We start from the raw sequence: 112,498 nt of genomic DNA on the forward strand, positions 1-112,498 counted from the left end.
TGCTCGGCAGAGGCCTTACTGGTAAAGCCCTTTGCCGAGCATGGCTCGGCACTACATGAAGCAAAGCAAAGCTAACCCCTCCCCAGCCCTCCCCTTGCCTGCGGCAAAGGGAGGGAGCACAGCTGCATGGCGGCATACAAATGAAAAGGCCGGCTAATGCCGGCCTTTTCATTGCTCGATCACAACCAGGGCAGCAGCCAGTGGTCGACCAGCAGGAAGGCGAACAGCGCCATCAGATACACGATGGAATAGCCGAACATCTTCATGTTGAACATCTCGTCCGGCGGGTTCTGCATCTTCCATGCGTACCAGAGGAACACGATGTTCAACACCGTTGCCCCGCCCAGGTAGAACATGCCGCTCATGTCAATGGCCACCGGCAGCAGCGTCACCACCGCCAGCACCACCGAGTACGCCAGGATCTGCTTGCGGGTATGCGGCACGCCGTGGGTCACCGGCAACATCGGGATCTCGGCCTTGGCGTAGTCGACGCGGCGGAAGATCGCCAACGCCCAGAAATGCGGCGGGGTCCAAATGAAGATGATCAGCACCAGCAACGAAGCGTAGGCCCAGTCCGAGCTGCCCTGCATACCGGTGATCGCCGCCCAGCCCAGCAGCGGCGGCGTCGCGCCAGCCAGACCGCCAATGACGATGTTCTGCGAGGTCGCCCGCTTCAGGTAGACGGTGTAGATCACCGCATAGCCGATCAGCGACGCAAACGTCAGCACTGCGGTGATCACGTTCACCCACAGCACCAGGATGGTCATCGACAGCGCGGTCAGCGCGCCGGCGAACACCAGCACCTGCCGCGGCGAGACCTTGCCGACCACCAGGGGCCGCCACGAGGTACGCGCCATCTGCGCGTCGATGCGCGCATCCAGCAGCTGGTTGATCGCCGCTGCGGCCGAGGCCGACAGCCAGATGCCGAGGAAGCCGAGCAGACCAGTCACCACCTGTGCGGTGGTGGGCAGGCCCGGAATGGCCAGGCACATGCCGACCAGGGCGGTGAACACAATCAGTGCCACCACCTTCGGCTTGGTCAGGTCCCAGTAATCACGCCATGTTGTACGCATCATTCACTCCGGGGCGCGCAGCCGCGCCAGCAGCGTGACCAATACAAACAACAGAGCAACCGCACCGCCGCTGTGCATCACCGCCACGGCCAGCGGCAATGCCAGCTTGACGTTGAGCACGCCCAGGGTGACCTGCAGCAGCAACAGCACGATCACGGCGCTTGCCCAACCACGCATGCCCGGCAGGCGGAACATACGCACCGACAGCACCAGCAGGTACAAGGCCACCAGCACCGCGAACATCCGGTGCGCCATCTGGATGGCGATACGCGAGGCGCCATCGAGCACGCCACCTTCGTAATCCACACCGATGCCGCGCCACAGGGTGAAGCCTTCCGTGTAGTTCTGCTGCGGCCACCACTGGCTGACACAGCGCGGGAAGTTGTCCAGGGAGGCACTGCCACCGCCGCAGGCCAGCGCCGCATAGTTGGCGCTGACCCAGCCGCCAAGCGCGATCTGCAGCACGACCAGGGCAACGGCGCCACGCAGCCACCAGCGCAGGCGCGGTGCCTCGGCCAGGGTGATCGGCAGGTTGGTCGCCCTCCAGGCCATCCATGCCAGCAGCGAGAACATCGCCATGCCGCCGAGCAGGTGGCCCATCACCACGATGGGTTTGAGCAGCCAGGTCACCGTCCACATGCCGAGCAAGGCCTGGAAGATCACCACTGCCAAGGTCAGCACCGCAGCGCGCGCCAGATCGATGTTGGACCAGCGCAATGCTGCCAGCAGCAGGATCGCTTCACCGCCAATGGCCAGCACACTCGCCGCGACGTGTTCGCCGCGCATATACAAGGGGATGGCCAAGGCCACCAGCGCCGAGGCGGTGACGATCTGGGCGATGCCGCGCTTGCGCCGACGTGCCGCCAGCAACGCCAGGGTCAGCACTTCGACGCCGAGCAGACCGGCCAGGAAACGGTGCACCTGCTCGCGCCATGCCTTATGGGTTTCCAGCGGACGGATCTCGCTGGCCACGTGTTGGGCAGCTTCCATCTGCGTCTGCGGCCAGGTCACGCGGCCATAGCAGGTGGGCCAATCGGGGCAGCTCAGGCCAGCATCGGACAGGCGCACGAACGAGCCGAACATGATCGTGCTCGCCGTCATGATCAGTGCGAACCACGCCAATCGGTGGAAATTGCGGTACAGCGCCGGACGCGCAGTGGCATTCATCGAACGGAACTCACATCAGTTTCAACAGCTTGGATAGATCAGCCCGCAATCCACCCGGTTCAAAACCCGGCGCATAGCGAAATACCACAAAGCCATTGGGATCAATCACATACACCGGGATACCGGCCGGGTCATCAACCCCCGGCAGCTTGCCCCGGAACGCAGGCTGGGGCTGCAGCACCTTCAGTGCCGGCGTCGCAGCCACCTGCTCAGGCGGCGTACCCAGCCACAATATCTCGACATTATCCGCGTTATGCCCGAACAACTGCCACACCTTGTCCAATTGCTGCGACAAAGTGACGCAGGCAGGTGCACAGTCAGCCGGCGGTGCCAGCAGGATGCGCCAGTGGCGCTCGCCGGGGTTCCACTCGTAGGCCTGGCCATTGGCCAGATACAGCTGCTCGCTGCGCAGGTCCAGCGCTGGCTGCAGCAGCTCGCCGTGGTGGCGGTTGATCTGCGGTGTCCAACCGGAGAAGCGCAGGATGCCGGCCAGCGCCATCGAGCCGAAGAACATGGCGAAGATCAGCAGCAATACCCGGCGACCGCGGTTGCGGGTGGCGAGCTGGTCGGGGGTGAGTGCGTTCATGTTCAAGGCCGGGAATGGAGAATCGGGATTGGGGATTCGCAGAAGCAGAAGCTGGGGCAAGAGCAAAGGCTTGAAGCACCCCTCCCCGGCCCTCCCCTTCACCTTCGGTGAAAGGGAGGGGGAAATTCAACGGCAAAGACAGGGGCAAGGATCAAAGGGAGGGCGCAGCGCTCTGCCCCCTCCCTTTGGCGTAGCCAAGGGGAGGGCTGGGGAGGGGCGCTTTCTGCCCCCTCCCTTTGGCGTAGCCAAGGGGAGGGTTGGGGAGGGGTGCTTTGGCTTTGGCTTTGGCTTTGGCTTTGGCTTTGGCTTCGCCCCTGCTCGAAACCATTCCCCAATCCCGACTCCCCATTCACGGCCTCCCCCTCGACTTCCGCCGCTTCTTGAACTGCAACACCAGCGCAATCAACAACACCGCCAAGGCCATCGCGAACCACTGCACCGCGTACCCAAGATGGCGCGAAGGCGGCAAGGTATTGGGCAGCAGGTCCAGATCACGCGAATAACCCAGCGGTAAAGCGGGGTCCAGTCGCAGCACCTTCGGCGCCAGCACAGCACCACCCAGCCCGAGCCGCGTGGCAATGGCAGGCAGATCCATCCGCGTCGCCAGCCAAGTCTGCGGCTGCGTGGCTGCGGTCAATGCAGGGCCCAAGGCGATACCGGTTGCTGGCGCAGGCGCCCACAACCCCTGCAGTGCCTGCGTGCCCTGCTGCGCGCTGATCGTCGGCATGCTGCGGTCGGCAGGCAGCGGCAGCCAGCCCAGATCGACCAGCACGACGGCTCCATCGGCAGCGCGCGCAGCTTGATAGACCTTGATGCCGGCGCGGCCCTCGCGCAGCTGGTTGTCCAGCAACACGCTACCGGGCAGGAACTGCAGCTGATCGCGCACCCAATGCAGGGAGTCCGGCGCGGCGGCTGCCTGGGCAAGGCTGAGCGCGGCGTCGCGGCTGGGCGGCAATTGCGCCAGCAGGGCTTCTTTCTGGTGCATGCGCTGCAGCTGCCAGCCGCCCAAGGCGCAGAACACCACCGCCACCAGCACTGCCAACAGCCAACCAAAAATCGCCGTGTGCTGTCGCGTCATGACAAGCTGCCGCCAAGCAGGTGATATAGCACTGCCTTCCCACTGAACGAGCCACGCATGAATGATTCGTTGAAGACCCTGTTGGTGATCGCGTTCTTGATCGTCATCGTCTGGAATCTTGGAGCCGGCCTCTATTACCTGATGATCGATCGCGGCCAGACCAAACGGACGGTCAATGCGTTGACGCGGCGTATCGCGCTGTCAGTGGCGCTGATTCTGCTGGTTGCCTTGGGCATCTATACGGGTTGGATCAAGCCGCATGGTGTTGGTGGCTGAGACTGGGAATCGGGAATGGTAGAAGCACGAGCGCGCGCCACGCCTTTCCCGATTCCCCATTCCCTACTTTCGATTCCCTGATCAAAGCACATACACAAACAGGAACAGCATCAGCCACACCACGTCGACGAAGTGCCAGTACCACGCCGCCGCTTCAAAGCCGAAATGGTTGTCGCGGGTGAAGTGGCCCTTGGCCGAGCGGAACCACATCACCAGCAGCATGATCGTCCCCAGCAGCACGTGTGCGCCGTGGAAGCCGGTCAGCATGAAGAACGTGGAACCGTAAATGCCCGAGCCCAGGGTCAGGTTCAATTCCTTGTAGGCGTGGATGTACTCCTCGGCCTGGAAGAACAGGAACACGCAGCCCAGCACGACGGTCAGGCCCAACCAGATCAGCAGCTGCTTGCGGTTGCCCGCCTTCAGCGCGTGATGGGCGATGGTCAGGGTCACGCCCGAGGTCAGCAGGATCAAGGTATTGATCAGCGGCAGGCCCCAGGCCGGGATGGTCTGGAAGGCACCACCAATATCGGCCGGGCCATTGGTCGGCCATGCCGCCGAATAGCCATCCCACAGGTATTCGTTGGTGAGCACGCCATGGCCTTCACCACCGAGCCAGGGCAGGCCCATGTTGCGGGTGTAGAACAGCGCACCAAAGAAGGCGGCGAAGAACATCACCTCGGAGAAGATGAACCAGATCATCCCCATCCGGAACGAGCCGTCGACCTGGCGGTTGTAGTTGCCACCCACCGATTCGCGGATGACATCGCCGAACCACAGGAACAGGGTGAACACCAGCATCGCCACGCCGGTGAAGAAGGTCCAGCGACCCCAGCTGGCGTCGTTGAGCCAACTGGCTACCCCGACCATCATCACCAGCATCGCGATCGATCCTACAAACGGCCATTTGCTGCTGCTTGGCACGAAGTAGACGTTGGGATCAGGCGTGTTATGGGCCATGGCGTTGCTTCCGGGTCCGTGATCAGGGAGCTGCGTGTGCGGCGGCCGCGGCGGTTGCCGGGGCCAGGCGTTCGGTCAGCGCATCATTCTTGTAGAAGGTGTAGGACAGGGTGATCGTGTTGACGTCGGCCGGCAGGTCCGGATCGACGATGAAACGTATCGGCATGTCGCGCTTTTCACCGGCCTGCAGCGTCTGCGCGGTGAAGCAGAAACACTCGGTCTTTTTGAAGTAACCCGATGCACGTGCCGGCGCCACCGACGGCACCGCACTGCCAACCAGCGCGCGGTCGCTGTCATTGCGGGCGAAGTACAGAGCTTCGTTCAACTCACCCGGCACAACGTCCATCGTCAGCTTTTCCGGATGGAAGGCCCATGGCAGTTTGGAATTGACGCCGCCATCGAACTCCACCCGCACGGTGCGCTTGCCGGTGGCCGCATGTGCGCTGGTGTCGTGCGTGGTGGCGCCACGCTCCAGCCGCACACCAAACACTTTCTCGCAGGCGATGCGGTATAGCGGCACCAGCGAGAAGGTCAGCACGAATACCGCGAAGGCCACGCCAATCAGCCGGCCGAGGCCAGCATTGGGCTTGGGTGCGGGCGCCGGCCCGTTCAACTCGCCAGCACCCCGGACAGGATGAAGCCGACATAGACCGCGACCGCGATCAGGCCAACCACCAGCGCGGTGCGTCGCGAGCGGCGCCTGCGCAAGGCCATTTCTTCAGCCTGGAAGTGTTCGTTGCTGCTCATTGCCAGCCTCCTCAGTGCGTCACGTCATCATGCGCCAGATCACCCGGCTTGATTACCGGCGGCACAGTGAAGGTATGCGCAGGTGCCGGTGACGGAATGGTCCACTCCAGGCCACGAGCACTTTCCCAGGCGCGTGCCTCGGCACGCTTGCCGCTGCGCAGCGAGGCCAGCAGGATAGCCGCCATCATGAACGGGGTGGCGAACATGCCGAACGCACCAATCGAGCTGATCAGGTTCCAGTCGGCGAACACCGGGTTGTAGTCCGGAATACGCCGCGGCATGCCAGCCAGGCCGAGGAAGTGCTGCGGGAAGAACAGCAGGTTGACGAACACCATCGTCCACCAGAAATGGAACTTGCCCCAGAACTCGTTGTACATGCGACCGGTCCACTTCGGCCACCAGTAATACACCGCGGCGATCAGCGCCAGCACCGCACCGGTCACCAGCACGTAATGGAAGTGCGCCACCACAAAGTAGGTGTCGTGGTACTGGTAGTCGGCCGGCACGATGGCCAGCATCAGGCCGGAGAAACCACCGATGGTGAACAGGATCACGAACGAGATCGAGAACAGCATCGGCGTTTCAAACGTCAGCGAGCCCTCCCACATCGTGCTGACCCAGTTGAACACCTTCACCCCGGTCGGGATGGAGATCAGCATCGTGGCGAACATGAAGTAGATCTCGCCACCCAGCGGCATACCCACCGTGAACATGTGGTGGGCCCACACGATGAACGACAGGAAGGCGATGGCGGCAGTGGCGTAGACCATTGCCTGGTAGCCGAACAGCGGCTTGCGACTGAAGGTCGGCAGGATCTCGCTGACCACGCCGAACGCAGGCAGGATCATGATGTAGACCTCGGGGTGACCGAAGAACCAGAAGATGTGCTGGTACATCACCGGGTCACCGCCACCGGCGGCATTGAAGAAGCTGGTGCCGAAGAACTTGTCGGTCAGCAGCATGGTCACCGCACCGGCCAATACCGGCATCACCGCGATCAGCAGGAAGGCGGTGATGAGCCAGGTCCAGCAGAAGATCGGCATCTTCAACAGGTCGATGCCGGGTGCGCGCATGTTGAGCACGGTGGCGATGATGTTGATCGCGCCCATGATCGAGCTGACACCGGCCACATGGATGGCGAACACGCTGAAGGCTACGTTGTAGCCGCCCTGCAGCGACAGCGGCGGATACAGGGTCCAACCACCAGCCGGTGCACCGCCGGGCAGGAACAGGGTCACCAGCAACATGCCGAAGGCCACCGGCAGCAACCAGAACGACCAGTTGTTCATGCGCGGCAGCGCCATGTCCGGCGCGCCGATCTGCAGCGGGATCATCCAGTTGGCAAGACCAACAAAGGCCGGCATCACCCCACCGAAGATCATCACCAGTGCGTGCACGGTGGTCATCTGGTTGAAGAATTCCGGCTTGACGAACTGCAGGCCGGGTTGCGCCAGCTCCAGCCGGATCACCACGCTCATCGCCGCGCCGACGATGAACATCGTGAAGCTGAAAAGCAGGTAGAGCGTGCCGATGTCTTTGTGATTGGTGGAGAAGAACCAGCGCTCGAAGAAGCCCTGTTGGTGCCCGTGGTGATCGGAGTGGTCCACTGCGGTATTCGCCATTGCAACTACACCTCGTTATGCGTTTTCAGGCATCGCGCCGGCAGCACCGGCACGCAGTGGTATCAGGCACCGGCCGCCGCAGCTGCGGCGGGTGTAGCGACAGTCGGAGTTGCTTCGGGAGCCGCTGCAGGTGCCGGCTCGGCAGCCGGTGCGGCCTCTACAGGCGCGGCAGGCGCCGGCTTGCGTGAGGCCAGCCAGGACTTGAACTCGTCCTTGGACACGGCCTTGACCACGATCGGCATGAAGCCATGGTCCTTGCCGCACAGCTCCGCGCATTGGCCGCGGTACACGCCTTCGGTTTCGATGTTGGTCCAGCGCTCGTTGATGAAGCCCGGCACAGCGTCCTGCTTCCAGCCCAGCGCCGGCACCCACCACGCATGGATCACGTCGTCGGAGGTGATGACGAAACGGACCTTGGTATCCACCGGCAGCACCAGCGGGTTGTCCACGTCCAAAAGGTAATGCGGATCGCTGGCCATGGTCGGCACGCTGCCGCTCTGCCGCACTTCGTCGGACTTGCGGTCCAGGCGGCTGGTGAAGGCGACGTCTTCACCGAGGTATTCGTACTTCCACATCCACTGATAGCCGGTGATCTTCACCGTCATCTCGGAATCGCGGGTGTCGTACATGGCGATCAGCTTGGCCGTCGCAGGCCAGGCCATCACCACCAGGATGACGATGGGAATGACCGTCCAGATGATTTCCGCCTTGGTGTTGTGGCTGAACTGCTTGGCCACCGCGCCCTTGGATCTGCGGAACTTGAACATCGCGTAGGCCATGGCGCCGAACACCAGCACGCCGATGACGGTACATACCCACAAGGCCACCATATGTGCGTCCCACGCCATACGCGAGGTATGGGTGACGCCCTTGCCCATATTGAGCTGCCATTCCTTGGGATCGGCCGATTGCGCCCATGCCGCCTGCGCCGCCAGCATCATCGCTGCCGCTGCCAAACCGTGTTTCAACTTCGCGCCCCACACGCTGCTTTGCTTCATTGCCTAGACCCTTGACGTCATCGGTTGCTGCCATTGCTGGCTGCGAGCAAGCCTTCAAGTGTCACCGCAAGTTCCCGACGTTCCACGGGCGCGAGGAAACTCCCCACTTCCACCCACTTGCCGCTGGAAACCAGCAGGACCCGTTCCTTCCCGGTCACCACCCGCACCCAATACGGGTGTGCGCGGAATACCGGCGAAACTCCGGCTGCGGGAATCACTTCCACGCAGTCCGGTCCTACCCGGATCTCTTCCCGGCGATTGCTGCTGCGCCAACACGCGCGCAGGGCAGCGGCCACCAGGAAGCCATGCAACAACGCGAAGACAGGGGCCAGTACGTTCCCGGACAACCAAGCAAGGCCGGCCGCGAACACCATCAATCCTGCCAACGCCGCAAACAACTGGACGAACTGCCGAGCACTGAGTGCCCGTGGGGGGTGCAGTAACAACTGCGTCCCTGAGCCATCGGAATCTTGCCGAAGCACCTGGATCATCGCAGCCGCGTCCATACCGCGGAAATCGAGTTCGATGGTAGCCCTGCCCGCACACGCCCGGCAAGCTTCCATTCATCATCGTCATCAATGCTGCAGTGCACATCAAAACTGTGCCCATATCGTCCGAGGACGTCGATTTAGATGCCGGAATCGGCACAATTTAATTTGACTCGTTAAGTATTGCGAAAGCGCCCACAGGCCAGTGCTTTCAGGCCGCAAACAGACGCCCTCAGGGGACTAGGAAATCCGCCACCGAAGATTAAAATGGCCGAATCCAACTGTGGCCGAGCGCATGAACGCAACACCTTCCCCTGATGTCGCCTCCCCTACGTCGCCGGCCCCGCCGCTGCTGACGCCTGAGCTGCCGCCGGCGCCGTCCGCGCTGCGCCAGGCCATCACCGATGCATGGCTCAAGGACGAAGCCAGCCACGTGCGCGAACTGCTGGAGCAGGCGCGCCTGCCGGCCGCCGAACAGGCACAGGTACAGGCCACCGCCGCCGACCTGGTGCGCCGCGTGCGCGCCCGCTCCAAGAACCAGGGCGCGATCGAAGCCTTCATGCGCCAGTACGACCTCGGCAGCGAGGAAGGCGTGCTGCTGATGTGCGTGGCCGAAGCCCTGCTGCGCATTCCGGACCAGGAAACCGCCGACAAGCTGATCCGCGACAAGCTGGGCGAAGCCGACTGGAAGCGCCACATGGGCCAGTCCGATTCGGTGCTGGTCAATGCCTCGACCTGGGGCCTGATGCTGACCGGTCACCTCGTTGACCTGGCCGATGCCACCAAGCGCGACGTGCATGGCGCGTTCAAGCGCCTGATCGGCCGTGTTGGCGAGCCGGTGATCCGCCTGGCTGTGCGTCAGGCGATGAAGATCATGGGCCACCAGTTCGTCATGGGCCGCACCATCGACGAAGCGCTGTCGCGCTCGCACAAGGGCGACAACAGCAACTACCGCTACTCCTTCGACATGCTCGGCGAAGGCGCGCTGACCATGAAGGACGCGCTGCGTTACCTGGAAGACTACCGCCGCGCCATCCATGCGATCGGCGGCGACAACATCGCCCGTGGCGGCAAGGCCGATGGCGACGTGACCAAGTCGCACGGCATCTCGATCAAGCTGTCGGCGCTGTACCCGCGCTACGAACACGCCAAGCGCGAGCGCGTATTGAATGATCTGGTGCCGGGCGTGCTGGAACTGGCGCAGCTGGCCAAGTCCTATGGCATCGGCTGCACCGTCGACGCCGAGGAAAGCGACCGCCTGGAACTGTCGCTGGACATCATCGAGCGCGTGGTCAGCGATGCCTCGCTGAAGGGCTGGGCGGGCTTCGGCATCGTCGTGCAGTCCTACCAGAAGCGCACGCCGTACACGATCGATTACCTCGCCGACCTGGCCCGCCGCATCGGCCACAAGCTGCAGGTGCGCCTGGTCAAGGGCGCGTACTGGGATGCGGAAATCAAGCGCGCGCAGATCGAGGGCCTGCCCGGCTACCCGGTGTTCACCCGCAAGCAGAACACCGACGTGTCCTACATCGCCTGCGCCAAGCGCCTGTTCGGCCATGCCGATGCGATCTACCCGATGTTCGCCACCCATAACGCGGCCACCATCGCCACGATCAAGCAGATCGCCAAGGGCGGCGTGTACGAACACCAGAAGCTGCACGGCATGGGCGATGACCTGTATGCCGAGGTGATTCCGGCTGACCGTCTGAACGTGCCCTGCCGCGTGTACGCACCGGTGGGCTCGCACGAAGACCTGCTGCCCTACCTGGTGCGTCGTCTGTTGGAAAACGGCGCCAACTCCAGCTTCGTCAACCGCATTACCGATGAAGACGTGTCCATCGACGACCTGATCCGCGATCCGGTCGAAGCCGTGTCTTCGTTCGCTTCCATTCCGCACCCCAAGATCCCGCTGCCGGTTGATTTGCTGCGCAGCCAGAACCACGACAGGACCAACTCCATGGGCATCAACCTCGCCAACGACAACGAACTGCGCGCCCTGGCCGAGCAGCTCAACGCCGCCATCAAGCCGTGGCAGGCGACCCCGCTGGTGCAGGGCGTGGCCCCGGGCACGCCGTCGCAGCCGGTGGTCAACCCGGCCGACAACCGCCAGGTCGTCGGTCACTGGCAGGCTGCCGATGCCGCCACCGTGCAGAAGGCGCTGGCCAATGCCGTGGCCGCGCAGCCGGCCTGGAACCGCACCCCGGCCGCCAGCCGCGCCGCCATCCTCGAGCACGCCGCCGATCAGCTTGAATCGCGCATCGCCGAGTTCATGGCGCTGTGCGTGAAGGAAGCCGGCAAGAGCCTGCCCGACGGCGTCGCCGAAGTGCGCGAAGCGGTCGACTTCCTGCGTTACTACGCCAAGCAGGCACGCGAGCAGTTCGGCACCGCCGAAAAGCTGCCGAGCCCGACCGGCGAAAGCAACGAACTGCAGCTGCACGGCCGTGGCGTCTTCGTCTGCATCAGCCCGTGGAACTTCCCGTTGGCGATCTTCCTCGGCCAGGTGGCCGCTGCCCTGGCCGCCGGCAACAGCGTCATCGCAAAGCCGGCCGAGCAGACCAACCTGATCGGCTACTACGCCGTGAAGCTGCTGCTGGACGCCGGCGTGCCGGAAGGCGTGCTGCAGTTCCTGCCGGGCGATGGCGCCACCGTCGGTGCCGCACTGACCGCCGACCCGCGCGTAGCAGGCGTGGCCTTCACCGGTTCCACCGAGACCGCACGCGCCATCAACCGCGCGATGGCCGCACGCGATGCCGCGATCGGCGTGCTGATCGCCGAGACCGGTGGCCAGAACGCCTTCATCGCCGACTCCTCGGCGCTGCCGGAACAGCTGGTCAAGGACGCCATCGGTTCGGCCTTCACCTCCGCCGGCCAGCGTTGCTCGGCAGCGCGCGTGCTGTTCGTGCAGGACGACATCGCCGACAAGGTGATGGGCATGCTGTCCGGCGCGATGGCCGAACTGAAGGTTGCCGACCCGGGCGAACTGTCGACCGACGTCGGCCCGGTCATCGACGCCGACGCCCTGCAGATCCTCAAGGATCATGCAGTGCGCATGGACGCCGAGGCACGCCTGATCGCCGCCGCACCGCTGTCCGAAGCCGCCGCACACGGCACCTTCTTCGCCCCGCGTGCGTATGAGCTGAAGGATCTCAACCAGCTGCACAAGGAAATCTTCGGGCCGGTGCTGCACGTGATCCGCTGGAAGGCCGATCAGCTGGATGCGGTGATCGAGCAGATCAACGCCACCGGTTACGGCCTGACCCTGGGCGTACATTCGCGCATCGACGAAACCGTTGATCGCATTGCTTCGCGCGTCAACGTCGGCAACGTCTACGTCAACCGCAACCAGATTGGCGCGGTGGTCGGCGTGCAGCCGTTCGGCGGCCAGGGCCTGTCCGGCACCGGCCCCAAGGCCGGCGGCCCGCATTACCTGCTGCGCTTCGCCACCGAAAAGACGGTAACGGTGAACACCACCGCTGCCGGCGGCAACGCCTCGCTGCTGACCCTGGGCGATTGATTGCAGTAGTGTCGTGATCAGGAAAAACCCCGCGCAAGCGGGGTTTTTCTTTGCACTGCAAAAACCTACCCCTCCCCAACCCTCCCCTTCGCTGCGCGAAAGGGAGGGAGCAGAGCGTAGTGCCGAGCCATGCTCGGCAGAAGCTTTCCCGGTAATGCACCAGCACCCCAGGAACTGTGGGAGCGGCGTTAGCCGCGAAGCTGGCGCCATCGAAACTACCAACATACCTGCTACCTGATCGACCCTCTGCTTCGCGGCTGACGCCGCTCCTACAAATCAACGCACAAACAAAAAGCCCCGCTTGCGCGGGGCTTTTTGCATGCATCAACTACAGGTTCGATTAGAACTTGTAGTTGATCGAAGCAGCGAGGATATCGCCGCCCACGTCGTACTTGCCCTTGACCACGTTACCGGTGGCCGAGGTCACATTGATGCCCGGCTCATTGGTGAACAGGTGGGTGTAACCGAAGTTGAACTCGGTCTTCTCCGACGGGGTCCAGCCCAGGCCAACCGACAGCCACTTGCGGGTCACGTCCGGCACGCGCACGTCACGGTGCTCGATGCTGGTCGGCGACTCGTCATAGGCCACGCCGCCACGCAGGGTGATGGTTTCCGACAGCTTGTACTCGGTACCGATCGAGCCGAAGGTGGTGTCGTTGTAATGGAAGGCCAGGGTGTTGTCCGGCTGGTTCGAGGCGAAGTCGACGGTCACCTTGTCGAACGCGGTCTTCCATGCGGTGCGCGACAGGTCGCCCATCACGGTCCAACGGTCGTTGATGCGGTGGGTCACGCTCATCGAGACCGAGGCCGGCAGGGTCACGGTTACCTTGCCCGAGGTGTCCACGAACAGACCGCTGCCCGGCTGGCCGAGGGCCACCGAAACATTCTGCGGAACGGTGAAGTTGGCCTTGCCGCCGGTGATCTTGTGCTCAACCTTGGAGCGGTAGCTGAAGGCGATGTTGGTGTCTTCAGTCGGGCTCAAGGTGGTGCCGAGCACGTAACCGACGGCATTGTTGTCGCCTTCGATGGTGACGAAACCATCGGCGCTGCCCGGGAAGAAGCCACCCGCAGCAGCGGCCTGGCCAGCTGCAGCAGCAGCGGCGGCGATCTGCGCCGGGGTGCGGCCAGCCGCAGCCGCAGCTGCGGCAGCACGCTGCTGGGCGGCACCGTTGACCACGGCGCCCATGTCCAGCGCGTTGGACAGTTCGATGGTCAGGTGCTCAACGAACACCGACGCGCCGAACGACACATATGGGTTGACGTCGTAGGAGAACGCTGCGCCCAGGTCGATGGCCTTCAGGTCAGTGGTCACGCCGCTGTAGCGGCCCACCCAGTTCTTGTCGTAATCGGTCTTGAAGCCGAACGGTGCAGTCAGCGACAGGCCGAAATGCATGTTGTCGTTCTCGCCGAACGGCAGGTGGAAATACGCTGCCGGGACCGGAGCGATCATGCCTGCATCGCCGCCGTTGCCGCCGGTGATGTTGGTGCCGGTGCCCGGGCCACCCGGGCCGGAGTTACGGCCGGAGGCCTTCTCGAACTTCGCCGAGAAGCTGATGGCGCTCAGGTCGGCCTGGAACTGGCGGCCGTCGAGCAGGCGCATCGACGCCGGATTGGTGGCGACAACCGAAGCGTCGTCCCATGCGCTGGTGGAACCAGCAAAAGCGCGGCCGAGGCCCTTGGCGCTGTTTTCCTTCAGCTGGAAGGCAGCAGCGTCGGCGTGGCTGAAAGCCAGGGCGCCGGCAATACCGACGGCAAGGGCAGTTACGCGAGCAATAGCAGAAGCGGTCATAGTGGAAGCTCTCTCCGTAAACGGTAATGGTCGTTTTGCGCCTGCACTCCCAAGCAGCAAGCTACTTGACAGTGCGCCGGAGTCCCCTCCCGACATACGACGCCGTATGCAGTATCACCCACGCTCGTTAACTAAACAATAACGACGTAAGACATATTCCCAACCCGCATCGGGCGGTCCCGGGTTAGGCTTCCGGACTCATGTTCGTCTCCATTCCTTCCAGAAATAAGTCAGGCCTGCGCTGGGCTGTGCCCTTGCTGTGCCTGACCTTGCTGGCCGCCTTCCTCTGGTCGATCTCACGACCGGATGAGGCGCGTCGCTCGCTGTGGCTGGACTGGGGTGCGCTGGCCACCGGTCTGGGCAGTGGCCATGACTGGTGGGCGGCTTTGCGCGACGGCAGCGTATTAAGGCTATTCACTGCGCTGTTCCTGCATGCCGATTGGTCGCATCTGCTGGGCAACCTGGTGTTCCTGCTGATCTTCGGCCTGCCGGCCGAGCGGGTGCTGGGGCCATGGCGCCTGCTGTTGCTGTTCCTGTTCGGCGGTGCCATCGCCAACCTGGCTGCGCTGTACGTGATCGGCTCACCCGAACGCACCATCATTGGCGCCAGTGGCGCGGTGTCGGCCTTGATGGGCACGTATCTGACTCTGTTCCCACGCGCCAAGCTGGGCGTGGTGCTGCCTTTGGGCCTGTTCCTGGAATTCGTTCGTGCGCCGGCCTTTCTGCTGATCGGCGTGTGGGCGGCCTTGCAGGTGGTGTTCGCCTACATCGGCCCCAGTTTCGGCATGGTGGCCTGGTCAGCGCATGTGGCCGGCTTTTTGTTTGGCGTGGCGTACGGGCTGTATGTGCGCGCCGCCATTGCAAGACGGCTGCGTAAGCGCAAGGGTTTCTAGCCCTGCCTGTTTTTTGTGGGAGCGGCGTCAGCCGCGAAGCCGGTGCCCGATCAGATCGCGGCAGAGTGGCCTTTTGAGGTAGAGCCGAACCATGTTCGGCTGAGGCCTTACCGGTGAGGCCCCTGCCGAGCATGGCTCGGCACTACATGTTCGGCTGAGGCTTTACCGGTGAAGCCCTTGTCGAGCATGGCTCGGCACTACATGTTCGGCTGAGGCCACCGGTGAGGCCTCTGCCGAGCATGGCTCGGCACTACAGGGGTTTTTCTTCGGCTGCGGGCTTTTCTGTGGCTTCCGGCTTTGCTGCCTCGGCAGGTGCCGTAGGCTTCGCCGCGGTGCTGGCCGGCTTGGGCTTGGCTTTCGCCGCTGCTGCCTGTGCCGCCGCTACCGAACCCGGGTGCTTGAGTTCCTGCAAGGCCGACTGGATCGGGGCATCGCCCGGCAACACCACGCCGGCCTTGCTGCCCACCGCTTCGTCATCGCCGCGCAGATGGCCCGGCAGCTTGGCTTCGCTGTAGTCGCTCAGGCTGGCCGGCAAGTCGTTGACCGCATCGGCCGGATCCGGCGTCAGTTCCACATCCGGCAGGATGCCGGTGGCCTGGATCGAACGACCGCTGGGCGTGTAGTAACGCGCGGTGGTCAGCTTGACCGAGTCGCCGTTGTCCAGCGGCAGCACGGTCTGCACCGAGCCCTTGCCGAAGGTGCGGCTACCGACCACGCGCGCGCGGCCGTTGTCACGCAGGGCACCGGCCAGCACTTCCGAGGCACTGGCCGAGCCAGCGTCAGCCAATACCACCATCGGCGCGCCCTTGAGCAGGTCGCCCGGGGTGGCGTCGAACTTGGCATCGCTGATCGAGATGCGGCCGCGGGTACTGACGATGCCCCCCCTCTCCAGCAGATCATCAGCCACCTGCACGGCGGCAGTGAGCAGGCCGCCCGGATTGCTGCGCAGGTCCAGCACCAGTCCCTTCAACTTGCCGCCGGCCTGTGCCTGCAGCTGGTTCAACTGCTTCTGGAAGTCAGCGCCGGTATCAGCCTGGAAGGTGCTGATGCGGATATAGCCGTAACCCGGCTCCAGCATCTTGCTGCGCACGCTGGTGACGCGAATGGTCTCGCGCATCACGGTGACATCGAAGGGCTTCTGTTCGCCGCGGGCGATGGTCAGTACCACGCTGCTGCCGGCCTTGCCACGCAGCGGTTCGCTGGCATCGATGGCGTTGATCGGGGTGCCATCGATGGCCACGATCAGGTCGCCGGCCTTCAGGCCAGCACGCGCGGCCGGGGTGTCATCGATCGGCGACACCACCTTCAAGGTGTTGTCCTGCTGCAGGACCTCTACGCCAATGCCTTCGTAGGCACCGTTGGTCTGCTCGTCAAAGGCTTCTGCGTCTTCCTTGTTGAAGTAAGTGCTGTGCGGGTCCAGCTCCAACAGCAGGCCGCGTACGGCCGACTGCATCAGCTTCTTGTCATCCACCGGGTCCACATAGGCCGCACGCACGGCGTTGTAGACGCCGACAAAGCGGCGGATCTCGTCCAAGGGGACGCGTGAGGTGACCGATTCCTTGGCATCGGGGTCGTCCGCCTTGGACACCGTGTCCGGGGCGCTCTGGGCCAATGCAACAGCCGGTGACAGGGCCAACAGCAGGGCAGCAGCAAGACGGGCTACACGCATGAACCACTCCATGAGAAAACGGATGCGCAATAACCGCGCTGGACCCGATTATGCGCGAAGCCCAGCTAAATTCTTGTTGAACCGACGCAGCCAGCTGCGCCAGCGCTCAGCGGGCGTTACTGCCGCTGCAACCAGGTCGCAGGATCTACCGGCTGGCCGTTGCGGCGTAGTTCAAAGTACAGGGCGGTCACGCCCTGGCCCCCGGAGTTGCCAACCTTGGCCACCGCATCGCCACGTTTGATGCTGGCACCGGCATCCTTGAGCAAGGCGTCGTTGTGCGCGTACAGGCTCATATAGCCGTTGCCGTGATCGACGATCAGGATCATGCCGTAGCCGGTCATCCAGTCGGAGAACACCACCGTGCCATCGGCCACTGCGGTCACCGTGCTGCCGGCCGGTGCGCCAATCAGCACGCCGGCGCTGTTGCGGCCATCCGGCAAACGACCGCCGTAACGGGCCAGCAGATTGCCCGACAACGGCCAACCCAAGCCACCAACCCGCGGTGCCGGCGCATTGGCAACCACCCGCGGCGGCACCTTGCCCGGCGTGGCCCTGGCTGGGCTGCGAGTGGAGCCGCTGTTGGCAGCTGCCGCTTGCCGCGCCTGCTCGGCGGCACGGCGAGCGGCCGCGCGGCGCTCCGCTTCGGCGCGGGCAGCTGCGGCACGCAGGCTGGCCAGCACCTGCTCCAGCGCGCGTGCGTCCTTGCCCAAGGCCTTCTCGCGCTCGCTGCGATCCTGATAGCGGGTATCCAGTTCGCTCAGCACGCTGGCGCGCTGGCGGCGGTCCTGGGCCAGCGCGGTAGCCTGCTGGCGCTGTTGTTCGCGGGCCTGCTCCAGTTCTTTGCTGCGCGCGACGATCTGCTGTTCGGTGCTGGTCAGCGCCTGCAGATCGGTGGTCAGACCGGTGATTGCCTTGGCCCGCTCACGCTGCAGATAGCGGTGATAGGCCAGTTCGCGATTGGCATCGGCCACGCTGTCCTGCGACAGCAGCAGCTTCAATGGCGCGTGATTGCCCAGCTGGTAGGCACCACGCAGCAGCGTTGCCAGCTGCTGGCGCTGCTGGGCCAGACCGCTTTCCAGCGTGGTCCGGCGCTGTTGCAGGGCCACCAATGACTGTTGCTCGCGCTGCACCGCCGCCTCGGCCTCGGCTACCGCGCGGCCGCTGCGGGCGACCTTCTGGTCGGCCTCGCGCAGGCGCTGGCTGGCTTCACCGCGCTGCCCTTCCAACTGGCGACGCTCCTGGGCAACGCCCTTGATCTCGCCGCGCAGCTGCTGCAGCTTCTTCTCGGTGTCGCGCGAGCTGTTCTGCGCCGACAATGGCCCGGCCAGCAGTACGCCCAGCATCAGCAGGCAAGCACCACGCCATGGCAGCAGGGCCGCAGGTCGTCGGGAACGAGGCTGGTGACTGGGCTGGCGCAAAGAGGTTCCAGTGACTTCAGGCAGATGCGGATTGTACCCAAGCGTGATGCCATGCCACCCAGTCCATCGGCATTTCCACAGTGGAGATCTCATGAAACGTCTATTTCTACTTCTGCTGCTGAGCGCGAGTGCCCCACTGGCGTTGGCCGCCGACGACATCAGCAAGGTCAATGGCAGCATCCAGACCCAGGCCGGCAACACCTACGGCGATCTGGAAACCGTCAATGGCAGCATCCAGTTGGCTTCCGGTGTGCAGGCCAACAGCGTCGAAACCGTGAACGGCAGCGTGCGCACCGAAGACAATGTGCAGGCGCACAGCATCGAAACCGTCAACGGCGGGATCCATGGCGGCCGCAACCTGGTGCTCACCCACGGCCTGGATACGGTGAACGGCGGCATCTACGTTGATCGCGGCAGCCGCATTGGCGGCAGCATTGAAACCGTCAACGGCAGCATCGGCCTGGTCGCCGTGCAGTTGGCTGGCGACATCGAAACAGTCAATGGCGACATCACCGTTGGCATCGATTCAGTTGTCAGAGGCGGCATCAAGGTCAATCGTCCCTCGTTCGGCATCTCGCTGACTGCACCGCGCAAGCCGCGGATCGTCATCGGCCCGAACGCCGTGGTCGAAGGCCCGCTGGTATTCGAGCGCGAGGTCGTGCTGCTGGTGCACGACTCGGCGAAGATCGGTCCTGTGACCGGCGCCACGCCGCAACGCTTCGACAGCGAAACCGCGCCACGCTGAACGCGCATTGCAGGCCAATCCTGCCTAGAATCCGGGTTCGATCTTGCAACCCGGAGTTCTCATGCATCGCAAACTGTTGTTGTGCCTGGCCGCCACTGCGGCCCTGGCCGCCTGCAAGCAGGAGGCACCGGCACCGGCGGCCTCCGCGCCCGCCCCCGCACCACCGCCGGCCCACACCTTTGCCGGTGGCATCAATGCCGCCGACTTCGGCGAGCTGGTGAAGACCCTGGCTTCGGATGAATTCGAAGGCCGCGCGCCTGGCAGCAACGGCGAAGAGCTGACCGTCAACTACATCCGCGACCAGATGCAGCGCATCGGCCTGCAGCCGGGCAACGGCGACAGCTGGTTCCAGGAAGTGCCGATGACCGAAACCACGGCCAACCCGGCTACCGTGCTGAAGATCCAGCAGGGCCAGGCCAGCCGTGACCTGGTATTCGGCACCGACATGGTGATCGGCACCCGCAGCGGCCAGCCGGAAATCAAGATCGACAACAGCGAGCTGGTGTTCGTCGGCTATGGCGTCGACGCACCCGAGCAGAACTGGAACGACTACACCGGCCAGGACTGGAAGGGCAAGACGGTGGTGATGTTCGTCAACGACCCGGGCTTCCATACCAACGATGCCAAGTTGTTCGATGGCAAGCGCATGACCTATTACGGGCGCTGGACCTACAAGTTCGAGGAAGCCGCACGCAAGGGCGCCGCCGCCGCGCTGATCGTGCACGACAGCGCCGGTGCCTCCTATGGCTGGGATGTGGTGAAGAACTCCTGGGGCGGTGCGCAGTACGACCTGCCCGCCGCCGAAGACAGCCAGCCGCGCCTGCAGGCACAGGGCTGGCTCAGCGCCGAGGCCGCACGCAAGCTGTTTGCCGATGCCGGGCTGGACCTGGACAAGGCCTACAAGGACGCCAGCAAGCGTGGCTTCAAGCCGGCGCCGTTGAACGCGCAGCTGTCGCTGGACCTGAAGAGCACCATCGCGCAGAAGAAGTCACGCAACGTGGTCGGCGTGCTTCCGGGCAGCAAGCGTGCCGACGAAGCCGTGTTGTACATGGCGCACTGGGATCACCTGGGCAAGCACGAAGGTGAAACCGGCGACAACATCTACAACGGTGCGGTCGATAACGCGACCGGCGTGGCCGGCATTCTGGAAGTCGCCGATGCGATGGCCCACCAGCAGACCCCGCCGGAACGATCAGTGGTGTTCCTGGCGGTGACGCTGGAGGAATCGGGCCTGCTCGGTTCGCAGTACTACGTGAACCACCCGACCTTCCCGCTGGACAAGATCGCCGGCGTGATCAACATCGATGCGATGTCGGTCAATGGCCGTGCACGTGACCTCACCGTCACCGGTTTTGGCAGCTCCGAGCTGGAAGACCTGCTCAAGCCGCTGGCCGCCAAGCAGGGCCGCACCCTGCATGCTGAGAGCTCGGTGCAGAGCGGCTTCTACTTCCGTTCCGATCACTTCAACTTCGCCAAGGCCGGCGTGCCGGCGTTGTATGCCGATGGCGGCGAAGACCTGATCGACGGCGGCACCGAAGCCGGCAAGCGTGCGGCCGAAGCCTATGGCAAGGACCGTTACCACGGCCCGAAGGACGAGTACGACCCAGCCACCTGGAAGCTCGACGGCATCGTCGAAGACCTGGAACTGCTGTACGGCGTTGGCCAGCAGCTGGCCGGCGGCGATGCGTGGCCGAACTGGTACGCAGGCAATCCGTTCAAGGCCAACCGCGACGCGATGATGAAGAACAAGGACAGCAACGCGGCCAAGTAAGCTGCTGCAGATCGAAAAAGAGAACGGCGCCGTTGGGCGCCGTTCTTGTTTGTGTATGGCTACGTTGCTTACGCCGTCGGCGCAGCCGCACTTGCCATGCGTGCCTTGCGCACACCGGCCACCGCGAACACCACCAGGCCGGCCCAGATCAGGCAGAAGCCAACCAGCTGATTGGCGCTGAAGGCCTCGCGGAACACCAGCACACCGACCAGGAACTGCAGGGTCGGTGCGATGTACTGCAGCAGGCCGACCACGGTCAGCGGCACCCGTCGCACGCCGAAGGCGAAGGCAATCAGTGGGATCGCGCTGACCGCACCGGCCAGCACCAGCAGCACGTCGATGCCCACGCCCCAGCCGGAGATGAAACCGCCGCCATGGCCGTTCTCGGCCCAGAGCACATAGGCCAGCGCCGGTGCCACCATGAACAGGCTTTCCACGCCCAGCCCGCTCACCGCGTCCACCACCACCAGCTTGCGCAGCAGGCCATACAGGCCAAAGGTGATGGACAGGCCAATCGCGATCCACGGCGGGCGCCCGCTCTGCCAGGTCAACCAGGCCACGCCAAGCGCCGCCAGCGCTACCGCCAGCCACTGCAGCTTGCCCAGCCGCTCGCCCAGCACCATTACCCCGAGCAGCACGCTCAGCAGCGGGTTGATGAAGTAGCCCAGGCTGGTTTCCACCACATGGCCGGCGTTGACCGCCCAGATATAGAGGCTCCAGTTCAGCGCGATCAACAAGCTGGACAGACCCAGCAGCCAGAACCGCCGTGGCGTGGCCCATACCTCGGTCAACCAACCCCAGCCGCGCACGATGCTAAGCCCACCGACCAGCAGCACCGCGCTCCAGACAATGCGGTGGGCAATGATCAGGAACGACGGCACCTCCTTGAGCAGATGCCAGTACAGCGGGAACAGGCCCCATATGACGAAAGCCAAGGTGATGGCCCACAGGCCGTTACGTTGTTCGCTGTTGCTGTTCATGCGCGACGCAGCCTTGCAAGAGTAATGACAACGACGCCGGCCAGAATCACCGCCATCGCGCCGAGATCGGAAACACTGAAACGCTCATGTGCGATCCACGCGCCAAGCGCCACGGCAATCACCGGATTGACGTAGGCATAGCTGCTGGCCAGCACTGGGCGCACGTTGTGCAGCAGCCACACATAGGCGGTGAAGGCGATGATCGAGCCGAATACGGTCAGGTAGCTCACCGACAGCAGACCCTGCAGGTTGGGCAAGGCACTGATGCGCTCGCCGCGCAGCAGGCCGGCGCAGACCAGGATCATGCCACCGCACAGCATCTGCCCGGCGGCGGTCATGAATGGCGATGGCAGGTCACGTCCACGCGACCAGATCGAACCGAACGCCCAGCCCAGCGGCGCGATCAGCAGCAGGATCAACCCGGTCGGGGTTGCAGTCAGACTGCTGCCGGCGTTGAGCCAGACCACACCGACGAAGCCAACAGCAATACCCAACCATTCGCCACGGGTGACCTTCTCGCCGCGGATGGCCGAGAACAGCGCCATCCACAGCGGCACCGAGGCCACCGCCACCGCCGCCAGCCCGGACGATACGTCGCGCTCGGCCAGCACCACCATGCCGTTGCCCAGGAACAGCAGGCACAAGCCCATCACCGCCAAAGTCTTCCATTGCGCACGGGTCGGCGCGGCCACACCGCGCCAACGCAATAGGGTATAGAGCACGCTGCCAGCAATGACGAAGCGCATACCGGAGATAACCGTCAGCGGCGGCAGGCCGCTTTCCAGCGCCAGATGGATGCCGAGATAGGTCGACCCCCACACCACGTAGACCAGCAACAAGGCCAAAACGACAAGGCCACCCCTGGGAGGAGCAGCCGGCGTGGATACGGGGGAGGACATGAGGCGGTGCCACCATTCGGGGGAAGGTGAATTCTAGGGCACAGCGGCGCCGAGATCAGTCTGAAAAACGGCATGCTGTATTCGTTTGGCAGAGCACCTACATCATCCATACATGGTCTGCGCTAGGGTTGAGCCGACCGCCGCGCCACAGCTGCGCGCATCGCCCGGCCATCGGCCATCAAGCGAGGACCGCTTCTGCATGAACACCCCCACCGCCAACGCACCGGCTGCCTCCGAACGTGCCGCCCTGCGCCGCTCGATCTCCAACACCTTGAAAGGTTCGGCCGGCAATCTGGTCGAGTGGTATGACGTTTATGTCTACTCGGTGTTCGCGGTGTACTTCGAGTCGCAGTTTTTCTCGGCCGCCGACAAGAACTCCACCATCTATGTGTGGGCGATCTTCGCGGCCACGTTCCTGATGCGTCCGATCGGTGCCTGGTACTTCGGTCGCTTCGCCGACCGTTACGGCCGGCGCCGCGCCTTGACGGTTTCAGTGACGGTGATGGCGGCCTGCTCGTTCCTGATCGCGATCACCCCGACCGCCGCGCAGATTGGCGGCGCCGCGGCGTTGATCCTGCTGCTGGCACGGCTGGCACAAGGCTTCGCCACCGGTGGCGAATACGGCACCAGTGCGACCTATATGTCCGAAGCGGCGATTCCCGGCCGGCGCGGCTTCCTATCCTCGTTCCACTACGTCACCCTGGTTGGCGGCCACGTGCTGGCGCAGCTGACCCTGCTCGGCATGCTGCTGCTGTGGGACAAACCCGAGATCTCGGCCTGGGGCTGGCGCATCGCCTTCGGCATTGGCGGCATCGCCGCCATCGTGGTGTTCTGGCTGCGCCGGAGCATGGACGAATCGCTGACCTCCGACTCCATCGAAGCAGCGAAGGATGGCCGCGCCAAAGCGTCCGGCTCGATGCGCGAACTGTTCGTGCACCAGTGGCGCGCCCTGCTGCTGTGCTTCCTGATCACCGCCGGTGGCACGGTGGCCTTCTACACCTACTCGGTGAACGGCCCGAAGATGGTCCAGAGTGCATTCGCCGGCAATGACGTGATGACCGGCACCGTGATCAACCTGGGCGTGCTGACCTTTTTGATGCTGCTGCAGCCGGTGGGCGGTTGGCTGTCGGACATCGTCGGCCGAAAGAGCCTGCTGGTGTTCTTCGGCGTCGGCGGCGTGCTCTACAGCTGGTACATGATCACCCAACTGCCGCAGCAACATGATCCGCTGATGGCCTTCCTGGTGCTGGCAGTCGGCTTCGTCATCCTCACCGGCTACACCTCGATCAACGCCGTGGTGAAGGCTGAGCTGTTCCCCACGCATGTGCGTGCGCTGGGCGTTGGCTTCGGTTATGCGATGGCCAATTCACTGTTTGGTGGCACGGCGCCGTTGCTGTATCAGGGCGCATTGAAGACCGGGCATGTGGATGCGTTCGCGATCTATGTCACTGCGGTGATTGCGGTGTCGCTGTTGGTCTATGTGTTCTTTCTCAAGAACAAGGGGCCGAACTGGTTGGATGGGACGCGGCGGTAAGGCTGGGCAAGTCGGAGCCAGAGCTGCTTTGGCTTTGGCTTTGGCTTTGGCTTTGGCTTTGGCTTGATGCCGTCATTCCCGCGCAGGCGGGAATCGCTCTACGCACTTGCCTTTGCACTTGCCTTTGCACTTGCCTTTGCGAACGGCAACAGCCAAAGCCAAAGCACAAGCCGGAGCGATTCCCGCCTGCGCGGGAATGACGGCATAAAGGCAAAAGCGAGGGGCAAAAAGCGAAACGCAAAAAAACGGCGGACTCAGTCCGCCGGTCTTTTCATCACTCAACGTCACGCAACATCACTCAGCGCCTCGCAGCATCACTCGCTTCACGCGCAGCCTCGAACTCCGCGCCCTTCTGCCAGGTCGGCCACTGCCGACTATTGGCCAGTTCCAAACCCATGTCATAAACCAACAAGGTATCGGCAGCCAGACCGCGCGCGTCCCACTGCGGCGTCCACGCATCGCAGGCCTGGTGATAGCACTTGGCGAAATAGGCATCACGCAACGCGCGGCCGGCGGCAACACCACCATCCAGCTTGTCCAGACCGGCACCAACGGTGATCGCAGGCACACCCTTGCGGGCGAACGCGAAGTGATCGGCGCGGTAGAAGAAACCGGCTTCCAGATTCGGATCCGGCGACCAGCGACGACCGCGAGCCTGTGCCACACGCTGCACATCGTCTTCCAGCGAAACCCGGCCATTACCCCAGGTCGCAATATCAGCGGTTTCACCATCCGGACTGAACATCTCGATGTTCAATACCGCAGCGGTGGTCTCCAGCGGTGCCAGCGGGTGCGCGGCGTAATAGCTGGCACCGAGCAGGCCCTTCTCTTCTGCGGTCAATGCAAGGAAGTACAGCGAGCGCTGCGGGCGCGGACCGGCGGCGAATACGCGCCCCAGTTCCAGCACCGAAGCCACGCCGGTAGCATTGTCGATGGCACCGTGGCGCACGGTCTGGCCGCTTGCGTCCGGGTGGCCAATGCCGAAGGCATCCCAGTGTGCGGAGAAGATCACCGATTCCTGCGGATGACTGCTGCCTTCCAGCTTGGCCACCACGTTACGGGTGACCACGCGCTCACGCTTGACCCAGAAGCTGGTGGTGAGACTGGCGTCGCCTAGCTCGACAGGGCGGAAGTCGGCCTTCATCGCCTTGCGCTTCTCGGTTTCGAAATCGAGGCCAGCGGCGCTGAAGATGCGCTCAGCCAGCGCCCGCTGCATCCAGCCGCGAACCGGCGTATGCGCGGCCTGCGCTTCTTCCTGACTGCGTTCGATATCGAACAGCGGCGAGGTACCGGACGCCTTCACCGTCGCCCACGGATACGCAGCCGGCGCGGTCTCGTGCACGATCAGCACGCCCTCGGCACCGCGGCGCGCAGCTTCCTCGAACTTGTAGGTCCAGCGGCCGTAATAGGTCACCGCCTTGCCATCGAACGCACCCGGCGCTTCGGCCTCGAAATCGGCATCGTTGATCAGCACCACGGCGATCTTGCCGCTCAGGTCCAGGCCCTTGTAATCGTCCCAATGCCGTTCCGGCGCAGAGATGCCGTAGCCGATGAAGACCAGCGGCGTGTCCTGCTGGTCGACCACACCGAACGGGCTCAGGCTCTGCAGGGTGATGTCTTCACCGTTGACCAGCGGCTGCGACTTGCCGTTCAAGCTCAGGCTGGCCTGCACCTGACCGTCCACCGTTGCACGGACCAGCGGTACTTCCTGCACCCAACTGCCGTCCTTGCCACCGGGCTGCAGACCGGCCTTGCGGAATTCATCGACCAGATAGTCAACCGTGCGCTGCTCACCGGCTGAGGCCGGCGCGCGGCCTTCGAACTCGTCCGAGGCGAGGATGCGTACATGCCGCGACAGCGCTTCCGGATCAATGCCGCCGCCGGGCAGGTCATTGGCCGCCGAGGCGATACCGCCGACAAACAGGCAGGAAGACAGCAGCAGGATGCGCATCGGATTCACGGCAACTACCAACGACAGAATGAATGGCAGATTCTAACCGGCATTGCCGTTGTGGGCGCGACAGCGCTGTAGTGCCGAGCCATGCTCGGCAGGAGCTTTCCCGGCAAGGCCTCTGCCGAGCATCGCTCGGCACTACAGCCCCTCCCTTTCGCGCCGCGAAGGGGAGGGTTGGGGAGGGGTGAGCTTCACCGCTCCCACATTGAACTGATACATCACTGGGAAGGCCTCTGCCGAGCATGGCTCGGCACTACAGGAACCCGCTCGCTTTCAGCGCTTTTCGCGGTCCAGCCAGCAGGCCAGGCCTTGTGCGTTGAGCTCGATATCCATCGCCAGCACACGCAGCACTTCAGACGCATCCAGCGGGCTGCCCTGCAATCTCAATCGCGCTACATACAGCGCGCCCAGCGCATCCACCAGCAGGCGATGGCGCTGCAGTTCGCCATTGCAGCGCTGCGCGATCGCCACCATCGCATCGATCTGCTCGTGCAGCTCCTTGGCCAACCGCGCAGTGCCTTCGACGCGGCCGTAATGGGTCAGGTACATACCTTCCGGCGATTCGCGCATCAAGCGATTGATCGAGGCATGCATCGCCTCAGGCTCGAACTGCACCGGCGAGGAGGTCGGGATGATGAAAGCACCGCCGGCATGATCCAGCTCGCGATACGACAGGCCAAACGTGTCGCCGGTAAACCAGCTGCGGCTGGCCGCATCCCACACGCAGAAGTGATGGCGTGCATGTCCCGGCGTATCCACGCAGACCAGCTCGCGACCGGCCAAGGAAACACGATGCCCGTCTTCGGCCACCACCACACGTTCGGCCGGGATCGGCACGATCTGCCCATAGCTGCGCGCAATCTCGGCCTCGCCATACACCGCCGTGGCACCGGCAATCAGCCGGGTCGGATCGATCATGTGCTGGGCGCCGCGCGGGTGCACCACCAATTTTGCGTTGGGCAGCTGCTGCATCAGCGCACCGGCGCCGCCGGCGTGATCCAGATGCACGTGGGTGACGATCAACCAGTCGATATCCGCGGGCTGCAAACCGGCTTGGGCAATACAGGCCAGTAGATTCGGTACCGAATGCGTAGTGCCGCAGTCGACGAACGCGCCGTGCCCGTCCTGCACGATCAGATAGGCCGCATCGAAATGATCGCGCTGGAACGCGGTATCGATGGTGTGGATGCCATGGGCAGCAGACATGCGGGAACTCCGGCAGAAACTGGCCTCGATCCTGCCAGCCGTCCCGCCGCCACTCAACCCGGACTTTTGTCGCAGCTGCGTCAGTTCAGTGATGCAGTACGCGTGGGCGCAGCAGCAGGGCAAGCACCATCACTGCCAGGAAGCCACCGTAGGCGTAGAGCACGGCCAGGATCTGCTTCCACAGGCCTTCAGGCACCTCGGTGGCGCCAACGTGGTAGCCCCACAACATGAAGCCGATGCTGGCCACCAGGGCCAGCATCAGCATCGATGCATCAAACACCGTACGCGTGCGATTGCGCGGCTGGCGCGGGAACCACCAGTACAACGCCCCCATCACACCGAACGAGGGGAGAAACAACAACAACGACAACCAGGCCATCGACGTGCTCCTCCACAGGGGTTTATTCCTTTGCCGCAGCCTCGCGCAACTCGCGCAATGCCGCCAGCACCGGCTCCACTTCCACTTCGACCTTGAACAGCTCGCTCTGCAGTGCATCGCCCTGTTCGGCCTGCTTGAGCACGGCGATCAGCTGGCCGGCATCACGCGGCGAGTCAAAGCCTTCGCTCTGGATCAGCAGCGCACCTTCGCCATCGAGCAGCTTGAAGTAGAAGCGGCCGTCCTTTTCGCGGTACTGCTTGAACAGCGGCAGCGCCGCCTTGGCAGCAACGGCCGCCTTGGGCTTGTCGCCGGCGGCGGACAGGTCACGCAGGCCGACGGCGTGGCGCAGTTCCTTCAACAGCGGAATGGCGAACTGCTCGCGCAGCTGCTGCCCGCGCTTGCGCAGGATCGCTTCGATCTTTTCGGGCTCGGCCATCAAGGCGTTGTAGCGCTCGCGCAGCGGCGACAGTTCGGCGTCGATGCGCTCGAACAGCTGCTGCTTGGCATCGCCCCAGCTGATGCCTTCGGCAAACGCCTTGGCGAAACCGGCGGTCTGCTGCGGGCTGGCGAAGGCCTGGTACATCTGGAACAGCGCCGAGCCTTCGGTGTCCTTGGGCTCGCCGGGCATGCGCGAGTCAGTGAGGATGGAGAACACCAGCTTCTTCAGCTCCTCGCGCGGCACGAACAGCGGGATGGTGTTGCTGTAGCTCTTGCTCATCTTGCGGCCGTCCAGGCCAGCCAGAGTGGCCACCTGTTCGTCGATGATCACTTCCGGCAGGGCGAAATACTCCTTGCCGTAAACGTGGTTGAAGCGCTGGGCGAAATCGCGCGCCATCTCGATGTGCTGGATCTGGTCACGACCCACCGGCACCTTGTTGGCGTTGAAGATCAGGATGTCGGCCGCCATCAGTACCGGGTACATGAACAGGCCGGCGCTGACGCCTGCATCGTCGTCAAGCTGCTCCTCGCGGTTCTTGTCCACCGCCGCCTTGTAGGCATGGGCGCGGTTGAGGATGCCCTTGCTGGCGACCACGGTGAGGAACCACATCAGCTCGGTGGTTTCCGGGATGTCACTCTGCCGGTAGAACCACACCTTGTCCGGGTCCAGGCCGCAGGCCAGCCAGCTGGCTGCAATCTCCAGGGTCGAACGCTGGGTGCGCTCGGGCTCCTGCGCCTTGATCAGGCTGTGCAGGTCGGCCAGGAAGAAGAAGCTCTCGATATCCGAGGCCTGGCTGGCGGCGATGGCCGGGCGGATCGCGCCGACGTAGTTGCCGAGATGGGGAGTGCCGGAGGGGGTGATGCCGGTAAGGACGCGGGTAGTCATGAAAACCAAGCTGACGAGCGGATGAACCGGGCCAGTGTAACCGCCCTCGCCTGTCCCCGCCCTCAACCCCGTTGCCCGCGCCCGACCGTTCTAGGTCACGTACCCCGCCAAGGAGCCTGCCATGTACCGTTTTCTAGCCAGTGTGTTGTCGGTTGTCGCGCTATGCGGGTTCAGCCCGGTACGGCCGGCAGATGAAGGTCCTGTGCAGCTGTCGGTGATCGACCGCGACGACGGCCAGGAGCTGGACCTGTACCCGCACCGGGGCCAGCAATGGGTGGCCGGCAGCCCCGGCCACCGCTACAGCGTGCGCATGCAGAACCGCAGCAGCCAGCGCGTGCTGGTGGTGCTGTCGGTGGACGGGGTCAATGCCATCACCGGCCAGACCGCCTCGCCCAGCCAGTCCGGCTATGTGCTGGAGCCGTGGCAGAGCAGCGAAATCACCGGCTGGCGCAAATCCAATGCCGAGGTGGCGCAGTTCGTGTTCACCAGCTCCAGCGACAGCTATGCCAGCCGCACCGGTCGCCCGGCCAATGTCGGGGTGATCGGCATCGCGGTGTTCAACGAGGCGCGCCGGCCGGTGTATGACGTGCGTCCACTGCCAATGCCCCGGCCGACGCCGCGGCCAATGCCGCAGTACGAAGACCGCGCCGAGGCCAGTGCCAATGCCAGCGGGCGCGCCGCCGAAGCCGCTGCGCCCAGTGCGGCGGCCAAGAGTGAGTCGCGGCAGCGGCTTGGCACCGGCCATGGTGAACGTGAATGGTCTAGCTCTTCATTGACCAGTTTCGAGCGCGCCAGCCGTAACCCGGTGCAGGTCAGCGAGGTGCGTTATGACTCGCGGCAGCGCTTGGTGGCGATGGGCATCCTGCCGCGCGGTTACCACCGCGTGGACAACTCGCCGCAGGCGTTCCCGAGTGGCTTCGTGCCGGATCCGCCGGTGCGTGGGCGTTGAGATCGCAGCGTCAGCCCGACACCCATCTTGTGGGAGCGGCATAAGCCGCGAAGCTGACGCCGCTCAACCTCTCATCAACTGTGTCATCTGATGATGCACTTGCTTCGCGGCTCACGCCGCTCCCACAAAGGCAAAAAAGAAACCGATGCCAGAGGACTGGCATCGGTTTCTGATTGAGGCAAATGGACTTGTCTCAATCACCCCGCATCAGTGGTAATCGGGATAGTCCTTGTGCAGCGCCTTCTGGAAGTCGCGCACTTCGGTTTCGGCGCGGTCCTTGGCCCAGCCATAACGTTCCTGCAGGCGACCGGCGAGGTATTCGGCGTTGCCTTCGGCCACCTTCAGATCGTCGTCGGTGATGTCGCCCCACTTGGCCTGTACCTTGCCCTTGAGCTGGGTCCACTTGCCGGAAATGATGTCTTTGTTCATTACGTTGCTCCTTCGGGGGATACGCGGTTGAATCGCGTGGGACCACCTTCGCTGCCGCGCTGTTGGCATTAGGTCCATGATTCGTTGTGTACTGCTGACCTTGGTGAACATCGCTTCAGTTACCAAACCCAAGCATGAAAAAGGCCGGCAATGCCGGCCTTCTTGTTCATCTGGATGACACTGTCGGATCAATGACCCTTGGCAGCACCTTCAACTTTCTCACCGACCTTCTGCACGTCCTTGCCGGCACCGGCAACCGTGTTGCAGCCGGACAGCACCGCGACCGAGAACAGCGACAACATCATCAGGGCGACCAAACGCTTCATGTGTTTCTCCTGTGGTGGTTCCATCGATGCGGCCCACTATGGACCGCGCGTTCATCAGCACTTGCCGTCTTTACAGTCCTGCGCTTTGTCTTCGACCTTTTCCCCCGCCTTCTGCATGTCCTTGCCAGCACCGGCCATGGTATTGCAGCCGCTGAGCATGCCAATCGAGAACGCGCCCACCAGGGCCAACATCAGTATTCGCTTCATCGTTGATCGTCTCCTCACTGATAAGGCGGAAGTCGTGCCGGCGAACCGGCGACAGGCTTTCCGCGTGTGAAGACGAATCTGGCGGCTGCAGCGTGTGCTCCGCGTGAAGTCGCGCAGCACACGTTCAGCGATGTCTTCCAAACGTTAATCGCGCATCAGGGTGGATTTGCCGAACAAGCTTTCCACCAGGTCCACGGCCAGCTCGGCGGTTCGGTTCTGGTGATCCAGCAACGGATTCAGCTCGACGATGTCCAGCGAGCCCATCAACCCGGTGTCGGCGATCATCTCCATCACCAGCTGCGCCTCGCGGTAATTGACGCCACCGGGAACCGTGGTGCCAACGCCCGGAGCAATGCTGGGATCGAGGAAATCCACATCGAAGCTCACGTGCAGATGGGTATTGGCGTCGATGCCATGCAGCGCAGCCTCGACCGTGCGCTTCATGCCGGCCTCGTCGATATGGCGCATGTCATACACGTCCACGCGGTGCTGCTTGATCAACCGCTTTTCTTCCGGGTCGACCGAACGGATGCCGATCTGGTGCACCTGCCACGGCGCGATCGCCGGGGCGCTGCCGCCCAGATGGGTCAGCCCTTCCGGGCCGAGGCCACACAGGCAGGCCACCGGCATGCCGTGGATATTGCCCGACGGAGTGACATCGGAGGTGTTGAAGTCGGAGTGCGCGTCCAGCCACAGCACCCGCAGCTGCTTGCCCTGCTCACGACACCAACGCGCGACGGCGGTGATCGAGCCCACGCCCAGGCAGTGGTCACCACCGAGCATGATCGGCAGGCGTCCTTCATTCAGTTCGGCATAGGTGGCTTCCATCAGCGCGTGGTTCCACGCCACCACTTCGTCCAGATGGCGATAGCCCTGCACCGGGCCGGTCCAGGGATTACGCGGGCCATCCAGGTTGCCGATGTCACGCACCTCCACGCCGCGCTCGACCAGCGCCTCGGGCAGCCCGGCAATGCGCAGCGCCTCCGGGCCAAGCCGCGCACCGCGCGCACCAGCACCCACATCGGTAGGCACGCCAATCAGCGACACCGGACGAAAACCAGTCATACCACCTCCGTTGCAAATGAAATCAGTTTAACGAGCAGCGCCGGAAAGGCCTTGCGGCAGCGCGTCAAACCAAGGCAGGGCGAGCCGTTGAGCGGTTGCGGAGTAGGTTTTGGCAAGCTTACGCCGCGCATATGTCAGCCGTGCACGGCTACCTGCGGGGCGATCATGCCGTCGGGCCCTGCGGGTCCCAATCGGCGGGCGCAACGATCTTCGGCAGCTCAGGGTCGGCAATGTAGTTGGGCGACATGATCTGCACCCCGGCCGCGTTGAACGCATCCTGGATGTTGGCATGCAGCGCGCTGAGGATCTCCGCGCGCAGCGGGAACTCAACGATATGCACGCGCAGTACATAGGCGACATAGAAATCATTGAGCGCGGTCTGCAGCACATAGGCAGCGGGTGTGCTCTGCACATGCGCGGTCTTGCCGGCCGCATCCAGCAGCAGCCGCTGCACCTGCCGCCACGGCGTGTCATAGCCGATGGTGACGCCGGTCTCCAGCCACATGCCGGCAGCCTGGGGATCGCGCGAGTAATTCAACAATTTGCCACTGAGCACGTGCATGTTGGGAAGACTGACTTCCACCCCGGTCAGGGTGCGGATGCGCGTGGTGAACAAGCCGATCTGGATCACCTGCCCCTCGACGTCCGCCACCTTGACCAGGTCACCAACCGACATCGTCCGCGCATACAGCAGGGTGAAACCCGCCGCTGCCTGACCGACGATGCTGGAGCCTCCCAGCGAAATCATCACGCCCAGCAGCACGCTCAAGCCCTTGAAGGCGTCGCTGCCTGAGCCGGGCAGATAGGGATAGGCCATCACCAGCGCAAACAGCCAGATACCTCCCACGGTCAGCTTGCGGCTGGGCTCGGCCAGCTGGCGGTCGATCCCAAACAACTGGAAGCGTCCGTTCTGCACGCCCCGGAACAACAAGCCGACAATCTGGCTGCACAGCCGCGCCAACAGAAAAATGATGACCGCGGTGACCAAACCCGGGATCGCCGCCACGCCTGCCCACAGCCAGGCTTTGGCCTGGGCAGCAACCCAGGCCGTCATCGCCCTGGCCCAGGGCTGGGTGTAATCGAACTGATGGAATACGTAGCGCAGCCATTCCTCTGCCAGCAACAGCACCGCCACCAGCAGCACTGCGCGCGACAGCCAATCGGCCAGCGCGTTTGCCCCATGCAACATCTGCTTGACCGGCGCGCTACGCAGCGTCCCAGCCTTTCGACCGACCCATGCCAGCATCGCCGCGCGCAACCTGCGTGCCGCCCAAGCCAGCAACCAGATCAACAGCCCTGCAAACAGCGTGGCTACAAGACAATGCAAAACGCCGCGGAGCACACGGCCCGGCGCACGCTCAGCCGCGACGACCGCATCGTCGAGCCGGCTGCGCACCTCCTCACGCACCTGGCCCAGCGTTTCGCCCTGTGCGCTGTCCACATCGGCAGGCGTGATCAGGGTGACAACTTCGCCGCCAAGCAGCAGGATCGCGCCATCGGCGGTGTCGTTGAAGGTGACCGTGGGCACGCCGGGCTCATCAACAATCCGCTTGATGTTGAATTCGGTGACCGCAGCACGTTGCGACGGCGAGCGACCCATGAACCCACTGCGGAAGGTCAGGATGTCGCGGTTGTAGAAGCGTACCGTCGCTGGAACCGGCCCCTCAACCTGCGCCTGCTCATTGGCGGCTGCCGCCGTGGCCGGCAGCACCAGCGCAGCCAGCGAGACGAGCGCGACTGCCAGCACGAACCGGCGTACCACCGACCAGACTACGACGCTGCTTCCGAACATCGTTGCGCTTCCCCGCGGGAACGGATGACCGACCGGTGCAGTGTTGCCCCAAGAGCAGCACAAAGGGAAGCCCACGCTACAGGCAAGAGACGGCGGATGACCGCCGCGGTCGGATACTGCCAACAAGTGCTCGCCAAACCCCCATAGCGCAGCCCAGCTTGATATTCGTCAGTACCCCCGACCAGGCCTGCTCGGATACTCGCGCAATGAACAACCCCGCCTCCACCCTGACCGTCTTCAACGCGCCACACCGGCTGCTGTTCTTCATTGGTGTCTGCAACCTCGGCCTGGCAATGGGCTGGTGGGCGCTGTGGCTGGCCGGGTTGCAGCTGGGCAATCCCCTGCCCGCACCCGGCTTGCCGCCGGCCTGGCTGCACGGGCTGTGGATGCAATACCTGGTATTGCCCAGTTTCATCTTCGGCTTTTTGTTGACCGTGTTCCCACGCTGGATGGGATTGCCGGCACTGCCGCGTTGGCGGTACGCAAGCGTTGGCTGCAGCCTGTTCGGAGCACAGATCGCGCTGCTGACCGCCAGCAGTGGTTGGCAACCCGGGCTGCGGCTGGCGCTGTTGCTGGCGCTGTTGCTGGCACTGCTGGGCTGGGCATTCGGCCTTGTCGTCCTCGGCCGCCTGCTGTTGCAGGAGAAGGGACGCACCTGGCATGCATGGTCCTGCTGGGCTGCATTGCTATTGGGCTGGATCGGCCTGCTGGCCTTCACCGCTGCGGCGGCGGGCGCCGATATCCGCTGGCAGGCACTGAGCGTGTCGGTTGGCACCTTCGGGCTGTTGCTGCCGGTATACGCCAGCGTCGCCCATCGCATGTTTCCGTTCTTCGCCGGCAATGTGGTGCCTGGTTATCAGCCGTGGCGGCCACCGCAATGGCTGGCCATCCTGTGGGGGCTATGCCTGCTGCATCTGGCCGGTGAAAGCCTGCAGCTGGCACTGGCAACGCTGCTTGCCGATGCCGGCTTGCTGCTGTTGTCGCTGTACTCGCTGTGGCGCTGGTGGCCGCGCGGTCCAAAGCCTGCCTTGCTGGCGGTGTTGTTCTACGGGCTGGCGTGGTGGCCGCTGGCGATGCTGCTGTATCTGCTGCAGGACATCGCCGCGCTCGGCGGCCACACAGGTTGGCTGGAACGCGCGCCGCTGCATGCCTTGGCGATTGGCCTGTTCGGCAGCCTGCTGGTGGCGATGGTCACCCGCGTGACCCAGGGCCATTCCGGGCGTGCGCTGGTGATGCCGGTGGTCGCCTGGATCGCCCTGCTCGGCCTGCAACTGGTCGCAGTGCTGCGCATCCTCGCACCGCTGCTGGACGATCCTTGGCGTTGGCATGCCGTAGCCGCCGCAGGCTGGCTGCTGGTGCTTGCACCGTGGTTGCTGCGGTTGGGGTGGATCTACTGGCGCCCGCGTGCGGATGGCAAACCGGACTAAGCAAACTGCATCCAACAAGCCGCGCAGATCGAGCGGCCCGGCGCTCAGACCTGTACGCGGCCGTTGGCCAGATGCACCACCTGTTGGCCGAACATGTCCACATCTTCCGGGTCATGGCTGATCAGCAGCAGCGGGATGCCGGTCTGGTCCAGCACCGTTTCCAGCTCCTGGCGCAGATGCGCACGCAGGGCGTGATCGAGTGCTGCGAATGGCTCATCCAGCAGCAACGCCTGCGGCTTGGTCACCAGTGCCCGTGCCAAGGCCGTGCGCTGACGTTGGCCGCCGGAGATCTGCGCCGGCAACAGGTCACCGATGTGATCGATGCGGAATGCCTGCAGCCACTGTTCCACCGCATCGATGCGGCGAGCGCGCGACGGATTCAACAGACCTTGCTGCAGGCCGAAACCGACGTTCTGCCGCACCGTCAGGTGCGGGAACAAGGCGTAGTCCTGGAACACATAGCCGATACGTCGCCGCTGCGGTGACAGGTTGATGTCTGCCACCGCATCAAACAGCGCTTGCCCGTGCATGCGGATCACCCCGGTATCCGGTCGCAGCAGCCCGGCAACCGCCTTCAAGGTCAAACTCTTGCCGGCGCCGGACGGGCCGAACAACACAACATTGGGCTGGGTGCAGCGCAGCGCTGCCTGCAGTTGGAACTGCTGACCTGCCGCCTGCAGCTGGCGACGGATATCCAGTTCAAGCCACATTGCGCGCCCCCTCCTGTCGCCGTCCCACCAGCCGCGCGGCGAGCAGCAACACGCTGATGCAGACCAACGAGGACAGCAGCACCAAGGCATTGGCGCGGCCGTCGTTACCGGCCTGTACCGCTTCGTAGATGGCGATGGACAAGGTCTGGGTGCGCCCGGGAATACTGCCGGCGACCATGATGGTGGCGCCGAACTCACCCATTGCGCGGGCGAACGCCAGCAGCAGGCCAGCGAGAATGCCGCGCCATGCCAGCGGCAGGGTCACCCGGAAGAACAGCGCCAGTTCGGACACACCCAAGGTACGTGCAGCTTGTTCCAGCTGCCCGTCCACATCCTCGAACGCGGCACGCGCAGGCTTGAACACAAGCGGAAACGACGCCACCGCCGCAGCGATCACCGCTGCCTGCCAGGTAAACACAAGATTGATGCCGAAGCTGCTCTCCAGCCATGCGCCGAGCGGGCCCTTGCTGCCGATCAGCACCAGCAGGTAATAGCCAAGCACGGTTGGCGGCAACACCATCGGCAGGGTAAATATCGTGTCCAGCAACTCACGGCCTGGGAAGCGCCGCCGCGCCAACAAGGCACCAAATCCGACACCGAGCACGAGGTTGATCGCGGTCGCCCAGCCGGCCACCTTCAGTGACAACCACAGCGCGCTCCAGTCCAGATCCACCATCAAGGGCTGCCAAATCCGTGCCTGTGCAGAATCGCCTGGCCCTGCGCCGAACGCACGAAGGCGATGAAGCGTTTTGCTTCGGCGGCGTTACGGCTGGTCTTCACCATTGCCAGCGGATACGCAATACCACCGGCAACCGGCACCTGGAAGGCGCGCTGCACACGCTCGCTCATCGCTTGTGCGTCGGTGGCGTAGACGAAGCCTGCATCCACTTCACCACGTGCCACATAGTCCAGTGACTGGCGCACGTTCTGGGTGCTGATCATCTTGGCCTGCACTGCCGGCCACACACCGGCTTGCTGCAGCGCACCGCGTGCATAGCGCCCAACCGGCACGCTGTCGGGATTGCCGATGGCAACGCGCTTCACATCGGCTTTGGCCAGCGCCGCCAACGTGGTCGGCTTGTTGCTGGCCTGCGGCGGCACCACCACCCACAGGCTGTTCTGTGCGAATACGTGCTGTGTCGTTGGATCAATAAGACCTTCGGTATTGGCCTGCGTCATCGTGGCCTGGTCGGCCGAGGCCAGCACGTCGACCGGCGCGCCGCGTGCGATCTGCTGCAGCAAGGTGCCGGAGGCGGCGAAGTTCAAATCAACCTTCGTTCCCGGGTTCGCCTTCTCATACGCAGCGGAAATCTCGCGAAAGCTTTCAGTCAGGCTGGAAGCCGCGGAGACCGTCAGATCAGCCGCGCTTGCCGGCAGCGTGACGGCCAGCAACAACAACGCCCACAGCTTGTTCATGCATGCATCCTCGGTTGGGCATCATTCGCTTGCGTCATCGGTGGCCGCCATCAACGCCAGACGTTCCGGTTGCAGCAGGATGATCTCGCGCTGCTTCACCGCGATGACTTCTTCGTCGCTCAAACGCCGCAACACCCGGCTGGCCGTTTCCGGCGCCATGCGCAGGTAGTTGGCGATCTCGGTGCGGGTCATGGTCAGGTTGAAGCGGTGTGCTGAGAAGCCACGCCGCGCGTAGCGGCTGGAGATATCCAGCAGGAACGCGGCCATGCGCTCCTCGGTACGGTAATTGGCGGCCAGCAGCGCCGCCTTGCCGATCTCGGCACTGAGCAGGCTGAACAGCTTGGCCTGCAGGCCGGGCATGCGGCTGGCCAGCATGCTGATGCGCGGAAACGAGATACGGCACAGATGCACGGTATCCAACGCCACCGCATTGCAGGGATAACGCGATCCGTGGATGGCGTTCAGGCCGATCACTTCGCCAGGCAAGGCGAAGCCCAGCACCTGTTCGTTGCCGAGGCTGTCATCGACGAAGGTCTTGACCATGCCGGCGCGCACCGCAGCGATCGAGTCGAAGGGCTCGCCTGCGCGGAAGATGTAATCGCCCGCATGGTAAGGGCCGACGTGATCGACCATCACATGCAGTTCGTTCAGCGCGGTTTTGTCATAGCCCTGCGAGCTGCAGGCATCGGAGAACGCACAGGTCGTGCAGAAATGCAGCGCGTCGCCGTCGCCGGCAGCGGCTGGATTCGGCGTGGCGGAACCCTGCGGGCCGCGCGGTGGTGGGTTTGTTGGCGTCATTCCGTTTTCAAGCAACAGCGGCCAAGGGGCGGAAGCACGCTGCGATCATACGCCACAGCAGCTCACCTTCGTTCTGGATCAACAACATGTCGCCGTCACGGCGCAGCCAACCGCGTTCGATGAACATGCCGACGCGGCTCCACGCGTGCTCGAAACAGGCATCGAATGGCTGTGCGTTGCGCCATTCGAAGGCGCGCATGTCCAAAGCGTGGTCGCAGGCCAGGCTCTGCACCACCTCATCGGTCATGCGTTCATGCTCGGAAAGAATAAGCCCAGAGGATATTCCCGGCTGGCCAACCACCAGGCAGGCGCGCCAATGGCTCGGCTCCGGCTCGATGCGGCAGATGACATCGCCGATCTGGCTGCAGGCGCCCACACCAATGCCGAGCAGGTCATGGCGCTCGCGGCGCGGCACCCCGAGCAGGTCGCAATGACGCTGGCCGTCACCGTTGCGCAGCGGCATGGGCAGGTCCGGCCGCTGGTAGTGGTCGCCGCCCAGCGGCAGGTAACCGGCTGAACGCAGCAGCCGCCATGCCTGTAGCCAGTCTGTCGGCAATGGGTACTCGGGCAGCAGGGCTGGCGACGGCAGGACGATACGCTCGGGTGCAAGCTCCACTACCCGCTGCAGCCGCTGCAGGAACGACACATCGGCGTAGCACGGCACGCGCAGCTGGTAGTAACACGCGGTAAACCCGGCCTGCTGGGCCTGTGCCAGCATTGCCGGGCCGTCGACGCCAGCATGGTCGATCACTGTCATCCGGGTACAGCCGACCTCGCGCAATGACGCCGGCGCAACATCGCTGGCCGCATCCAGACGCACCTCGACCTGCGGCCGGGCAATGGTGCACAGCTGCTCCGGCACCGCATCCAGCAAGCGTCCCAACAGGGCAGGCGGCAGATGCTCGACGATGCCGGGCTGCAACACCATGGCCGCCACTTCGCGGTCGCTGGCCAGCATGTCGGCGTGCAGGCGCAGGCAGACCAGCAGCGCGTCCAGCACGTTATCGGCGCGTTCCAGCTCATGTGGGGGTGCGCAGAAACCCAGCGTCAACGCACGTGGAATCAGATGCTCGTTGCTGGCCTGCATGGCTGCGCGCCAGCCGGCTTCGGCGAAGCCCGGGCTCAGCTCCGCCGGCGCCGGGAACAGCACGTGCGCGGGTTGCTGCAGCAGTGCAACATGCAATGTGGCGTCATCCATCCCGGCGGTCTCTACTGACATGCAAGCATCCTCGCGTAGCGACCGCCGGTTTTCACTGATCTGGATCAAGCGCGGCGCTGTTTCTCCGCCGCGCCTGCATCAATGGCTTCGGGCAGATCGGTCTCACGATCGAGCTGCGGGAAGTTGCGACGCTCCATCCGACGGATGGCGAAGTGCATCCAGGCCAGGGAGATGCTGACCAGCACGAACAGCAGCATGAAGCAGCTGCTCCAGATGCCCAGCGCATCATTCAGCGCGCCAAACACGATGGGCAGGATGAAGCCGCCGAGGCCGCCGATCATGCCGACCACACCACCAACCGAGCCCACATGCTGCGGGTAATAGACCGGGATGTGCTTGTAGACCGCAGCCTTGCCCAGCGACATGAAGAAGCCGAGTACGAATACCAGCACGGTGAACAGGGTCACGCTGATGGCCAGGTGGAAGCTGATCTCGCCGTGTATGCCCTGCACGATGTAGCGGGTATCCGGATAGGCCAGGATGAAGGTACAGATCACCGATACGCCCAGCGTCCAGTACATCACCCGGCGCGCACCGATGCGGTCGGATAGCCAGCCGCCCACCACCCGGAACAGGCTGGCCGGGATCGAGTAACACGCAGCCAGCACGCCGGCCGTGCCCACATCCATGCCGTAGTTACCGACCAGATAGTGCGGCAGCCACAGTGCCAGCGCGACGAAGCCGCCGAACACGAAGAAGTAGTACAGCGAGAAGCGCCACACCTGCAGGTTCTTCAGCGGCGCCATCTGCTCGGCGAAGGACATCGGCTTGACGCCACTGCGACGGCGGTCTTCCAGCGAGGGATCTTCCTTGCTGAACAGATAGAACAGGATGGCGGTGACCGCCAGGCCGACGGCCCACAGCTTGGCCACCATCATCCAGCCCGAGGCCACCATCACCAGCGGCGCCAGCAGCTTGGTGACCGCAGAGCCGATGTTGCCGGCACCGAAGATGCCCAATGCAGTGCCCTGCTTCTCCGGCGGGAACCACTTGGACACATAGGTGACGCCGACCGAGAAGTTGCCGCCGGCGATGCCGACGAACAGCGCCGCCAGCAGGAACTGCGGATAGGTCTGCGCGTAAGTCAGCAGCCAGGTCGCGACAGCGCCGCACAGCATCACCAGGGTCATCACCTTGCGGCCGCCGAACTGATCGGACCAGATGCCGAGGAAGACCCGGATCACCGAGCCGGTCAGTACCGGGGTGGCAATCAGCAGACCGAACTGGGTGTCGTTCAGGCCCAGCTGCTCGCTGATCTGGATGCCGATGATGGCGAAGATCATCCACACCGCGAAACACACGGTGAAGGCGAAGGTACTCAGCCATAGCGCACGTTGTTGTTCGCCACTGCTGATGTTCTGTAGATTCTGGCTCATTGGTGCTCCTGGGGGATTACGTCTTACTCAGCCTGTGCTTCGATGTCTTCCAGCCCGCGTACCGGGTAGCGTTCGCGCAGCTCGAGCAGGAACTGCTGCACGTCGCGCTGGCGCACCTGCAGTTCGAGGTAGTCACTGATCTGTGGCTGCACCTGCTCGAAGCTCAGCGCTACACCAGCTTCCAGCACATCAACGCTGACCACGTGATAGCCCCAGCGCGATTCCACCGGAAAACCCGCCAAGCCCTGGCGCAGGCGGAACACCTGGCGATCGAACTCGGGCGTGGTCTGCCCGCGTTGCAGCCAGCCCAGATCGCCGCCTTCGCTGCTGGACGGGCATTGCGAGTGACGCGCGGCCAGATCGGCGAACAGGTGTGGCTGCTCCAGCAGTTCTGCAATCAGCTTCTCGGCCTGGGTGCGTGCCTTCAGCCGGCCAGCGATATCGTCGGCCGGTGCCGCCAGCAGGATGTGGCGTACACGGATGCGATCTGGTGAGCGGAAACGCTCGGGGTTCTGCGCGAAATAGCGCTGACAGTCGTCCTCGCTGGGCACGCGGTCTTCCAGCGTCTGTTCGATCAGTTGCTGGATGCGTGCTTCCTCGCTGGTCTCCTGGCCGACGCCGGGGGCATCGGCCAGGCCAAGCCGCTCGGCTTCCAGCCGCAGCAGCTCGCGTACTACCAGCGCCCGCGCCGCATCGGCACGTGACTGCTCCGGGCGCATCGCCCGGTGGTATTGCATCTCGCGGGCGATATCGGCCTCGCTGATCGCAGTGTCCTGCACGTACAGGCTGCACGGTGCGGGTTGGCCGAGGCTGCGCGGGCCATCATCGGCGTCGTGATGGTGGCCGGCCTCGGCCGGCACCGGTGTCTGCGAGTCGATGACGGTGATGGGAAGAATGCGTGGCAGGCTGCCCATGGCTTACTCCCGCGGACCGTAGCGCAGCGTGGCCTGGCGACGGCGCACCACCTGGTACGGACGCCACAGGTAGCTGATCGGCACGCTCCACACATGCACCAGGCGGGTGAACGGGGCGATCAACACCAGCGTCAGGCCGAGGAAGATGTGCGCCTTGTAGACCCAATGCACGCCTTCGACGTAATCGGCCGCACCGGCACGGAAGGTGACGATGTGCTGCGCCCACTCGGCCAGCATCACCATCACCCCGCCATCGAGATGGCCGGCGGAGACCTTGATGCTGTAAAGGCCAAGGCACAGCTGGGCGAACAGCAGCACCAGCACCAGCGTGTCACCGAAGCTGCCGATTGCGCGCACCCGCGCATTGGTCAGGCGACGCACCAGCAGGATGGTGATGCCGACGAAACACAGGGCACCGAAGAAGCCGCCTACCACCATCGCCAGCAACTGCTTCTGCGAAGAGGTGATGAAGGGCTCGTACAGCGCATGCGGGGTCAGCAGGCCGACGAAGTGACCGCCGAGGATGGCGATGATGCCGATGTGGAAGCAATTGCTGCCAAAGCGCATGCCGCGATCGGACAGCAACTGGGTCGAGCCGGTACGCCAGCTGTACATGGCCTTGTCATAGCGCGCCCAGCTGCCGATCAACAGCACCGCCACCGCGATGTAGGGATAGAACTGGAAGGCGAACTGATTGAGGTAATTCATGGCTGGATCTCCCGCGGCTGCGCGCGTGCCGGTGAACGATGGGGTGGATCGCAATCCTGCGAAGGTGCATCGGCGCCAAAGCGCACCGCTTCCTCTTCCCACAGGCGGTCCATGGCTTCGACGGTGTCGTCGCGCACTTCTTCGCTGGCCCGCTGACGCAGCACGGCCAGGTTGACCTTGCCCTCGCCCGCCTCGACCAGGATCTCCAGCAGCACCGCATGCGGCAGCTGCCGCTCGGCGGCACGCGCGGCGAGCATGCCGGCGATGTGGCCGATGTGGTGCAGCCAGTCCTTGGCCTCGGCCTGCGGCCGGTGCGAGAGGTATTCCAGCAGCAGCGGCAGGTAGTCCGGCAGTTCGCGTGCATCCAGCTCGAAACCATTCTTACGATAGGCATCGATCAGGTCGACCATGGCCTGGCCGCGGTCACGTGATTCGCCGTGGATGTGTTCGAATACCAGCAGGCTCATCGAGCGACCACGGTCGAAGGTGGCCAGCCAACGGTCCTGCGCGTCCAGCGGGTCGCTGGCGAGCAGGTCGCGGACGAAGGCCTGCAACTGCCCGCGACGGGCCGGCGACAGCGCCGGATCGTCGCAGGCCTCGAGCAGCTCCTCGCCATGCTGCCAAAGCTCGTCACGTGGGTAGTCCAACAGGACACCAATCAGCTTGAGCACACTCATTTCGTCACCTCGTGCCGGTGCTGGCGATTGGGATGCACCGCAAAGGTGGTGCTCTTGCGCTGGGTGAACAGGTCGGCCGGGCTGTCGCCGTTGCAACCATTGCCGAAGGTGAAGCCGCAGCCTCCACGCTCGCCGAAGGCGTCGTTGGCGTACTCGCGGTGCGCACTCGGTATGACGAAACGGTCCTCGTAGTTGGCGATGGCCAGGTAGCGGTACATCTCTTCCACCTGCGCCGGGGTCAAACCAACCTGTTCGAGCACGCGCATGTCTTCCACGCCGTCCACGTTCTTGCCACGGCGCCAGGCGCGCATCGCCATCAACCGTTCCAAGGCGCGGATGACCGGCGCTTCATCACCGGCCGTCAGCAGATTGGCCAGGTAACGCACCGGGATGCGCAGCGAGGCGATATCCGGCAGTTCGCCGCTCATGCCGACATGGCCACGCTCGGCCGCCGACTGGATCGGCGACAACGGCGGCACGTACCAGACCATCGGCAAGGTGCGGTATTCCGGGTGCAGCGGCAGCGCCAGCTTCCAGTCGATGGCCAGCTTGTAGACCGGCGACTGTTTGGCCGATTCCAGCCAGCTGTCGGGAATGCCTTCGGCACGCGCGGCGGCGATCACCGCCGGGTCGAACGGATCCAGGAAGATGTCCAGGTGCGACTGGTACAGGTCCTTCTCCGCCGCCACCGATGCAGCTTCAGCAATGCGGTCGGCGTCGTACAGCATCACCCCGAGGTAGCGGATGCGGCCCACGCAGGTTTCCGAACACACTGTGGGCTCGCCCATTTCGATGCGCGGGTAGCAGAAGATGCACTTCTCGGACTTGCCGCTCTTCCAGTTGTAATAGATCTTCTTGTACGGGCAGGCCGACACGCACATGCGCCAACCGCGGCACTTGTCCTGGTCGATCAGCACGATGCCGTCTTCCTCGCGCTTGTAGATCGCACCGGACGGGCACGCCGAGACGCAGGCCGGATTGAGGCAGTGCTCGCACAGGCGCGGCAGGTACATCATGAAGGTCTTTTCGAAGGCGCCGTAGATCTCCTTCTGCACCTTGTCGAAGTTGTAGTCACGCGAACGCTTGGAGAACTCGCTGCCGAGGATTTCCTCCCAGTTCGGGCCCCACTCGATCTTCTCCATGCGCTGGCCGGTCAGCAACGAGCGTGGACGCGCGGTCGGCTGATGCTTCAACTCGGGCGCGTCGTGCAGATGCTGGTAATCGAAGTCGAACGGCTCGTAGTAGTCGTCGATCTGCGGCAGGTCGGGGTTGGAGAAGATCTTGGCCAGCATGCGCCAGCGGCCGCCGGCGCGTGGCACCAGCTTGCCGCTGCCGTTGCGCACCCAACCGCCGTTCCACTTTTCCTGGTTTTCCCATTCCTTGGGGTAACCGATGCCGGGCTTGGTCTCGACGTTGTTGAACCAGGCGTACTCCACGCCCTCGCGCGAGGTCCACACGTTCTTGCAGGTGATCGAGCAGGTGTGGCAGCCGATGCACTTGTCCAGGTTCAACACCATCGCAATCTGGGCACGTACTTTCATCACACCACCTCCCGTGCGGCGACAACCGACTCTTCACCATCCAGCCAATCGATCTTGTCCATCTTGCGCACGATCACGAACTCATCGCGGTTGGTACCGCAGGTACCGTAGTAGTTGAAGCCCCAGGCCAGCTGCGCGTAACCGCCGATCATGTGGGTAGGCTTGAGCACGATGCGGGTCACCGAGTTGTGGATGCCGCCACGGGTGCCGGAAATCTCCGAACCCGGCACGTTGATGATGCGTTCCTGGGCGTGGTACATCATCGCCATGCCCGGCATCACCCGCTGGCTGACCACCGCACGCGCGGCAATCGCACCGTTGACGTTGAACAGCTCGATCCAGTCGTTGTCCTCGATGCCGGCGTTGCGTGCATCGTCCTCGCTCAACCAGACGATGGGGCCACCACGCGACAGCGTCTGCATGATCAGGTTGTCGCTATAGGTGCTGTGGATTCCCCACTTCTGGTGCGGGGTGATCCAGTTCAGCACGATCTCCTTGTTGCCGTTCTGGCGCTTGTTGAGCAGCGGTTCCACCGTGCGGGTATTGACCGGCGGCCGGTAGCTCATGAAGGCCTCACCGAAGTCGATCATCCACTCGTGGTCCTGGTAGAACTGCTGGCGGCCGGTGACGGTGCGCCACGGAATCAGCTCATGCACGTTGGTGTAGCCGGCGTTGTAGCTGACGTTGTCGTCTTCAAGGCCGGACCAGATCGGCGAGGAAATGATCTTGCGCGGCTGCGCCTGGATGTCACGGAAGCGGATAGCCTCGTGCTCCTTGCCCACCGCCAGATGCGTGTGCTCGCGGCCGGTGAAGGTGCCCAGCGACTCCCAGGCCTTGACCGCGACATGGCCATTGGTTTCCGGCGCCAGGTGCAGGATCACTTCGCAGGCGTCGATGGCGGTATCGATCGCCGGCCGGCCCTGGCTGATGCCTTCGTCCAGCACGGTGTGGTTGAGCTTGCCGAGGAATTCCACCTCGTGCTTGGTATCCCAGCTCATGCCCTTGCCGCCGTTGCCGAGCTTGTCCAGCAGCGGGCCCAGCGAGGTGAACTTGCGGTAGAGGTTGGGGTAGTCGCGCTCGACCACCGCCATGCTCGGCATGGTCTTGCCGGGAATGGCCTCGCACTGGCCCTTCTTCCAGTCGGAAACGCCGAACGGCATACCCAGTTCGTTGGGCGTGTCGTGCAGGGTCGGCACCAGCACCAGATCCTTCTCCACACCGAGCACGCCCGGTGCCATGTCGCTGAGCGTGCGCGCGACGCCCTTGAAGATTTCCCAATCGCTGCGTGATTCCCAGGCCGGGTCCACCGCCTTGGACAGCGGGTGGATGAAGGGATGCATGTCCGAGGTGTTGAGGTCGTCCTTCTCGTACCAGGTGGCGGTCGGCAGCACGATGTCCGAGTACAGCGCGGTGGTGCACATGCGGAAATCCAGCGTCACAAGCAGGTCGAGCTTGCCTTCCGGTGCTTCGTCACGCCACTTCACGTCCTCGGGCTTGACCGCGCCCATCTCGCCCAAGTCCTTGCCCTGCAGGCCGTGACGCGTGCCGAGCAGATGCCGCAGCATGTACTCGTGGCCCTTGCCGGAGGAGCCGAGCAGGTTGGAGCGCCAGATGAACATCATTCGCGGATGGTTCTGCGCGGCATCCGGATCGGCGAAGGCGAAGTCCAGCGAGCCGTCCTTGAACTTGGACAGCGCGTAGTCGGCCGGTGCGATGCCGGCCTGTTCGGCCTCGCGCACCAGCTGCAGGGGATTGCGGTCCAGCTGCGGTGCACTCGGCAACCAGCCCATGCGCACTGCGCGCAGGTTGAGGTCGGCGAGGCTGCCGCTGTACTTGGAGGCGTCGGCGAGTGGCGACAGCAGTTCGTCGACCTGCAGCTTCTCGTAACGCCACTGCCCGGTGTTGAAGTAGAAGAACGAGGTGCCATTCATCTGACGTGGCGGACGGCTCCAATCCAGACCAAACGCCAGCGGCTGCCAGCCGGTCTGCGGGCGCAGCTTTTCCTGGCCCACGTAATGTGCCCAGCCACCACCGGTCTGGCCCACGCAACCGCACATGACCAGCATGTTGATCAGGCCACGGTAGTTCATGTCGTTGTGGAACCAGTGGTTCATGCCGGCGCCGACGATGATCATGCTGCGGCCATGGGTCTTGTCGGCGGTGCGGGCGAACTCACGGGCGATCTCGATCACCTCGGCACGTGACACACCGGTGATCCGCTCCTGCCAGGCGGGTGTGCCCGGCACGTTGTCATCGAAGCTCTTGGCGACATTTCCGCCACCGAAGCCGCGATCAACGCCGTACTGCGCCAGCAGCAGGTCATAGACCGTGGCCACCATTGCTTCACCGCCATCGGCCAACGGCAGGCGGCGCAGCGGGATATTGCGCTCCAGCACTTCTTCGGCCGGTGCAGCGGTCCAACCATCGCTCTCGATGCCGCCGAAGTACGGGAAGCTCACCGCCTCGATGCCGTCGTGGATATCGGCCAGGCTCAGGCGCAGGCGGGTTTCATGGCCATCGCTGGCCTTTTCCTCGATGTTCCACTTGCCCTTCTCGCCCCAACGGAAGCCGACCGATCCGTTCGGCACGGTGATGTCGCCGCTGTTCTCATCGAACGCCAGCGTCTTCCATTCGGGGTTGTTGCTCTCGCCCAGCCCGCCCAGCTCGCTGGCGCGCAGGAAGTGGCCCGGTACCAAGCGACCATCGGCGCGGCGCTCGACGCGCACCAGCATCGGCATGTCCGAGTACTGGCGGCAGTAGTCCTGGAAGTACTGCGAGGGCGTGTCGACGTGGAACTCACGCAGGATCACGTGGCCGAAGGCGAATGCCAGCGCGGCATCGGTGCCCTGCTTGGGATGCAGCCAATGGTCGGTGAGCTTGGCCAGCTCGGAATAGTCGGGACAGATCGACACCGTCTTGGTGCCGTTGTAACGCGCCTCGGTGAAGAAGTGCGCATCCGGCGTGCGCGTCTGCGGCACGTTCGAGCCCCAGGCGATGATGTAGCGGCTGTTGTACCAATCGGCCGATTCCGGCACGTCGGTCTGCTCGCCCCACACCTGCGGCGAGGCCGGCGGCAGATCGCAGTACCAATCGTAGAACGACAGGCAGGCACCACCGAGCAGCGACAGATAGCGCGCACCGGCAGCGTAGGACACCATCGACATTGCCGGAATCGGAGAGAAGCCGACGATGCGGTCCGGGCCGTATTCCTTGGTGGTGTAGAGATTGGAGGCGGCGATGATCTCGTTGGCCTCGTCCCAGTTCAACCGCACGAAACCACCCATGCCGCGGCGACGCTTGTACTCACGCGACTTGGCCGGGTCCTGCACGATGCTGCCCCAGGCCTCGACCGGTGACATGGTCTTGCGGGCCTGCCGCCACATGCGCAGCAGCGTGCCGCGGATCAGCGGGTACTTGAGCCGATTGGCGCTGTACAGGTACCAGGAATAGCTGGCACCACGCGGGCAGCCGCGTGGTTCGTGATTGGGCAGGTCCGGGCGGGTGCGCGGATAGTCGGTCTGCTGGGTTTCCCAGGTGACCAGGCCGTTCTTGACGTAGATCTTCCAGCTGCAGGAGCCGGTGCAGTTAACGCCGTGGGTGGAACGTACGATCTTGTCGTACTGCCAACGGGCGCGATAACTGTTTTCCCAGTCCCGCCCTTCGCTCTTGCTGAACCCGTGGCCATCGGCAAAGGGTTGTGGATCCCGCTTGAAGAACTGCAAGCGATCAAGGAAATAGCTCATGGTGAATCTCCGTTCGCAAACTGCTGCATCGTGGCTATGTGTGGAATCTGGCTGCGGTGCGTGTGTTACTTAGCAGGGGGTTTCAGCCCCGCGCCGGTAGTACCACCACCAGGTCACGACCAGGCAGGTGATGTAGAACGCAATGAAGCCGTACAGCGCCATGTCCGGGCTGCCGGTCAAGGTGATGGAGGAGCCGTAGCTCTTGGGGATGAAGAAGCCGCCATAGGCACCGATGGCGCCGGAGAAGCCGACAACGGCGGCGGATTCGATGCTGGCCTGATGGGCAGCGGCCTTCTTGCCTTCGGCACCTTCATTGGCCGACAGGCGATCGTGCAGGGTGCGGAAGATCACTGGGATCATCCGGAAGGTGGTGCCGTTGCCGATGCCGCTGAGCACGAACAAGGCCATGAACGAGAGCAGGAAGCCGTAGAAGTTGCCGCCCTGGCCATTGCTGGGCAGGAAGTGCAGCACACCGAATACCGCCGCGATCATCAGCGCAAATACCCAGAAGGTCAGGCGTGCGCCGCCCCAACGGTCAGCCATGCTGCCGCCCACCGAGCGCATCAGTGCGCCGAGCAACGGGCCGATGAAGGCATAGGCCAGAGGATTCACGTCCGGGAACTGGCTCTTGACCAGCATCGGGAAGCCGGCAGAGAAGCCGATGTAGGAACCGAAGGTGCCGATATACAACCAGCACATCAGCCAGTTGTGCTTGCGGCGGAAAATCACCGCCTGCTCGGAGAACGAGGAGCGGGCGCTGGTCAGGTCATTCATGCCGAACCAGGCGGCAATCGCGAAGAACGCAATGAACGGCACCCAGATGAAGCCTGCGTTCTGCACGAACAGCGGCGAACCGCCATCCACCACCGCTTGCGGCGCTCCGCCCATGGCGCCAAACACGCCGACGCTGATCACCAGCGGAACGACGGCCTGCGACACCGAAACACCTACGTTGCCCAGACCCGCATTCAAACCCAGCGCCATGCCCTGGCGTTGCTTGGGATAGAAGAAGGAGATGTTGGACATCGACGAGGAGAAGTTGGCGCCACCGAAGCCACAGAGGATGGCAATCAGCACGAACACCCAATACGGCGTAGCCGGGTTCTGCACCGCAAAGCCCAGCCACAAGGTTGGAAGCAGCAGCGATGCGGTCGACAACGCGGTCCAGCGACGGCCACCAAAGATCGGGATCACGAAGGAATAGAAGATGCGCAGGGTCGCGCCGGACAGGCTGGGCAAGGCCACCAGCCAGAACAGCTGGTCAGTGGTGAAGGCGAAGCCGATCTTGGGCAGGCTGATGGTCACTGCCGAGAACAGCACCCATACCGAGAACGCCAGCAGCAGTGACGGTATCGATATGACCAGATTGCGGGTGGCGACCTTCTTGCCGGTGCGTTCCCAGTAATCAGGATCCTCCGGCCTCCAATCGTTGATGACGCGACCGGGACCGGAACTGCTCTGCTTTGCTACATCGCGACTGGCACTCATGCATCGCTCCAAGGCTGTTTTGATACGGCGCTGGCTTGCTGTGCTGTTGCTTGCCCAGTCGCCACGGCGTCATTAGGCCCGGCGCCCCCTGGGGCAGTCTTGATCTTGATCAATCCAATGGCGCTCTCGCGCCGACTACCTGACAAATATCAACTGATGCTTACGGCGTCGGCCGGATTGCGGCGCTGCACGCCGCGTTGACGCACGCTGTCACGTACATCCACATCGAACTGAAGCTGCAATGGTTGCGCCTGCGTTTGCAGGGTGAAGCTCAAGCCGTCACGGCACGGTAAACGTGCCTGCAGCGCCAGCACGTCTTCGCGCGGCAGCTTGATCATCAACGTGGTTGCATCGCCATCCAGCAGCACCTCCGCCATGTCGTGCAGCTGCAAGCGCTGCGACAGGGCTCCGGGCGTGCCAAGCCAGGTCTGGTTCTCCAGCACCTCGCCAGCGAGCAGGCGTGCCAGCTCGCTTTCATCAATGCGCAGCCGTAGCGACTGCGACTGGATCTGGACTTTCATGACGCAACTTCCTCCCATTGGCGGGGGGTATTGCAGTTCACAAGGCGGGCGTCGGCACCGGCTGGCAGCGGCAGTTCCAGGCCGCCGAGGCGGCGTTGGAACATGCGTAGCGAGCGTGGCCCGTCTGTACCCGTGACCATTTCATACAGCAGACTGCGGCATGCGCCGTCGATGTTCAAGTACATCGGTACCGGCTCTCCTGAATAGGTCACACAAGGCGCAGCGGCATCACGCAACTGTCGCAGCAGTGTCACGTCCAGCAGGGGCATATCGACCGGCACTACCCACGCCGGTCCGTCATCCAGGGTTTCCACCACGCTGTGCAAGCCGCCCAGCGGGCCGCAGCGCGGCACCGAATCCGGCACCGAATCGAAGCCGGGATAGTCGCCGCTCACCTTTACTGGATGGGCACCAAGCGCGCTGAGCAACGCACAGCTGTGTTCGAGCAGCGTGCGCCCGCGCCAACGCAGCAGCGCCTTGTCCTGGCCCATGCGGCTGGACAGCCCGCCGGCCAGCACGATGCCGGCAACCGGTGCCGGCTCAATGCGAGTGGTCGTGGACATGCCCGTCGATATGCGCGTGCTCGGTGTCGGGTTGGCACAGGCTGCAGCCCTCGCTCCACTCGCTATCACCATCCTGGTAATGCTCCTGCTTCCAGATCGGCGAACGATGCTTCACGCCCTCGATCAACTGCCGGCAGGCACGGAAGGCCTCGTCACGGTGCGGACTGCCAGCGGCAACGACCACGGCGACATCACCTACCGCCAGGCGACCTTTGGCATGCGCCACGTACAGCTTGATGCGCGGGCCGAAGTCAGCGCTGATCTCGGCAATCTGTCGCTGGAACTCGTTCAAGACCAGCGGCTCGAACAAGTCATAGGTGATGCCGAGCACCGGCCTGCCCTGGTTCAGGTCACGCACCTTGCCGATGAAGACATCGATGCCACCAAAGCCTGGATCGGACACGGCTGCGATGCCTTCACCCGGATCAATCGCCGCATCGGCGCGGTCCACCACTTTCCATACACTTTCGAAGCTCATTTCAGCCTCCACTCACTGGCGGCAGGATGGCAACGCGGCCATCGCCGGGCAGCGAATCGTTATCGCGCAATACGCGTTGTTCATCGGCAAAGGCCGAGTAATCGACCAGGCCAGCCCGGAACTGCGGGAAACGCTGTTGCAGCAGCGCGCGCAACGCCCTGCGCAGGTCGATGACCTGCCCGCCTTCGACCGGCACGCTGATTTCGCGCTTAGGGTCAAGCTCCGAGTACGCGCCAAACAGCTGCACCACTATCTCTTTCATGACATCTCCTGCGGGCTGAGCTGCACCGGCTCGCGGTGGCCCCAGCCCTGTACACGTACCAGACTGCCGGCCGTGGCCAGATCATCGTCGCCCTCCAGCACCACCCACGCATTGGCGCGCAGCATGGTCTTGAGGCGGAATGATTCCTGCCCGGCCAGCACACTCACTCTCAGCTGCCCACTTGCATCCGCCTGCACGCGCGCGCGCGCATGGAAGCGTAAGCCCGGCGGCTTGCGCACGTCGGCCTGCAGCGGCAACTGCAGAACCTTCTCCTCGGCCAAGCCCAGTATCTTTCGCAGCACCGGTTCGACAAAGAAACGCAGGCCAACCGCGGCAGAAATCGGGTTACCCGGCAGGCCGAAGTACAACGTGCCATCGGCAAGGCGCGCGAACAGCAGCGGCTTGCCAGGTCGGATCGCGACCTTGTGGAAGATGACCTCGGCACCGCGTGCGCGCAGCGCATCGGGAATGAAATCGTAGCGGCCCTGCGACACTGCGCCGGTGCTCAGTACCACACGCGCGCCGGCAGCCAAGGCCGCATCAAGTGCGGCATCAAAAGCGGCGACGTCATCGCTGACCACACCGTTCCAGACCACCTCGGCGCCTGCAGCGCGCAGGCGGCTGACCAGAAACGGACGATTGCTGTCGCGAATCTGCCCGGACTGCAGTTCCGCGCTCGCATCACTGATCAGTTCCTTGCCGGTACTGATCACCGCAAGCTTTGGCTGTTGCTGTACCTGCACCGTGGCTACGCCCAGGGCATGCAGCAAGGTCATCGCGTTGACGTCCAGCGTCGCCCCCGCAGCCAGCACGGTTTCGCCCTGCTCCACATCCTGGCCGCGAAGCCGAACGTGCTGACCGGGCTTCACCAGTGCCTGCAGGCGCACGCGGATGGGACGGCCATCCACGGCCTCCAGCACCTCAACCTGCTCAATCGGCACGACGCTATCCAGACCCGACGGCATGCGCGCGCCGGTCATGATTTCCCAGGCCTGCGCGGAATCTCCGTCTGCAGCAGCGGTGTCGCCTGCAGCCTGCCAACCCTGCACCCGCAGCACGCTGCCCGCTGCCACCGGTTGCCCGTTCGCGCACAGCGCGAAGCCGTCCATCGCAGCGTTGTCGAACGGCGGCAGGTCCTGCGCGCTGTTTACCGGTGCGGCCAGTATCCGTTCGGCGGCCGCATCGATGGAAACCTGTTCACTGCGCGCCGCCGGTGCGGCTACCAGCAACTGCTGCAGGGCCTGCGCATAACTGATCATGCGTGTGCGCCCCCGTCCATCATCGCCAGCGCATGGCCGAGCACGGGGGTGAGGATATTCATGCACTGCGCGGCGGCACGTGGACTGCCTGGCAGGGCGATGACCAGCAGATCGTCCAGTTGCACGACTTCAGCGCGGCTCAGCCAGGCCATCGGTGTGTGCTGGGCACTGAGCCCGCGCAGCATCTGTGCCAGTCCGGGCACCGGGCGTCCACCCAATGTCTGCAAGGCCTCGGGCGTCAGATCACGCGGGCCCAGTCCGGTACCGCCAGTGCACAGGCACAGACGTACGCCATCGGCAGCCAGCGCACGCAGCCGCGCGACCAAAGGCTCAATGCCGTCGGCCAGTACCTCACTGCTGACCACCTCACCGCCCAAGGCCTGCAGACCCTTGACCAGCACCGGCCCGGATTCGTCGACGTAGTCGCCGCGACTTGCGCGGTCACTGAGGGTGATCACCGCACAGCGCGCGGCTCCCAAAGTCTTGGGCGGGCGCGGCCGGAAACGTTCGAGTTCGCCTGCATCCATGCCTTGCGGGTGTGTCCACACGCCGCTCTTGCCGCCCTCCTTGAACAGCAGGCGGATGGCACTGATTTCGAGTGCAGGCTCGACCGGCTTGCTCAGGTCGTACAAGGTCAGCAAGGCCGCATTGACGCCAGCCAGCGCCTCCATCTCCACCCCGGTACGTGCTTCGCTGGCGCACTCGCACCATACCCGGATCGCCTGCCGCTCCGGCACCGGCGCGCAGTACACGCGCACCAGCTCCAGCGGCAGCGGATGGCACATCGGCATCAATGCCGAGGCCATCTTTGCGCCCTGCAGGCCGGCGATTTCGGCCATCACAAGCGCATCGCCCTTGGGCAGGCGCCGCTCGACGATCAATGGGTAGGCAACCGGCCCGGCGATCAGTTCGCCAACCGCCACCGCGCGGCGCCGGGTGATGCGTTTGTCGCGTACATCGGCCATATGGAATGCCGCACTTATCTGCCCACTCATTGCTTGTTTCATCCTCCAATCGAGGCCAGATGCGGGGTGAGCCCGGTCTGGCCGAAATGCAATCCATGCCCGGCCGCCTTGAGCCCAAGCTGGGTGGTGATGCGCGCCAGCAGCGCGTCCTGGTCATCGTCGGACTGCAGCAGCGGCCGCAGCGCCACGCCGAAGTCGCCGAACAGACACAGGCGCAGATCGCCGCGCGCAGTAACTCGAAGGCGATTGCAGCCTTTGCAGAAATCCTTTGAATACGGGGCGATGATGCCAATACTGCCGCGATGATCAGGGTGGCTGAACTCACGTGCCGGGCCGGCATCGGCAGCGCGCTTGCGCTCACTCCAACCGGCAGCCAACAGTTGTTCGATAACCACGTCGGCGCGCAGATGATGGCGCTCGTAGTACTCGCGGTTGTCACCGGTGCGCATCAGCTCGATGAAGCGCACGCTGATTGGGCGCTCGCGCAGGAATTCCATCCACGCCGGCAGCTCGTCATCGTTGAGGCCGCGCAGCAGCACCGCGTTGAGTTTGATCGACTGCAGGCCCAGCTCCTGCGCCAGAGCCATGCCTTCCATTATCTCGGGCAGCCGATCGTGGCCGGTGATGGCGTGGAAGCGCTCACGCTGCAGGCTGTCCATGCTTACGTTGAGCGCAGTGAGCCCGGCGCGGTGCCAGCCGGGCAGATGCCGCGGCAGCAGGCAGCCATTGGTAGTGATGGCCACTTTGCGGATGCCAGGCACCTGCGCCACGGTGGCGATGATCTGCGGCAGGTCCTTGCGCAGGCTGGGCTCGCCGCCGGTCAAGCGGATCTTGTGCATGCCGAGTGCGGCAAACCCGCGCACCAGCCGCTCGATCTCATCCACCGCCATGAACTGCGGCCGACCATCGGCCTGGTAACCGTCGGGCAGGCAATAGCTGCAACGGAAGTTGCAGGCCTCGGTCAGCGACAGACGCAGGTATGGAAAGCTGCGACCGAAGCCGTCGGTGAGTTGGCTCATGGCTGTTTCACCTTCTGACTCCACGTTTGCACGCTCGCCCGGCATGCCGGGATGCCCTCGCCTTTGTTGACAGGTTGTCAGCCTACGCGGGGCATTGCGACGATGGCATGACTTAAATCAATTCAGACCCCAGCCAGACCCTGGTCAGCTGTGGCAGCATGGCTTCTCAATGGCTTCCTCCTTGTGAAAAAAATCATGATGCTGAGTGATTTCGACGATCTACTGCGTGCTGCTTCGGAGCAGACCGAGCCACAACGCCTGTTGTTCGTGTTCGTCAAAGCCGACCTGCCTGAATCCCCGACCGCCGATCAACATGCCCGCCATGACAGCGGTGAAGGTGGCACCCTGAGCCCGGTGCTGTGCGTGGACAAGGCCCCGCAGGAGATCGCTTCGTTCGCTGCACTGGCCGCCGAATCTGCCAGCACCGGTCTGGCCTGGGATCTGGTCTTCGTCGCCTCGCTGGACGGCCGCGCCGGCATTGCTCCCTCCAGTGATGAAGCCGCGCAGCCACTGCGTTTGATGGTCAATGCGGTCAACGACGGCCAGATCAGCCGCTTCGCCGCGTTTGACCGCGACGGCGCGCCGGTGCAGTTCTACTAGCCCGCAGCTCAAGCAGCGCCCAGTTTCACTAGGTCGCCAACTGCAGCAACAGGAAGAAGATCACCAACACGGTATTCACGCCCCATGCCACGGTCAGGCCGCGTGCGGCCACGCCATAGCCGGGGGTATGCGCACTGGGCGCGGCCCGCCACACCGTGGGAATGATCCAGCCGGTGTAGAGCAGCAGCACTGCAAACAGGCCAAGCAGCAAGCTGGTCCTGCCTTGCATCAGCGCCCATAGCGCCGCAGCCCACAACAGGTTGCTGGGAATCACCCCCTGCAGCCAGAACACACGCCACAAACGTGAGGGCGGCAGCTTGTCGCCCGGGGCACTCATCGAACTTACAGCAGTCATGATCGGGACTCCTGAGTTACGCAGCACTGTACCCGAGCTTGCGCTTGCGAGGCGGGCGGGTCAAATCCGCTGGCAATCGACATAGTGAACGCTACGACTATTGCCTGATGGCTGGTCTGGCCGCTTGTACAAACCAAACAACCGGGTTTGCCAAGCCAGGCGCCTCCGCACCGGAGCTTCAGCGAAGCTGATCAATCAGCATCTTCAAGCAGGCAACGCACCAGCTTCTCGGCCAGGCGGCTTACCTGCCTGCGGTCGACGTCGGCGCCCACCGCGCTGCGCACCATCACGCCGTTGAAGATCGCCGAGATCATGTTCATCCGCAGCTCCACCTCGGCTGCGTCCATCCCATCCGGCAGGCCGACCCGGTTGGACAGTGCCATGAACTCGCCGGTCACCACCTTGTCGGATTGCCGAAGGATGCGCTGGATGGCCGGATTGCGCGCGGCTTCGGCCGCCAGCTCCAGCTGCAGCTGCAGCTGCAGATGGGCAGGGTCCAGGCAACGCTCCACCGAATCGACGACCTGCCTGGCCACCCGGGTTGCCAGGCTTCCACCGCTCTCGTCTTCCTGCAGCTTGCGGGCAAGCTCGGAGAGGCTCTGTTCCTCACGCTTGGCGATGGCCTCGACGATGGATTCCTTGTTCTCGAAGTAATGGTAGATGTGGCCCGGGCTCATCCCGGCTGCTTTCGAGATCTTGGCGATGCTGGTGCCATGGAAGCCATTGCGTCGGAAGCAGGCACTAGCCGCGTCCAGCACCTGCTGGCGGCGTGCCTCGCCTTTTTCCTGACCAACCGGAGCGCTGCTACTCGCATTCATGAAATGAACCTGAAGATGTCCTGATCGGATTGGCGCATGACCGCCGCCACGTTGTGTAGTACGATCATTCTAACTAGAACGATCATTCTAATTCTGGTTGGACGCCTGGATGGCCACCCCGCCGCCGAGCCGAGCACAACGGAGCATGCCCATGACCACCTTGCTGAAAGACATCGCGGTGCTGTTCGACGCCAGCGAATCCGGCCAACAGATCCTGGATACGGCAACCCGGCTGGCCGGCGGCCATGGCTCGCATCTGATCGGCATCACCGCCCTGGCCCAGCAGCCAGCATCACTGCAGGCAGGTTTTGCGAAAGGCGAAGCGCTGCATGAGGTGATCGTCCGTCACCAGTCGGTGATGGCAGCGCGTGCACTTCAGCTGGGGCAAAGCTTGAACGATGCCTTGAGCCGTCATGAGGTGAGCGGCGAGTTGCGGGTGATATCGCATGCCGAGTCCAGCAGCGAGTCCTCCTTGCACGCGCTGTACTGCGATCTGCTGGTGGTGAGTCACCCGAACATTCCGGCCTCGCCTCTGACCTGGTCGGCGCCGCAGATCCTGCAGCAATCCGGCATCCCGATCCTGATCGTGCCGCGTGACTGGGACGACAAGCCGATCGGGAAGAAGGTGCTGGTCGCGTGGAATGGCAGCAGACAATCGCGCCGCGCCATCGCCGATGCGATGCCGATGCTCATCAATGCAGAAGAAGTCACGCTGTTGATCATCGACGCGGAGCGCAAGGCCGAGTTGCACGGCGATGAACCCGGCGCGGACATGGCTGCCTATCTCTCCCGCCACCACGTCAAGGTCGACCTGCAGACGGTTACCTCGGCAGGTCTTCCGGTGGCGGAGGTGATCGTCGCGCACGCAAAAGCCGCGCACTGCGACATGGTGGTGTTTGGCGCCTACAGCCGGCCAAAGTTGAGTGAAGCGCTGTTTGGCGGCGTGACCCGGACCCTGCTGGCCGAGGTTCCAGTTCCGCTGTTCGTTTCCCAGTAGCTGCAACGATCACGTCTTCTGCATCAATCAACAGCCTGGCGCACACGATCAAGCATGTGCGTCAGGCCAAACGAATCTCCTGCTGACTCTCCTTCAGCAGAGATACCTCCCGGTCTCTCCCCCGACCGCGGAGTCCTGCAGTCCATTGGACTGCGCGAATGTCGCGATGACGTCCGCGCCGGGAGGCGGTAGAGCCCCGCCTCCCGGCTTTTCGCAGATGGATGTGAAGTGGCGCAGACACGGCCTGCTAGAGCAGCACGTCAGCCGCACCTGCATGCCCATTCCGCTATGACTCGTTTCCTCGGCACAACCAGACCGGCACTGAAAAGATCAACGAATCACCGCACAAGAATGTATCGGTCCGAGCACAGGACAGCCACGCTGGCACAGTGTCATACGTAACCGTTCCGCCTAAACCGAAACGGAATGAATCACCCGTAAATCCGCGACAAACCGTCTCATCTACGCAAATACATCAGCACTGAACGACTCGTAGAATCGAAGCGCCGAGGACATCGCGGCACAACGGCTATCACCACACAGGTAGCCCGGCGAACTATTCCGTTTGAGTAACCTGCACCAGGAAACATCAATGAACGTCCGCGAACTCCTGCAGTCCAAGAAACAAACCGTAGTCACCATCGATGTGGAAGACACCATCGGCGCCGCCGCGCACAAGATGAGCGCGAACAAGATTGCCGCGCTGGTGGTGATGAAAGACGACGCACCGGTAAGCATCATTTCCGAAAAGGATATCGTGCGCAGCGTGGCCGATGACGGCCCGCAAGCGGGCCGCAGGGTCATCTCCAGCCTGCCTTCGACTGACCTGGAAGGCATCGCACCGGAAGCCAGCCTCAAGCAGGCCATGGCGCTGATGACGTATTCGCGTCACCGCCACCTGATGGTGACCGAGGGTTCCAAACTGGTCGGCATCCTCAGCCTCGGCGATATCGTCAAAAACCTGCTCAGCGAACTTGAGCTTGAGAAAGCCGTGCTGCAGGACATCTACACTGCCGCACACTGAGCTGCACACACGCTCAAGCTGAGCCTGTGCATCACACAAGCACAGGCGTCAGCTCAGCCACTCACGTGGTGTCCGCAACAGCCGCAGGGCAGCGGATGCGCGCGCTTCAGACATGCTGGCTTGTGGCCTCCGGATGAGGCCACTTGCTACAGCAGCAACTCAGCGCGGGCTGCGCTTGGCAAGTTCGATCAGCATCCGTGATGCCAGGTACAGGCGCGGCGGGATGGAATCGATCTCGATGTACTCATCGCGGGCGTGGTAACCCCAGCCGGCGAGCCCAAGGCCTTCCAGCACTGCTGCATGACCGGAGCGACCCGCAAAGCCGGCATCGGTGCCGCCGTTGGTGGTGGGATGCATCATCAGTTTGCGTCCATCGAGTTCGGCATATATCTGCTGGGCCAGATCCGCCAGCGCACGGCCGCGATCACCCGCCACGTAGATGGGACGTAGCGGCTCGATCGTCACCGTGGTGGTGGTATCCGGCACCACGTGACTCTCCTTGACCTTGGCTTGCAAGGCCGCCAGCAGATTGGCATTGCTATCGGCCTGCATCACCCGCGCGTCGCCGCCGGCTTCGGCACGTTCGGGAATCTGGTTGCGTGCAGTGCCAGCGGTAGCGGTGGTCCAGTTGAGCTGTGCGCCGGGCACGCTTGCGGCCACATCCTTGGTCTGGATTATCTGATGGGCCAGCTCGACCAATGCGTTGCGGCCCTGCTCCGGCGCGGCACCGGCGTGCGCCGACAGGCCCTGCACCGTCATCCGCACCTGCGAGGTGCCGGCGGCACTGAGCAGCACGCCCTCGTTTTCGATCACGGCCTTGGCCGGGGACGGCTCGAAGGACAGCACAACATCATGCTCATCCGCCAGTTTGGCGATGGTTTCACCCGAGCCTGGGGAGCCAATCTCTTCGTCCGGGTTGAACAACACAGTGACCGTCGCGTAATCATTCCAACCACGCGCCTTGAGCAGCGCCAGCGAATGCAGGATCACCGCGATCCCGCCCTTGTCGTCGGCAATACCGGGCCCATACAACAGGTTGCCCTTCTGCTGGAACGGCTCCTTTTCAAGAATCCCGCGGTCGTAGACGGTATCGGCATGGGCGATCAACATCACTTTCAACTTGCCGTTGCCGGTGAAGGTGCCACGGACCAGATCCGGGCCTCCGGTGGCCGAAGCGACCCGCTCAACCTTCGCATCCAACGCCCGCAGCCGCTTGTCGAGATAGGTCATCAGTTTGCCGACGCCCTCATGATCGGTAGAGCCTGACTCCACCGTCACCAGCTCGCGTAGCGTTTCGATAACGGCCGGCTGTTGCGCCGTGGCCGCGGCACGCAGCTGCGCATCCACCTGTGCGGATTGCGCCTGCGCTTCCGCACCCAGAACCCCTGCAAGCAACAATCCGTTGAAAATCGCCGCGCGTGCAATGCTCATGTGTCACTCCTGTAGTCACGGGCGCAGCGAGTTGGGCCTCGCCGCAATCGGTAATCCAATCGTGCTCGCCAACGTGTCGATAAGGCGGAGCCGCAAGCTTGGAGCTCGGCAGACAACCACCGACAGCTGGCAGCAACCAAACCTTGCTGTTCGCAGTAGCCTAGCAGCAGCCTGACACCCAAAGGTTGCACCAGCTCACAGCTGGATTCAGCAGCGGCATGCGCCCCAGCGACCCGCTCAGCGCCGCATCAGGCCAACAAGGTTGTAGCCCCCGGAACTTCCAAGCCATCGCCTGCATCCAAAACCTGTGCTGCCCCGTATGTGTCTGACAACGCCACAAGAGCACACCTGCCGTCATGCAGATGCAAAGAAAGATAGTCGGGCTTTCCGGGTGGGTCCTGGTCACCTTCCTTGCCGCTGCGCTGGGCGCACGCGCATCAGTCTCCGCCGCAAGCTTCTATGCCACCCTCGCACTGCCCGCATGGGCACCTCCGGCCGGCCTGTTTGGACCGGTGTGGACGTTGCTCTACGCCTTGATGGCGCTGGCGGCTTTTCTTGTCTGGCGTGAGCGCGGCTGGCGGGCGGCGGCACCTGCCTTGCTCCTGTATCTGACACAGCTTGGCATCAATACCTTGTGGAGCTGGCTGTTCTTCGGCTGGAAACAAGGCGCGCTCGCGTTCGCCGACATTCTGCTGCTGTTGCTGTTGATCATCGCCACGTTGATTTCGTTCTGGCGCATCCACCGGCTGGCAGCGTGCCTGCTGCTGCCTTATCTGGCCTGGGTGAGCTTCGCCAGCGTGCTCAACTACGCGGTCTGGCAGGCAAATCCAGGACTGCTGTAAACAGTAGAGGGCCGATGCGTTTGCAGGCTCACGCCGGGTCGGTGGTCCCAAGCTGGTTGATCTGAGAACACTCCACCACCGCAGGTGGATCGCGCATCTGCGCCAAGGCGATCATCGCGCGGCCCAGAATCAGGTTGCTGGTAAACACCGACGGCAACGCCGCGGCGGCCAACTGCATCAGTGGCCCACCAAACATATAGAGCGGCTTCAACATTCCATGCCGGGTGCCGGTTCCAGCTACCGGGCGCACACCGCCGGGGCGCAGCATCACCGTTCGCCCGGGCAACTTGGCCAGCGCCCGCTCGGTTTCGCCTTTGATGCGCAGGGGCATGATGTGGCTCTCCGGATCGGCGTGCGCGCCAGATACATACAGAAACATGCCCTGCGGATTCGCGGCAAACCACGTCTGTGCAACCGCCAGCGTGGTGTCCAGCGTTACCTGCCGGTACTCGTCTTCCGCAGTGCCCAACGGCGGCGCACCCGCGCAGTAGAAGCAGGCGTCGAAGCCAAGCAGGTCCGCCTGCCTGCGATGGGCCTGGCGGAAATCCTCCAGCACCAACTCCTCCGTCGCGGTCAGCAAGCCGCCAGCGCGACGCACCAACGCCACCGTGCGTTTCACGTGCGCGGAGCCGGCACAGGCAAGCGCGACACCTTGGCCAACCAGACCGCTGGCACCGGTCAACACGATCTTCAGGCGCCCGGCATCGTTCATCGTCGGCATCTCCGTGCGAACTAGAGTTTGACGAAACGCTGGATCTTGCGTGCCATCCAGCCGCTGAATACCAACGGCGCATCCAGCGCCGAGACACATATGCACGGCACCCCGGGTGCGGTCACCGGCTGGTGTTCCACGTCGGCATCCAGGTCCGCCACATCGCCGGGCGCGAACAAGCCCAGCGCATCGTTGTAAGAGCCACGCAGGATCTGGGTGAGCTCGCTACGGCCATGGCTGTGCATGGGCAGGCATTTGCCCGGCGCTATCTTCAGCATGATCAGCGACGGCATCTGCTGCGCACGGATGCACTGCACGCCCGGCGCCATCCAGCGCCAGCGCAGGCTGGCCAGCGAGTCGCCGAAATAAGGATGCAGCGACGCTGGGAGATACTCCGGGTCGGCCTGCGGACGTTCCAGTGGCGACGGCCGCTCCGGCATCGGCATCGCTGCCGCGCCCGCATCCATGAGCTGCGCGAGCATGGCAGCGCGCAGTGTTTCGCGTCGCGTATCGTCGAGCACCGGCTGGGTCTGTTCCAGCAACGCCGAGCCAACCGCTTCGGCATCGCGCAGGCGCTGCCGGCAGTGCGGACACTGCTCCAGGTGGGCCCCCGCAACAATGCTCAGCGGCGCCTGCAGCCCGCCGGCGGCATAACTCATCAAGGTGGATTCGTGCAGGTGGTGGCGCGGATTCATGATCCACCTCCGACCTTGGACTGCAGCAGCAGGAAGGCCCGCCGCAGGTGCGATTTGACCGTTCCCAAGGGCATTCCCAACGCCTGCGCGATCTCGCCGTGGCTCTTTGCTTCGAAGTAGGACATGCGCACCAGCCGCGCCTGCACCGCTGACAATTCATTGATGCGCTGGCGCAGCTTCGCATGGTCAGCGAACTGCTCGGCGCTGCTGCGGTCAAGGACATCAGCAGCGGCGGCGTTCTCGACCGCCGCCTGCACCAGCGTCCAGCTGCGCTCATGACGCACACGGTCGATGTGCAGATTGCGGGCGATGCGATACAGCCAGGTACTCAACGCGCCCTGTGCCGGATCGAATTCCCCAGCGCGCAGCCACAAACGCAGCAGGCACTCCTGCGCCAGTTCCTCGGCCACCGCCTCCGGGGCGCCCAAACCCCGCAGGTACACGCATAGACGCGGCATGAAGTGGTCGTAGATACGCATGAAGCAGTCGCGGTCGCGCAGCCGCGCTACACCGTCCATGTCACCGGCCCAGTTCATTGGCTCTTTGCTCAGCTGCTGTGAACTGGACACGATCCGGGCGGTGTCGAAGGGGGAAGGGACTTTGCGAGGGTCAGAGTACATCTGCGTGGGCAGCGTTGCAGTGAATGCGTTGTTCTTCCTACGCGTGTTGGTGGCGTTTGGATGCACCGCCCTGTCTGCATCCAGTGGCTGGCCCCGGCCGTAGGCAAGATGACCTCATTCCGGGACGCCCCCATGCGCACGGCCTGCCTGCTGTTGTTCCTGCCCTTCACCGCGTCGGCCGTCCCCCTGCTGCGCAGCGAAGGCATTGCCACAACCCGGGATGGAGCCCTGGCCTATCGCGAGGTCCATTGGCAGCGCGGTAGCGGCGATGCCGCCGAGCGCTGGGTGCAGTATCTATGCCCGGGCGGCCAGCCGTTTGCGCGCAAACACATGCAGGTCAACGGTTCCGCTCACGCACCCAGCTACCGCTGGGAGGACCGTCGTAGCGGCCAGGCGGCCACGGTGGCAGCGGCGGGAGGCGTCGTGCAACTGAACTGGAAAGAGGATGCGGCGGCGAAAAACCACGCGCGGCAGCTCCCGCTTCCGTCCGATGCGGTGATCGATGCCGGATTCGACGCTGCCGTGCGCATGCATTGGCAGCAGTTGATGCAGGGCGAGCGGCTCAGCCTGCAGTTCCTGGTACCCAGCCGGCAACGTTACTACCCGGTGCAGGTGCAGCGTGTCGGCGCCGTCCGCTGGCAGGGGATGGATGCCCAGTCCATCCAGGTGCAGCTGGATGCGTGGTACGGAATGGTCGCGCCGCGTCTGGCGCTGGTCTATGCCGATGCTGATCGGCGCCTGTTGGAATTCCACGGTACCAGCAACCTGCGCGATGCCCGCGGTGACTACCCGGTGGTGACGGTGCGCTTCGCGCAGAAGGCAGTGGAACGACCGCTTGCCCAGTGGCAGGCGGAGCTGCAGCAGGCACTGGTGCCGCGTTGTTCCGCCGCGCCAGGCTGAGCGCGATGGAATCTTCATTACGCTGCATCCAATCACTGCCGCGCTGCGTAGAGGAAGGTAGGAAATCTCTCGAGATACGCTCCATGGCATCCGCAGCGCCCCTCACCCGCCGACGCATGGCCCTGCTGCGCACGCTCCAGCGCTGGTTCGACACCACCGCTGGCGATGAGCCAACCGGCCACGCGCAGCCGGGCGATCGCATCGATTGGATGCGCGCCCTGCCCTTCGCGCTACTGCACATTGGCTGCCTGGGAGTGATCTGGGTAGGCGTGTCGTGGACGGCGGTTGGCATCGCGCTGGCCCTGTACGCCGTACGGATGTTCGCGATCACCGCCTTCTATCACCGCTATTTTTCCCATCGCACCTTCCAGGCCTCGCGCGCGGTGCAGTTCGTGTTCGCCCTTATAGGCGCCGCCAGCGTGCAGCGCGGGCCGCTGTGGTGGGCCGCACACCATCGGCATCATCACCGCCATGCCGACCAGCCGCTGGACCCGCATTCCCCGCAGCAGAAAGGCTTCTGGCGCAGCCACGTCGGCTGGTTCCTGACCCGTGAAGCCTTCGCCACCGACATGCAGCGCGTGCCGGATCTGGCCCGCTTTGCGGAACTGCGTTGGTTGGACCGCTTCGACACCGTGGTGCCACTGCTGCTTGCCGTTGCCCTGTACGCACTGGGCGCGGCGCTTGAACGCTGGGCGCCCGGTCTGCAGACCTCCGGCATGCAATTGCTGGTGTGGGGATTTTTCATCTCCACGGTGGTGCTGTTCCACGCCACCGTGACCATCAACTCACTGGCGCACCGCTTTGGCCGCCGTCGCTTCGACACCCGTGACGACAGCCGCAACAATCTCTGGCTGGCGCTGATCACTTTTGGCGAGGGCTGGCACAACAACCACCATTTCTTCCCCGGCACGGTGCGACAGGGTTTCCGCTGGTGGGAGATCGACCTGACCTGGTATGGCCTGCGGATGATGGCGATGCTCGGCCTGGTGAGGGAGCTCAAGCCGATCCCGGCCTGGGTGCTGGCCAAGACGAGGAACTGACATGCGCATCGCGATCATCGGCTCGGGCATCGCCGGGCTGGCCAGCGCCTGGTGGCTGGATGGCGAACATGACGTCACCTTGTTCGAGGCAAACAACTACTTTGGTGGCCATACCCACACCCATGATCTGCAGGTGGACGGGGTGCGGATGGCGGTGGATACCGGCTTCATCGTCTTCAACCAGCAGCACTACCCACTGCTGAGCGCGCTGTTCGACGAGCTGGGGGTGGCCTCGCAGCCGACCACGATGAGCTTTTCGATGCGCAGCGAGCGCAGCGGTGTGGAATACAACGCGACATCGCTCGATGCTCTGTTCTGCCAGCGCCGCAACCTGCTGTCGCCGCGCTTCTGGGGCATGCTGCGCGACCTGCGTCGCTTCTACCGAGAGGCACCGGCACTGCTGGATGGCGGCGCCGGCCCCACGCTTGGTGAGTACCTGCACAGCCAGCGCTACGGCGAAGCGTTCATCGAGGAACACCTGCTGCCGATGGCATCGGCCCTATGGTCTTCACCTACCGCCACCGTGCGCGACTTCCCGGCGCGCTACCTGGTCCAGTTCATGGCCAACCACCAGATGCTGCAGATGAGCGGGCGCGCACCGTGGCGGGTTGTGAAAGGCGGTTCGGCACGCTACGTCGACGCCCTGCGGGCGCGCTGGCAGGTACGTGAGCGGCTCTCGTGTCCGGTATTGGCGGTCGAGCGGACCCCATGGGAAGTGCGGGTTCACAGCACCGCGGGCGTCGAGAGCTTTGATGAAGTGATCATGGCCTGCCACAGCGACCAAGCGCTGAAGCTGCTCGGCGATGCGAGTCCACTCGAACACGATGTACTGGATGCCATCGACTACCAGCGCAATGAAGTGGTACTGCATACCGATGCATCACTGCTGCCACGCAACCGCAAGGCGTGGGCAGCATGGAATGCGCATGTTCCGCAGGATCCGAACGCGCCATGCACGGTCAGCTACTGCATGAACCTGCTGCAGGGCCTGCCTGGCGACACGCCGCTGGTGGTCACACTCAACAACAGCGCACAGATCGATCCGGCCAAGGTGCTGCGCCGTATGCAGTACGCACACCCGGTACACAACCACGCTGCAATTGCCGCGCAGCAGCGCTGGGCCGAAGTACAGGGCCGGCGCCGCACCTGGTTCGTTGGTGCCTACTGGGGCTGGGGCTTCCATGAGGATGGCATTCGCAGTGCCCGCCGCGTGGTTGATGCACTTAGTGAACGCAGGCCGACAGCTTCCCGCCGCCGACAAGCGGAGCTGGCAACATGAGTGCCAGCGCCATCTATATCGGCCATGTGGTACACCGCAGGCACCTGCCGCACCCGCATGCTTTCCGATACCCCATCGCCCAGCTGCTGCTGGACCTGGACGAGCTGGATCAGGTCTTTGCCGGGCGCTGGCTATGGTCGGTGAACCGCCGCAACCTTGCCGAATTCCGCCGTAGCGACTATTTCGGCAACCCGGCGCAACCACTTGCCGACGCCGTGCGCGACCATGCGGCGCCCGTGCTCGGTCACCGGCCGGCCGGACCGGTGCGATTGCTTACCCATCTGCGCGTTGCTGGCCACGTATTCAATCCAGTCAGCTTTTACTACTGCTACCAGGCCGATGGCGTCACCCTGGAGTGCATCGTGGCGGAGATCACCAACACCCCATGGAAAGAACGCCACGCCTATGTGCTGCCCGCTGCAACCGCGCAGAACAACGGCCGTGCGTTGCGCTGGCAGTTCGACAAGTGTTTCCACGTTTCGCCGTTCATGGCGATGGATTGCAGCTACGACTGGCGCCTCACCGCGCCTGGCGAAGACCTGCAGATTCATATGCAGGTCTGGCGTGAAGGCCTGCGTCAATTCGACGCCACCCAGTCCATGCAGCGTCACCCGCTCGATGGCACCGGCTTGGCACGGGTGCTGGCCTGCTACCCGCTGATGACGCTGCAGGTTGTCGCCGCCATCCACTGGCAGGCATTGCGACTGTGGCTGAAGCGCAACCCGGTCCACGACCACCCTTCCCTCGCCGAGAAAACGCGATGAACCAGATGACTTCCTCGGTAGCCCTTCCGCAACCCGGTGCGCTGGATGCGCTGCTGCGGCGCCGGCTGCTGGCCGAACTCACACCACTGCGCGATGGTTGCCTGCGCGTGCGCGATGCGCTCGGCGAGGTGGTGCTGGGCGACGCTTCAGCGCAGCTGCAGACCACGGTGACCATCGACGACCCCGCGTTCTACCGCAAAGTGGCCGCACAAGGCAGCGTGGGCGCCGGCGAAAGCTATATCAATGGCGATTGGCGTTGCGATGACTTGGTAACACTGGTGCGCATATTGGTACGCAATCGTGACCTGCTGGATGGCATGGAGCGCGGCCCTGCACGTATCGGCGGCTGGCTGCTGCGTGGCTGGAGCCGGCTGCGCCGCAACAGCCGCGAAGGCAGTCGCCGTAACATCGCCGCGCACTATGACCTCGGCAACGATTTCTTCTCGCTGTTCCTGTCGCCGGACCTGATGTATTCGTCCGCCCTGTTTGCAGACGAAAACACATCGCTGGAGCAAGCTTCGCAGCGCAAGCTTGACCGCATCTGCCAGCAACTGCAGTTGCAGCCGGACGACCGGGTGATCGAAATCGGCACCGGCTGGGGTGGCTTCGCCGTGCACGCGGCGCGCCACTACGGCTGCCATGTCACTACAACCACCATCTCGGCGGAGCAGCACGCACTGGCTGCGCAGCGCGTGAGTGAGGCCGGGCTGCAGGATCGGATCACCCTGCTGATGCAGGACTACCGTGATCTTGAAGGCCAGTACGACAAGCTGGTCTCGATCGAGATGATCGAGGCCATAGGTGCCGAGTACCTGGACACCTACATGGCCACGCTGCAGCGGCTGCTCAAGCCCGATGGCGTTGCCCTGCTGCAGGCGATCACCATTGAGGACCATCGCTACGAGCAGGCCCGGCGCAGTGTGGATTACATCAAGCGCTTCGTATTCCCCGGCAGCTTCATTCCCTCGATCAACGCCATCCTGACCGCGAAGACGCGGGCCAGCGATCTGCAACTGGTGGCCCAGCACGACTTCGGCTACTCCTATGCATTGACCCTGCGTGCCTGGCGCCAGCGCTTCATGGCACAGCTGCCTGCAGTGCACGCACAGGGCTTCGACGTGCGTTTCTGCCGGCTCTGGGAGTTCTATCTCGCCTACTGCGAGGGTGGCTTCCTGGAACGCTCGATCGGCGTATCGCACCTGCTGCTGGCCCGGCCCGGCTATCAGCCCGCAGCCAACGCCGGGCAGATCAGCTGATATGCCCCGGACCCTGCTCAATCTGCTGGGCAACCAACTGGTCTGGCTGTGCGCCGTGGCCGGTGCGGGTCGCGGTTGGCAATGGCCGGCCCTGCTGGCCGCGGCGCTCTACATCGTCAGTCAGCTTTACAGCGCCGCGCAGCCGCGAACCGAGCTGCGCTTGCTGCTGCTGGCACTGGTCTGCGCCTGGTTGGTTGACGGGCTGGCGGCGGCAAGCGGCCGCGTCGACTACGCCGCTGCACCATTTGGCTGGGCACCGCCGCCGTGGATCATGGCGTTGTGGGCAGCGTTTGCGATGACCCTGACTTCCTCGATGGCCTTCCTGCAACGGCATTGGCTGCTGCCGGTGACGTTCGGGCTGCTGTTGACACCGCTGGCCTATCTATCCGCCGCACGCGGCTTTGATGCTGTGCATCTTGCTGCGCCCGCTTGGCAGGGATTGCTGCTGCTTGGCATCGGCTGGAGCGTGGCGCTGACGCTGCTGGTCACGAGCGCACGCCGCTGGTCCCAGAGACCCACCCGAGCTCCACTGACAGGTGCTTCCACATGAGCAATCTAGGCTGGGTGTTGTTGTACGCCGTGGCGATCATGCTCTGGGGCTGGGCCTGGCAGCGCCGCCATCGCAATATCGGCATCGTCGATGTGCTCTGGGCCAAGGGCCTGGCCGCTGCTGCCTTATTGCTAGCATGGCTCGGCGACGGCGCAGCCTTGCCGCGCATCAGCTTGGCCGTGCTCGGTGGATTGTGGGGAAGCCGTCTTGCCCTGCATCTATGGCAGCGCGTGCGACACGAGTCCGAAGACGGCCGCTACAAGTATCTGCGCGAACACTGGCACAGCCACCAAGGCAAGATCTTCGGATTTTTCATTGCCCAGGCGCTGTTGATAATGCTGTTCGCGCTGCCGTTTGTCGCGGTGGCCAGCAACCCGCGCACCGATGGCTATGGCTGGGTAGTCGCAGCGGCTTTGGTTTGGTTGTTGAGCGTGCTCGGCGAATCAGTAGCGGACCGCCAGCTCGCGCGTTTCCGTGCTGACCCAGGCAACAAAGGCCGCACGTGTCGGCAGGGTCTGTGGCGCTACTCGCGACACCCCAACTACTTCTTCGAATGGCTGCACTGGTTCAGCTACGTGCTGCTGGCGGCCGGTTCGCCGCTGTGGTGGCTGGCATGGGCGGGACCGGTGCTGATGTACCTGTTCCTGCGCTACCTGAGCGGCGTGCCGTTCACCGAGGAGCAGGCGCTACGCAGCCGTGGCGAAGACTACCGCGCGTACCAGCGCAGCACGTCGATGTTTTTCCCGTGGTTTCCTCGCACTGCCAAGGAGCAATCGCCATGACCGCAGCCACGCCACTGGATTCCACCATCCATGCCGAGCCCGGGCTGACCGGCTGGGCCGAGCGCGGCTGGTTGCCGGATGCCGCCCTGCGTTGGGGTATCCGCCAGCTGTGCGCACAGCGACTGGAAGAAGAATCGGAAGAAGGCCAGCAAGCGCAGTCGGACCGCTTCAGCCGGCGCATCGCCGAGTTGTCCAGCAGCCCGGTAGCCCTACATGTGGATGCTGCCAACCGCCAGCACTACGAAGTACCCGCTGCATTCTTCCAGGCCTGCCTTGGCCATCGCCTGAAGTACAGCAGCTGCTACTACCGCACCGGCACTGAAACCCTGGACCAGGCCGAGGACGCGATGCTGGAGCTGTACGGGCAGCGCGCCGGCCTCGCCAATGGCCAGCACATCCTTGAGTTGGGCTGTGGCTGGGGCTCGCTGACCTTGTGGATGGCCGAGCGCTACCCGGACGCGCACATCACCGCGATCTCCAACTCACACAGCCAGCGCCAGCACATCCTGGCCCAGTGCAAGGCGCGCGGCTTCGCCAACGTCGAAGTGCTGACCATCGACGTCAATCAACTGCAGCTGTCTGCCGCCACCTTCGACCGCTGCGTATCGGTGGAGATGTTCGAACACATCCGCAACTACGAGCGCCTGCTTGGACGCATTTCGCGCTGGCTGAAGCCGGATGGCGCGTTGTTCGTGCATATCTTTGCCCATCGCACGCACATGTATCCGTTCGACACGATCGGCGAGGACAACTGGATGGGCCGCCACTTCTTCACCGGTGGGCTGATGCCGGCCGCCGATACCCTGCTGCATTTCCAGCGCGATATGCAGCTGCAGCAGCGCTGGCTGCTGGATGGCAGCCACTACCAACGCACCGCCAACCACTGGCTGCAACGGCAGGATGCCGCACGCGAGCAGGTCATGCCGCTGCTGGTGCAGACCTACGGCAGCGACGCCGCCGCACGCATCTGGTGGCAGCGGTGGCGCATGTTCTGGATGGCCTGCGCGGAGCTGTTCGGTTACGACGACGGCCAGCAATGGCTGGTGGCGCATTACCTGTTCCGTCCACGCTGAAGGCAGGCCCGACCATGCGAACCCTTCCAATTCTGTCGATGCTGTCCATTGCCTTGTTCGGCGCTGGCTGCAGCAACCTGGACACCCGCCCGATCCCGCGCCCGGCGTCGGTGGATGTACCGCGCTTCATGGGCGATTGGTACGTGATCGCGCATATCCCATCGCGGCCCGAGCGCGAAGCCTTCGATGCGGTGGAAAGCTACGCGATGCGGCCCGACGGACGCATCCAGACCACTTTCACGTATCGCAAAGGCAGCTTTCAGGCGCCACTGAAATCAATGCACCCCATCGGCAAGGTCGAAGCTGAAGGCAAGGGTGCGGTCTGGGGCATGCAGTTCATCTGGCCGATCCAGGCCGAATACATCATCGCCTGGGTGGACGATGGCTACAGCCAGACCATCGTCGCCCGCAGCAAACGCGACTACGTCTGGTACATGGCGCGCACCCCACAGGTTTCGGCGGCGGATTACCAACGTGCAGTGGAGCGCATCAAGGCAATGGGCTATGACGTAAGCAAGCTGCGGCGGGTGCCGCAGTCGGTTCGGTGATCACGCAAGCACCAAAGCAGCTATGGAACTTCAAATTCAAAGCCCTTCTTTCTCTCGCCAACCACAGCAACTTCGCGAAAATTCAATTCCGAATCAACTTCGCAAACTCTTCGTCCCCACCTTTCCCTCTCACTACCATCGTGCCAACGAATGACAACCTGCAGGCGGCCATCCTCGGTAAATTCAGCCGATTGAAGTTTCATCAGTGCAACCCACGGAGACGGCCAGAAATTCAACAACCGATACTTGACCTCTCTCGCCACATCCAGCAGAACAAATCGCACCGATTCAAACTCCGTTTCCAACGAAAGTACAAATCTTCGGCCATCAGTACCTCTGCGAAATTTACTCACAACATGAGAGTAGACAAAATTCGTAGATAGAACCTTTTCCTCGACCTTTCCCACACAAAGGCGATCCATACAACCGGCGGAAGATAATTTATACAGAGCATTGGCAATTACATCGCTCAGTGACCGCTCAAAAAACTCCCGCCCATTGTCAATTGCACTTGGATAAAACATCTCCTTGACCGCAGTGATCCCGCCGATGACCTCCCGGTCCCACGGATGGTCATGGGCTCCAAGATAGATGTTCAATTTTGCAATCCCGGCTGCTTTTATTTTCTCCTGATAAACAACACATGAGTAGATGAAATCAACGTTGTTTGAGAGCCAAATCCATTCAGCATCTCGATCGTAGTCAACGGTGTGGAAATTGATATCCCTGAAATATCTCATCTTCCTTTCGGCTCCCCTCGATGATTTCGGTCCGGCGCTTTGCCGCCATTCGCAACGGCATGCCGCGTAACCGCGTCCTGTTCGATGTTGAAAATATTTCATCGAACAGCCGGTTATCCCGGAACGATTCCGCAATGAGCCATCTGCTGCTGCCCTGGCCACGCGCTAAATGTAACGGCATATGCCGCATCCAGGGTCATCGTCTTCAGCGCTTGTCTTGGCGGTATGCGACAGCGGCCAACCCAATAGTTCCCGGGCATGGCAGTCGATCAACAATACCAAACTCAGGCAGCCGTCATCGCCACCCCAGATACCGCACAGATGTCCGGGGACAAGCTCGGACCAAGACGCACAAAAAGCCCGCATTTCTGCGGGCTTGTCATGAATTCTGGACTTGCCTGGACGCCATGGGATCAGGCGATGGTGCGCTTATCCGACCCAAATAGTCGATACAACCATATGTTTTAAATGAAATTAAAATAGAACTCACATTGAAAATACCCCCACTTGTACCCCTTAGTTGATTGGATGCTATTGGACTTACTTGGACAGCAGCGCCGTTTGTCGAAGAAACCCCTCTTAGCCGAGCATCTCCTGCAACATGGCCTGGTCCGGACTGAGATCGGCAACCAACTGCTTGAGCTTGGGGCTTTCCTCTTCCAGCAGCCTTAAACGTTTCAACTCTGAAGGCCCGAGCCCGCCGTACTTCTTCCGCCATACGTAGAAGGTGGCCTCGGTAATACCCACCCTCCTGCAGATCTCGCCCGCTGCCGTTCCCAGCTCCGCCTGCTTCAGCGCGTAGGCAATTTGCTCCTCGGTGAAAACGGGACTTCTTCATGCCTGAAGCCTCGTTCGTCACGGGGCCCAATGCTACCGACGTCTCTACTTTAGCCTGCACTAGTTTTCTGGAGGTGGGTCAGTTCACCTAAGAAAAACGCCGCGCCCCTCACGGGATCGCGGCGTTTTTACCCATTTTGGCCTGTCGGCAGACTTAGGCTATGGCGATTCTCCCATGCTCTTAAATGCATGAAGTCTCGCCATTATGTAGTAGCCGAAGTTTGCCAACTCCTTCTCGTCGAACTCCAATCGATCGAACTGAACCTCATCGATTTCCTTTGTTGTAATTAGTTCTCGCTGTAGCCAGTTTTTTTGTAGGGGTAGTTGTTGCTCAACGTCATCCAGGGTCACGAACATTCCTACATCGCTGGCAGTTAGCCGTACGAGAATTCCGCGCTTTGACTTTTCAGAATTCATAGTTTGTCCCAAGGTGGCAGCGGGGCATCTATACCATCGTCCCTTCCGCTCAGGCAGTTTCCGTATCGAGCCATTGCTTGCTGTCGGCAGACTTCGTATTCCTTCTTTCCGAATCGCCTTCCCAGTACGCTGCAAGTCGCCAAATCACGTTCCAAGTTCTCGTTGCATCGCTTCTCGCGATCATCCTCATCCGGGCACATCGCCTGACCAGCGAGGTTGCCCAGTATTCCTCCCGCTGCTGCGCCAACGGCGCCTCCCAGAATGCTTCCACCCGCTGCACCACCCGCGGCGCAAACAGCCGCACCCGGACCAGACGGGCTGCAAATTATCGCACCTCCAGCTCCGCCCAATGCACCGCCACCATAGTAGCCAACAACTCCACCACAAACCGCTCCGCCTGCGGCATAGGCAGCAATGCATGCTTGATCTTTCGCCAAACCAAGATAGTCGGTGAAGGCCAAGGGGTTTGACCCCACATAGGCGTACGAACTGATCCCCCCCCACAGCCCGATTGGGTCACTTTGGATATATCTCCCGGTGCCCGTCTCGTAATCTCGGAAGTAGTTGTAATTGAGACCACTGGCCGCATCGAAACGTTGCCCGGGGAAGCGCATGTCGAGCGTAAACGAAATGCTGTCCCCATCGGGGTCTTCGTTTGGAGCGCTGTCGCCGAAAGCTTCGCCTTTCAGGTCCCAGGTCCACACAGCAACATCCCGAGTGGGCTCGATGACCGCACGCGGCGTACCCAGGTGATCTGGCTGGATATAGTGGAGGCGTCCGGTTGCCGGCGAGGCCCCGACGAGCAGGCCGACCGGAAGATCGTCCATCCAGATCACCTGCTGGATCGGCGAGCCAGAGCCGTCATAGTCGCCAAGCCAGTGGCCGGCCTCGTCGTAGACGCTGTAGGTGCTCGAGCTACCGAAGTAGCTGCGAACCCGTTCTCCGGTGCCGTTGTAGGCGTACTGGCGCAGGATGACACCGCTCGTCTTTACTTCACTCAACCGGTTGGTCGCGTCGTAGGTGAACGACTTCGCGGTCCCGCCGATTGACGTCGTGTTGCCCACCGCGTCATAGCCACGGGCGGCGGCGTCAATGGTCGCGAGACGATGGCTACCCGGTGTGTACAGATAGGCCTGGGTACCCGCGGCGCTGGCGAACGAGGTACGGTTGCCGGTGGCGTCATAGGTGTAGGCGTCGATCGGCGCCCCTGTCACACCGTCGCGGAATGCAGTCAGACGGTTGAGATTGTCGTAGTCCAGGGTGGCCCGCGGCGGCGATGCCAAAGCACCGTCATGCAGCCGCTGCAGGTTGCCAACGGCGTCGTATGCGAACCCCGCGTCGAGACCGCCCGAGGCAGCATCGAGGACCGATGCGACACGGTAGTCCAGGTCAAGGGAGCGACCCAAGTGTCGGCCGTTGCCATAGCTCCATCCCGTCGTAGCGCCGAAGGGCGCGTAGGAGGCCCCGCTCAGCAGCACCTCACGGCTAGCTCCCGGGCCGGTAACGCCAATCTGTGCGATCCGCTCCTGCGCATCACGCCCATAGTCCACCACAGTCCCATCCGGGTACGTCAGAGTGAGCAGGTCGCCGCTTGGAGTGTAGGTGTAGCGCACTACGAACGTGAGCCCGTTGGTGACCTGGACCTTACGCGCCAACTGGCCGAAACGCTCGTAGCAGTAAGACGTGCTGCCGCTGGCGTCTACGATGCCGGTAAGCCGGCCAAGCGCGAAGGTTTCACCGCTACCGCATGCCGAACCCACGGTATCGTACTGGTAGATCACCCCTAAGGTCGGCGCACCGGCGAAGGTGGCACTGGTCACCCGGTTGAGGACGTCATAGCCGTAGGCCGAAGCTTGGCCGCGGGCGTCAGTTTGATCGGTACGATTGCCGCCACTGTCATAGCCGTAGGTGGCGATTCCTGTGTCCGGGCTATCCAGCTGCAAGAGATCGCCAAGCGCGTTGTAGGTGTAGTGCGTCTGCAAGCCTTTGGGATCTGTGATCTGGATGATCCGGTCTAAGGGATCGTAGGTAGTCACGGTTTGCGCCGCGATGCCACTGACGTCCTGCACTGTGCGGGCAAGTCGGTTCAGTGGGTCATACTGATGACTGGTGACGCGACCCAGCGCATCGATGATCGTGGTCGGGTTACCATTGCCGTCACGCGCGTAGTCGGTTGGGTTGCTGGAAGCGTCAGCCGTGGTTTCCAACCTACCCAGTACGTTGTAGACCCGATAAAGCGAGTGCCGAAGGATATTGGCTGCGTCGTGTGTTTCCTCAGCGACACGATTGCCAGCGGCATCAAGCGTGTAAGCGATGTACCCGCCATCACTGTCCTTAATCCGTACCAGCCGTTGTGCGATGTCGTAGGTGAAGTCCAGGTAGGCACCGTCGGGCTGGGTGATTCGCTGTACGCGTCCGTTGGGCCAGTACGCCATCCGGGTAATGCGATCGTCAGTCTCGACACTGTTGTTGAGGCCACGGACCTTCATTGCGATCAACCAGCCGCGCGGGTGGTACTCGATGTCGGTAATCACGCCATTCGGGTCGGCGATGGACAACGGGCGGCCATTGCCGTCGTACCGGAGAAACTCGGTAACCCGACCCAAAGCGTCAGTGACCTTCCACAGGTCGCCTTTACGATAGAGGCAAGTCGTCGGCGACGAGGCGCAGGTGCTGTGATTGGCTTGGTAGTAGGTGTATCCGGTCAGGTCGGTGACGTCCGCGCGTGGCCCGTCCACGCTGACCGGCAGGCCGACGAACGGACAGGCGCCGCCGCTGACGCCGCCGGCTTCGCAGTAGGCGTAGGTGACAGTACGGCTGATCGTGGCTACCGGGTCGATTCGGGTCTGCGTGAGGATCTGACCACGGGTGTTGTAGGTCAGCGTTTCCCTAGCCACCATGGTGCCGCTGGCGTCGTAGGTACGATGTTCTACTGGCTGACGGAACGTGGCATGCCAATCGGTCTGCACCGTCCGCTTGCTGCCCGTGGTATCGGTGGCCGCTTCCACGCGCTGGGTGAGCAGGCCCCGCGTGTTGTACGTGGTTTGGGTGACATTACCCTCAAAGTCGGTGGCGCTGGCCGGGTAACCGTTACTGTCGTAGGTCCGCGCAGCAGCGGCGTTGGCGCAGCCATCGCAGGGTGCGTCGAGTGCGGTGAGCCGGGCGACTCGTTGGCTCGAAGCAAAGGCATAATCGCGGACCTGACCCAAGCTGTCAGTGATTGTTGCCGAGCCGTCCCCGTTGAACTGCAGCGCCGTGCGATCGGCGGTGCCGGTTGCGTAGGGGCCATGCACGCTCAGCACCGCACGTCGGTTCGCGTCGTATCCCCAGCTTGCGAAGCGGTTTCCGTTCTCGTCGGTGATCCCGGTCAGGACATGCGGCTGCGACACACCGCCGGTCTGGCCCAACTCGTTGTAATGATACGTACGAATGTTGGTGCCTGAGATAGCGTTTGGATAGGTAGCGCTGACCAGGTCGTCGCCGCTGTAGCCGAAGGTGACGATCGCCCCGGCGCTGTCCGTCAGCGTGACGAGCTGGCCCGCTGATGAGTACCCAAAGGTCAATGTCCGCCCCTGCGGATCGGTAACCCGAAGGAGTCTGGCCCCCCCCGTATAGGTCAGTGCCTGCGCGAACCCTTCTGGAGAGGTGATCGTTGTCAGCTGACCGAACTCGTTATAGGTCTCTACGGTATCGTCCGCCCGCCGGTACGTTGCCGAGACCAAGGCTCCGCTGGACACCGTGGCGGTCAGACGCTCCGGTACATCAGCGTCACCGACCCAGTTGGAGCCGACTAGGTTAAACGTCTGGATGGCGCCGTTGGGTCGATACACGCGGATGCGCGTGACGGAGCTACCCACGAACATCGGCACCACTCTGGCCGCATAGCTGTGTGTCCAACCAACGCCGATCGGCAGACGCCGATTGTCAGGCACCCGATGGCTGTTGTAGTACCGCGTGAACTCCAGAGGAAACATGCCGGTACCGAGGTAATCCGGCTCGCGCTGACGCTTGTTGCCAGTGGCGCTGGCGATGGGATTTGACTGGTTGCCACCGTCGGCGGGGCAATCATTGTTGCACTTGGGGATTCCGCATTGCCCGGTTTCCGGGTCGGCCAGACCGCCGAGCGGACATGGCGGCGCGGTGCCGTTCGGGCCGTAGACCATCACGTCCACGATCTCGACCCCGAACCAAGTGTTGAACTGCCTCTTCTGCAACGTACCGCGGCAAATGACCTCACCGCCGAGGTCAGGCCCGACGTAGGCCGAAATGATGCGGTGCGGCAAGCTACTGGCGGCCGTGTATCCGTCCAGGCGGCGCTGCAACTCACCTGTGAGGCAGGCTTCCTCGCTGTTGGGGAAGCGGGTCTGGTTGGGATCGGCCCGCGAATCAAGCCAGTAAGTTTCAGCGTTAGCCGATGCCGTGAACAGCAGCAAAATGCTCGCGATCCAGCATGTAAGCAGCGAACGTAGAGTCAAAAAGGTACGCATTGCCGTCGTCCTCCATGAACGAGGCAGACGCGGTCAGCAGTAGGGACCGACCGTGCTGCCATGCAAGTCGAAATCACCTTCGTCAGCCGAACCACCCCACCGGTGGCTCGTCCCCCCTAGCGCGGCTCACCGAGCTAGGGCGTCTGATTAATCCATTCCCAAAAGAATGTCAACTTCACTCGGGCCAGCTGGGTGCACATGCAGTGTGCGAGCAGCCATTGTGTGCCGGAAGGAGCCCTTCCCTATTCCCGATAAACATCCCTAATCAACGGCAGCCTAACGCCTGCATCTCAGAGCCGGGACTGGAAGAAGGATGCCAGGACGGCCACTGCTTCCTCGACATACTGCGGCACGTCGTAGAGCGACATGTGGTTCGCGCCATCGACCACATGGAACTGCTTGTCCGTGCTTGCCGCGCGCGAGTACAGATCATCGCTCATCCATTTGCTACCGGCCACGCTGCCGACGACGATCTGTATCGGCTGGGTCAGGAAGGCCTCGGCTTTGTGGTACGCATCGTAGGTGATGATCTGGCCCAGGCTGCGTGCGGTCGCAACGCCCGGTGCATTCGGATGTTGCGCACGCGGCGTGTGATAGTACTCCCATGCTTCGGCCAACTCGGCATTCGGTGCATCTTCCTTCTTCAATGGCGCCAGAGGCATGGTCGCAAACCCCTTGTCACCCGCGTCAGCCGTCCGCGCATCGGATCCAGCCTTGATGTAGGGAGTCGCATCGATGTCTGTTACGTTGTTATCCCAGCCATTGCGGAACATCTGCCCGATGTTCACCGCGCTGACAGTGCCGATTGCCTTCAGGCGACGGTCATTGATAGCTGCGTTCACGGTGTAACCGGCACCCGCACAGATACCCATCGCACCAACGCGCCCGGGATTCACATAAGGCAACGTGGTCAGATAATCCAGCACGGCACTGACATCCTCGGTGCTGACATGCGGATTCTCCAACTGGCGGGGTTCTCCCGTGCTTTCACCCTGGTACGAACGATCGAATGCGATCGTGACCAGCCCCTCCTCTGCCAGCTTGTGTGCGTAGGTGCCGGCAGTTTGCTCCTTCACTCCACCACCGGGGTGTGAAACGATGACCGCTGCATACTGCTTCGACGCATCGAAACCGTCGGGATGGTTGATGATGGCCGACAACGTGATGCCTTGGCCGTTGCGGTTCGGGATGTTGATCTTGTTGGTCTTCATTGCTGTATTTCCCGGATGTTTCAATAGAACGACGGCTTGTCGCCATCGGTATCGGGTTTGTTGACGCCCAGATTGGCGCGCACATAAAGCGTCGGTTCAACGATGATCTTGGCTATCAGGTCCGCGACACTGCGGCGTGATACTTCAGTACCCTTGAATGTCTCGCCCTTGGATGTGATTTCGTAGTCCACGTTGTTCGCGTCGGTCAGCCAAGCTGGGCGCAATAACGTGTAGTCCAGTCCCGACGCCTCGATGACGTCTGCTGCGCGGCGGAAAGGCTTGAGTTCTTCGCCGATCATCGTCTTGTTCCACTTCTGGAACTTCCCCGGCAACTCGTCGTAGATTCCCAGCGACGTAACGAAGATAAGACGTCTGACATGTACTGCCTTCATCGCCGTGATGACGGCGTTTGCCTGCTCATCGATGTCCTCGCCAGTGAGGTTGGCGTAGACCAGAGCCTGTCCTTCCATCGCACGGGCCAGCACGATTTTGTCCAGAACATCGCCTTCCACGATGCGGGCATTGGCAGGAACACGATGCAGCTTGCGGACATGCCTCGCGAGCAGCGTCAACCGGACCTTGCCCTGGTTACTCAACATGTCGGTCACCTGGCGGGCGATCTGCCCGCAGGCCCCCAGGATCAGGACGTTCTCAAGCATCTTCCCCTCCCGGTCACCGACTAACGCGCCAAGTGCTGCTTGAAGAACGGAACCACACGCTCCAGCGCCTTGCCGACAGGACCCGGCTGATCATAGAGCTCGTAGTGGGAGGTGTTCGCCACGACCACCAGTTCCTTGCTCTTTGAAGCTGCACGACCGTAGATTTCCTGACCATCGCGATAGGCCCCGAAACCGCCGGGCTGGTCCCCCATCACCACGATCATCGGCGTGGTCAGCAGCGTCTCGGCCAGATGGAACGCGTCCCAGCCTACGGCCGCACTGCGATGCGAGAACAATGCTCTCGTACCGGCACCATCGTTCACGCAGCGGTTGCGGTAATAGTCGGTAGCACCCAGCACATCGATATCGCTGATACCAGCCTGCGCCGCGGCCTCCAACGAAGGTGGAACGAACAGATCGACCTGGAGATCGCTACCGCGCGCTTCTGCAGTGCGTTGTTTCGCCATCGCCTCAAGCGCACCAATCGGGTCATAGCCACTGAAGCCTTCACGACATAGGCGTCCGAAGTTCACGCCGGTGATGCTCGCCAATGCCTTGATACGGCGTTCGGTCATGGTGATGTTGATGGCATAGCCACCGCCACCGCAGATTCCAAGTACCCCGATTCGGTCTTCATCCACATATGGCAGGGTGACCAAGTAGTCCACGACGTGACGGAAGTCCTCCACGGCCAACGTTGGATCCTCGATGTAGCGTGGCTCGCCGCCACTTCCGCCCTGGGTGCTGCGGTCAAACGCAATCACGACGAAGCCCGCTTCAGCCAGTGCCTTGCCATAGACGTTCCCCGAGGTCTGCTCTTTGCAGCTCCCTATGGGGTGCGCGCTTATGATGGCTGGGTATTTCTTCCCCTTGTCGAAGTCGGGAGGAAATTGCAGGGTCGCCGCAATGTCCCAGTACATGTCGCTGTTGCGGAAGCTGATCGTTTCCATTGCTGCTTTCCTGTCGTGGCTGGGGGCCGATGCGGCCCGACAGGTGCAAGGTACGCCCGTCAATTGGTAGCCGGAAGACCAGATTTGACACAACACTGATAAGCAGAAATTTACAATAAGGAATGGATCCTTCCCTCCTTCCCTCGCTGGCCTGGTTCGCCCATATCGTCCACCACCGCAGTTTCACCCGGGCGGCAATGGAGATGGGCGTGTCGCGGGCCGCGCTCTCGCAAAACCTCAAGGCACTGGAGAAACAGCTGGGGGTGAAGCTGCTCTACCGCACCACGCGCGACATGTCGCTTACCGAAGCCGGGCAGCAGCTGTTCAGCACGCTGCAACCGAAGCTCGCCGAGATCGAGCACGCAGTCCGCCATCTGGGAGACGCCAGCGGTGAGCCATCCGGCCTGGTCAAGGTCAATACCTCACGGATGGCCGCTAAAGCATTGATCGAGCCTCATCTGGTGGAGTTCTACGCCCGCTATCCCAAACTGCGGCTTGAACTGATCATGGCTGAGCCGTTGTCGAACATCATTGCCGACGGATGCGACGCAGGCATTCGGTTGGGACGCAGCCTGGCCGATCACGTGGTCGCGGTGCCGGTGACGCCGCCACTGTCGATGGCAGTGGTTGGTTCACCCGCATACTTCGAGCAGCATGGCACTCCCAGGACCCCTGCCGACCTGGGCCAGCACAACTGCATCAACTACCGGTACTCCGGCAGCGGCGCACTCCACGACTGGGATTTCAACGAGCCTGGCAGAAAGGGGCAGCACTTCACGCAAGCAGTCACTGGCAACCTCACCACCAACGATGATGAAGGCATGACCCGCGCCGCACTACAGGGCTTGGGCCTGATCCAGCACATTGATATTGGGATTCATCAGCACTTGGTTGACGGAAGCCTGGTCCGCGTCCTGCGCGAGTGGATGCACACTCAGGCGGGCTTCTACCTCTACACGCCGACGCGTGAGCAGATGCCCGCAAAGGTGCGGGCATTGCTCGACTTCCTTGTTGAAAAGCGCGATGAAATCTTACTCACCTAACCATCGGCCTGTTACCGGACATATCTACCTGGAGCAGGAGTACTCTGCCCAAGTCTATCCACAACAGGAACCCCTAATCTCTCGCCCCTCCGTTAGAGAGCTTCTGCTGCTATCCGACAAGTAGAGTCGCCGCTGCATCTTGAGGTACTCAATCAGCCACCCAGCCGCTGCAGGTTGAAGTTCGGGCTTTCGCAGATATTTGCAGACACTTGACCTGACACCGGAAGCACGCAGTCTGCACTTCGTCGAACCTCAACGCACGTATGACCAAACCAACAAGCTGCTTGTGGTTAGTTCCGGCCGACTACTCAACTTTTTCAAGCGTTCAAGAAGCTGGGAAGTGATGAATGGGGCGCACGCAGCTCCGGAGCGCTAGCCCCCTGCGCAAGGGCCGCCCGATGACATTGGCTGGCTGATTTGTAGTATGTGTAGCGAGTCCAGTCACCAGCTTTCTCCGCGTGCACTGGTCAACTCTCCGATCAGCCTCCCTTGTGCGCCCGACAACAACGGGTTCAAATAGTTCTTTTGCGTTCCAGCATCTTTGATGACCCTAGACTCGCATTTAACGTTACTGGAAGATCTCGTGCGATCTCTGGAGAAAGAGGCGGAAACCCTCGCTGCAGCCATACGTGCAAGAAAACTTGAGACCATCCGACAGGCTGCAGCGCGTGCGTTTGCCCATGCCGGGCAAGCAGATGAAGAAGCCATAGACCGCTTGGTTCAGCGTGCCTCTCAAGCATCGATCGCACCATCAGCAACCAATACTCAGGCGCAAGAAGTCGTTGCCAAATAGGGGCCTACTATCACCCACAGTATCGGTACTATTCGGCGACCATCTTGTCTGGGGTCAGTCACGAGCGTAAAAGTATCGTCAGGTGACTTGGGGAGAGGGCATCGGTGAATGATGACGCACGGCTACTCGTGAACGAAGTCCGCGACGCCCTGCTGAACGGCGAACTTTTCCTAGAGTACCTACCCACGGTCGATCTGCAGAACGGCGGCCGTTGTGTGGGGGCCGAGGCGCTGGTTCGCTGGCGGCGTGGCGAGAAGGTGATCATGCCCATGCAGTTCATTCCATCCATCGAGGGAACGCCTGTTGCTGGGCTGCTGACCTACTGGGTTATCGATACTGTCGAGACTGAACTTGGCGCATGGCTTCGTCAGCACCCCCATGCTCACTTGAGCATCAATGTACCTCCGGAAATTCTCGGCCGTGGCGGATTGGAGTATGCCGCTAGGAAATCGCGCCTAATCGATGTACGTCAACAGATCATTCTAGAGATCACGGAACGGGGGATCCCGGATGCCGTGGGGCTAGAGGAGCTTAAGGATTTGGCGTCCGATTCGGTGCGTATTGCGTTGGACGATGTGGGCATGGACGACAGCAACCTGCTCGTGCTGTTCCAAACACCAGTTGACGTATTGAAGTTGGACAAGCGCGTCGTGGATGATATCGATGCGCCTGACTCCCAAGGACTACTGGCTGGACTCTCTCCGCTGATCCGCGCCAGCCAAAGGGTTGTAGTTGCGGAGGGCATTGAGCACCCGGAGCAGGCCAATCTGCTCCGGGAATCGGGTATCGCTTGGGGACAGGGTTGGCTGTACTCCAAGGCACTGCCCGCGCAGGAGTTCATTACTTGGCACGCGAGCCATCAATAGGTTCCGTCCGCGCCTTCAGCCCGAATCAGTAAACCGCCAAGTGTCCACATCCGCGTAACTGCGGCTGGCCTTCCAGAGTGATGTATACGCTCGTACGGGTATCTACGCCGCGCTCGTCAACACAGGATTGACGCAGGATTTCCACGATGATGGCGTGCGACTTACCACCTGATTGGACTTCTCCGAGCAACACCGACAGCGAGCTGGGGGCATCCGCAGGCTGCCCGCGATAGAGAAGCGTGCCTTCCATGCGCTCTCCTTCACGAACCAGCTCAACGTCATGATTGCCCTGTCCCGTAGATTTGATGTTGATGGTCCAATCCTTGCCACCGCCCATGAACGCAGGCACCGGGCTTGCCACTCGCCCGGAAGTACCTGGCAAAGACTTTTCGGGCACGCCTTCCGGCCGGGCATCGACTCCAGGTCTCGCTTGGGTTGCACAGCCTGCCACGACCGTTATCAGTATCAATGGGACCAGGGAGCGGACCATGTTCATGCGCTACCTCCAATCAGGAAGGCGGCGGAGTTTAGACGAAAGAAATGGAAGTCACGATGAATCGAAGTACGGGGTACGGAAACCGCTACGATGCGACCTGAACCTGGTTTCGCCCCTGCTCCTTTGCTTGATACATGGCGTTATCGGCCGCCCGGACTAGTGCGCGCCACCCGAGCGCATCCAGATATCCCTCGGCAACACCAAAGCTCGCCGTTACCCGAATCCGCATGCCATCGGGGGTCTGAATGCTGTGTGCCTCGAGCGCTTCCCGTAGTGATTCTGCAAAGTATCGAGCACCTGACAGATCCTCTGGCCAAAGCAAGATCAGAAATTCTTCACCCCCATATCGCGCGACAGTGTCGGTCTCGCGCACTAGACCCAGCAACAAGCGGGCAACTTGGACAAGTACTTCGTCCCCGGCTGGATGCCCGTACTGATCGTTGATGGCCTTGAAACGATCCACATCTAGCAAAATGACGGCGCCTCGTCGTGTCAGCAACGGACCCTGATAACGTTGCCGCACAACCATTTCCAGTGCACGCCGATTCAGTACACCGGGCAGGCTGTCTGTCTCTGCCAGAACTTTCAACTCGGAAGTGATGGCCGACCGCTCGAACAGTTTGGAGCGCAGGACTTCAATGGCGTCAAACAACATCTGGAATTCTACCACCGGGTGAGTGTCGGTCCGTTCTTCGCCTGGCAGATCCCAGGCCAGTTGAATCACTCGCTCCTGGGCGATCAGCAACGGTTTCAGTACTTGGCGATGCGCGATTTGGAGCGCGACGATTTCCTGAGCGTGACTTCGGCGCTTTGATTAAGCCCGGAACCACGAATGCGTCTGGCGCCTGTACTTCCTGATGCGGCTGAACCAAAAAGATCTGGGGCGGTAGCGCTTAGGCATCTACAGGCCGGGTGGATTTATGAATAGACAACCCATCGCAGCGTGACGGTAGACCAAACTCAGGACACAATCCGCAATCTGCCACTTCGTCTTGCGAGACGGCTTCAGGAGCGGCACACCTTGCAAAATCTAACCACGGAAGAAATTCATGCTCAACACGGATATGGACAGCGCTCTCGCCTCCAGGCGGAATACCAGTTGGAAGATGGACTCGTCCATCCAGCCATTAGTTCCGACCTCACCGCGCCCATCCAATCATCGCCCAACTGGAACCTACAACAGTGGTGAAATGCTCCCAGCCATGGGCCTGCTATTTGATCGCCTTCTTAACATGATCAGAAGCGCACATGAGAACCGGCAGTACGAACCAGGCCCATTTGTGGCGCTATGGGAAAAGACCTGCAAACGTCTCATGAACGAAGGGAGCGCAACCGCATATGCGAATTGGAAGCTTGCAAGCATTCTGAAGAATTCCGATGCATTCAAGAAGCTTGACGATGACATTGCTGACGCATGGGCGGGGGTGCAACTGACGCGAAGTGACGACGAGCATGCCCAGTACGGCCAAGTTGCATATGAAAAATTGCGGCAACTTCAGCTGCAGCGTGACACCCTCAAGCCAAAAGCAACCATCACCATTGATGGGGCGCTTGAAATTGCAATTGCGTTTTGGATCGAAGCCAGGAACGCGTACAACACTGCAGATGAACAGCGAGCCATGCATGCCCTGCTTCAATGCAGCTTTTACTTGGGTACAACCCACTCGCCGGTAACCGAAGCCGAATCCAAACGTGCAACACGCGTACTTGGTGAGAACAATGGGCCACGAGACGCCATTGCTGAAGCGGCTTTGGAAGTAATGGAGAGCTACCAAGTCACTGAAAAAATTCAGTTTTCAGACGTCCTGAGCGGCAAGATCGCCCAGCTCATCCAGAATGATCCTAAGTACGACGTTGCCGTATCTGCTTTCGCAAAATGGAATATCAGCGGTGAGCAATCTCCCGACAATGTAGGGGATCGAATGCACCAGATGATCACTGCTTGGGGGGAGAAGAAGACCCCATACGCCAAAATTCACTCAAGTTTCAACAGATTGCTTAAGAAGGCTCGCGAATACGCACCTAGCAAACGTCGAGAATAAAGTAAAGCCACCCACTAGTTCGTGGCTTAGCAACCTTGGCATGACGACCCAAAATCCTCGGCAAATCGCGGAACACCGTGATCAACCAAGGAAAAGTTCATGTCGTACAACGCCTCAACCGCTAACCGCGGCCACGTCAATGCTTCCCGCTCGAAGGAAGCCCTCAGCAGCGTGTCCAGTACCGACACGCTGCTCGTAGACCAGACCACGCTGCAGCGCCTGGAAGCGATCCTTCAGTCGCTCCAGAGCGCACCTACCTGCGATCAGGCAATTCGCCTGCCGGAAGTGCTCGCCATCGTGGGTGTGTCCAAGAGTACCTGGTACGCACGCCTCAATGCGCGCTTGCCCTGCTATGACGCTCGCGCTCCGAAGCCTTTCAAGCTCGGCACCTCCGACCGCTCGCCCACCGCCTGGTGGCGTTCGGAAGTCCTGGGTTATGTCCGCGCCTGCGCTGCAGCGCAGCCGGCACACTGAGGAGCAGCCAATGAACACGAAAGTTACCCCTGCCCCCACCCAGGACGACCTGTTGCTGGCGCAAGCGGAGCGTTGCAACGATGCACTGAAAGCCCTGCAGCCCAAGAAGCACCATCAGAACGCCCAGCTGTTTGCCCTGCTGTATCCGACCATCGTGGAACTACTCGACAAGCAGGTCAGCCAGAAGGCCATCTTGGAAGTCCTTCAGGGACAGAAACTGAAGCTGCACCCTGCGCGCTTCAAGGAACTGATGGCGTCCCACGCCAAGCGCCCTGACAACACCGAAGAACTGAGCAAGGACCACGAATGAAGAAGCACATCCCTACCTATCCGTTCCCCGTGAACGAGCTCTACAAGACCGTGAAGTTGGCCGTCGAGGAAACCATGGACGTGATTCAGGCACCGGACGCATTGGTTGCGACCTCCTTCCTGACCGCCATGTCGATCGCATGCCAGTCGGACATTGACGTCATGCTGCCGTATGGCTCAACGACCCCCTGTGCCCTCTACCTTGCGACCGTCGCGGAATCTGGCGAGCGCAAGACGGCCACCGACAAGTACGTTATGAAGCCGATCTACGACTACGAGCTTGCTCACTCCTTAGCGCAGGAAGCGGCTATGGAGCGCCATGAGCTCGACCATAGCTACTGGGCGATCGAAAACAAGGCGCTGGCGCGTTTGATCTCGCGCAGCTTCACCAACGGTGAGGATACCAGCGAGCTACGCCTGCGCTTCGATAAGCATAAGGCAAGCGAGCCGAAGAAGCCCGCGTACACACGCATGATCATTCAGGACGCCACCGAACGTGGCCTGATCAATGCCGTTCAGGGTGATAGCAAGTCGATTGCAATGCTCAGCGACGAAGGTGCAACCCTGCTCAAGAGCGGAGCATTCAAGAATGCGGCTAGCCTCAACAAGCTGTGGGATGGCCCCTTGCTGATGCTGCTTGATCGTGCAGACGAGATCGTCAGGGCAACGAATCCGCGACTGACGCTCAGCTTCATGATCCAGGAGGATCTGCTCTTGGACTTCCTGACCGGGCCGAAGAACGCTGCACGCGCTTCAGGCTTCCTCGCACGTTTTCTTTTCTGCCACCCAGAGTCGACGCAAGGCTATCGCATGCCGAATGAGATAACCGACGGCGATCCGGCGCTCGGTGTGCACATCTCAGCATTCCACAAGCGAATGAATGATTTGCAAGAAGCCCGCGATAAGCGCCACGCCGAAGGTGATGTGAGTAAGAAGGTGCTGCGCTTCTCCTCTGATGCGAAGATCCTGTGGGTGCAGCACCAGGAAATGCTCGAGCCCAAGTTGGCTAAGGGCTGCGTCTACGAGGACATCCGGGACTTTGCATCCAAGGCCATGGAAATATCTAGCCGTGTCGCGGGCATCCTGCATCATTTCGAAGGTATCGATGGTGATCTGATCGAGCGCGCCACCTTGCAGCGCGCCATCAACATCGTGTCCTTCTATCTGGACGAATTCAGGGAGGAATTCGGCGGTCACAACAACCTACCCGAGGACGAGAAGGACGCACGTGCCCTGTTCAAGTACCTTGACACCAAGTACTGGGATCGCTACCGCAACCGCGCTTATCGCAATGATGTTCGCAAGTCGGGGCCGATCCGCAACCAGGGCCGTTTCGATGCAGCACTTTCCCTGCTGCAAGATGACGGCGTTGTCCGCGTTGTGAACGACTCCCTCTTCAAGCCCAAGAGCAAGCTCGTGATTGAACTCAACCCATCGTTCTTCGGTCGCAACAAGCCGCTCTGATCGACCCATTGGCACAACAATGGCCGCCCTTCGGGGCGGCCTTTTTTCTGCCGGTCCCGCGAACACCCAATCGAGCAATCTGACTTTTACTGGCCAGGAACCCGTGCACTGAATGCGACTTTGCCCCAAATGGAGCGGAGTCGCTTGGAATTCACGCGTTCGACCAGCATTCCAGCGCCTGACTAATTCTGGCCTCCCAGTGCCTCAGAGGCGACCATTACGCTCACTGTAGTACCTCGTATCCACGTAGGCTGACCGTTCATCCGGGGACATCCGGCGAATGCGAGCTGGCCCCAAATGCCGTTCCGCCCACCGGGGGACTCCCTGTTCTTGCAAGGACCGATGATCAACCCGTCCTTCAAACCCACCTCGCTCCAGATGGTAGTTCAGCACACCCGCCACATTGGCACGAAGTGCAACCAGCCTGTCTGCCAACGTGGCGCGAGTCATCCCACCGCCATCTTTCCTGCATCCGCCTGCTTCAGGCTTCACGCCGTTGAACCGCCGGAACATCTGGCTGGCTGGACGCTCAATACCATCGGGCAGTCGATCTGACACCATCAAGTGAAGGTGTGTGTTGACCCTGCCGTCGAGTGAAGCCCGCGGGCAATGCACCGCGTACTGATACGGTCTTGTTCCCGCCAGGAGCTTGATCAAATCAGCTACCAGGTTACGTAACTGTTCCCCAAACAGCTCATTGGGTAATGCAACGATCACTTCCCGGTATGCACTTCCGTTCTCCCGCTCGAACCTGTCTGCGCCCCGCCATAGCTGTGAAGGGTCATCGCCTGCCCAAGAAGGTAGATTTCCATACCCCGCATCAATCAGATCTCCGCGTGCACGGTGCCGTCCCTCTCGCGCAATGTAGGCACCATGCTCCTGTGCCCTACCCTTACCACCCGTCTTCACTTGAACATGGAACGTTGCCACCTTGAGCCCCTCCTTCAGGAAAAAGAAAAGGCCAGCGACGTTGGTCACTGGCCTTCGTGGTACGGCTGAACTGCTGCCGTATTTAATTTTTAGGAGAAACGGTAAGTGCGCATCGCTATTCCCCCCTACTACTAGCAGCTTAGTCACTAACTGTTGGGATCACTTTGAATACTCGGTGCAACTTGCCTTCTCTCATACCTTATGCATCTGAGCGTAGAGATTTACAGCAGCAAGGGTGTGAATCTATCCAGCTGCTCTCTTCGACGGATTCACATTGGCTGACTGACCTCCTTCCACTCTCCGTCTACAAGTGCAAAGCGCCGAACCTGCTCTAACGACGGACAACACGTCCCATCCCCAGGACCAGCCACTAGCGCCGTTAGCGTCAGCACTCCGTTTACCACCGCGAAGTCCTTTACCGCCTGCCCGTATCCGGTTACAGGAATGGAGCTAGCAAACTTCAAGCCAGAGTCCTCACGAACAAAGGCTGCCAGGTGGGTGGCATAGCCGTTTCCCCCATTTGTAGCCGTGAGGACATACACGACCGTTAGGTCATCTACACCGTCACCGTTCAGATCCCGTGTCGTTGAACGCCTAGCTTCGGCATCTTCTTCGGCTTGTTCGTATATGAAGGCCTGACGGTCCAATGCTTCCTTGATCACTTGGTCATCTGTGGCTGCGGCTCCCTGGGCAACTGGCGCAACCGCTTCCTTCTCAGGCGCGCAGTCCACCTCCTCTGCCTGCGCTGCGGTCAGCCCTGCGGTTACTTCGCAGCCAGCCAGGTTGATGTCACCAGCCTGCGTAAGCGGCTCTTCCTTCTTGCAGCTTGCCAGTGCCATCACTGCTGACACCAACAACAGTGGTACGCGAACGTTTTTCATAAACATTCCTTCTCTATGCCTGCTTCTATGAGGCAAAACAAAATCACGGGGTAGAGGCGGACGTGCTTGCGCACGCCCGCCCTTATCGAACGATCCACCCAGCACTAGCGCTTATCGGATCCGTCACAGACCCAGCAGTCTGGATCTAGACCGCGGGCGAGCTTGCTAGCTCGGATGGCTTCCTGCCTGGCCTTGGATGCAGCCTCGCGCTGCGAGGGTGTCTTCAGGCGAATTGACCCGTATCGCTTCTCAGCCTCTGCCAGCAGTACGTCTTGCTTCGGTGTCAGCGTGAAGTCATCGCTCTCCGAGATAGAACGGTGGAGTGCCCACATCTCTGGCTCTGTCAGGTACTCAGTGCCGTCCTGGAGGTAGCGGGCCTGCGAGACCACCTTGCCGCTCTCGTACATCACACGCTCTGAGACTGCCGCGTTCTGCTCCCAGTAGGCCTCCCACACGCCAATTGGGACACTTCCCTTGAAGCTGCCTTTTGTCTTGACCTTGCCATCCGGGTAGTAGGCGATGGCCTCACCCTCCAGTGCACTATCGACTGCAGCAGCTTCATAAGAGAGCTGCTTCGGGTTGTCAGCGAAATAGATCTGGATGCGTCCATTGACCTTTCCATCCTTCATCCCGAGAACAACACCTGGATTGCCAGCCTTGGTGTGGAACACCGTTTCACCGTCAAGGCCTCCATCTGTGCGCCGACCTTCATATGCCACCACCTGTGACTGCGGGTACCGACAGATGTAGTGGCCTCCCACCAGGCCCTCCTCCACGTCCACGTCGCAGACGTAGTCCATGTTCCCAAGCAGCGCAGTCATGCTCGTAGGCTGATTGGTATTGAGGTTTTGGAAGATCTTCCGCAGCGGACCCAGCAGCGGTTCGATCTGGCTGTGGGGTACTCCGGTCACCTGACCATCGAAGGGCTCGTTCGCACCGGCTTTGTAGATCTTGCCGTTACTCAGGTCCGCGTTACGCCAGTCAAGGACCGGCTTGCTACAACCCGCCAGAAGAAGCGCAGCCGTCATGACTGCTACGTATTTGATGCCTTTCATGAGATTCCTTGTGAGTGTGTTTTCTGAGCAGACCGCACAGGCGCGGGACAGGCAGCTAATTGCCCCGCTGTCGCCCGCACAGCCGTTGATCTATTGGGGATGACCGGTCAACGATTCCGACACTGGTTGGCTGCTATTCCGAGCTGGTCCACAAAGTCCGCTGGGGGATAGCCCTGTGCGTCGATAGCCAGAAGGCCCTTTTCGCCGTAGTGGTCCTGCAGCTTGTCGATAGCGCATTTGCAGTTGGACTTGGATCCACCACCGCTCATGCAGCTGTCGATGAACTGGCCTCGAACCTTATCCAGTTCGCTGCTGCACGCGCACAGGCCCAGCGTGATGAGTGCAACCGTGAGCATCTTTTGGATTCTCGATCCCATGCTTATCGCCTCCTCACGAATACAAGCAGGCAGAAGATCACCACTATCCAGATCACCCCTCCGATCATCTTCCCTAGCGAAGGGAAAACCACTGCGGGCCAGATCAGGCCCTGTCCTAGGCTGTAGAAGAAGCCCTTGTACGCGTAGCGGCCCCAGATATCGAAACAGATGGCCGCAATTAGAACGGTCACGCCGTACAGGCCTATCAGGTACCTCATGTCATCCCTTTGGTGGTTGAAGTCAGTTGGTTTCTTGCAGGTATTGGCTGACAGCCACGAACAGGGTCCGCAGGTCATCAGGGTTGAAGCATTCGCGTTGGTCCGGATCCTTGAGGACGGCGTAGGCCTTGTTTACGGCCTGCATCTTGGCCGTTGCCCATGCCACCGCAGCCTCGTCACCCACTGCGTACCGGTCAGGGTGGTACTGGCTTCGCCGCCCCTTGTAGGCCAGCTCTATTTCCCAGATGGGTGCCTCGGGGCGTACCCCAAGGACTTCGTAGCGGTTTTCATCCGCCATCAGGCCCTCTCCTGAGGATGAGCCATCGATGTGCCTCCATTCGTTGTGCCGGCTATATCCATGGCAATAGCTCCCCTACTTCTTCCTTCCTCAACATGACCGCTCGATTCCCCTGCCACGCCAGCAGCGAACACAGAGCCAAGCTCAAGACTTGCAATAGACTTACGTGATACGTAGAGTCTACCCGGGGCGTAGATCATCCGTCATCCTGTTGGCATGACTACATCGGTCACCTCCTGCTAATGGCCGGCCCTGCCCTCGAACCCCGAGGCGTGGTGGCTGCGCGTCTGCGCCAAGCCCGACTGCTTCGAGGGCTTAGCCAACGCGAAGTCGGAGTTCAAATGGGACTTGATAAGGACACTGCCTCGGCACGCATAAGCCGCTACGAGAGCGAGTCCATGGCCATAAGTTTGGAATCACTGTTCTCTCTGGCTGACGCGCTTCAGGTGCCGGCCGCGTACTTGTTGGCGTCATCCGCTGCCATGGCAGACGCGATCCTTTTGATCGGTGATGAAAGCGAAGTACAGCAGGCTCGTCTCGCTGAGGTCTTGGCCGCGCTTGCTAGCCTTCCCGCGGTACGTCGGAAGGCACTACTCGAAGAGATCCTGGGTAAGCCGGGCGCCTAGCCTTTCTTCAAGTTTCAGGGCCTCCACTAAGTATCGGCCTGCCATTCGCCGTAGACGTTCCGCAGCCTCTCTACGCCGCGCTCTCATGCGCCAGCTTCCATCGGCAGCTGAGCGTTCTACCTCCCGGGCCTGTCGGTCTAGATCGGCCGCTTTGGCACGAGCTGTTGCCGCCCTGGTCGATGACCAGGACGTCTCCGTTTCCTTCATGCTGTTCTCCTAGGTATCCGGGCCTTAGATCTGCCCGAGCTGAGCCATCGAGGTTCCTTGGCTTGCCGACACCACAAGATGGTCGACAACCCTCACCTCCACCATCGCCAGCACTTCTTTCAACCGCTTGGTGATGGCTCGGTCCGCTTCTGACGGCTCGCAGTGCCCGCTTGGGTGGTTGTGCGCCAGTAGGACCGCTGCCGCATTCAGGGCCAAGGCACGTTGGACGACAATCCGCGGATGAATCTCAGCACCATCTATGGAGCCAGAAAACAGCCGCTCCACGGCGATTAGGCGGTTTCGGTTATTAAGAAACGCCACCTCGAAGTGCTCACGGATCTCATTCCCTAGACGCAGACGGAAAAACCTTCCGGCAATATCGGGATCTCCCAATAGGAAGCCACTGACCATTGCTCTGCTCTCAAGGATTTCCACTGCTTGAGCCAAGACGGAGCTGTCACGCTCGTTCAAACTTCCAGGCAGCTCTTCCACGGATAGCTTCTGCAGAGAGACGTTCATGCGGCTTCCCCTAACAGTTCCTTCCAAGCCTTCTGCTTTAGCAATGCCCCTTGGCCAAACCACGCTGCATCCAAGCGGTTCTCCGTACTCTGCGCCCGGCGATGGTGGTCCACGAACTCGGTGATGCTGTTGAGTAAGCCAAACGCCGTGCCCTTGCTGGTTTTCAGGCTCGCCCCCCTCCCTTGCCCGTCGTACAGCGCTCGCACCTTGGCTACGGCCTGCTCGTTCACGATTGCCTTTCCATTCTGAGTCGCTGGATATGTGAGCAAGTTGCGCAGCACCCCATCGACCGAATCAGGGTTTACCGGTGTATCGCAGAGGACTCGCATCCGCTCGACGAAGCCGTGCCAGCCCTCGCCGGCAATACCCAGCTGACTCTTGACCCTGTCAGCATCGAAGGCACTGCGGTGCGGGACCTTGATGGCTCCGGTTCGATCCCCAACAGCGATCTGCAGGGTGTTGTTACATACCACGCGAACTGAGGTGAACTGGGCGGTGGTAGCCAAGGTTCCGTCACAGGCCGTAGCCAACAGAAGGTATCCATTGACTTGATCCTGGCCCTTTAGGGCCACACCCTGCCCAGTACGGGCCAATGCCCAGAACTTCCGCCCACCGCGCAAGACGCCTGCTGTCTCCAGCTCAAAGCCGCTGTTCCGCGTCAGGTCGCGGTAGAACTCAAGGATCTCCCGCGGCTGGACTACTTGATAGCGCTTGGACACCACTGCCAAAGGTCGCTTGGTGTCAGAGCGATAGAGCACCTTCTGCCCAGGAAACGCCCGAACCGGATACTGATCTTCAGCCTCGGCGGCGAATCGCACTTCGGTTTCCTCCAAAGACCAGTTCATGCCGGCGCGCTCGCGCCATACTTCAATGGACTGCCCTGTAGCCAACTGGCTTCCGATGCCATGCCATGGGACTTGGCCTGCATAGGCCATGGTTTCAACGTGATGCATCTCGGTCTCCTTTCATAGACGGCATAACGCACAAGGCCCGGACAGTGCCGGGCCTTGTGCGTCTATCTGGGTTGTTGGTTTAGTCGTAGGAATCGCGACCGAACTGGTCGGGGCGGGTGAACGAACAACGGGCTACGGCCGACAAGATGGCCGCAGCCACGATGAAGACGCAGTAGAGGAACTCGGATTTATCCTTCATGCCTAGTACTCGAAGCGATACGCCTACGCGCGGCGCACGCGCAAAGCAGGGGGATCCTGCTTCAGCGAAGTACTAAGGGTCTGAAATAGTTTCCAATCGAATACGGGACGCCGATGCAGCCTGACATCTAGGCAGATACATGCCGACCGGCGGCTACCAGCCAAGAGCGGACATTTTTCGTTAGCCCAGACTCGTACTTGGACAGGCCAGCCTTTCGTGGGAGTCCCGACGTGCAATGCAAAGATTTCTGGCGATATTCCACATCGCTATCCTGCAATGCTTGCACATACCCTTGGCGCCGAGCCCGCTGGCCTGTAAACCTGCCACATGCGTTCCATGCCCGACCCTCAGTTCCGAGGCATCGAGGTAGCGACGAGCAACTCAGCGGTACGCGGAGCACTGCCCGGCCACACGGCCCTGCGACAACGCAGGGCCACGCTTCAACGGATGATGCAATCAGTCTTCCTTCAGTTTGATCCTCTTCTGCAGGGCTTCGCTCAACGCCCCGGACAGATCAGAGCCGGCCGCGTCGAAGAACTCCTTGAAGATCTCGAGGCTGCGCGACGGTTTGCCGACGTCGGCCATGGTGAAGACGAACGCCTGCTGGGTCGGTGGCGGCATGGGTAGGACGTGGGCGTACTGCCACGCGCCCGTCCAGCCCGGTCCCGTGAAATGGTCCTCCTTGCACGTCCCGATCACGTTGCGCGCCGCGACCGGCTCGCCAGAACTACGGCTTTTACGCGCCTTCTTGTCCTTCTCAACGGCGCAGTCCATTGATGCAACCACCACATCCTGGGACTTCCAGGGATAGCCGGAACCGTCGGCGCTCCGACCGAATGCTTCGATCCTGAAAGTGATGGCGATCGACACATCACCGCCGTCGTGGCTCGGCCTCTTCGGATCGATACTTGTCACTTCCTCGGCATACGGCAGCACACGAAGGAGATCCGCCTCCCGCTTCAACCGGAGCCCCACAGTCAACCCCGCTTTGTCGTCTGCCTTGCAATGTGCGCGTCCGGATTCGATATCACCGGCCGGAGCGCTGCAATGGACGCGCTGGACGAGGACGCACGATTCATCAGCTTGCCACAGGCCTGGATCGAACATGTTACGGTAGACCTGCTTGTTGGTTGAGGTTGTGGTGTACTTGTCGATCTTCTCTTGAAGCCGCTTGCTGATCGCTTTCCCGCCCCGTTCGAACAGCCAATTGATGATGATTCCGCCGATGGCCGCGACCAACGGCGCGGCCGGCGGCGTCGCAGCCCGGTCCTGGGGCGTGCAGGCTGCCGCGATCCTGGTGTCCATCCAGGGAGCCTCATCCTTCCTCAGCAGATGTTCCCCTGGCCGGAACTGGGCCACACGAATCTCGGTGTACGGCTTCAGCTTCGTATCGTTCGCATGACCGGCACCGGCACAGCAGGCGAACGCGACAGTGCTCGCCGCGATCAGCATGGTCCTCATGGCAATTTCCCCTTGTTTGGTTGATGCAACGATGATGGCTAACGCATCTTGCCTACCACTGCGGCAATTCCCTCCACGGCACCCGCTTTCAACTTTTCGCGATGAGCGTCGTTCTTGATGAGCGACGCCAAGTCGTACATCGCCAGCGACGCGAGCATGTCGCCGAGTTCCGCGGATGGCTGCCTCACCCGCCCGGCCCATGGATCGATCGGGACCGGCCCCTTGCCGGGAACGATGACGACGCCGCCGGCGTCGTCGATGACGCCGAACAGAATGCGCACGACGATCGACCAGCGGTCAGCATCGAGCATTGGGTAGCGGACTTCCATTGACCCGATGAGCTGCCGCAGATTCGGCATCACGCCGATCCGGTCGGTCGCCGGGGCTTGGCTGGCGGTGTTGCGCGCGGGATCGCTGAGCAGCCCGCGCATCTCGTTGGGCGAGAGAGTCTTGCGGAAGACGCGCTTGTGCCAGGACTGCAGCAGTGCTGCGGCGCCGGTCACCATCGGTGACGCGCCCGAGGTTCCCCCGAAGTCGGTGGTGTAGCTGTTGGTGAGGTTGCCGGTCTGGCCGTCTCCGCAGGTGTCGATGCTGTCACCCCAGCCGTAGCAGTCGATTCGGCTGCCGAAGTTCGAGAAGCCGCTGCGCACGTGCGGGACGAGCGCGCGCGCGGCGCCGACAAGGATCGCCCCCGAGTCACGGAAATGCGGGCTGGTGCGACTGAGGATGCGCCGACCGTCCGCGGTCTGGAAGGTGTCTAGGTCGACGCTGCCGTTGCCGGCGGCCTCGACCACGATGATGCCGTTGTCGACCGCGTCGCGGATGGCGTCGAAGATCGCGTCGTGGACTTCGACCGGAACGTTGACGACGGTCCCATAGCGGGTCTGTGCTTCGAGCAGCAGGACGTCGCCGGGCTCCATCACCGACGAAGCGGATACGATCGCATCGGCGGTGTTGTAGTCGGTCGCGGTACGCCATTCCGAGACCACCCTCGTCCGCGCGCCGGGAGCAATGCCGACGACGCCGATGGTGTTGTCGACGCCGGCCAACTCGCCGAGGACGGCCGTGCCGTGCCCGTGCCAGGCGCGGTTCTGGCCGGAAATGAGGTCGATGGCGGCGGCCTGCAGATCCTCGTGGTTGAGGGTCCAGCCCTGCTCCATATCGACGACAGTCACGCCGTCGCCGTCGCTGCGGCTCCAAGCCCAGCGCGCATCGATGCCGCGCGGCGCCGCGTCGAGGTAGAGCTGATTCGCGCTGAGCGGGTCGTCGTCCGGGTCCACCGGCGGCGGCAGCGGCTCGGGTTCGAGATAGGCCGTTTCGACGCCCGGCGTCGCGAACAGCTCTTTCAGGACGCGCTCCGCGTCGTCGGACGACGCTAGGTCGACGACGTGGTAGCGCTGCAGCCGTCGCAGGGCTTCGCCGCCCCCGACGCCGGGCTTGCGTGAGGGCGGCGGCGCATGGGCGCTCGGCACATAGAGCCGAAGCGACATGCCATCCAGCGCCTTGAAGGAGGTCCCCAGCGTTCTCGCCTGCTGGACCGAAGCGGCCGCTTCGCTGAGCCGGACAACGATGTGCCGCGGATAGTCGGAGGGAGATTGCTGTAGCGGCTTGCCTTGGTTGATTCCCATGGTGCCAACTCCTTTTGATTCCCCGGTTCGACGATACACCCCCGTGCCCGGGAGTCAAATCCAAATGCGGCGGTTGCCGGGACGAGCAAATTCCCGCTCGTCTTTGCGAGTCAACGTGGTGTCCTGAAAAGCCCGGACGACCGTTCGTCGGAAGGGCGAATGAAGTCGATTGCTCCCATTGGCCATACGAAATCCGGTGCACGCGACCAACAAAGTCAGGCCGGTTGGATCAGCTTCGCGCGGTCAAATACTCGCAGCGCAGGGATTGCTCATCGGCGCTTTCCATGGTCTATCATGGGGCACACGAGTCCCGAGGATTCTGGATCAACCTCGCGTGGCCTGCGGGTGGCACGGAGGTATCAGGGGGTAGCATGACGCTCAAGGAATTGAGGGCACCGGCGAAAGCATCTGACCCGGTTCTGATCTTCGTCCACGGCATTCTTTCGGATGCGGACGCGTGCTGGACTAACAAGGCCGGCATTTCGTGGCCGCAGATCGTGCATGACGATCCGTCGTTTGCGGGATGTGGAATTTCCACGTTCACGTACAAGTCCGCCGTCACGGGCACGCGTTTCTCCATCACGGACGCCGCCGAAACGCTATGGGAGTTGTTGAGGGATGCCGAAATGGCGCAGGCCGGCAAGGTTCCGCTGTTCGTCTGTCACAGCATGGGCGGAATCGTTGTGCGCCGAATGCTCGTCATGCGACAACAGGATCTTTCCAAGGCGGGCATGAATCTGGTCGGCGTGTTTCTCGTGGCTTCGCCCTCCATGGGCTCGCGATGGGCGACATGGTTCCTGCCGCTAACCGGATTCATGGGGCACATTCAAGCCATGGCGCTCTCCAGTAGTGAAAAGAACATCTGGCTTCACGACCTGAGAAAGGACTTCCGCAATCTCTACGACAACGGCGCGATCAAGATTTTCGGCAAGGAACTGCTCGAGGAGCTGCCCATCGCACTCAAGTGGCTTCCCTGGCTGCCGCCCGTCGTTCGCGCGATCGAGGGAGCGGCCTTCTTCGCCGATTCCATCAAGGTCGCCGGGACCGATCACTTCACGGTCGCCAAGCCGGCAGACGTAGGCGCGTTCCAGCACATCGCGTTGCGCAACTTCGCCAAGGATTTGCGACAGCGCGTATCGATGCACCACGTCATGATTCCCGCGGGTACGACGTTTGCCCAGGCGATGCGCGTCACCTGCCAGACGCTGCAACTAGATGTGGACTTGAGCGGTTTGACGCCAGGCGAACGCGATATAACTTCCGTCATCGATCGACAGGTTTCCGGTTCGAGCAGGGAAGATCTGCTGGAAGCAGTCGCGACCGCGTTCCCGTCCCGCGCCATCCGAGACTACAGGGTCACCATCCGTGAAACCACGGCATTGCCGTCCTTCCAGTGAAGCCACGTCCATGACCACACAATGCCCCTGCCCATCCCCTCCCGGCGGCGCGGTTACCTGCCAAATCGGCCAGTTCGCCTATTGCTACATCAATGCCGGCCGGGTCGAGTCTGGCTGTTGCGACATTCCTGCGACGCAGACGGGTCGGCCGACGGTGGACACGATACAACCGCTTTTCGAGGAGGTTGTCGAATCACTCGGATTCGAGGGCGTGCTCTATCAGAGCTCGATCTTCACGCGCGGAGACGAGCTTCGGCCACGAGAGGGGCGCTCGCAACGCCCTGGGGCCAATCTCGCCGAGTTTCTCTATACCTGCATGCAGGAGGGTTCTGTGGTCGCGATTGCGCCCGCGCGCCGCTCCGGCCCGCGGGGGTGGCACTTCTTCGAGTTGCTGATTCGGTTTCCGGGCATTTGGTCGGGTACCGGCGAAGCAGCTGCGTTCGTGAAAGGGCCTTTGGCGGAACTCTGAGGGCTCCGGCAACGGGCGGCCGTTCGATGGTTCAGACCTAGGCTACCGGTACGCGCCTTCCGTTGACGTTCCCCCATGGAGTGGTCTGAGCCCACCCTCTTTTCGGCCAACGGCCCTGTTCCTCCACATGTCCGGTTTGGGTCGAATGACGCCCTACGGCCAAGATCAGACGTTCAACGCCTGAATAAAGCTGCGCCGCGAAGCGGGTTCGGCTTGAAATAGCTATTGGCGGTCGGCCAGATCATAGATGACCAATGGCGTAGCGATCCACTCGCCGAACAACGTATTGGCGGAGAACACTCGGAGTAGCGCCCTGCAAGGCAACGAAAGACGATCAATGACTAGATGAGAGAGGCCCTTGAAGGATGCAACCCCAGGGACGAAGTACTCATCTGTCGGGGAAAGGGCAAATTTTGTATCTCCACTCTTTAGTGCAAAAAAAGCTTCTTCACCGACGTACTCCTCAGCCTTGCCTGGCTTGTTTGGGTCAGGCTTGCCGATCAACTTGATTGTGTGGGATGAGCGAGTAACTTTGACTTTGCTAATACCCAAGGCGCCATCTACCCAAACGTACGTGGACGGGCTGTCCATTTCTTGGTCATGGGCAAGATCAGGATACTTTGCTAGTCGTTTGGTTAGTTGATCGAGCATCTCCAAAGTCGATACTGAGTAAGACTTGCTCTCGCTGGAACTTCCGCCACCGGAGAACAATGCAACAGAAACGCCAGCCTGCATTGCTTGCGTCCGAGTGATTAGAGTCTTTGGTGAGATATCGAATTCCGCCTCATAGAGGCGTGTAATAAAGTCGGTATCTAGGTAAATGAGTCTCTCAGCAAGCGATTTATCTTTCATGGCCGCTAACTACCTAGTAGACGGACACGTGGGTCCGGTTATACGAATTGCCCACAAAGCACCGTACGGTGGGCTTTCCCCTTGATACAGCCCGATCTTAGGCCGGGTGGGGTCCAGCTAACAAGCCAGCTTATAACCGGACCCAGCAGAGGGCTCAGTGACCACCGCAAGCTCGCTCCGTTAGAAGCTCTGATGCCCGCTTTGGGTCGTATGACGCCGTGCGACCATGAGCAGACGTTCTCCAGGTGAGCTAGCCTTCAACATCGGCGCCTTCCCAACTTCTCTGGTTGATTCCAGCGTATTGTTCCGCTACTTCTCGCATCCAGTACTAAGCGGTGAGACTGGACATCTGGATTGACGCTACTCTAGCCAATCAAAAGAAGTGGGGGTGTCCGGAATGGTCGGGAACAGCTCTGTGCGCCCCAGTAGGAGTGGCGACCAGTTTCACTACCATTGGGCTGCGCGCCAATGCTTGAAGCTCCTCCCTGGAGCTACAGACCTAGTCACGGTGACTATCGAAGGCGCATCGAATCAGGAAGCCACGGACGCTTCTCCTGATGGTGACGAGGTCATCGACGTTGCCTTGTACTTTGGAAGCGAGGATATCTCGGCGTCCCGCCGGGTCCATTACATCCAGTTGAAGCATTCGACGAAGCGCGGCGACAAGGAACTGAAGGCCAGCGACCTGAAGGGAACCATCGCCGGTTTCATCGCCAAGTACGTTGGACTTCGCTCCCACTTTTCTGTCGAGGAGCTCGCGAACAAGTTAAGGTTCAAATTCATTGCGACCAGACCAGCGGATTCAAAGGTGGTGGAAGCGCTCGCCGACCTGGCCAACGGCGCCAAGGATCGCCATCCGGCCATCAGGAAAACGCTTGTTGGCGGAACGGCACTGGACAAGATACAGATACAAGCATTCTTCCAGCTTTTCAGGCTCCAAGCTGACGAAGACGATCTCTGGGCCCAGCGAAATCTATTGACCCAAGATGTCTGTGCATTCCTGCCAGACGCCGACATGGATGCACCCGTCCAGCTGAAGGAACTCGTGACCCGCAAGGCCACGGCAGAGTTCGAGCGGGACCCCGCAATTCGCCGTCGCGATGTCCTGCGAGCGCTGAAGACTTCTGAGGAGGACCTGCGTCCAGCCGAATCGCATATCCCTGACACCTCGGGCCTGATGCCCCGGAGACAGGAGCCCGAGATTCTGTCGACGGTCCGAATGACAGATGTGCCTTTCGTGATCCATGCCGATGGAGGCGTCGGGAAATCGGTAATCGCTTCTCGGATATCGCACCTGATGTCCCCCGGATCGGAAGCCGTGCTTTACGACTGCTATGGCGAAGGACTTGGTCGCTCCGTCTTGCATTTCCGACATCGGTTCCGGGATGCGCTCGTCCAAATTGCAAACGAGCTGGCCGCGCGCGGCCTCTGTTACCCGCTTATCCCTACTACTCGGGCGGACGGGAAGGCGTATATGAGGGCCTTCGTCAGCAGGCTCTCCCAAGCCGTCGACTTGCTTCGCGCGCGGGATCCCGAATCGAGCCTGTGCATCATCATTGATGCCGCAGACAACGCCGAAATGGCTGCCGAGGAGCAAGGAGAGCCTTCCAGCTTCGTGCGTGACCTCATTCGGACCAGCCTGCCCCCTGGTATCAGACTGGTCATGACCTGCCGTACGCATCGGCTGTCCAGACTGAACGCGCCCCCGCACGCAAAGCTGATCGAACTTCTCCCATTCTCCGAGGATGAAACGGCCCGACACCTCAGGAGCGTTTATCCAAACGCGACAGAAAGCGAGGTCAAGGAGTTTGCTTTCCTCAGCAGCTCCAATCCGCGCTTGCAGGCATTGGCGCTATCCCAGGGCCTTCCATTACCTAAGATGTTGAAGGAACTTGGACCTAACCCGAGTACCGTACAGACGGCACTTGGCGAAGTGCTTGAAAAGGCCATCGTGCGGTTGCGGGACAGGGTCGGCACGGTCGAAGCATCCCAAATCGAGGCGATCTGCCAAGCGCTTGCCGTACTCCGCCCGCTGGTGCCGATATCGGTGCTGGCGACACTCTCCGGATCGCCTGAAGGCGCGATCCGCAGCTTCGTCACCGATCTCGGCCGACCGTTGGTCATCAAAGGCAACGGTGTGCACTTCCTGGACGAACCTGCCGAAACATGGTTCCAGGACCGTTTCAAACCCGATGCCGCGGGCTTCAGGCAGTTCCTGGATCGGCTACAACCAATCGCCGCGCATAGCTCGTATGCCGCTGCCGCACTGCCGCAGTTGATGCTTCAGGCAGGTCTATTGAACGAGCTTGTCGAGCTGGCATTGTCCGGAAAGAGCCTGCCGGTCGACAGCCCCATTGAAAGACGTGACGTTGAGACCCAGAGGCTCACATTTGCGTTGAAAGCATGCTTGATGCAAGGCAACAACGTCGCCGCTGCCAAGCTGGCACTCAAGGCCGGTGGCGAGTGCGCGGGCGAAGATCGCCAGTACAAACTCATCCAGGAGAATACCGATATTGCCGGCGCCATCATGGCGGCCGATCGGATCGAAGAGATAGTATCCAGGAGGGTTTTCGGGTCAACCTGGATGGGATCGCACCACGTGTACGACGCGGGTTTTCTCTCCGCACGTGATGAATTCAATGCGGAGGCAGCGAGCAAGCTCCGGATGGCAACCGAATGGCTGAAGACCTGGGCCTCCCTCCCGGAAGAGGAGCGGCAGCACGAAAAGGTCACGGATGCCGACCGGGCCGAGTTTGCGCTAGCAACCCTCAGGATCAAAAGCCCCGCCGAGGCCGCGTGGTTCCTCAGGCGTTGGACATGGCGACCACATGCACTGGCCGCGGGAAGGCGCATCGCTCGTGGCCTTGCCGATATCGGGCGGCTGGAGCAACTCGATTCATTTTGCATGGCGGCATCGAGGAACGTTTGGCTGGTCCTGGGCCTCGCAACTGAGGCCCGGGAGATTGGCCACCTGCTTCCCGCAGAGTCGATTGGAAGGGCGCTCCGGGTACTCACCGACCGGCGCATTAAGCTGGATGGACTGGACAGCCAATGGAACGACCCTTGGCCCATCCTGCGAGCGGTCTGCTCCACCGTCGAGATCGCCATCAAAATACTGCCGGCGGAGCATGAGAAATGGGCCAAAATAATCCGCCGATACTTGCCAACCACTCCACCCAATGACCTGACCAGCAGATTCAACACCGGGCGATCGCAGCTCTTGCGTGCCTATGCTCTCGAGGCTGCGCTTCGAGGCGAGACCGTGGCCTCGGATAGCCTGTTACCGCCTTCCATCGATCAGGATAGCGAAAACAAGAACGCGTACAAAAAAAGTCAGGAGCGGGAGGTCTTCGACCGGGAGGTCGGAGGTCGCCTCCCTTGGTTCGTTCTTGCCGCAGAGATAGCGTGTGGTCGCAAGCCCGTAAATGTGGATGAGGCAATCGACGAAGCGTGCAAGGCGACGAGCCGTGCTGAAGCACGGGTATACGGACAGGAGCACACGCTGCGGCAGACGGCTGCGATCGAATGGCTGTGCATCCTGCGAGACCTGTCTGCCAGCGCCCCCCCGGACCCCACTGCCCTCAGGGAGTGGATTTCCGAACTTGAGCAGCCACTTTGGACCGATACGCTTATTTCGCTTTGCCGTCTGGCAGGACACATCCAGGGATTTGACGACTTTGCTCTGTATCTTGTCAGCAGGGTGTACGGAGACCTTGAAGGGTCACGGGAGCATGCGGAAACGCGCGCGGAATCCTACGTGGCCCTGGCGCGTTCCGTATTGAACGTCAGTCCAGCGGAGGCCAGCGCCTGCTTCAACCAGGCGATCGAAATCTCAAATCGAATCGGCGAGGAGAACCTGTACAGGTGGGATGCTCTGCTCAATCTAGCCCATTCGGCAGGATCCGGTACCAGACGACCAGAGACGGCATATCACCTCTCGCGGGCGGCGGAACTGACGTACGAATACGTCGCCCGCGACAAGCATTTCGCCTGGGATAACACGGTTCAGGCACTGACCGATCTCTGCCCCTCCTCTGCATTCGCGATATTAAGTCGCTGGCGCGACAGGAGGTTCGGTTACATGACCCGCCTGCTGCCCGAAGTGGTCTACCGGTTGATGGATAGGGATCAAATCCCCTCCATCGCCCCCATCGCGCTTTCGGGAATGGACGCCTACTGGAACAGGCGCAAAGACCTTCAGCGCGCGCTTGGCCAGGAAGGTCGCCCCGAGGTGCGGCAACGAATCGCGGGCGTTTCGTATCGCTACATTCGCCTGAGAGGCGGAAAAACCACGTCTTGGTCTAGCCTTGCCGAGATCGCTAAGGAATACGACCTCGATTTTCCCGATCTCGAACGACTCCTTGCCAAGAGTGAAAGGGATGAGGCGCTTCAGGAGGCTTCCAAAAAGCGTACTAGTGCAGCGTACCTGGGATCGCCGCCCAATCAGGCGACCGACACCAGACGTCGTCCGATTTGGAACACCTACTTCCAAGGCGTCGATTTGACCGATCCAGATGCGCTCAGACTTGCCTATGCCGACCTTCGCTACTTCGATCCACCGTACGAGCTAGAGAAGTTCTTTCGCGAAGCACTTTCCAGAATCAAGGTGGGTCATCGACCCGACTTCATCAACGCGGTCGCGATGTGGCCAGACTTCGGCCTGTTCGAGTTGAACTGCCTTTTAAGTGCAATCGACCGACCAATCCCGGCGTTACAGTCCCTACGGGTAGCCTTGCGGTCGGCCGTGTTAGCAGCCTGTCGGAATGATCCGACCCGCGTCAGGCGGGACCGCTGGGGCTCATATATCGACTTCCATGAGCTTTACGACGCGGGCGTGGTTGCAGATGACGACGTCGTTGAGGCTGCACTCGAGGGATTCGCGGCATGCACGGACTCGATGGGTGCGAGCGATCTGTTCCAGATGCTGGAGCCGCTTTCCGTATCAATCACCCCTGAGGAGGCCGATGAGGTTCTCAACTATGGCCTGAAGCTACTGGACGACATACTCCGGCCAGACGATGGGGACGGCCCGTGGCAAGCCGATCTGGCGCCTCCCGAGTCGATCACCGTCGCCTTCGCGGGCTTCATATGGGCGGGGCTTGCGTCCCCGGAAACCGCCAAGCGGTGGGAGTATGCTCACGTTGTCCGCTCGCTAGTCGAGCTCGGGTGGACCGAACTCCTCGAAACGTTGTTTGCGTGGCTGAAGCGAACGGATGCCGATCCATTCACCGATCGCGGACTCGCGTTCTACGGATGGCATGCCCGGCTCTGGTTCCTGATTGGAGTCGCCCGTGGCGCAATGGAGAATCCGGAGAGCCTGCGACCCTTTGCCATTTCCATCCGGGATTGCCTGGAAATGGATCACGTCCTCATCCGGGATTTCGCCACACGCACACTCCTGTCGCTAGTCAACGCGCAAATCGTGGGCGAAGAGGTACTAGAGGTGATCGTGGCAGTCAATCAGCCAAAGCTACCGGAGATCACTACCCGCAGATGGGGAAGCCACGATGAAGAAAACGATGAGCCCGATCCCGGGCCCTCGGATGATAAAGATAGGTATTACTTCGGAATTGACATTGGCCCCTATTGGTTCGCCCCCCTCGGGAGGGTGTTCGGACTGTCGGAGAAATCGGTCGAGAAGCGCTCGCTACGCGCGATGCGACAACACATGCGATGGACGAAGAACAGCGACTGGAGCCATGACGCCAGGCATGGCCGAAAGGTATTCCGCGACCGCGAGACGCACCATTCCCACGGCAGCAGTCCGGATACCGATGATCTCCGTGCGTATCACGCATTCCACGCCTTGATGTTCTCGGCTGCGGAACTTCTCCGCGACAAGCCTGTTCTGCGAAGCCCCGATTCGCCCATCAACGAATTCGAGGAATGGATTTCCAGGTATCAACTTACCGATCCCTCGGGCAGGTGGGTATCCGACCGTCGGGATCCCCGGCCGATTAGCAACCTAGCGGTACCTAGTGAATACTCGGAGAAGGAATGGTGCGGGAGCGTCACCGCGGACTACCTGGATCAGCAGCTCGCAACGGAAAACGGAATGACAGTAGTTTCCGGGAACTGGACTGGACGCATCAATAGAGCCAAGGAGGACGTATCCATCCGTAGTGCCCTTGTAACCAAGGATGGAGCCGAAGCACTGTTGTCTGCCTTGCAGACAGCGCCCGAACTGGGCAGGTTCAGATTGGTCGGCGAGGATGAGGAACGTGATCTACAAGTCGGTACTAAGAAACTGATTGGATGGATCACCGAGCACAGCGTGCCACTGCGACTCGATGAGGCCGATCCTTGGGGTGAGGGCCTCCGCTTTCCGGGACCCGCCCCGTTCGACCGCATCGTAGAGGAGATAGGTCTGGCTGAATCCCCGGATAGTCGCCACTGGGTTGCACCTGAGGGGGGAGTTGTACATAGCGAAACATGGTCGGAGACGACCGGGTATGGCGACGACAAGGAGAGCGAGGCCGGCTGGCGCATGAGTTGCGACCAGCCATTCATCCGCGAGCTGCTCAAAGCCAACCGCGGGATGCTGCTTATTCTGAGTGTCGAGGTCCGCCGCCATCCCAACCGCAACCACGATGATTGGGAAAGCAACCAGTTTCACTATGCCCCCTACAGTCGCTACTACTTGATGGGAGAAGACGGTGTCGCTCACTCGCTCTAAAGCAATTGTGGAACTGGGCAAGCGTTTGGTCGCGGAGCTGAATACCGACGAGGATCTTCTGGCATCCTGGATGATTCACGACATCGCGGAGAAGATCGCTGCCACCGAGACTGCGAAGGGTAAGGCCAAGACGGCTGCCGAAACCGCATGCGCCAACGCTATCCTATTGCTGTGGGAACATCGCGACTCGCTGCCAAGAAGATTGCGGCCGTTCAGGGAGCTGGAGCCCGCTCTCCGCACTCTGGCCTCGCTAGATATTGATCGCAAAGAAAGCCGTTACTTTCCCAGCTCTCTTCGCGCGACGGAAGATGTTGAACCCGACGAACCCGCGCGCACATGGCTTGATCTCGCGATCAGCCTGGATCACACCGCCCGAATATTGATTGCATTTTCACTACGGGAGGCCGCTGGGACGGCAGCAACCAACGCTCTTCCATGGGTTGCGCTGGCGCAAGAGGCAGGCACACAAGCAGAAATCGACGAACCCTTGATCAGATTCGTTCTTGATCCGGATGAGCGGATAGATTCGGAATCAGAGTTGGCGGTACAGAGAATGAAAGACAAACTCGCCAAACTCGAAGGATTCATGGGACTTGCAGCCATGATTGCTGATGAGTTGCGCGTTCGCCTATCAGTATTGGATAACCAAGAGAACGACGCAAGTTAGCAAAGCTAGCGAACTTTCGGAGGAGTCTGTGCCATGTTTTGTGTGAACAGGCCACCTTCAGGAAGCTGCAACCTAGCCTGTGCAGACCATGAAGCCTAAGTGGCCGGGCCGAGCACGCGGTCAAAGTCTCGAGCAGTCTGGGCAAGCGAATGTCCGCTTTGGGCCACATAGGGTCCAGAACCAAGGGGGGCTGCTCACAGCACTTTGGCTTTTGCCTAGCGGCGTCGGCTGGTCTATTAGGCATGCACTCAACTACGGTCAACGATTTTTGTGATCTGCCCATTGCCGAATGAGAACTCCGATTTTCCTTGAAGGTCGAGAACAGGACCGGCGAGCGGGCCGTTAGGAATGTCTGCGGCCAGCGTTCCACGGTACGCAATGGTTGCAATGGCGGAGTCGTGGCCCAACTCCAAGCCCGTTATGCGTTGCTCGCGCTCAGAGAACAACAACTTAGACTGCTCCGCGAGTTGTCTGCACTCAGCAGCTCCGGTTGTTGCCGCCGTAAGTTGGTCGCCCGCGTAGTTTTCGAAGCGAACATCTTTGGAAAGAAGCGACAGCATTCCATCAACGTCAAACGCGTTGTAGGAAGCCAAGTAGCGGTCAATGAGATACTTCGATGTTCGAGTGGTTCATGATCTCTCCAAGCAAGCCTAGCTGACTAGTAGACGAACTCATAGGGCCGAGTACACGACTATCCGAGGAGCACCACATGACGTGCGTTTCCCTCGGTGCAACTTGATGTTAGGGCTGGCGAGTTCAGCCAACAAGCCAGCGCACGACGCGAGCTAGCGGCACGCCTTGCCCCCGCTCCAAACTCGCACCGATAGACGTGGAGATGTCCGTTTTGGGTCGATAGCGCCCTGCGCGACAGCAGCCGCGCAGGGCAATCTAAGACATAAAAGCGGAGAGTCAGCCCACCAACTTTAGGTGCGGCTGACCTTTCCCCTTCAGCTTATCCAAGTAGTCTGCCCACGCCTGCATCATCTTCCTACGCTCAGGCAGGTGTTCCGCCCGATTGTAGGCAGCTTTGATGGGGTTTCTTTCAGAGTGAGCAAGCTGCCTTTCGATCGCATCTGATGTCCATCCCATCTCATGCAGCAACGTGGACGCCATACTTCGGAAGCCATGTCCGGTCATATCGTCAGTCCCGTAGCCCAGGCGACGAAGGGCTGCATTGACGGTGTTCTCACTCATTGGATCCCCTGAACTCCGAACGGACGGAAACACGTAGCGTCCATTCCCCGTGACAGGCCGCAGCTCCTCAAGTACAGCAACAGCCTGCTTGGATAGCGGAACAACGTGAGCTACCCCCATCTTCATTTTCGCTCCAGGGATGTTCCATTGCTTCGCCGCAAGATCGAACTCCTTCCATTCTGCCTTCCGCAGTTCACCAGGACGAGTGAAGACCAGGGGAGCAAAGCGGAGCGCGCACTGCGTGACGAGCTGCCCCGTGTACCCATCAATCGCCCGCATAAGCTCACCGACCTTCGCTGGATCGGTTATTGAAGCGTAGTGCCTATTCTTCGCCGTCTTCAGAGCACCGCGAAGAGCACTGGTCGGGTCACGATCCAACCTTCCTGTAGCCACGGCGTAGCGAAACACCTGCCCACAGATTTGGCGAAGGCGCTGCGTCGACTCTATCTTCTCCTGAGCCTCCAACCTACGCAGGACCGCCAACACCTCAGCGGTGCTGATCTCATGGATCTGGCGTTTACCCAACCACGGGAAAGCATAGGTCTCCAGCATCCATGCCGCCTTCTCCCGCGTTGACTGCGCCAAGTCCCCCCGTGACTCGAGCCATTCCATGGCTATCGCTTGGAAGCGGGTATCCACTGACAACTTGGACGTGAGCTTGCTCAATTGCTTGTGCTCGGAGGGATCATGCCCACCACGAAGCCTCGCTCTCGCCTGATCCCGGGCTTCGCCTGCTTCCTTCAGTGAGACCTCGGGGTACACCCCGATCGCCAGTAGTTTCTCCTTGCCATCCCAGCGGTACTTCATCCGCCAGTACCTCGCACCATTGGGCATCACGTGCAGGTAGAGGCCTGCTCCTGCTGCCAACTTGTAAGGCTTGTCCTTGGCCTTCGCGTTGCGCGCGGCCATATCTGTCAATTGCTTAGCACCCATTGGGGGTACATCCTCCTTGCTGAACTCCATTTTCCGAAATGTACCCCCACTTGTACCCCCAACGTCGCTGGATGTACGTGGACAAGCTCGAACCAAAGCGCACAAAAAAGCCCGCATTTCTGCGGGCTTAGTATGAATTCTGGACTTGCCTGGACGCCATAGGATCAGGCGATGGTGCCGCTTATCCGAATCGAACGGATGACCTACTGTTTACAAGACAGTTGCTCTACCAACTGAGCTAAAGCGGCAAGGCGTGTTACGTGCTGCGGTTGCGCGATGGTAGCGCTGCAACCGGAGGAAAGCTGGTCAAGACCGGCTCTTCCCGATCCCCGCCGTGGCCGGGCGCGCCATTCTACCGCAGACGCGCGCAATCCAACGACTGTTGTTGGGCGGCAGCTGCACGCTGCTTCAAGCTGGCCGGGGTCGCGGCGCCGGCGGTGGCGGTGTCCACCCACCAGCTGGGGGCGATTTCGGTGCCGCTGGCGGCCAATTTGGCCGGGAAGCCGGCTGCGGTAAGGGTCGCCAGGCGGCGCTCGGCGCCTTCGCGGTTGCGGTACTGGCCCAGGGCGACGGCATTGGCTTCCTCGCCCTGGGAGACGATGAAGTAGTCGCTGAAACCAGCGTCGACGATGCGCTTGGCGGTGGCCTGGGCTTCCTCACGCGAGGCGGCCGGGGCAATCAGTACCCGGTAGCTGTTGGCGGCCTTGCCGGGCACTTCGCGCAGACGCGGGCGTGCGGCATCAGCACCCAGTGCGGTCAATGCCGCCTGCGCCTGCGCCTGTGTGGCGTAGGGACCAAGACTGGCGCATTGCACGACGGCTGGCGGCTTTACTTCGGCCGGCTTGGCCTCGTCGGGTTTGGCTTCGACCGCTGCAGTGGCAGCTGGCGGCAGCTCCGCCGGCTTGGCTTCGGTAGCAGCTACCGCAGGCGCCGCCGCGAGCGAGGCAGCATCCGTTGCCGAAGTAACAGCGGTTTCAGCGGCAGCCGGGGCAACGGGATTGGTATTGCTGGTCGCCGGTGACGGCAGTACTTCCAGACTGGCAACGCCGGGCTCGGCACGTGGCGCAGCGACGACCGGTTCGGCGCGCGGCGCCATCCACCACAGCGCGACACCAACATTGAGGATGGCCAGCAGGACGATAAGGAGACGGGTCAGCATGCGGTGATCCTACCGGGCGCACGCGCCGTGGTGAACTGCCCAGCGCGCCAGACCATCCAGCACCAGTGCCGGCCGGTAGTCGGCATCAGGCAGCAACGGCAGCAACGGCAATGCGCCGCCGCCATGCACTACAAGTGCCGGTTCGCTGCCGAGCAACAGCTGCGCCTGGCGCAGGCTGCGTTCGACCAATGCCACCGCAGCGCCATCGCAGCCGGAAGCCAATGCATCGGCGGTGTCGTTGGCGAACTCGGCGTAGTCGCCGCCGGTGGCGGGCAACTGCACAGCACGCGCATGCAGGGCTTCGCGCATCACCGTTGGCGAGGCACCGATGCGGCCGCCACGATGCAGGCCATCAGCATCGATCAGGTCGATGGTAAGAGCAGTGCCGACGCCGACCACCAGCACCGATTTCTGCGCTGGCGCCACCGCCAGCAAGCCGAGGAAGCGATCGATGCCGAACTTCTCCGGTCGTGCGTAGGCTACGGTTACGCCCGCACACTGCGGCAGGGTTTTGGCCACCTGCACCGTAGTGAAGCGGGCCTGCAGAATCTGCATGACTTCTTCGGTCAACGCTGCCGAGGCAACGCTGGCCACCCAGGCGGTATCGCCTTGCGGCAGGGCTTCCAGCGCACTGGCGGTGATCGCCTCGGCGCCATGCGCCCAGGCCTGCACGCTGCCGGCGCGATTGCCGTGCAGCGGCGCAAATTTGAAACGCGAATTGCCCAGATCAAACAACCAATCGCTCATGCCGCCCTCACGCTGACTTCGCCGGCATGGAAACAGGTTTCCCGCCCATCAATATTCACCCGCAATGCGCCGTCCTCGGCCAGCCCGCAGGCCACGCCATCGTGCAGCACGCCGGCTTCTTCCACTCGCACCGCGCGGCCCTGCAACACGTCCATGCCCGCATAGCGCGGCAGGAACGGTGCCAGGCCGTGCTGCTCGAACTGCTCCAGCGCAGGCAGCAAGGACGTCAGCAAAGCCGCCACCACGGTATTACGCGACACCTCGGCGCCGGCCAGCGTATCCAGATCGGTCCACGGTTGGGTGATATCTGCGGCGCTGGCCTGCGGCATGCGCACGTTCAAACCCAGCCCGATCACCGCCCGTGCCGGGCCGGCAAATTCGCCGCCGCCCTCCACCAGCAGGCCGCCGAGCTTGTGCCCGTCCACGACCACGTCGTTGGGCCACTTCAAGCCGGCATTGCGGAAACCCAGCCCGTGCAGGGCTTCGACCACCGCCACCCCGACCGCCAGGCTCAGCCCGCCCATCCGCGACAGGCCACCACCAAAGCCGCGCGACAGTGAAAGATAGACATGCGCTGCCAAAGGCGAGGCCCAATGGCGGCCACGGCGACCACGGCCACCGGTCTGGCGCTCGGCCAATAGGACCGCGGTTCCGCGCTCAGGCGCGCTGCGCTGCAGCAATTCCGTGTTGGTTGAGCTCAATGTCCAGCCTATTTCCAACTCGGACAGCAGCGGCAATACCACCGCCGGCAGACCGGTGCGGATCTGTGCCGGGTCCAGCAACTCAAGCGGCTGGGCCAGCCGATAACCGTCACCGGCACGGCCCTCGATCGCCACGCCAGCGGCGCGCAGCCCTTGAATACGCTTCCAGACGGCCGCCCGGGTCAGCCCAAGCTCACGCGCCAGCGCGTCACCGGACAACGCTCCGGTACCCAGCTTGGCCAGCAGTTGGCGGTCATCCACGGCAGTTCCCTCACAACAGACCCGGAAATTATGCGGCATGCCCCGAGGGCCGCCCAGCGCCGCTCCCCTTTTCTGGAGAAAAAGCAGGCTAGAATCG

At 62.0% G+C, this 112,498-nt stretch carries 106 protein-coding genes, 1 tRNA gene and 1 pseudogene; 33 read left to right on the plus strand and 75 right to left on the minus strand.

What is annotated here, in order from left to right; genetic code table 11:
• Window positions 1–179: 179 nt before the first annotated feature.
• From cyoE to ACVOLZ_RS03420, 4 genes are all read right to left on the minus strand, one after another.
• On the minus strand, window positions 180–1,073 hold the full coding sequence (gene cyoE / locus ACVOLZ_RS03405) for a heme o synthase (protein ID WP_296253347.1): 894 nt from the start codon (window positions 1,071–1,073) through the stop codon (window positions 180–182).
• Window positions 1,074–1,076: 3 nt separating this feature from the next.
• Entirely contained in the window at window positions 1,077–2,240 is a 1,164-nt protein-coding gene (locus ACVOLZ_RS03410) for a COX15/CtaA family protein (RefSeq protein WP_481515034.1), read from the minus strand.
• A gap of 10 nt (window positions 2,241–2,250) precedes the next feature.
• Entirely contained in the window at window positions 2,251–2,826 is a 576-nt protein-coding gene (locus ACVOLZ_RS03415) for a hypothetical protein (protein ID WP_481515035.1), read from the minus strand.
• 349 nt (window positions 2,827–3,175) lie between these two features.
• A complete protein-coding gene (locus ACVOLZ_RS03420; protein WP_481515036.1) occupies window positions 3,176–3,904 on the minus strand; it encodes an SURF1 family protein in 729 nt (242 codons plus the stop codon).
• A gap of 57 nt (window positions 3,905–3,961) precedes the next feature.
• Between ACVOLZ_RS03420 and ACVOLZ_RS03425 the strand changes: the two genes are divergently transcribed.
• Window positions 3,962–4,180 (plus strand): twin transmembrane helix small protein, encoded by a 219-nt coding sequence (locus ACVOLZ_RS03425; RefSeq protein ID WP_481515037.1) that lies wholly within the window; start codon window positions 3,962–3,964, stop codon window positions 4,178–4,180.
• Window positions 4,181–4,261: 81 nt separating this feature from the next.
• Here the strand turns inward: ACVOLZ_RS03425 and ACVOLZ_RS03430 are convergent, their stop codons facing one another.
• The 6 genes from ACVOLZ_RS03430 to ACVOLZ_RS03455 all read right to left on the minus strand — a co-directional run bounded on the left by ACVOLZ_RS03430 (window position 4,262) and on the right by ACVOLZ_RS03455 (window position 8,995).
• Window positions 4,262–5,137, minus strand: coding sequence for a cytochrome c oxidase subunit 3 (locus tag ACVOLZ_RS03430; RefSeq protein ID WP_481515038.1), 876 nt, complete (start codon window positions 5,135–5,137; stop codon window positions 4,262–4,264).
• Between the two features lie 22 nt (window positions 5,138–5,159).
• Window positions 5,160–5,750 (minus strand): cytochrome c oxidase assembly protein, encoded by a 591-nt coding sequence (locus ACVOLZ_RS03435; protein WP_481515039.1) that lies wholly within the window; start codon window positions 5,748–5,750, stop codon window positions 5,160–5,162.
• A complete protein-coding gene (locus ACVOLZ_RS03440; RefSeq protein WP_481515040.1) occupies window positions 5,747–5,884 on the minus strand; it encodes a hypothetical protein in 138 nt (45 codons plus the stop codon). The genes ACVOLZ_RS03435 and ACVOLZ_RS03440 overlap by 4 nt, the downstream gene beginning before the upstream one ends.
• Window positions 5,885–5,895: 11 nt before the next feature.
• On the minus strand, window positions 5,896–7,506 hold the full coding sequence (gene ctaD / locus ACVOLZ_RS03445) for a cytochrome c oxidase subunit I (protein ID WP_481515041.1): 1,611 nt from the start codon (window positions 7,504–7,506) through the stop codon (window positions 5,896–5,898).
• A gap of 62 nt (window positions 7,507–7,568) precedes the next feature.
• Window positions 7,569–8,504, minus strand: coding sequence for a cytochrome c oxidase subunit II (gene coxB, locus ACVOLZ_RS03450; RefSeq protein ID WP_481515042.1), 936 nt, complete (start codon window positions 8,502–8,504; stop codon window positions 7,569–7,571).
• A gap of 17 nt (window positions 8,505–8,521) precedes the next feature.
• Window positions 8,522–8,995 (minus strand): DUF2244 domain-containing protein, encoded by a 474-nt coding sequence (locus ACVOLZ_RS03455; RefSeq protein WP_481512965.1) that lies wholly within the window; start codon window positions 8,993–8,995, stop codon window positions 8,522–8,524.
• Window positions 8,996–9,287: 292 nt separating this feature from the next.
• Between ACVOLZ_RS03455 and putA the strand changes: the two genes are divergently transcribed.
• Window positions 9,288–12,506, plus strand: a complete 3,219-nt coding sequence (gene putA / locus ACVOLZ_RS03460; RefSeq protein WP_481515043.1) for a bifunctional proline dehydrogenase/L-glutamate gamma-semialdehyde dehydrogenase PutA — start codon at window positions 9,288–9,290, stop codon at window positions 12,504–12,506.
• A gap of 340 nt (window positions 12,507–12,846) precedes the next feature.
• Here putA and ACVOLZ_RS03465 read toward each other — a convergent pair whose 3' ends face one another.
• Window positions 12,847–14,295 carry an outer membrane protein transport protein gene (locus ACVOLZ_RS03465; protein WP_481515044.1) on the minus strand — a complete coding sequence of 483 codons (1,449 nt, stop codon included), beginning with the start codon at window positions 14,293–14,295 and terminating at the stop codon, window positions 12,847–12,849.
• 200 nt (window positions 14,296–14,495) lie between these two features.
• Here ACVOLZ_RS03465 and ACVOLZ_RS03470 point away from each other — a divergent pair, with 200 nt between their 5' ends.
• Complete coding sequence (locus ACVOLZ_RS03470) at window positions 14,496–15,188, plus strand: rhomboid family intramembrane serine protease (RefSeq protein WP_481510496.1); 693 nt, start codon at window positions 14,496–14,498, stop codon at window positions 15,186–15,188.
• A 250-nt stretch (window positions 15,189–15,438) separates the two neighbouring features.
• Here the strand turns inward: ACVOLZ_RS03470 and ACVOLZ_RS03475 are convergent, their stop codons facing one another.
• Both ACVOLZ_RS03475 and ACVOLZ_RS03480 read right to left on the minus strand, forming a co-directional pair.
• A complete protein-coding gene (locus tag ACVOLZ_RS03475) occupies window positions 15,439–16,857 on the minus strand; it encodes a S41 family peptidase (protein WP_481515045.1) in 1,419 nt (472 codons plus the stop codon).
• A 116-nt stretch (window positions 16,858–16,973) separates the two neighbouring features.
• Window positions 16,974–18,200 (minus strand): murein hydrolase activator EnvC family protein, encoded by a 1,227-nt coding sequence (locus ACVOLZ_RS03480; protein WP_481515046.1) that lies wholly within the window; start codon window positions 18,198–18,200, stop codon window positions 16,974–16,976.
• Between the two features lie 166 nt (window positions 18,201–18,366).
• On the opposite strand from ACVOLZ_RS03480, the gene ACVOLZ_RS03485 reads away from it, so the two are divergent.
• Both ACVOLZ_RS03485 and ACVOLZ_RS03490 read left to right on the plus strand, forming a co-directional pair.
• Window positions 18,367–19,020 carry a DUF4097 family beta strand repeat-containing protein gene (locus tag ACVOLZ_RS03485; protein ID WP_481515047.1) on the plus strand — a complete coding sequence of 218 codons (654 nt, stop codon included), beginning with the start codon at window positions 18,367–18,369 and terminating at the stop codon, window positions 19,018–19,020.
• 61 nt (window positions 19,021–19,081) lie between these two features.
• A complete protein-coding gene (locus tag ACVOLZ_RS03490; protein ID WP_481515048.1) occupies window positions 19,082–20,791 on the plus strand; it encodes a M28 family metallopeptidase in 1,710 nt (569 codons plus the stop codon).
• Window positions 20,792–20,859: 68 nt separating this feature from the next.
• Here ACVOLZ_RS03490 and rarD read toward each other — a convergent pair whose 3' ends face one another.
• Together rarD and yedA are read right to left on the minus strand one after the other, a co-directional pair.
• Window positions 20,860–21,771 carry an EamA family transporter RarD gene (gene rarD / locus ACVOLZ_RS03495; RefSeq protein WP_481515049.1) on the minus strand — a complete coding sequence of 304 codons (912 nt, stop codon included), beginning with the start codon at window positions 21,769–21,771 and terminating at the stop codon, window positions 20,860–20,862.
• Window positions 21,768–22,670, minus strand: a complete 903-nt coding sequence (yedA, locus tag ACVOLZ_RS03500) for a drug/metabolite exporter YedA (RefSeq protein ID WP_481515050.1) — start codon at window positions 22,668–22,670, stop codon at window positions 21,768–21,770. Before yedA ends, rarD begins: the two co-directional genes overlap by 4 nt.
• Window positions 22,671–22,869: 199 nt before the next feature.
• Here yedA and ACVOLZ_RS03505 point away from each other — a divergent pair, with 199 nt between their 5' ends.
• Window positions 22,870–24,204, plus strand: a complete 1,335-nt coding sequence (locus ACVOLZ_RS03505; protein WP_481515051.1) for an MFS transporter — start codon at window positions 22,870–22,872, stop codon at window positions 24,202–24,204.
• A 298-nt stretch (window positions 24,205–24,502) separates the two neighbouring features.
• Here the strand turns inward: ACVOLZ_RS03505 and ACVOLZ_RS03510 are convergent, their stop codons facing one another.
• The 4 genes from ACVOLZ_RS03510 to ACVOLZ_RS03525 form a co-directional block, all read right to left on the minus strand.
• Complete coding sequence (locus ACVOLZ_RS03510; protein ID WP_481515144.1) at window positions 24,503–26,155, minus strand: M28 family metallopeptidase; 1,653 nt, start codon at window positions 26,153–26,155, stop codon at window positions 24,503–24,505.
• A gap of 276 nt (window positions 26,156–26,431) precedes the next feature.
• The gene (locus ACVOLZ_RS03515) at window positions 26,432–27,364 is read right to left on the minus strand and encodes an MBL fold metallo-hydrolase (RefSeq protein WP_481515052.1); all 933 of its coding nucleotides are present in this window, start codon (window positions 27,362–27,364) and stop codon (window positions 26,432–26,434) included.
• Window positions 27,365–27,449: 85 nt separating this feature from the next.
• A complete protein-coding gene (locus ACVOLZ_RS03520; protein WP_481515053.1) occupies window positions 27,450–27,743 on the minus strand; it encodes a hypothetical protein in 294 nt (97 codons plus the stop codon).
• A gap of 22 nt (window positions 27,744–27,765) precedes the next feature.
• The gene (locus ACVOLZ_RS03525) at window positions 27,766–29,067 is read right to left on the minus strand and encodes a tryptophan--tRNA ligase (protein ID WP_481515054.1); all 1,302 of its coding nucleotides are present in this window, start codon (window positions 29,065–29,067) and stop codon (window positions 27,766–27,768) included.
• A gap of 121 nt (window positions 29,068–29,188) precedes the next feature.
• On the opposite strand from ACVOLZ_RS03525, the gene ACVOLZ_RS03530 reads away from it, so the two are divergent.
• Entirely contained in the window at window positions 29,189–30,016 is an 828-nt protein-coding gene (locus ACVOLZ_RS03530; RefSeq protein ID WP_481515055.1) for a hypothetical protein, read from the plus strand.
• A gap of 207 nt (window positions 30,017–30,223) precedes the next feature.
• Here the strand turns inward: ACVOLZ_RS03530 and ACVOLZ_RS03535 are convergent, their stop codons facing one another.
• The 5 genes from ACVOLZ_RS03535 to ACVOLZ_RS03555 all read right to left on the minus strand — a co-directional run bounded on the left by ACVOLZ_RS03535 (window position 30,224) and on the right by ACVOLZ_RS03555 (window position 33,835).
• The gene (locus ACVOLZ_RS03535) at window positions 30,224–30,445 is read right to left on the minus strand and encodes a CsbD family protein (protein WP_481515056.1); all 222 of its coding nucleotides are present in this window, start codon (window positions 30,443–30,445) and stop codon (window positions 30,224–30,226) included.
• A gap of 188 nt (window positions 30,446–30,633) precedes the next feature.
• Window positions 30,634–30,771, minus strand: a complete 138-nt coding sequence (locus ACVOLZ_RS03540) for an entericidin A/B family lipoprotein (RefSeq protein ID WP_481515057.1) — start codon at window positions 30,769–30,771, stop codon at window positions 30,634–30,636.
• 54 nt (window positions 30,772–30,825) lie between these two features.
• Window positions 30,826–30,978, minus strand: coding sequence for an entericidin A/B family lipoprotein (locus ACVOLZ_RS03545; protein WP_481515058.1), 153 nt, complete (start codon window positions 30,976–30,978; stop codon window positions 30,826–30,828).
• Between the two features lie 144 nt (window positions 30,979–31,122).
• Complete coding sequence (gene rocF, locus ACVOLZ_RS03550) at window positions 31,123–32,043, minus strand: arginase (protein ID WP_481515059.1); 921 nt, start codon at window positions 32,041–32,043, stop codon at window positions 31,123–31,125.
• A gap of 163 nt (window positions 32,044–32,206) precedes the next feature.
• Complete coding sequence (locus ACVOLZ_RS03555; protein WP_481515060.1) at window positions 32,207–33,835, minus strand: mechanosensitive ion channel family protein; 1,629 nt, start codon at window positions 33,833–33,835, stop codon at window positions 32,207–32,209.
• Window positions 33,836–34,041: 206 nt separating this feature from the next.
• On the opposite strand from ACVOLZ_RS03555, the gene ACVOLZ_RS03560 reads away from it, so the two are divergent.
• Complete coding sequence (locus ACVOLZ_RS03560; protein ID WP_481515061.1) at window positions 34,042–35,262, plus strand: NnrS family protein; 1,221 nt, start codon at window positions 34,042–34,044, stop codon at window positions 35,260–35,262.
• A 44-nt stretch (window positions 35,263–35,306) separates the two neighbouring features.
• Here ACVOLZ_RS03560 and ACVOLZ_RS03565 read toward each other — a convergent pair whose 3' ends face one another.
• The 19 genes from ACVOLZ_RS03565 to moaA form a co-directional block, all read right to left on the minus strand.
• Window positions 35,307–35,972: a sulfate/molybdate ABC transporter ATP-binding protein gene (locus ACVOLZ_RS03565; protein ID WP_481515062.1), complete on the minus strand. Its 666-nt coding sequence runs from the start codon at window positions 35,970–35,972 to the stop codon at window positions 35,307–35,309.
• Window positions 35,962–36,645 carry a molybdate ABC transporter permease subunit gene (gene modB / locus ACVOLZ_RS03570; RefSeq protein WP_197606690.1) on the minus strand — a complete coding sequence of 228 codons (684 nt, stop codon included), beginning with the start codon at window positions 36,643–36,645 and terminating at the stop codon, window positions 35,962–35,964. Before modB ends, ACVOLZ_RS03565 begins: the two co-directional genes overlap by 11 nt.
• A 2-nt stretch (window positions 36,646–36,647) precedes the next feature.
• Window positions 36,648–37,388, minus strand: a complete 741-nt coding sequence (gene modA, locus ACVOLZ_RS03575; protein ID WP_481515063.1) for a molybdate ABC transporter substrate-binding protein — start codon at window positions 37,386–37,388, stop codon at window positions 36,648–36,650.
• 21 nt (window positions 37,389–37,409) lie between these two features.
• Window positions 37,410–38,186: a helix-turn-helix domain-containing protein gene (locus ACVOLZ_RS03580; protein ID WP_481510320.1), complete on the minus strand. Its 777-nt coding sequence runs from the start codon at window positions 38,184–38,186 to the stop codon at window positions 37,410–37,412.
• A 7-nt stretch (window positions 38,187–38,193) separates the two neighbouring features.
• Window positions 38,194–39,405 carry an oxygen-independent coproporphyrinogen III oxidase gene (locus ACVOLZ_RS03585; RefSeq protein WP_481515064.1) on the minus strand — a complete coding sequence of 404 codons (1,212 nt, stop codon included), beginning with the start codon at window positions 39,403–39,405 and terminating at the stop codon, window positions 38,194–38,196.
• Between the two features lie 44 nt (window positions 39,406–39,449).
• Window positions 39,450–40,781 carry an MFS transporter gene (locus ACVOLZ_RS03590; protein WP_481515065.1) on the minus strand — a complete coding sequence of 444 codons (1,332 nt, stop codon included), beginning with the start codon at window positions 40,779–40,781 and terminating at the stop codon, window positions 39,450–39,452.
• Between the two features lie 23 nt (window positions 40,782–40,804).
• On the minus strand, window positions 40,805–41,695 hold the full coding sequence (locus tag ACVOLZ_RS03595) for a peptidylprolyl isomerase (RefSeq protein WP_481515066.1): 891 nt from the start codon (window positions 41,693–41,695) through the stop codon (window positions 40,805–40,807).
• Between the two features lie 3 nt (window positions 41,696–41,698).
• Window positions 41,699–42,403 carry a respiratory nitrate reductase subunit gamma gene (narI, locus tag ACVOLZ_RS03600; RefSeq protein ID WP_004146540.1) on the minus strand — a complete coding sequence of 235 codons (705 nt, stop codon included), beginning with the start codon at window positions 42,401–42,403 and terminating at the stop codon, window positions 41,699–41,701.
• The gene (gene narJ, locus ACVOLZ_RS03605) at window positions 42,400–43,080 is read right to left on the minus strand and encodes a nitrate reductase molybdenum cofactor assembly chaperone (protein WP_481515067.1); all 681 of its coding nucleotides are present in this window, start codon (window positions 43,078–43,080) and stop codon (window positions 42,400–42,402) included. Before narJ ends, narI begins: the two co-directional genes overlap by 4 nt.
• Window positions 43,077–44,621: a nitrate reductase subunit beta gene (gene narH / locus ACVOLZ_RS03610; protein WP_481515068.1), complete on the minus strand. Its 1,545-nt coding sequence runs from the start codon at window positions 44,619–44,621 to the stop codon at window positions 43,077–43,079. The genes narJ and narH overlap by 4 nt, the downstream gene beginning before the upstream one ends.
• The gene (locus tag ACVOLZ_RS03615) at window positions 44,621–48,364 is read right to left on the minus strand and encodes a nitrate reductase subunit alpha (RefSeq protein WP_481515069.1); all 3,744 of its coding nucleotides are present in this window, start codon (window positions 48,362–48,364) and stop codon (window positions 44,621–44,623) included. The genes narH and ACVOLZ_RS03615 overlap by 1 nt, the downstream gene beginning before the upstream one ends.
• A gap of 69 nt (window positions 48,365–48,433) precedes the next feature.
• Window positions 48,434–49,852, minus strand: coding sequence for a NarK family nitrate/nitrite MFS transporter (locus ACVOLZ_RS03620; protein ID WP_481515070.1), 1,419 nt, complete (start codon window positions 49,850–49,852; stop codon window positions 48,434–48,436).
• A 149-nt stretch (window positions 49,853–50,001) separates the two neighbouring features.
• Entirely contained in the window at window positions 50,002–50,373 is a 372-nt protein-coding gene (locus ACVOLZ_RS03625; protein WP_481515071.1) for a DUF7009 family protein, read from the minus strand.
• The gene (gene mobA / locus ACVOLZ_RS03630; RefSeq protein WP_481515072.1) at window positions 50,370–50,936 is read right to left on the minus strand and encodes a molybdenum cofactor guanylyltransferase; all 567 of its coding nucleotides are present in this window, start codon (window positions 50,934–50,936) and stop codon (window positions 50,370–50,372) included. The genes ACVOLZ_RS03625 and mobA overlap by 4 nt, the downstream gene beginning before the upstream one ends.
• Window positions 50,914–51,414, minus strand: coding sequence for a molybdenum cofactor biosynthesis protein MoaE (locus tag ACVOLZ_RS03635; protein WP_481515073.1), 501 nt, complete (start codon window positions 51,412–51,414; stop codon window positions 50,914–50,916). The genes mobA and ACVOLZ_RS03635 overlap by 23 nt, the downstream gene beginning before the upstream one ends.
• Window position 51,415: 1 nt before the next feature.
• Window positions 51,416–51,676 carry a MoaD/ThiS family protein gene (locus ACVOLZ_RS03640; RefSeq protein WP_481515074.1) on the minus strand — a complete coding sequence of 87 codons (261 nt, stop codon included), beginning with the start codon at window positions 51,674–51,676 and terminating at the stop codon, window positions 51,416–51,418.
• Window positions 51,673–52,935: a molybdopterin molybdotransferase MoeA gene (locus tag ACVOLZ_RS03645; RefSeq protein WP_481515075.1), complete on the minus strand. Its 1,263-nt coding sequence runs from the start codon at window positions 52,933–52,935 to the stop codon at window positions 51,673–51,675. Before ACVOLZ_RS03645 ends, ACVOLZ_RS03640 begins: the two co-directional genes overlap by 4 nt.
• Window positions 52,932–53,930, minus strand: coding sequence for a bifunctional molybdenum cofactor biosynthesis protein MoaC/MoaB (gene moaCB / locus ACVOLZ_RS03650; protein WP_481515076.1), 999 nt, complete (start codon window positions 53,928–53,930; stop codon window positions 52,932–52,934). Before moaCB ends, ACVOLZ_RS03645 begins: the two co-directional genes overlap by 4 nt.
• Window positions 53,931–53,938: 8 nt before the next feature.
• A complete protein-coding gene (gene moaA / locus ACVOLZ_RS03655; protein WP_481515077.1) occupies window positions 53,939–54,919 on the minus strand; it encodes a GTP 3',8-cyclase MoaA in 981 nt (326 codons plus the stop codon).
• Window positions 54,920–55,114: 195 nt separating this feature from the next.
• Between moaA and ACVOLZ_RS03660 the strand changes: the two genes are divergently transcribed.
• Window positions 55,115–55,519, plus strand: a complete 405-nt coding sequence (locus ACVOLZ_RS03660) for a ribonucleotide reductase subunit alpha (RefSeq protein ID WP_481515078.1) — start codon at window positions 55,115–55,117, stop codon at window positions 55,517–55,519.
• A gap of 28 nt (window positions 55,520–55,547) precedes the next feature.
• On the opposite strand, the gene ACVOLZ_RS03665 is transcribed toward ACVOLZ_RS03660, so the two are convergent.
• Both ACVOLZ_RS03665 and ACVOLZ_RS03670 read right to left on the minus strand, forming a co-directional pair.
• Window positions 55,548–55,874 (minus strand): hypothetical protein, encoded by a 327-nt coding sequence (locus ACVOLZ_RS03665; RefSeq protein ID WP_481515079.1) that lies wholly within the window; start codon window positions 55,872–55,874, stop codon window positions 55,548–55,550.
• Window positions 55,875–56,065: 191 nt separating this feature from the next.
• Entirely contained in the window at window positions 56,066–56,692 is a 627-nt protein-coding gene (locus ACVOLZ_RS03670) for a TetR/AcrR family transcriptional regulator (RefSeq protein WP_481515080.1), read from the minus strand.
• 151 nt (window positions 56,693–56,843) lie between these two features.
• Between ACVOLZ_RS03670 and ACVOLZ_RS03675 the strand changes: the two genes are divergently transcribed.
• A complete protein-coding gene (locus ACVOLZ_RS03675; protein WP_481515081.1) occupies window positions 56,844–57,689 on the plus strand; it encodes a universal stress protein in 846 nt (281 codons plus the stop codon).
• Window positions 57,690–58,281: 592 nt separating this feature from the next.
• Entirely contained in the window at window positions 58,282–58,713 is a 432-nt protein-coding gene (locus ACVOLZ_RS03680) for a CBS domain-containing protein (RefSeq protein WP_481515082.1), read from the plus strand.
• A gap of 159 nt (window positions 58,714–58,872) precedes the next feature.
• Here ACVOLZ_RS03680 and ACVOLZ_RS03685 read toward each other — a convergent pair whose 3' ends face one another.
• Complete coding sequence (locus ACVOLZ_RS03685) at window positions 58,873–60,144, minus strand: glutamate carboxypeptidase (protein WP_481515083.1); 1,272 nt, start codon at window positions 60,142–60,144, stop codon at window positions 58,873–58,875.
• Window positions 60,145–60,500: 356 nt separating this feature from the next.
• On the opposite strand from ACVOLZ_RS03685, the gene ACVOLZ_RS03690 reads away from it, so the two are divergent.
• Window positions 60,501–60,986, plus strand: a complete 486-nt coding sequence (locus ACVOLZ_RS03690) for a TspO/MBR family protein (protein WP_481515084.1) — start codon at window positions 60,501–60,503, stop codon at window positions 60,984–60,986.
• Between the two features lie 28 nt (window positions 60,987–61,014).
• On the opposite strand, the gene ACVOLZ_RS03695 is transcribed toward ACVOLZ_RS03690, so the two are convergent.
• From ACVOLZ_RS03695 to ACVOLZ_RS03705, 3 genes are read right to left on the minus strand one after another with little or no spacing between them, the layout of a single operon-like run.
• The gene (locus ACVOLZ_RS03695) at window positions 61,015–61,698 is read right to left on the minus strand and encodes a Rossmann-fold NAD(P)-binding domain-containing protein (protein ID WP_481515085.1); all 684 of its coding nucleotides are present in this window, start codon (window positions 61,696–61,698) and stop codon (window positions 61,015–61,017) included.
• A 20-nt stretch (window positions 61,699–61,718) separates the two neighbouring features.
• On the minus strand, window positions 61,719–62,393 hold the full coding sequence (locus tag ACVOLZ_RS03700; RefSeq protein ID WP_481515086.1) for a ChrR family anti-sigma-E factor: 675 nt from the start codon (window positions 62,391–62,393) through the stop codon (window positions 61,719–61,721).
• The gene (locus ACVOLZ_RS03705; RefSeq protein WP_481515087.1) at window positions 62,390–63,013 is read right to left on the minus strand and encodes a sigma-70 family RNA polymerase sigma factor; all 624 of its coding nucleotides are present in this window, start codon (window positions 63,011–63,013) and stop codon (window positions 62,390–62,392) included. The genes ACVOLZ_RS03700 and ACVOLZ_RS03705 overlap by 4 nt, the downstream gene beginning before the upstream one ends.
• 132 nt (window positions 63,014–63,145) lie before the next feature.
• Here ACVOLZ_RS03705 and ACVOLZ_RS03710 point away from each other — a divergent pair, with 132 nt between their 5' ends.
• The 9 genes from ACVOLZ_RS03710 to ACVOLZ_RS03750 all read left to right on the plus strand — a co-directional run bounded on the left by ACVOLZ_RS03710 (window position 63,146) and on the right by ACVOLZ_RS03750 (window position 71,205).
• A complete protein-coding gene (locus tag ACVOLZ_RS03710; protein WP_481515088.1) occupies window positions 63,146–63,913 on the plus strand; it encodes a hypothetical protein in 768 nt (255 codons plus the stop codon).
• An 83-nt stretch (window positions 63,914–63,996) separates the two neighbouring features.
• Window positions 63,997–64,953: an acyl-CoA desaturase gene (locus ACVOLZ_RS03715; RefSeq protein WP_481515089.1), complete on the plus strand. Its 957-nt coding sequence runs from the start codon at window positions 63,997–63,999 to the stop codon at window positions 64,951–64,953.
• A gap of 1 nt (window position 64,954) precedes the next feature.
• The gene (locus tag ACVOLZ_RS03720; protein WP_481515090.1) at window positions 64,955–66,232 is read left to right on the plus strand and encodes an NAD(P)/FAD-dependent oxidoreductase; all 1,278 of its coding nucleotides are present in this window, start codon (window positions 64,955–64,957) and stop codon (window positions 66,230–66,232) included.
• Window positions 66,229–66,996: a DUF1365 domain-containing protein gene (locus ACVOLZ_RS03725; RefSeq protein WP_481515091.1), complete on the plus strand. Its 768-nt coding sequence runs from the start codon at window positions 66,229–66,231 to the stop codon at window positions 66,994–66,996. The genes ACVOLZ_RS03720 and ACVOLZ_RS03725 overlap by 4 nt, the downstream gene beginning before the upstream one ends.
• Window positions 66,993–68,252, plus strand: coding sequence for a class I SAM-dependent methyltransferase (locus tag ACVOLZ_RS03730; RefSeq protein WP_481515092.1), 1,260 nt, complete (start codon window positions 66,993–66,995; stop codon window positions 68,250–68,252). Before ACVOLZ_RS03725 ends, ACVOLZ_RS03730 begins: the two co-directional genes overlap by 4 nt.
• Before the next feature lies 1 nt (window position 68,253).
• Window positions 68,254–68,802 (plus strand): DUF2878 domain-containing protein, encoded by a 549-nt coding sequence (locus ACVOLZ_RS03735; RefSeq protein ID WP_481515093.1) that lies wholly within the window; start codon window positions 68,254–68,256, stop codon window positions 68,800–68,802.
• Complete coding sequence (locus tag ACVOLZ_RS03740) at window positions 68,799–69,584, plus strand: DUF1295 domain-containing protein (RefSeq protein WP_481515094.1); 786 nt, start codon at window positions 68,799–68,801, stop codon at window positions 69,582–69,584. Before ACVOLZ_RS03735 ends, ACVOLZ_RS03740 begins: the two co-directional genes overlap by 4 nt.
• Window positions 69,581–70,657: an SAM-dependent methyltransferase gene (locus ACVOLZ_RS03745; RefSeq protein ID WP_481515095.1), complete on the plus strand. Its 1,077-nt coding sequence runs from the start codon at window positions 69,581–69,583 to the stop codon at window positions 70,655–70,657. Before ACVOLZ_RS03740 ends, ACVOLZ_RS03745 begins: the two co-directional genes overlap by 4 nt.
• Window positions 70,658–70,695: 38 nt before the next feature.
• Complete coding sequence (locus ACVOLZ_RS03750) at window positions 70,696–71,205, plus strand: lipocalin family protein (protein ID WP_481515145.1); 510 nt, start codon at window positions 70,696–70,698, stop codon at window positions 71,203–71,205.
• Window positions 71,206–71,225: 20 nt separating this feature from the next.
• Here ACVOLZ_RS03750 and ACVOLZ_RS03755 read toward each other — a convergent pair whose 3' ends face one another.
• The 7 genes and pseudogenes from ACVOLZ_RS03755 to ACVOLZ_RS03785 form a co-directional block, all read right to left on the minus strand.
• Window positions 71,226–72,047, minus strand: coding sequence for a hypothetical protein (locus ACVOLZ_RS03755; RefSeq protein ID WP_481515096.1), 822 nt, complete (start codon window positions 72,045–72,047; stop codon window positions 71,226–71,228).
• A gap of 483 nt (window positions 72,048–72,530) precedes the next feature.
• Window positions 72,531–72,783: pseudogene (locus ACVOLZ_RS03760) on the minus strand (transposase); the annotation flags it as partial.
• A 158-nt stretch (window positions 72,784–72,941) separates the two neighbouring features.
• Complete coding sequence (locus ACVOLZ_RS03765) at window positions 72,942–73,199, minus strand: hypothetical protein (RefSeq protein ID WP_481515097.1); 258 nt, start codon at window positions 73,197–73,199, stop codon at window positions 72,942–72,944.
• Entirely contained in the window at window positions 73,196–77,686 is a 4,491-nt protein-coding gene (locus ACVOLZ_RS03770; protein ID WP_481515098.1) for an RHS repeat-associated core domain-containing protein, read from the minus strand. The genes ACVOLZ_RS03765 and ACVOLZ_RS03770 overlap by 4 nt, the downstream gene beginning before the upstream one ends.
• Before the next feature lie 290 nt (window positions 77,687–77,976).
• On the minus strand, window positions 77,977–78,897 hold the full coding sequence (locus ACVOLZ_RS03775; RefSeq protein ID WP_481515099.1) for an alpha/beta hydrolase: 921 nt from the start codon (window positions 78,895–78,897) through the stop codon (window positions 77,977–77,979).
• A gap of 20 nt (window positions 78,898–78,917) precedes the next feature.
• The gene (locus tag ACVOLZ_RS03780; RefSeq protein ID WP_481515100.1) at window positions 78,918–79,556 is read right to left on the minus strand and encodes an SDR family oxidoreductase; all 639 of its coding nucleotides are present in this window, start codon (window positions 79,554–79,556) and stop codon (window positions 78,918–78,920) included.
• A 20-nt stretch (window positions 79,557–79,576) separates the two neighbouring features.
• Window positions 79,577–80,506 (minus strand): alpha/beta hydrolase, encoded by a 930-nt coding sequence (locus ACVOLZ_RS03785; protein WP_481515101.1) that lies wholly within the window; start codon window positions 80,504–80,506, stop codon window positions 79,577–79,579.
• A 122-nt stretch (window positions 80,507–80,628) separates the two neighbouring features.
• Here ACVOLZ_RS03785 and ACVOLZ_RS03790 point away from each other — a divergent pair, with 122 nt between their 5' ends.
• From ACVOLZ_RS03790 to ACVOLZ_RS03800, 3 genes are all read left to right on the plus strand, one after another.
• Complete coding sequence (locus ACVOLZ_RS03790) at window positions 80,629–81,549, plus strand: LysR family transcriptional regulator (protein WP_481515102.1); 921 nt, start codon at window positions 80,629–80,631, stop codon at window positions 81,547–81,549.
• Between the two features lie 544 nt (window positions 81,550–82,093).
• Window positions 82,094–82,342, plus strand: a complete 249-nt coding sequence (locus ACVOLZ_RS03795) for a hypothetical protein (RefSeq protein ID WP_481515103.1) — start codon at window positions 82,094–82,096, stop codon at window positions 82,340–82,342.
• Window positions 82,343–82,446: 104 nt separating this feature from the next.
• Complete coding sequence (locus ACVOLZ_RS03800; RefSeq protein ID WP_481515104.1) at window positions 82,447–83,208, plus strand: EAL domain-containing protein; 762 nt, start codon at window positions 82,447–82,449, stop codon at window positions 83,206–83,208.
• Window positions 83,209–83,233: 25 nt separating this feature from the next.
• On the opposite strand, the gene ACVOLZ_RS03805 is transcribed toward ACVOLZ_RS03800, so the two are convergent.
• Window positions 83,234–83,704 carry a hypothetical protein gene (locus tag ACVOLZ_RS03805; RefSeq protein WP_481515105.1) on the minus strand — a complete coding sequence of 157 codons (471 nt, stop codon included), beginning with the start codon at window positions 83,702–83,704 and terminating at the stop codon, window positions 83,234–83,236.
• Window positions 83,705–83,789: 85 nt separating this feature from the next.
• Window positions 83,790–84,449: a GGDEF domain-containing protein gene (locus ACVOLZ_RS03810; RefSeq protein ID WP_481515106.1), complete on the minus strand. Its 660-nt coding sequence runs from the start codon at window positions 84,447–84,449 to the stop codon at window positions 83,790–83,792.
• A gap of 304 nt (window positions 84,450–84,753) precedes the next feature.
• On the opposite strand from ACVOLZ_RS03810, the gene ACVOLZ_RS03815 reads away from it, so the two are divergent.
• The 4 genes from ACVOLZ_RS03815 (at window position 84,754) to ACVOLZ_RS03830 (ending at window position 87,993) form a co-directional block, all read left to right on the plus strand.
• The gene (locus ACVOLZ_RS03815; RefSeq protein WP_481515107.1) at window positions 84,754–85,746 is read left to right on the plus strand and encodes a hypothetical protein; all 993 of its coding nucleotides are present in this window, start codon (window positions 84,754–84,756) and stop codon (window positions 85,744–85,746) included.
• Between the two features lie 99 nt (window positions 85,747–85,845).
• Window positions 85,846–86,220, plus strand: a complete 375-nt coding sequence (locus tag ACVOLZ_RS03820; RefSeq protein ID WP_481515108.1) for a helix-turn-helix transcriptional regulator — start codon at window positions 85,846–85,848, stop codon at window positions 86,218–86,220.
• Window positions 86,221–86,230: 10 nt separating this feature from the next.
• Window positions 86,231–86,530 carry a hypothetical protein gene (locus ACVOLZ_RS03825; RefSeq protein WP_481515109.1) on the plus strand — a complete coding sequence of 100 codons (300 nt, stop codon included), beginning with the start codon at window positions 86,231–86,233 and terminating at the stop codon, window positions 86,528–86,530.
• Complete coding sequence (locus tag ACVOLZ_RS03830) at window positions 86,527–87,993, plus strand: YfjI family protein (protein ID WP_481515110.1); 1,467 nt, start codon at window positions 86,527–86,529, stop codon at window positions 87,991–87,993. The genes ACVOLZ_RS03825 and ACVOLZ_RS03830 overlap by 4 nt, the downstream gene beginning before the upstream one ends.
• Before the next feature lie 204 nt (window positions 87,994–88,197).
• On the opposite strand, the gene ACVOLZ_RS03835 is transcribed toward ACVOLZ_RS03830, so the two are convergent.
• From ACVOLZ_RS03835 to ACVOLZ_RS03860, 6 genes are all read right to left on the minus strand, one after another.
• Window positions 88,198–88,971: a MobA/MobL family protein gene (locus tag ACVOLZ_RS03835; RefSeq protein WP_481515111.1), complete on the minus strand. Its 774-nt coding sequence runs from the start codon at window positions 88,969–88,971 to the stop codon at window positions 88,198–88,200.
• Window positions 88,972–89,192: 221 nt separating this feature from the next.
• On the minus strand, window positions 89,193–89,804 hold the full coding sequence (locus tag ACVOLZ_RS03840) for a hypothetical protein (protein ID WP_481515112.1): 612 nt from the start codon (window positions 89,802–89,804) through the stop codon (window positions 89,193–89,195).
• 104 nt (window positions 89,805–89,908) lie between these two features.
• Entirely contained in the window at window positions 89,909–90,859 is a 951-nt protein-coding gene (locus tag ACVOLZ_RS03845) for a toxin-antitoxin system YwqK family antitoxin (RefSeq protein ID WP_481515113.1), read from the minus strand.
• Between the two features lie 107 nt (window positions 90,860–90,966).
• Window positions 90,967–91,236 carry a hypothetical protein gene (locus ACVOLZ_RS03850; RefSeq protein WP_481515114.1) on the minus strand — a complete coding sequence of 90 codons (270 nt, stop codon included), beginning with the start codon at window positions 91,234–91,236 and terminating at the stop codon, window positions 90,967–90,969.
• 2 nt (window positions 91,237–91,238) lie between these two features.
• Window positions 91,239–91,454 carry a hypothetical protein gene (locus ACVOLZ_RS03855; protein ID WP_481515115.1) on the minus strand — a complete coding sequence of 72 codons (216 nt, stop codon included), beginning with the start codon at window positions 91,452–91,454 and terminating at the stop codon, window positions 91,239–91,241.
• 22 nt (window positions 91,455–91,476) lie between these two features.
• Window positions 91,477–91,752, minus strand: a complete 276-nt coding sequence (locus ACVOLZ_RS03860; protein ID WP_481515116.1) for a J domain-containing protein — start codon at window positions 91,750–91,752, stop codon at window positions 91,477–91,479.
• Between the two features lie 242 nt (window positions 91,753–91,994).
• On the opposite strand from ACVOLZ_RS03860, the gene ACVOLZ_RS03865 reads away from it, so the two are divergent.
• Entirely contained in the window at window positions 91,995–92,378 is a 384-nt protein-coding gene (locus ACVOLZ_RS03865; protein ID WP_481515117.1) for a helix-turn-helix domain-containing protein, read from the plus strand.
• Between the two features lie 231 nt (window positions 92,379–92,609).
• On the opposite strand, the gene ACVOLZ_RS03870 is transcribed toward ACVOLZ_RS03865, so the two are convergent.
• From ACVOLZ_RS03870 to ACVOLZ_RS03885, 4 genes are all read right to left on the minus strand, one after another.
• On the minus strand, window positions 92,610–93,104 hold the full coding sequence (locus tag ACVOLZ_RS03870) for a JAB domain-containing protein (protein ID WP_481515118.1): 495 nt from the start codon (window positions 93,102–93,104) through the stop codon (window positions 92,610–92,612).
• Window positions 93,101–94,057, minus strand: coding sequence for a DUF932 domain-containing protein (locus ACVOLZ_RS03875; RefSeq protein ID WP_481515119.1), 957 nt, complete (start codon window positions 94,055–94,057; stop codon window positions 93,101–93,103). Before ACVOLZ_RS03875 ends, ACVOLZ_RS03870 begins: the two co-directional genes overlap by 4 nt.
• A gap of 655 nt (window positions 94,058–94,712) precedes the next feature.
• Complete coding sequence (locus ACVOLZ_RS03880) at window positions 94,713–95,717, minus strand: hypothetical protein (protein WP_481515120.1); 1,005 nt, start codon at window positions 95,715–95,717, stop codon at window positions 94,713–94,715.
• Between the two features lie 38 nt (window positions 95,718–95,755).
• Window positions 95,756–97,345, minus strand: coding sequence for a S8 family peptidase (locus ACVOLZ_RS03885; protein ID WP_481515121.1), 1,590 nt, complete (start codon window positions 97,343–97,345; stop codon window positions 95,756–95,758).
• Window positions 97,346–97,716: 371 nt separating this feature from the next.
• On the opposite strand from ACVOLZ_RS03885, the gene ACVOLZ_RS03890 reads away from it, so the two are divergent.
• Window positions 97,717–98,742 (plus strand): esterase/lipase family protein, encoded by a 1,026-nt coding sequence (locus tag ACVOLZ_RS03890; protein ID WP_481515122.1) that lies wholly within the window; start codon window positions 97,717–97,719, stop codon window positions 98,740–98,742.
• A 10-nt stretch (window positions 98,743–98,752) separates the two neighbouring features.
• Complete coding sequence (locus tag ACVOLZ_RS03895) at window positions 98,753–99,211, plus strand: hypothetical protein (RefSeq protein WP_481515123.1); 459 nt, start codon at window positions 98,753–98,755, stop codon at window positions 99,209–99,211.
• A gap of 222 nt (window positions 99,212–99,433) precedes the next feature.
• Here the strand turns inward: ACVOLZ_RS03895 and ACVOLZ_RS03900 are convergent, their stop codons facing one another.
• Window positions 99,434–100,063 carry a hypothetical protein gene (locus ACVOLZ_RS03900; RefSeq protein WP_481515124.1) on the minus strand — a complete coding sequence of 210 codons (630 nt, stop codon included), beginning with the start codon at window positions 100,061–100,063 and terminating at the stop codon, window positions 99,434–99,436.
• Between the two features lie 508 nt (window positions 100,064–100,571).
• Between ACVOLZ_RS03900 and ACVOLZ_RS03905 the strand changes: the two genes are divergently transcribed.
• Both ACVOLZ_RS03905 and avs3b read left to right on the plus strand, forming a co-directional pair.
• The gene (locus ACVOLZ_RS03905) at window positions 100,572–106,739 is read left to right on the plus strand and encodes an NACHT domain-containing protein (RefSeq protein ID WP_481515125.1); all 6,168 of its coding nucleotides are present in this window, start codon (window positions 100,572–100,574) and stop codon (window positions 106,737–106,739) included.
• Window positions 106,720–107,406 carry an AVAST type 3 anti-phage proein Avs3b gene (gene avs3b / locus ACVOLZ_RS03910; protein WP_481515126.1) on the plus strand — a complete coding sequence of 229 codons (687 nt, stop codon included), beginning with the start codon at window positions 106,720–106,722 and terminating at the stop codon, window positions 107,404–107,406. Before ACVOLZ_RS03905 ends, avs3b begins: the two co-directional genes overlap by 20 nt.
• A gap of 248 nt (window positions 107,407–107,654) precedes the next feature.
• Here the strand turns inward: avs3b and ACVOLZ_RS03915 are convergent, their stop codons facing one another.
• The 6 genes from ACVOLZ_RS03915 to birA all read right to left on the minus strand — a co-directional run bounded on the left by ACVOLZ_RS03915 (window position 107,655) and on the right by birA (window position 112,401).
• Window positions 107,655–107,999 carry a nuclear transport factor 2 family protein gene (locus tag ACVOLZ_RS03915; RefSeq protein WP_481515127.1) on the minus strand — a complete coding sequence of 115 codons (345 nt, stop codon included), beginning with the start codon at window positions 107,997–107,999 and terminating at the stop codon, window positions 107,655–107,657.
• Window positions 108,000–108,315: 316 nt separating this feature from the next.
• On the minus strand, window positions 108,316–109,533 hold the full coding sequence (locus ACVOLZ_RS03920; RefSeq protein WP_481515128.1) for a tyrosine-type recombinase/integrase: 1,218 nt from the start codon (window positions 109,531–109,533) through the stop codon (window positions 108,316–108,318).
• A gap of 172 nt (window positions 109,534–109,705) precedes the next feature.
• A tRNA-Thr gene (locus ACVOLZ_RS03925) sits at window positions 109,706–109,781 on the minus strand.
• Window positions 109,782–109,885: 104 nt separating this feature from the next.
• Window positions 109,886–110,692, minus strand: coding sequence for an SPOR domain-containing protein (locus ACVOLZ_RS03930; RefSeq protein WP_481515129.1), 807 nt, complete (start codon window positions 110,690–110,692; stop codon window positions 109,886–109,888).
• Window positions 110,693–110,701: 9 nt separating this feature from the next.
• The gene (locus ACVOLZ_RS03935) at window positions 110,702–111,439 is read right to left on the minus strand and encodes a type III pantothenate kinase (RefSeq protein ID WP_481515130.1); all 738 of its coding nucleotides are present in this window, start codon (window positions 111,437–111,439) and stop codon (window positions 110,702–110,704) included.
• A complete protein-coding gene (birA, locus tag ACVOLZ_RS03940) occupies window positions 111,436–112,401 on the minus strand; it encodes a bifunctional biotin--[acetyl-CoA-carboxylase] ligase/biotin operon repressor BirA (protein ID WP_481515131.1) in 966 nt (321 codons plus the stop codon). The genes ACVOLZ_RS03935 and birA overlap by 4 nt, the downstream gene beginning before the upstream one ends.
• Window positions 112,402–112,498: the final 97 nt, after the last annotated feature.

Source organism: Stenotrophomonas sp. STEN020, from assembly GCF_056760195.1.

Bases quoted from the DNA above. Each gene is read 5' to 3' on its own strand.
- cyoE (WP_296253347.1), bottom strand. From the start codon at position 1,073: ATGCGTACAACATGGCGTGATTACTGGGACCTGACCAAGCCGAAGGTG.
- ACVOLZ_RS03410 (WP_481515034.1), bottom strand. From the start codon at position 2,240: ATGAATGCCACTGCGCGTCCGGCGCTGTACCGCAATTTCCACCGATTG.
- ACVOLZ_RS03415 (WP_481515035.1), bottom strand. From the start codon at position 2,826: ATGAACGCACTCACCCCCGACCAGCTCGCCACCCGCAACCGCGGTCGC.
- ACVOLZ_RS03420 (WP_481515036.1), bottom strand. From the start codon at position 3,904: ATGACGCGACAGCACACGGCGATTTTTGGTTGGCTGTTGGCAGTGCTG.
- ACVOLZ_RS03425 (WP_481515037.1), top strand. From the start codon at position 3,962: ATGAATGATTCGTTGAAGACCCTGTTGGTGATCGCGTTCTTGATCGTC.
- ACVOLZ_RS03430 (WP_481515038.1), bottom strand. From the start codon at position 5,137: ATGGCCCATAACACGCCTGATCCCAACGTCTACTTCGTGCCAAGCAGC.
- ACVOLZ_RS03440 (WP_481515040.1), bottom strand. From the start codon at position 5,884: ATGAGCAGCAACGAACACTTCCAGGCTGAAGAAATGGCCTTGCGCAGG.
- ctaD (WP_481515041.1), bottom strand. From the start codon at position 7,506: ATGGCGAATACCGCAGTGGACCACTCCGATCACCACGGGCACCAACAG.
- coxB (WP_481515042.1), bottom strand. From the start codon at position 8,504: ATGAAGCAAAGCAGCGTGTGGGGCGCGAAGTTGAAACACGGTTTGGCA.
- ACVOLZ_RS03455 (WP_481512965.1), bottom strand. From the start codon at position 8,995: ATGATCCAGGTGCTTCGGCAAGATTCCGATGGCTCAGGGACGCAGTTG.
- putA (WP_481515043.1), top strand. From the start codon at position 9,288: ATGAACGCAACACCTTCCCCTGATGTCGCCTCCCCTACGTCGCCGGCC.
- ACVOLZ_RS03465 (WP_481515044.1), bottom strand. From the start codon at position 14,295: ATGACCGCTTCTGCTATTGCTCGCGTAACTGCCCTTGCCGTCGGTATT.
- ACVOLZ_RS03470 (WP_481510496.1), top strand. From the start codon at position 14,496: ATGTTCGTCTCCATTCCTTCCAGAAATAAGTCAGGCCTGCGCTGGGCT.
- ACVOLZ_RS03475 (WP_481515045.1), bottom strand. From the start codon at position 16,857: ATGCGTGTAGCCCGTCTTGCTGCTGCCCTGCTGTTGGCCCTGTCACCG.
- ACVOLZ_RS03480 (WP_481515046.1), bottom strand. From the start codon at position 18,200: ATGCTGGGCGTACTGCTGGCCGGGCCATTGTCGGCGCAGAACAGCTCG.
- ACVOLZ_RS03485 (WP_481515047.1), top strand. From the start codon at position 18,367: ATGAAACGTCTATTTCTACTTCTGCTGCTGAGCGCGAGTGCCCCACTG.
- ACVOLZ_RS03490 (WP_481515048.1), top strand. From the start codon at position 19,082: ATGCATCGCAAACTGTTGTTGTGCCTGGCCGCCACTGCGGCCCTGGCC.
- rarD (WP_481515049.1), bottom strand. From the start codon at position 21,771: ATGAACAGCAACAGCGAACAACGTAACGGCCTGTGGGCCATCACCTTG.
- yedA (WP_481515050.1), bottom strand. From the start codon at position 22,670: ATGTCCTCCCCCGTATCCACGCCGGCTGCTCCTCCCAGGGGTGGCCTT.
- ACVOLZ_RS03505 (WP_481515051.1), top strand. From the start codon at position 22,870: ATGAACACCCCCACCGCCAACGCACCGGCTGCCTCCGAACGTGCCGCC.
- ACVOLZ_RS03510 (WP_481515144.1), bottom strand. From the start codon at position 26,155: ATGCGCATCCTGCTGCTGTCTTCCTGCCTGTTTGTCGGCGGTATCGCC.
- ACVOLZ_RS03515 (WP_481515052.1), bottom strand. From the start codon at position 27,364: ATGTCTGCTGCCCATGGCATCCACACCATCGATACCGCGTTCCAGCGC.
- ACVOLZ_RS03520 (WP_481515053.1), bottom strand. From the start codon at position 27,743: ATGGCCTGGTTGTCGTTGTTGTTGTTTCTCCCCTCGTTCGGTGTGATG.
- ACVOLZ_RS03525 (WP_481515054.1), bottom strand. From the start codon at position 29,067: ATGACTACCCGCGTCCTTACCGGCATCACCCCCTCCGGCACTCCCCAT.
- ACVOLZ_RS03530 (WP_481515055.1), top strand. From the start codon at position 29,189: ATGTACCGTTTTCTAGCCAGTGTGTTGTCGGTTGTCGCGCTATGCGGG.
- ACVOLZ_RS03535 (WP_481515056.1), bottom strand. From the start codon at position 30,445: ATGAACAAAGACATCATTTCCGGCAAGTGGACCCAGCTCAAGGGCAAG.
- ACVOLZ_RS03540 (WP_481515057.1), bottom strand. From the start codon at position 30,771: ATGAAGCGTTTGGTCGCCCTGATGATGTTGTCGCTGTTCTCGGTCGCG.
- ACVOLZ_RS03545 (WP_481515058.1), bottom strand. From the start codon at position 30,978: ATGAAGCGAATACTGATGTTGGCCCTGGTGGGCGCGTTCTCGATTGGC.
- rocF (WP_481515059.1), bottom strand. From the start codon at position 32,043: ATGACTGGTTTTCGTCCGGTGTCGCTGATTGGCGTGCCTACCGATGTG.
- ACVOLZ_RS03555 (WP_481515060.1), bottom strand. From the start codon at position 33,835: ATGTTCGGAAGCAGCGTCGTAGTCTGGTCGGTGGTACGCCGGTTCGTG.
- ACVOLZ_RS03560 (WP_481515061.1), top strand. From the start codon at position 34,042: ATGAACAACCCCGCCTCCACCCTGACCGTCTTCAACGCGCCACACCGG.
- ACVOLZ_RS03565 (WP_481515062.1), bottom strand. From the start codon at position 35,972: ATGTGGCTTGAACTGGATATCCGTCGCCAGCTGCAGGCGGCAGGTCAG.
- modA (WP_481515063.1), bottom strand. From the start codon at position 37,388: ATGAACAAGCTGTGGGCGTTGTTGTTGCTGGCCGTCACGCTGCCGGCA.
- ACVOLZ_RS03580 (WP_481510320.1), bottom strand. From the start codon at position 38,186: ATGACGCCAACAAACCCACCACCGCGCGGCCCGCAGGGTTCCGCCACG.
- ACVOLZ_RS03585 (WP_481515064.1), bottom strand. From the start codon at position 39,405: ATGTCAGTAGAGACCGCCGGGATGGATGACGCCACATTGCATGTTGCA.
- ACVOLZ_RS03590 (WP_481515065.1), bottom strand. From the start codon at position 40,781: ATGAGCCAGAATCTACAGAACATCAGCAGTGGCGAACAACAACGTGCG.
- ACVOLZ_RS03595 (WP_481515066.1), bottom strand. From the start codon at position 41,695: ATGGGCAGCCTGCCACGCATTCTTCCCATCACCGTCATCGACTCGCAG.
- narI (WP_004146540.1), bottom strand. From the start codon at position 42,403: ATGAATTACCTCAATCAGTTCGCCTTCCAGTTCTATCCCTACATCGCG.
- narJ (WP_481515067.1), bottom strand. From the start codon at position 43,080: ATGAGTGTGCTCAAGCTGATTGGTGTCCTGTTGGACTACCCACGTGAC.
- narH (WP_481515068.1), bottom strand. From the start codon at position 44,621: ATGAAAGTACGTGCCCAGATTGCGATGGTGTTGAACCTGGACAAGTGC.
- ACVOLZ_RS03615 (WP_481515069.1), bottom strand. From the start codon at position 48,364: ATGAGCTATTTCCTTGATCGCTTGCAGTTCTTCAAGCGGGATCCACAA.
- ACVOLZ_RS03620 (WP_481515070.1), bottom strand. From the start codon at position 49,852: ATGAGTGCCAGTCGCGATGTAGCAAAGCAGAGCAGTTCCGGTCCCGGT.
- ACVOLZ_RS03625 (WP_481515071.1), bottom strand. From the start codon at position 50,373: ATGAAAGTCCAGATCCAGTCGCAGTCGCTACGGCTGCGCATTGATGAA.
- mobA (WP_481515072.1), bottom strand. From the start codon at position 50,936: ATGTCCACGACCACTCGCATTGAGCCGGCACCGGTTGCCGGCATCGTG.
- ACVOLZ_RS03635 (WP_481515073.1), bottom strand. From the start codon at position 51,414: ATGAGCTTCGAAAGTGTATGGAAAGTGGTGGACCGCGCCGATGCGGCG.
- ACVOLZ_RS03640 (WP_481515074.1), bottom strand. From the start codon at position 51,676: ATGAAAGAGATAGTGGTGCAGCTGTTTGGCGCGTACTCGGAGCTTGAC.
- ACVOLZ_RS03645 (WP_481515075.1), bottom strand. From the start codon at position 52,935: ATGATCAGTTATGCGCAGGCCCTGCAGCAGTTGCTGGTAGCCGCACCG.
- moaCB (WP_481515076.1), bottom strand. From the start codon at position 53,930: ATGAGTGGGCAGATAAGTGCGGCATTCCATATGGCCGATGTACGCGAC.
- moaA (WP_481515077.1), bottom strand. From the start codon at position 54,919: ATGAGCCAACTCACCGACGGCTTCGGTCGCAGCTTTCCATACCTGCGT.
- ACVOLZ_RS03660 (WP_481515078.1), top strand. From the start codon at position 55,115: ATGATGCTGAGTGATTTCGACGATCTACTGCGTGCTGCTTCGGAGCAG.
- ACVOLZ_RS03665 (WP_481515079.1), bottom strand. From the start codon at position 55,874: ATGACTGCTGTAAGTTCGATGAGTGCCCCGGGCGACAAGCTGCCGCCC.
- ACVOLZ_RS03670 (WP_481515080.1), bottom strand. From the start codon at position 56,692: ATGAATGCGAGTAGCAGCGCTCCGGTTGGTCAGGAAAAAGGCGAGGCA.
- ACVOLZ_RS03675 (WP_481515081.1), top strand. From the start codon at position 56,844: ATGACCACCTTGCTGAAAGACATCGCGGTGCTGTTCGACGCCAGCGAA.
- ACVOLZ_RS03680 (WP_481515082.1), top strand. From the start codon at position 58,282: ATGAACGTCCGCGAACTCCTGCAGTCCAAGAAACAAACCGTAGTCACC.
- ACVOLZ_RS03685 (WP_481515083.1), bottom strand. From the start codon at position 60,144: ATGAGCATTGCACGCGCGGCGATTTTCAACGGATTGTTGCTTGCAGGG.
- ACVOLZ_RS03690 (WP_481515084.1), top strand. From the start codon at position 60,501: ATGCAGATGCAAAGAAAGATAGTCGGGCTTTCCGGGTGGGTCCTGGTC.
- ACVOLZ_RS03695 (WP_481515085.1), bottom strand. From the start codon at position 61,698: ATGAACGATGCCGGGCGCCTGAAGATCGTGTTGACCGGTGCCAGCGGT.
- ACVOLZ_RS03700 (WP_481515086.1), bottom strand. From the start codon at position 62,393: ATGAATCCGCGCCACCACCTGCACGAATCCACCTTGATGAGTTATGCC.
- ACVOLZ_RS03705 (WP_481515087.1), bottom strand. From the start codon at position 63,013: ATGTACTCTGACCCTCGCAAAGTCCCTTCCCCCTTCGACACCGCCCGG.
- ACVOLZ_RS03710 (WP_481515088.1), top strand. From the start codon at position 63,146: ATGCGCACGGCCTGCCTGCTGTTGTTCCTGCCCTTCACCGCGTCGGCC.
- ACVOLZ_RS03715 (WP_481515089.1), top strand. From the start codon at position 63,997: ATGGCATCCGCAGCGCCCCTCACCCGCCGACGCATGGCCCTGCTGCGC.
- ACVOLZ_RS03720 (WP_481515090.1), top strand. From the start codon at position 64,955: ATGCGCATCGCGATCATCGGCTCGGGCATCGCCGGGCTGGCCAGCGCC.
- ACVOLZ_RS03725 (WP_481515091.1), top strand. From the start codon at position 66,229: ATGAGTGCCAGCGCCATCTATATCGGCCATGTGGTACACCGCAGGCAC.
- ACVOLZ_RS03730 (WP_481515092.1), top strand. From the start codon at position 66,993: ATGAACCAGATGACTTCCTCGGTAGCCCTTCCGCAACCCGGTGCGCTG.
- ACVOLZ_RS03735 (WP_481515093.1), top strand. From the start codon at position 68,254: ATGCCCCGGACCCTGCTCAATCTGCTGGGCAACCAACTGGTCTGGCTG.
- ACVOLZ_RS03740 (WP_481515094.1), top strand. From the start codon at position 68,799: ATGAGCAATCTAGGCTGGGTGTTGTTGTACGCCGTGGCGATCATGCTC.
- ACVOLZ_RS03745 (WP_481515095.1), top strand. From the start codon at position 69,581: ATGACCGCAGCCACGCCACTGGATTCCACCATCCATGCCGAGCCCGGG.
- ACVOLZ_RS03750 (WP_481515145.1), top strand. From the start codon at position 70,696: ATGCTGTCCATTGCCTTGTTCGGCGCTGGCTGCAGCAACCTGGACACC.
- ACVOLZ_RS03755 (WP_481515096.1), bottom strand. From the start codon at position 72,047: ATGAAATATTTTCAACATCGAACAGGACGCGGTTACGCGGCATGCCGT.
- ACVOLZ_RS03765 (WP_481515097.1), bottom strand. From the start codon at position 73,199: ATGAATTCTGAAAAGTCAAAGCGCGGAATTCTCGTACGGCTAACTGCC.
- ACVOLZ_RS03770 (WP_481515098.1), bottom strand. From the start codon at position 77,686: ATGCGTACCTTTTTGACTCTACGTTCGCTGCTTACATGCTGGATCGCG.
- ACVOLZ_RS03775 (WP_481515099.1), bottom strand. From the start codon at position 78,897: ATGAAGACCAACAAGATCAACATCCCGAACCGCAACGGCCAAGGCATC.
- ACVOLZ_RS03780 (WP_481515100.1), bottom strand. From the start codon at position 79,556: ATGCTTGAGAACGTCCTGATCCTGGGGGCCTGCGGGCAGATCGCCCGC.
- ACVOLZ_RS03785 (WP_481515101.1), bottom strand. From the start codon at position 80,506: ATGGAAACGATCAGCTTCCGCAACAGCGACATGTACTGGGACATTGCG.
- ACVOLZ_RS03790 (WP_481515102.1), top strand. From the start codon at position 80,629: ATGGATCCTTCCCTCCTTCCCTCGCTGGCCTGGTTCGCCCATATCGTC.
- ACVOLZ_RS03795 (WP_481515103.1), top strand. From the start codon at position 82,094: ATGACCCTAGACTCGCATTTAACGTTACTGGAAGATCTCGTGCGATCT.
- ACVOLZ_RS03805 (WP_481515105.1), bottom strand. From the start codon at position 83,704: ATGAACATGGTCCGCTCCCTGGTCCCATTGATACTGATAACGGTCGTG.
- ACVOLZ_RS03815 (WP_481515107.1), top strand. From the start codon at position 84,754: ATGCTCAACACGGATATGGACAGCGCTCTCGCCTCCAGGCGGAATACC.
- ACVOLZ_RS03820 (WP_481515108.1), top strand. From the start codon at position 85,846: ATGTCGTACAACGCCTCAACCGCTAACCGCGGCCACGTCAATGCTTCC.
- ACVOLZ_RS03825 (WP_481515109.1), top strand. From the start codon at position 86,231: ATGAACACGAAAGTTACCCCTGCCCCCACCCAGGACGACCTGTTGCTG.
- ACVOLZ_RS03830 (WP_481515110.1), top strand. From the start codon at position 86,527: ATGAAGAAGCACATCCCTACCTATCCGTTCCCCGTGAACGAGCTCTAC.
- ACVOLZ_RS03840 (WP_481515112.1), bottom strand. From the start codon at position 89,804: ATGAAAAACGTTCGCGTACCACTGTTGTTGGTGTCAGCAGTGATGGCA.
- ACVOLZ_RS03845 (WP_481515113.1), bottom strand. From the start codon at position 90,859: ATGAAAGGCATCAAATACGTAGCAGTCATGACGGCTGCGCTTCTTCTG.
- ACVOLZ_RS03850 (WP_481515114.1), bottom strand. From the start codon at position 91,236: ATGGGATCGAGAATCCAAAAGATGCTCACGGTTGCACTCATCACGCTG.
- ACVOLZ_RS03855 (WP_481515115.1), bottom strand. From the start codon at position 91,454: ATGAGGTACCTGATAGGCCTGTACGGCGTGACCGTTCTAATTGCGGCC.
- ACVOLZ_RS03860 (WP_481515116.1), bottom strand. From the start codon at position 91,752: ATGGCGGATGAAAACCGCTACGAAGTCCTTGGGGTACGCCCCGAGGCA.
- ACVOLZ_RS03865 (WP_481515117.1), top strand. From the start codon at position 91,995: ATGGCCGGCCCTGCCCTCGAACCCCGAGGCGTGGTGGCTGCGCGTCTG.
- ACVOLZ_RS03870 (WP_481515118.1), bottom strand. From the start codon at position 93,104: ATGAACGTCTCTCTGCAGAAGCTATCCGTGGAAGAGCTGCCTGGAAGT.
- ACVOLZ_RS03875 (WP_481515119.1), bottom strand. From the start codon at position 94,057: ATGCATCACGTTGAAACCATGGCCTATGCAGGCCAAGTCCCATGGCAT.
- ACVOLZ_RS03880 (WP_481515120.1), bottom strand. From the start codon at position 95,717: ATGAGGACCATGCTGATCGCGGCGAGCACTGTCGCGTTCGCCTGCTGT.
- ACVOLZ_RS03885 (WP_481515121.1), bottom strand. From the start codon at position 97,345: ATGGGAATCAACCAAGGCAAGCCGCTACAGCAATCTCCCTCCGACTAT.
- ACVOLZ_RS03890 (WP_481515122.1), top strand. From the start codon at position 97,717: ATGACGCTCAAGGAATTGAGGGCACCGGCGAAAGCATCTGACCCGGTT.
- ACVOLZ_RS03895 (WP_481515123.1), top strand. From the start codon at position 98,753: ATGACCACACAATGCCCCTGCCCATCCCCTCCCGGCGGCGCGGTTACC.
- ACVOLZ_RS03900 (WP_481515124.1), bottom strand. From the start codon at position 100,063: ATGAAAGATAAATCGCTTGCTGAGAGACTCATTTACCTAGATACCGAC.
- ACVOLZ_RS03920 (WP_481515128.1), bottom strand. From the start codon at position 109,533: ATGGGTGCTAAGCAATTGACAGATATGGCCGCGCGCAACGCGAAGGCC.
- ACVOLZ_RS03930 (WP_481515129.1), bottom strand. From the start codon at position 110,692: ATGCTGACCCGTCTCCTTATCGTCCTGCTGGCCATCCTCAATGTTGGT.
- ACVOLZ_RS03935 (WP_481515130.1), bottom strand. From the start codon at position 111,439: ATGAGCGATTGGTTGTTTGATCTGGGCAATTCGCGTTTCAAATTTGCG.